Genomic DNA, 111,867 nt, shown 5'->3' on the forward strand with positions numbered 1-111,867 from the left:
ATCGGGGTGATCACCGCGGCGGTACCGCAGGCGCCGGCTTCGATGAAGCGGTCGAGCTTGCTGATCTCGACGTCGCCCTCGATCACGCTCAGGCCCAGGCGCGATTGCGCCAGCTCCATCAGCGACAGGCGGGTGATGCCTGGCAACACAGAGGCCGATTTCGGCGTGACGAACTCGTTGTTGGCGGTGATACCGAAGAAGTTGGCCGAGCCGACTTCCTCGATCTTGGTGTGGGTCAGGGGGTCCAGGTAGATGGCGTCGGCGAAATTGGCTTTCTTCGCTTCAGCGCCCGGCTGCAGGCTGGCGGCGTAGTTGCCACCGACCTTGGCCGCGCCAGTGCCCTGTGGGGCGGCACGGTCGAAGCTGGAAATCTGGAAGTTGTGCGGTTTCATGCCGCCTTTGAAGTACGAGCCCACCGGGATGGCGAAGATCGAGAAGATGAACTCAGGGGCGGTGCGCACGCCGATGTTGTCACCGGTGCCGATCACGAACGGACGCAGGTACAGGGCGCCTTTGCCATGCGGCGGTACGAAGCGTTCGTTGGCCTTGACCACTTGCTTGCAGGCCTCGACGAACACGTCGGTGGGGACTTGCGGCATCAGCAGGCGGGCGCAGCTGCGTTGCATGCGCGCGGCGTTCTGGTCAGGGCGGAACAGGTTGATCGAGCCATCTTTGCAACGGTAGGCCTTCAGGCCTTCGAAGCACTGCTGGCCATAGTGCAGGGCAGTGGAGCCTTCACTGATGTGCAGCACGTTGTCTTCGGTCAGGGTGCCCTTGTCCCACTCGCCGTTACGCCATACGGACAGGTAACGCTTGTCGGTCTTGATGTAGTCGAAACCCAGCTTGTCCCAGTTAATGCTTTCGTTACTCATGACACCCTCATTGCTCTACGCCCGAACACGGCGGGCTGCTTTTATATGCGCACCCCGCCACATTAATACATCCGGCGCGGATCGGAAACGCCCAGTCACGAATTGAGCGTGGCGGGCAGTCGCAGAGGCGTCCGGCCTGACGAGCGTGTCGGCGGGGAGGGCGCAAGGCTTCAGCGCAAGCGTCGGTTCCAGTCGCCACCGTGGTCGCGCCAGCACGCTTGCTCGCTGTCGAAGCGCACGTGCCAGGCCACATGGTCCAGCTGGATGCCGGCTTCGGCCAGGGCCTGGGCGGTCAGGGCGATCATCCGTGGCTTGTCTGCACCGGCCAGGGCCCTGGCCTTGACGGTATCGTCGGTGAACACCCAGGTGATGCGCAGGCTGGCCGGGAAGTCGTCGAGGTCCACCTGGTGGGTGAGCCAGGCGAAACCGACGATCTCGGCTTGCGCGGTCGCGCAGGCGTTGGTCAGGCAGGCGACCATTTCCCGCTCCACGCGAGCCAGCCCACGCTTGTTGCCCGTCATCAGACGTTGTCGATCTGCTGGCAGAAGCGCAGACGGTTGCCGAACGGGTCGGCGATCTGCATTTCCAGGCCCCAGTCGACCGCCTCGGCGTGAGGGCGCGCGTAACCGTATTGCTTGGCCAGCAGCTCGCGCTCCAGGGCCTTGAGGTCTTCGACCCGGGCGAACACCGCCGAGCCCGGCGTGGCATCGCCGTGGTGCTCGGAGAGATGCAGGATCAGGCCGTCGCGGCGGATTTGCATGTACAGCGGCAGGTCCGGGGCGAAACGGTGTTCCCAGTCGAGCTGGAAAGCGAGGAAGTCCAGATAGAACTCCCGGGCCTTCTCAACCGAGAAGATCCGCAGGATCGGGATGGCGGGGGCGAATTGCATGGCAGCGTCCTTGGCTTGAAAAAGGGCAGGGCGGACACTTTAACGCACTTGCCGTGGGTGCCGGGCACTTTAACTGTGCGCCAGGGCGCAGCCGCTCTGGATCGCACCTGGGCGTCCTGACCGCCGGGCCGCAAGTTTCATCTGCGTTCATCTGCTTAGTTGGCCCGCTACCTGCTATATCCAGCCAGCGAATATTGATCGAGTGGTCAGTCAGGCTCGCCTCAAGGCAGCCGGCCTTCGACCCTCCGGATGGCCTTCAGGTCACGGATTTCAGGGGTTACAGGATGTCATCGGCACAGCAGATCGAAACATCGCAGGCAGACTCGGGCTGGAGCGCCCACCTGCAGCTGCGTTTCATCCGACGTGATGGCGTGACCCGCCTTGGTGCGCGCCGCCACGTCGGACCTCTTTTGGTGCAGCGCCCGTTCTATCCCGAAGGCGCACCTTGCCATGTCTATGTCCTGCATCCTCCGGGTGGCGTCGTCGCTGGCGACAGTCTGGAGCTGGATATCCACCTCGAAACGGGTAGCCACGCACTGCTGACCATGCCCGGCGCCAGCAAGTTCTATCGCAGCATCGGCCCGACGGCCCGGCTGGCCCAGCGCTTTTACCTGGAAGCCGACAGTACGCTGGAATGGCTGCCCCAGGACAGCATCTTCTTCAATGGTGCCCGGGCCAGTCTCGACAGTCGCTTCAGCCTCGCTCACGGAGCCCGTCTGCTGGCCTGGGAAACGTTGTGCCTGGGCCGGCCGGTGATGGCCGAGCGGTTCGAGCAGGGCACCCTGGATAGCCGCCTGCGCGTGGAGCTGCCCGATGACCCAGGCCTGCACGAGCGACTGCGCATCGAGGGCGGGCGCCTGGACAAGGTCGCCGGCTACCCGCTGCTCGCCACGTTTTGCGCCGCCCCCGCCGATCAGGCCGTGCTGGACCAGGTCCGCCAGTTGCTCGACGAACTCGAGACGCCCGCCGGGGCGACCTTGCTTGGCTCGCTGCTGGTGATCCGCCTGCTCGACCGAGACAACCAACACCTGCAACACCACCTGCAGCGCCTCTGGCACCTGCTGCGCCCGGCCGTGCTCGGTCTGGCGCCGTGTCCACCGCGTATCTGGGCCACTTGAGAGAGCCACCATGGAGCTGACCCCGCGAGAGAAAGACAAACTGCTGCTGTTCACCGCCGCCTTGCTGGCAGAGCGGCGTCTGGCCCGTGGCCTGAAACTCAACTACCCGGAAGCCGTGGCCTTGATCAGCGCCACGGTGCTGGAGGGTGCCCGTGACGGTCGCACGGTGGCCGAGCTGATGAGCCTGGGCCGTGAAGTGCTGGTGCGCGAGCAGGTGATGGAGGGTGTGCCGGAGATGCTGCACGACGTCCAGGTCGAGGCGACCTTTCCCGATGGCACCAAGCTGGTGACCGTCCATGACCCCATCGTTTGAGGAGCCCGGCATGATCCCCGGAGAAGTCCAGGTCGCCGCCGGCGACATCGAGCTCAATGTCGGTCGCGCCATGTTGAGCGTCAGCGTGGCCAACCATGGCGATCGCCCGGTGCAGGTGGGCTCGCACTACCACTTCTATGAAGTCAACGACGCCCTGGTGTTCGAGCGCGAGCCGACCCGCGGCTTTCGCCTGGACATCCCCGCCGGCACCGCGGTGCGCTTCGAGCCAGGCCAGGCCCGCACCGTGCGGCTGGTGGCCTATGCCGGCAAGCGCGAGGTGTACGGTTTCCAGGGCAAGGTGATGGGCGCGCTGGAGGGCAGGGCATGAGCCGCATTTCCCGTCAGGCCTATGCCGACATGTTCGGCCCCACCGTCGGCGATCGCGTGCGCCTGGCCGACACAGCGCTGTGGGTGGCGGTGGAAAAGGATTTCACGATCTATGGCGAGGAGGTCAAGTTCGGCGGCGGCAAGGTGATCCGCGACGGCATGGGCCAGGGCCAGATGCTCGCGGCCGAGGCCATGGACCTGGTGCTGACCAATGCGCTGATCATCGACCACTGGGGCATAGTCAAGGCCGACATCGGCGTCAAGCATGGCCGGATCGCCGCCATCGGCAAGGCCGGCAACCCCGATGTGCAGCCCGGCGTGACCGTGCCGGTGGGGCCGGGGACCGAGGTGATCGCGGCAGAAGGCAAGATCGTCACCGCAGGGGGCATCGACTCGCACATCCACTTCATCTGCCCGCAGCAGGTAGAGGAGGCGCTGACCAGCGGCGTGACGACCTTCATCGGCGGCGGCACCGGTCCAGCCACTGGCACCAACGCCACCACCTGCACGCCTGGACCGTGGTACCTGGCGCGCATGCTCCAGGCCGCCGACTGCCTGCCGATCAATGTCGGGCTGCTGGGCAAGGGCAACGCTTCGCGGCCCGAGGCGCTGCGCGAGCAGATCGCCGCCGGCGCCGTGGGTCTCAAGTTGCATGAAGACTGGGGCTCGACACCCGCCGCCATCGATTGCTGCCTGGACGTGGCCGAAGAGATGGACATCCAGGTGGCGATCCATACCGACACCCTCAACGAGTCCGGCTGCATCGAGGACACCCTGGCCGCCATCGGCGACCGCACCATCCATACCTTCCATACCGAAGGGGCAGGGGGTGGCCACGCGCCGGACATCATCCGCGCCGCCGGCCAGGCCAACGTGCTGCCGTCCTCGACCAACCCGACGCTGCCGTACACGGTCAATACCGTCGACGAGCACCTGGACATGCTCATGGTCTGCCATCACCTGGATCCGAGCATCGCCGAGGACGTGGCCTTCGCCGAGTCGCGGATCCGTCGCGAGACCATCGCCGCCGAGGACATCCTCCACGACATGGGCGCCTTTGCCATGACCTCGTCCGACTCGCAGGCCATGGGCCGGGTCGGCGAGGTGGTGCTGCGCACCTGGCAGGTCGCGCACCAGATGAAGCTGCGCCGTGGCCCGTTGGCGCCGGACAGCGACTACAGCGACAACTTCAGGGTCAAGCGCTACATCGCCAAGTACACCCTCAACCCGGCGCTGACCCACGGTATCGCCCACGAGGTCGGCTCGGTGGAGGTGGGCAAGCTGGCCGACCTGGTGCTCTGGGCGCCGGCCTTCTTCGCGGTCAAGCCGGCCCTGGTGCTCAAGGGCGGCATGATCGCCACCGCGCCGATGGGTGACATCAATGGCTCGATCCCGACCCCGCAACCGGTGCACTACCGGCCGATGTTCGGCGCCCTGGGCGCGGCACGCCATGCCACGCGCATGACCTTCCTGCCCCAGGCCGCCCTCGACCGTGGCCTGCCCGAGACGTTGCGCCTGCAAAGCCTGATCGGCGTCGCCCATGGCTGCCGTCGGGTGCGCAAGGCCGACATGGTCCACAACACCCTGCAGCCGCTGATCGAAGTCGACGCGCAGACCTACCAGGTACGTGCCGACGGCGAACTGCTGGTCTGCCAGCCGGCCCACGAGCTGCCGCTGGCCCAGCGTTATTTCCTGTTCTGAAGGAGTGAACATGATAGTCCTCACCCGTCGGCTCGCCGCAGCCGCAGCGATCACCGGCACCGTGACCCTCAGCGTCGACAGCCGCATCAAGAGCCGCCTGCGCGTCACCCTCGACGATGGCCGCGATGCCGGGCTGATGCTCGAGCGTGGGCACCTTCTACGCGGCGGCGAGCTGCTGAGCGATGCCGAGGGTCAGCACGTGATCCAGGTGCTGGCCGCGCCCGAGGTCGTCTCGACCGTGCGCTGCGGCGACCCGCACCTGCTGGCCCGCGCCGCCTACCACCTGGGCAACCGCCATGTGCCGTTGCAGATCGAGCCGCAGCTGTTGCGCTACCAGCATGACCACGTACTCGACGACATGGTGCGCGGCCTGGGCCTGGAGGTCGCCGCCGAGCAAGCGCCGTTCGAGCCCGAAGCGGGCGCCTACCAGAGCGCGTCACACAGCCACGGTCATGGCCACGACCATCCGTTCGTGCGCTTGCCAGCCCATTTCTGAACCTGTCCTGGAGTCCATGATGAAAAAGATGTTCGCCCTGGTATTGCTGATGGTGGCCCTGCCGGCCTTCGCCCACCCCGGCCACGACACCAACCCCTTGCAGGATGGTCTGCTGCACCCGCTGACTGGCCTCGACCACTTGCTGATGCTGCTGGGCACCGGCGTGCTGGCCGCCCTGACCGGTCGCAACCTCACCTTGCCGCTGGCAACCCTGGCGGCCATGTTCGGCGGCGCCGTGTGTGGTCACCTCTTCGGTGACGTGGTCGGCATGGAGCAGATGATCCTGGGTTCGCTGCTGGTGGCTGGCGCGGCGATGCTGTTGCCGAGCCGGCAGCTGCTGTTGTCGCTGATCATGCCGGTGTTCGCGCTGTTCCATGGCTGGGCCCACGGCGTCGAGGCCACGCCCAGCGCGTTCTGGCTGTTCAGCGCGGGCTTCGTCGCCGTCAGTGGGTTGCTGCTGGCTGTGGGCTTCGGCGTCGGCTGCCTGCTGCGCCGCCATGCCGGTTTGCAGAAAGCCTTCGGCGGTGGCCTGCTGGCCGGCGCCGCGATGGTGCTGGCCGGCTGATGCACAGCGACCTGGCGCTGCTGCGTCTGTTGCAGCTGGCCAGTCCCGGCTTGCCCGTCGGTGGCTTTACCTATTCGCAGGGCCTGGAATGGGCGGTCGAAGCGGGCTGGGTGAACGATGCCGGCGGTTTCGCCGCCTGGCAGCGCGAGCAGATGCACGACACCCTCGGTCACCTCGACTGGCCGGTGCTGGCACGCCTTTATCAGGCCTGCCTGGCAGACGATGCCGCAACCTTTGCACGTTGGAGCCGGTTCCTGCTGGCCAATCGCGAAACCGCCGAACTGCGCCTTGAAGAGCAGCAGCGCGGCAGCGCCCTGGCGCGCCTGCTCGATGGCTGGCAACTGGGCCAGGCGCCGGCCTGGCGTGTCAGCCTCGAACTCACTCAGCTGGGCGGCATGGCCTGGCTCGGCGCGCACTGGTCGATTCCGTTGCGTCAGCTTGCCCTGGGCCATGCGTTCGCCTGGCTGGAGGGCGCGGTGATGGCCGGCGTGAAGCTGGTGCCGTTCGGTCAGCAGGCGGCCCAGACGCTGCTGCGCGACCTGGGCGAGGACCTGCCGGCGCTGCTCGACCAGGCCCTGGCGCTGGACGATGACCAGCTCGGCGGCGGCTTGCCATTACTGGCGATTGCTTCATCACGTCACGAAACCCAATACACCCGTTTGTTCCGCTCATGAGGACTGCCACGATGCAAAACTATCAGCAACCCTTGCGTGTCGGGGTCGGTGGACCGGTCGGCTCCGGCAAGACCGCGCTGCTCGAAGCCCTGTGCAAGGCGATGCGCGATCATTACCAGATCGCCGTGGTGACCAACGACATCTATACCAAGGAAGACCAGCGCATCCTTACCGAGGCCGGGGCCCTGGAGCCCGAGCGCATCGTCGGCGTCGAGACCGGTGGCTGCCCGCATACCGCGATCCGCGAGGACGCGTCGATGAACCTGGCCGCGGTCGAGGGGCTGGCACGCCGATTCGGCAACCTCGAAGTGATCTTCGTCGAAAGCGGCGGCGATAACCTCAGTGCCACCTTCAGCCCGGAACTGGCCGACCTGACCATCTATGTAATCGATGTGGCCGAGGGTGAGAAGATCCCGCGCAAGGGCGGGCCAGGCATCACCAAGTCGGACTTCCTGGTGATCAATAAAACGGATCTGGCGCCCTATGTGGGCGCTTCGCTGGAGGTGATGGCGAGCGATACCCGGCGCATGCGCCCGGAGCGGCCATGGACGTTCAGCAATCTGAAGAAGGGCGAGGGGTTGCAGGCGGTGATCGACTTCATTGTCGAACGGGGCATGCTGAGGGTGAGAGGCTGAATGAGCGGTGGCGCGCAATCTGACACCTTGGGTCGATTTCCTACAGAGCAGGGCTGAACTTCAGGTCGGTGCCTAGGGTGTGGGCTACAGCTGGCGGCCAGGTTCGGCAGTATGGTTTGCCGGGCTGCTGCCGGTTGGGTCGAGACCTCGCCGCGCCGCAGGTAAAGACAGAAATCTTGCTCAAGGAATTCCTCATGAAAATGATTGCACTCATCGCGCTATTGGCAACCACAGGCGCGGCCCAGGCTGGACACCACCAAGCTCCCGATGATTTTTCTGCTCATGGTCGTGTCGCTGAATCGTCATTCACTGGCCCATGGACCGCTGTCGGTGCAGGCGAGCCGGCACTGGTTGCCGTCTCCACCTACCTGCTGAGACTACAATGTCCCGAGGGTACGAAAAAGATCGGTGACGACTGCGTTCCCGCCAACATCGATTTCGAGTAACTGCGCCCAGACCCTATGCCTGCTCTCTTGTTGACGTAGCGCTTCAGTAGCGGGCTTCTCTCATCCTCCAGCAGCAGGATTTACAGGATCTTCCAGATCAGCCGCCTTCCTGGGTGGCGGTTGGCAAGACTGAATGCACTCAGTCGCCAGGTAAATCCTTGCCTCCTCATCCCGCCGCCAGGCACAGCGTCGAGCTGACCGGAAAATTCCTTGCCCTGCCAATGGCGGCCCGTCCATTTCATGGCGGGGCGCGGCTGCCGTCCCATCAGCAGGACCAACGAAGGCCGGCATTCCCTTGTCGAAGCTGAATCCCTGTCCCGGCAAATGCTTATCCGCACTCGGCGTGCCGCCAGCTGGCCAAGAGAGTGTTTCCGGGTAATGCAGGTGGCCTTTTAGCGAAGCCAATGATCCGCTTGATCGGTAAATTCTGCTGGGTTGATGCGAAAGAATGGCAATTTGCCTTCATCAGCCCAAGCCAGATCATCCAATCAAGGAAATCAATATGAAAAGGATCGCATGCATCGCAGTGTTGGCAACAAGCCTGGTGCAGGTTGCCTATGGCAATGAACCGGCGGCTCCGCCCTTCATCGACTCAGGCACCAACTCGCCGTTCGCCTCGTCGCAGGGCATGAGCGGCGATGACATCCAGTTGGCTGGGGTTGGGCACTATGGGGGCGTTGCGCCGTTCGACTGTCCGCCCGGGACGTACCCTACCTCAATCGGGCATTGCCAGCCGGCTTTTGATTTCGACTGACGGTTGCGGATCTGCCGGCAGATCCAGGTTGCCTATCGAGCAGTGGTGCCAGTCGATGCCTGAGTTGATGCAGGGGAAAGTTGCTGTCGGAAGCGTGGCGTAGAGGCGTGCGGGCTCAGCATTGTTCTCACTGGGCGGGAGTGAATTTCATGGCGAGTCCTAAGACATCGCCTAACGATCATCGACTTGGGTTACAGATAAAGTCTCTCGTACTGACGGACGGCACCGTAAGGCAATTCGCCAACCGCAGTCGAAGCATAATCAGTCTCGCAAGGAAACCGATATGAAAAAATTCGCGCTCATCGCCCTGTTGGCCACCGCAGGCCTGGTCCAGATCGCTCATGCCGCAGTCCCCCCGTCACTGCAATGCGCGCCTGACACATATCCAACGTCTGCGGGGCTTTGTCAGCCAGCGTGGGATTTCGATTGATCGCTGATGGCCGCATCCGCTAGCGCCCTTGTGCACGTCGCCGTAGGTGGGTATCCCCATGTACGGCGACGTTTGCCTTGGCTGATCCTCATGAAAATATGCTCAAGCCTTAGGTAAATCCTCGATCTTGCAACCCTGCGCATGCTTCGGCGCCGAGGTAAAGTGACAGCACAATCCCACGGCGCTGCAACCTGCGCCCAAGAGGTGCCTGTGGCTTCCTACACCTTGCGTCAACTCAAGTACTTCGTCACCACCGTGGAGGCCGGCAGTGTCGCCGAGGCGTCCCGCCAGCTGTACATCGCCCAGCCGTCGATCTCCACCGCGATCAAGAGCCTGGAAGAAAGCTTCGGCGTGCAACTGTTCATCCGCCATCACGCCCAGGGCGTGTCGCTGACGCCCAGCGGCAAGCGCTTCTACGCCAAGACCCGGGCTTTGCTGCAGATGGCCCACGAGTTCGAACAGAATGCCCTGGCCGACAATGACACCGTGGCCGGGCAGATCGATATCGGCTGCTTCGAGACGGTGGCACCCTTGTACCTGCCGCGGTTGATCGCTGGTTTTCGTGAGCGTTACCCCGGGGTGGACATCCGCCTGCGCGACGGTGAACAGCAAGACCTGATCCAGGGGCTCACCGCCGGCACCTTCGATCTTGCGTTCCTGTACGACCACGACCTGGATGGCACCATCGAGACCGAGCCGCTGATGCCGGCGCAGAAGCCTTACGTGCTGCTGCCCGAGAAGCACCGTTTCGCGGGTCAAGCCCAGGTGTCGCTGCGCGACCTGTGTCCGGAGCCGATGATCCTCCTCGACGTGGCACCCAGTCGCACCTACTTCGTCAGCCTGTTCAACGAACTGGGGCTGACACCCAACATCGTTTTCAGCTCACCGTCCATCGAAATGGTCCGGGGCATGGTGGGGCAGGGCTTTGGCTTCTCGCTGCTGGTCACCCGCCCGCATTCGGCGTTCACCTATGACGGTCAGCGCCTGGTAACCCTCGACATTGTCGAGCCGGTGGCCTTGTCGGGGCTGGCGGCCGCGCACCTCAAACGTGTGCAGTTGACCAAGCCAGCGCAGTTGTTCGTCGAGTTTTGCCGGGAGCAGCTGGCGCGCTTCTGACCGCCGGCTGCAGGAGGTGGCCGGCGCGGTCGCGGGCCGACCACCCGTCGCCTCGAACCAGTTTAACGTCGAACCATCCAGGTACCGCCGGGTTCTTCCACTAAGGTGCTAGAGGATCTTGCGCGTTGTCATTGCCTTGGCGAATGGACCGTCGCCGGGACATGGGCAATATCAATTGGCATCACGCCCTGGCAGGGCGTAATCACACAACAGGCCATCCAATACAGAGAGGGTCGTACCATGTCGTTGATAGGCGTTTCGATGCTTGAAATGCGGCAGATGATCGAACAGGCCTGCCTGCCTGACCGCTGCGAGGTTAGCTGCACGGATGGCGAAAACCTCACCATTCGCCTGGGCCAGGGTCAGAGTCTGGAAAGCTGCGTCACCGTTACCGGTGTGCCAGTCGCCAGCCTCAATAGCTGCCACGATTTACTGGGGCTGGTGACGCGCATCAAGGCGCAGCGCCGCACCCCATCACCCACGTTCAAGGCCATTGCCTGAGCGGTCGACGCCCGGTCGGTCGCGACCGGGCGCGCATGTATGCCGCCGTTGTTGTCCGCGAATTCGCGCAGGTCTTGTCACTGCAGCTCCAGCAGCAGGTTGATCCCGCCGTCACCGCATCTGACGTGGTCGCGCACCACGCCTCGGTAACTGCGCCCCTCCCAGACGAACGCGACGCTATGGGCCCGCTCCACCTTACCGGGCAGCGGCGGCTCGATATGCAGGCGCAAGGCGGGGCGGCCCTGCAGGTTCAGCGCCGCCAGCTGAACCTGGCATTCAGCGCGTTGCGCTACCGGGCCGAACAGGGTGTCACGAATGAAGTCCAGCTCGATGCGGGCGCAAGGCGCGCGGCAGGACATCTTCATGGAAGGCTCCTGGCGAAAGTGCCGACTATCTCTCGTTGGAAGCCTAGAGCGAGAAAGCGTTCAAATTATTTCAGCGAGATGCCGCGCAGACATTCACGTCACGGTCTTTGCGGCACGACCGAACTGCCAAAACTGTTGCCCATGCGCGTCGAGGTCGCCGCCGGTGTCGCCAGGCCCATCTGGCTCGGTGCCTTGCGCTGCAGTTGCTGCACCGGGTCGAGCCGCTCGCGCAGGCCTTTGGCGGCCCTCGGGTCGCTGCCTTGCAACTGTTGCGTCAGGCAGTCGTAAGCCAGCGCCCGCGACTGACCGACTTGCACATCGATGCAGCCTTGGTCGGTCCTGGCCTGCTCGGCAAGCACCGGCTGTGCGCAGGTCAGTAGCAGGGGAAAGATGGCCAATGACAATCGGCCCATGGCTGGCGCTCCTCGAAATGGATCCTGGGCAGAGTCTAGCCCCGCCCGGCCCGTGCCGGGGTGAAGCTTTGGTTGCCGTTGACTGTCACCACCGCGTCATACATTGGCCCCAGGATGACGTTTCCCCGGCGACGGCAGCCAGCAAGGAGGCCTGCTAATCCGTGCGTGCATTGCTTGTGGCCGGCTTGCTGATGCTGGCGTGGCTGGCGGCGGCGCCGCCTTCGCGTGCCCAACCGTTGCTGACCCTGGATATCCCGGCGCAAGCCCTCGACCAGGCGCTGGACAGCTTCGGTCGGCAAAGCGGCCTGGCGGTACTGGTGGACCAGGCGTTGCTGGCCGGCCAGCGCTCCAGCGCGGTGCAAGGACGCTACACCGCGCGTGAAGGCCTGCAACGATTGTTGCAGGGCACCGGATTGCAGGCGCGTTACAGCGGCAGTGGTGGCTTCACCCTGCAGCCGTTGCGTCTGGCCGCCACGATGCGACGAAACCAGGCTGACGGCGTGCCTGCCGGCGGCTATGCGCAGGTTCTGCAGCAGGCGGTCGAGCGCGCGCTGTGTGCTTCGGCCTTGACCCGTCCGGGTAGCTACCGGGCAGCCTTGCAGGTCTGGATCGACGCCCGTGGCCAGATCGTGCAGAGCCGGCTGTTGGCGTCGACCGGCGTTTACGCCCGCGATGCCACGATCATCGAACGCTTGCATGCGGTGCGTCTCGACGGCGCACCGCCGACATCCCTGGCGCAGCCGATCACCTTGCTGCTACGCCCGGTACCTATGGATTGCCCACTTTCGCAAGGAGCCGCGGCGGCATGAACAAACCTCGGGACAGTGCGCTGGTCAAGCTGTTTCTGACGTCCTACGACGCGTTCAGGGTGCGCCTGAAACGCAGGCTCGGCTCGGATGACCTGGCCAACGACGTGCTGCAGGAAACCTACCTGCGGGTCGACCGCATGGAGGCGGTGCAGGACCTGCACAAGCCCGGTGCCTATCTGTACCGCATGGCCCTGAACGTCGCCGCCGATCGTCGCGAGGCCGACGCTCGCCTGTTGACCGGTGGCGAGATCGAGGCGTTGCTGCAGGTGGCTGAAGACCAGGACCCGGCTCGCATCGTCGGCGGCCAGCGCGAGATCCAGAGCCTGCTGGGCGCGCTCTACGAACTGCCGGCACGGCGCCGACGGATCTTCATCGCCGCACGCCTTGAAGAGGCCTCGCATCAGGAAATCTCCCAGCGCTTCGGTATTTCCACACGCACGGTGGAGAAGGAGCTCAAGGCGGCGCTGGGGCATTGCGCGAAGCGCCTGGACAGAAAAGTGTTTCAGCGGTTCGGTCCGGGCGCGGGAAAACCGTCTTGATCAATAGTCGACTTTTTCATGTGAGTGCCATGCCCCAGATTTCGCCCGATCCCGACTTGCAGCGCCAGGCCCAGGACTGGCTCGTGCGGCTGACTTCCGGTCAGGCCACCCACGCCGACGCGCGGGCCTTGCAGCAATGGTGCGCGCGTAGCCCTGCCCACGCCGAGGCGTTCGCCCAGGCTCGTCAGCTCTGGCATCTGCTGGGGCCAGCGGCGCGCCAGGCTCGCCAAGTGGTGCCTATGCCGATGCTGGGCCGGCGAGCCCTGCTCGGCGGCGCCGTGGCGGCTTCGGCCGCGCTGCTGGTCTGGCGCGGCGGCCTGCTGGCGGAGAGTGCCGCACCCCCGATGGTCTTCGTCACCGAGGTGGGCGAGCAGCGCCGCATCGAGCTGGCGCCGGGCATTGATCTGGAGCTGAACGCGCGTACCCAGGTCAGCCGGGAACAGCAGGGCATCGCCCTGCTGGGGGGCGAGATCGAGGTCCAGGCCCGCCAGGCGGTACAGGTACGTGCGGGGCAAGGACTGATCAGTGCCGAACGGGCGCGATTCAATGTGCGTGAAGATGACGATGGTGTGTGTGTCACCTGTCTGAGCGGTGAACTGCGCATTGCCGCCCTGGGGCAGGTCGAGACCCTGCCTGCTGGGCGCCAGCTGCGTTATGGCGCACGACAGATCGGTGTCTCGGTGGCGTTCGACGCCGGGCAGGTGATGGCCTGGCGTGAGCGCATGCTGGTGTTTCGCGATACCCCGCTGGCCCAGGTGATCGACGAAATCAACCGCTACCGGCCTGGGCGAATGGTCCTGCTCAACCCCACGCTGGGACGTCGTCGGGTCCAGGCCCGGTTCAGTTTCGAGCAATTGACCCAGGCTGCCGAACTGATCCGTACCGCCTATGGTGCCCGTTGTCTGGAGCTGCCGGGCGGCGTGGTGCTGGTCAGTTGAACGGCCCCAGCACCTGGCGATAGTGTTCTTCGCCTTGGCGGCCGCGCCTGTCCAGCCGGATCTCGAGGCCTGCGGGGTCGTCCCGGGCCTCGCTCCGTGCTACCTGCCAGCCTCCCTTGGGCTGCCAACTGCGCAAGCTGAAGGCCGTCACGTTGTCCAGTACGGCCACGCCCGCCTTGGGAGCTGGCAACGGATAGCGCTCGCGCAATGGCGCGGCGGCGCGATACAGGGTGCCTGCGCGCACATACCAGCGGATCCGCTGCAGGCCGCTGCCGGGCACTGCCCCGGTACGTACCAGCTCCAGGCGGTCGGCACGGGCGCGTACCGCCGGCAACAGGGGCTTGCCTGGTGGCTCGCGACCGGGCAGGGGCGGCTCCACCAGTTCCACGGTGGCGCGCAGGGCCAGGTCTCGCTCCAGCTGCTGGAGCACCCGCAGTACTGCCTGGTGGTCGTCGCCGGCCTGCCGCACATGGAGGTCGGCGCGACTGACGCTGTCCAGCCCTCGCCAAGCGATCAGACTGACCACCGCCATCAGCAGGATCGCGATCATCACTTCGATCAGGGTGAAGCCGCGCTGCCGGTTCATGGTTGGCTCACTCGGATATTCCCGGCGGCATCACGGGTCAGTTGCACCAGCAGCGTGCCGCTGCGCAGATGCACGGTCAGTGGGCTGCCGACCCATTCACCGTCCAGCCATACCGGCCCGCGTGGCTCGACCCGCACCTTGACGGTGTCGGCTTGCCAGCGTCGGCGCTTGAGCGGCCCTTCGACGACGAGCCGGCCATCGGCGCGCACGAAGTTGTAGCCGTCGCGATCGATTTGCCAACGCAACGGCTGGCCATCGGCCTGGACCTCGCTCTGCGCCAGCTCCAGCAGGTGCGCCAGGCGCTCGCCATCGGCACGCAGGTGCTTGCCCGGGTCGGGGCGGATGTTCAGGCTGATGGCGGCGCTGGCGATGCCGACGATCACCAGCACCACCATCAGTTCGATCAGGGTGAAACCGCGTTGTCCGTCCACAGGGCCGCTCCTTGTCCTGACTGGCAGCTTGCCCGACGAAGATGATCGTGGTGTGAAACAAAACCGTGAGAATTGCCCGGTATGTTGGGTGACAGGCACACAAGGAGCCCGTGACCATGCCCATCGCCCGTCCCAACCTCTCTTCAGGCCTGCTGTCGCAGGCGCTGGGTGCGTTGCTTGCCGTCGCCGGGCTGGCGACCTGGGCCACCGTGCTGCAGCAGCAGGCGCCGGTGGAGACCGCTGCGCAGCCGAGCGTGGCCCAGGCGGCGGAAGAAACGCCGGCAGGTCGCTGGTTCGCGAACATCCCGCTGCAGGTGGACATCAAGGTCAGCGGGGTGATGGCCGGCAGCCAGGGCGCGGTGGCCATCGTCAGCCTCGACGGTGGCCCGGCCCGGGCAGTGCGCGATGGTGAGGAACTGGCCCGTGGCGTGCGCCTGGTCGCCATCGAGGCCGGTGGGCTGTTGATCGAACGCGGCGGCCAGCGCAGCCGCGTGGAGGTGCCGGTGCTGGCGCAGGCACCGTTCTGGGGCGAGGCGGTTCAGCCTTCGGCGAACTGACGCAGGCGTTCGCCGTCGAGGCGGTAGCGAATCCATTCGTCCTGCGGCTCGGCGCCCAGCGAGCGGTAGAAACCGATGGCCGGCTCGTTCCAGTCCAGCACGCTCCATTCCAGACGTCCGCAACCATTCTCCAGGGCTTCCCGGGCAATGTGGCGCAGCAGCTTGCGTCCGGCGCCGTCGCCGCGTTGTTGCGGGGTCACGTACAGGTCTTCGAGGTAGATGCCGTTGCGCCCCAGCCAGGTGGAGTAGCTGTAGAAGTACACGGCGAAACCGATGGCCTGGCCGTCGCGCTCGCAGATCAGGCTGCTGACCGTGCTGCCTTCGTCGAACAGGCTGTGCTCGATATCGGCGAGAGTGGCCACCACTTCATGGCGGGCGCGCTCGTAGTCGGCCAGTTCGGTGATGAAGGCGAGGATCTGTGCTGCGTCGCTGCGCATTGCCGGGCGGATGATCACGCTCATGGAAGCTTCCTTGTTGTTGGGCTGATGGCGATGGTAGCGGCAACGGCTTGGCTTGCCGAGATGTAAAGGATGCTTGACACTCGAATGGGGCGCGGCTAATGTCAAGCAACCTTTACATAGAGATCCTCATCATGCTGCGCAAGCGTTATCGCAACCTGTTCATTGCATCGATGCTCGTCTATTGCGTCTGCGTGCTGCTCAGCAGCCACTTCCTCCAGGCGATGCCCACGGGCGTGCTCAAGGTGGCTCTGGCGCTGGTGCCAGTGCCGGCGTTGCTGGTCATGGCCTGGGCCTCGATCGGCCAACTGCGCCAGCTGGACGAGATGATGCGGCGCATTCAACTCGAGGCGCTGGGCCTGGCGTTCGTCATCACCGCGCTGCTGACGTTCAGCTATGGCTTCCTGGAGACGGCGGGTTTCCCGCGTCTGTCGATGTTCATGGTCTGGCCGTTGATGGGGGCGCTATGGATGTTGGGGACCTGGGTGGGTGTGAGGCGCTACCGGTGAACAACTGCATGCGCGCCCTGCGCGCGGAGCTGGGCTGGTCGCAGGCCGAACTGGCCGAGCGCCTGGGGGTGTCGCGGCAGACGGTCAACGCCATCGAGACAGGGCGCTACGATCCGAGCCTGCCGTTGGCGTTCACCATCGCCCGGGTGTTCGAGCGGTCGATCGAAGCGATCTTCGATCCAGACGAACCGGTTCAGTAGAGTGTATCTGCACAATTTAAATCAACTGTACCGGTTGGTGGCTGCAAGGCTCCGCTAGTGTGGCTGCAAGACAACCATAAATTGGAACCGCCGCCATGTTTGCCTCGCTCGACCTGCTCAGCGCTTTCGTGCTGTTTGCCTTCGTTTCGTCCATCACGCCCGGCCCGAACAACACCATGCTGCTGGCTTCCGGGGTGAATTTCGGTGTGCGGCGCAGCATTGCGCATGCCTTGGGCATCAGCGTCGGCTTCATGGTGATGGTGCTGGCCGTAGGCCTCGGGCTGGGCGAGGTATTCAAGGCCTGGCCCGCGCTGTACAGCATCTTGCGCTACGCGGGCGCGGCGTATCTGCTGTACCTGGCGTGGAAGATCGCCACCTCCGGGCCCATGTCGGGTGACACCGCCAGTCGCCGCAAACCGCTGGGCTTCTGGGGCGCCGCGGCGTTCCAGTGGGTCAATCCCAAGGCCTGGGTGATGGCAGTGGGGGCAATCACCACCTATACGCCGGCCCAGGGCTATGCCTTCAACGTCCTGGTCATCGCCTTGGTGTTCGCCCTGGTCAACCTGCCCAGCGTGGGGGTCTGGCTGTTGTTCGGCAGCGCGCTGCGCAATCTGTTGCGCAATCCGCGCGCGGTGGTGCTGTTCAATGTCCTGATGGCCGTGCTGCTGGTGATTTCGCTGTATCCGCTGCTGTTTGTAGAATCGGCATTTTCCTAGAGCCGATGAGTGCAGTCGATGGAGTTGATTCCCTGGTCCCATGAATGCGCCGAAGGCTTCACCCTGCGCGGTTGGCGCACGCCTGCCAGTGGCCGGCCCTTGTTGCATTTCCTGCACGGCAATGGCTTCTGCGGCCTGGTCTATCAGCCCATGCTCATGCGCCTGGGTGAGCATTTCGACCTGTGGCTGAGCGACGTCCAGGGCCATGGCGACAGTGACCACGGCGGTGCCTTCCGGGGTTGGAACCGCACGGCGGCGCTGGCCGTGGAGGCCTTCCAGGCGGGGCGTGGCGAATATGGCGAGGTGCCGCGGCTGGCGCTGGGGCACAGCTTCGGCGGTGTGCTGACCGGCCTGATCCTGGCGGCCGAACCAGGGTTGTTCGGCCGCGCTGTGCTGCTTGACCCGGTATTGTTCAGCCGGCGCATGATCGGGATGATGGGCGCCGCCGCCCTGATCGGCCTGCACCGTCGCCATGCCCTGGCGCGCAAGGCCGCGACCCGACGCAGCCACTGGCCCGATCGCGAGGCGGCGCTGGCCTCGCTGCAGGGCAGGGGCATCTTCAAAGGGTGGAGCGACACGGCGCTAAGGGCTTACGTGGAACATGCCATCGGCGATTGCGGGGAGGGCGTGGTGCTCAAGTGCAGGCCAAGCCGCGAGGTGGAAATCTTCAGCTCGTTCCCCGAGCGGATGTGGCAGCACTTGTCGAGTATTCAGACGCCGACACGGATTCTGTATGGCGAACACACGTACCCGTTCGTACCCTATTCGGTGCAGCGTCTGGCAGGTCTGAACAGCCACGTGAGCGTGCAGCAGATCGCGGGTGGCCACTGTTTCATGCAGGAAGATCCGGCTGGCGCGGCGGAGCACGTGCTGGCATTCCTGCAGCGGTGAAACGCCAGACACGTACGGGTTGATCTGCTGTCCATTTTGCGACGATTGAAGGTCAATTCGCGCGCGAACGACAGGGGCAGATTACGTACTCTGGCGCTCCACCCATCGGACGGAGCCCAGCATGAACCAGGCGGTCAGCCCAGATCCCCAGCCAACCCTCGAGCAATCCCGCGCCAGGCTTCGCCAGCGTTCGCTGCGTTTCGGCCTGGCCGCCGGGGTGGGACTGCTAGTGGCGGCCTATGGTGCCTACTGGTGGCTCGATGGCCGTTTCCTGGAGCAGACCGACGATGCCTATGTCCGCGCCGACTGGGCGCCTGTCAGTGCCCGGGTCAGTGGCTACGTCGCCGAGGTGGCAGTGGCGGACAACGCCACGGTCAAGGCCGGCGACCTGCTGGTACGCCTGGATGCCCGTGACTTTCGGGATCGCCTGCGTCAGGCCGAGGCACGCCTGACGGTGAGCGAGGCGGCGGTGCTGGTGCAGCAGATGCGTCTGCGCATGTTCGCCGCCGAGCAGGACGAGCAGGTTCAGGCCATCGCCCGCGCCGAAGCCGAGCGCGGCGGCAGCCGTGGCGAGGCGCAGCGGGCGGAGGCCGACTGGCAGCGCTACCAGCGTCTGGCCCAATGGCAGGCGGTGAGCGTGCAGCGCATGGAGCAGGCTCGCGCCACCCGGATCCAGGCCCATGCCTTGCAACGCGCCGCCGATGCCGAACTGGCCCGGCAGCGGGCCCGCAAGGCGGTGCTGGCCCAGCAGGGCCGGCAGCTGGAAGCCGAGTTGCAACAGCGCCAGGCTGACCTCGAACAGGCCCGCGCAGAGACGGACCTGGCCCGCAGCGCGCTGGCCGACACCGAGATCCGCGCGCCCTTCGACGGCGTGGTCGGCCAGCGCAAGGTGCGCCAGCAGCAGTACGTCACCCCGGGCCTGCCATTGCTGGCGGTGGTTCCGGTGGCCGAGGCGTACGTGGTGGCCAACTTCAAAGAAACCCAGCTCGCGCACATGCGCCCAGGGCAAGCGGTGACGCTGGAGGTGGATACCTTCGGCCAGCACTGGCGCGGCACCGTGGACAGCGTCTCACCTGGCTCCGGCGCGGTGTTCGCGCTGTTGCCTGCGGACAACGCCACCGGCAACTTCACCAAGATCGTCCAGCGCTTCCCGGTGCGCATCCACCTCGAGCCGACCCCGGACGAGAGCCTGCGGCTGCTGCCGGGCATGTCGGTGATCGCCACGGTGGACACCCGGCATGAGCGCTGAGCAGAAGGTCAGCGCCCGGGCCTGGGTGGCAGTGGTCGGCGGGTTGTTCGGCTGTTTCATGGCAGGCATGAACGTGCATGTCACCAGTGCCGCGCTGCCAGAGATCGAAGGCGCGCTGGGGGCGAGCTTCGAGGAGGGCTCGTGGATTTCCACGGCCTACCTGGTGGCCGAGATCAGCATGATCCCGCTCACGGCCTGGCTGGTGCAGGTGTTCTCCCTGCGCCGGGTGATGCTGATGGGTTCGGCGGTGTTCCTGGTCAGCTCGGTGAGCTGCGCGCTGGCGCCGAGCCTGGAGGCGATGATCACCTTGCGGGTGATCCAGGGTGCCTCGGGCGCGGTGCTGATCCCGCTGTCGATGCAGCTGATCATCACCGAGTTGCCGGCCAGCCGGATTCCCCTGGGCATGGCGCTGTTCAGCCTGTCCAACAGCGTGGCCCAGGCCGCCGGGCCATCGATCGGTGGCTGGCTCACCGACATGTATTCCTGGCGCTGGATCTTCCTGCTGCAGTTGCCGCCCGGGATCGCCTTGCTCGCGGCGGTGGCCTGGTCGATCAAAGGTCAGGTGGGCGATCGCAGCGCGCTGCGCCAGGCTGACTGGCTGGGGATCGTGGCCATGGCGCTGGGCCTTGGCGCCTTGCAGATCGTGCTGGAAGAGGGCGGGCGCAAGGACTGGTTCGACTCGCGCTTCATCGTCGCTTTCAGCTTCGTCGCGGTGATCGCCCTGGCGCTGTTCATCCAGCGCCAGCTGTGGGGCGCGCGGCCGTTCATCAACCTGCGTCTTCTGGCCAGCTACAACTTTGGCGTGTCCAGCCTGGCCATGGCGGTGTTCGGTGCGGCCACCTTCGGCCTGGTGTTCCTGGTGCCCAACTACCTGTCGCTGGTGCAGGGCTACAGCGCCAGCGAAATCGGCAAGAGCCTGATCGCCTACGGCCTGGTCCAGCTGCTGCTGGCGCCGCTGCTGCCACGGCTGATGCGCTGGCTCAATGCCAAGCTGCTGGTGGCCAGTGGCTTCGCCATCATGGCCTTGGGCTGTTGGCTGGGATCGCAGCTGACGGTGGACTCGGGTAGCAACGTGATCATTCCCTCGACGGTGGTGCGCGGCATTGGCCAGCCGCTGATCATGGTGGCGTTGTCGGTGCTGGCGGTGAAGGGGCTGGACAAGGCCCAGGCAGGCTCGGCCTCGGCGCTGATCTCGATGCTGCGCAACCTGGGCGGGGCGCTGGGCACGGCGTTGCTGACGCAGTTGGTGTCGCAGCGCGAGCGTTTTCATTCGGTGCGGGTCGGTGAGGGGCTGACCTTGTTCGACGGTACGCTGCAGCAGCGGCTGCCAGGCGGCATGGTCGACCCACAGTCGCCCGAGGTCATGCAGACCCTGGCGCTGATCGACCAGAGCGTGCGTCAGCAGGCGTACCTGATGGCGTACTCGGATGCCTTCTATCTGTCGTGCGTGGCCTTGCTGGGGTGTGCGCTGGCTTCACTGTTGCTGCGCAGCCGTTAGTGCTCGGGCTGGCGTTCGGCGACGGCGCGCAGCGTTCGCAGGGTGACCATCGGCGCGTCCACCACGAACTGGTTGGCCAGCCAGCCCGGTACATCGCCGGCCGGGTCGGCGCGCAACTGATAGGTGACCTCGGTCTCGCGGTCACCCAGCGGGTGCATGATCCATTCGCCGCTGAGCCGGCGTACGCGAATCAACCCGGGGTCGACCGGGACCCGGCCGGGTTCGGCGCTCAGGTGGCGCACCAGGGTGCCATCGTCCAGACGCTCGGTCTGCACTTTCAGCACCATGTCCCGTGGCTTGGCGGGCCAGGGCAGGGCAGTGGTGAGGTAGACCCAGGTGCTGTCACCGTTCACCTCCAGCAGGCGCATGTCGGCGCAGGCATACAGCCATTTGCAGGCCACGCGCAGGTTCTCCTGCAGGTCGACGAGGGTGCGCACGCTGGCCTTGATCCGGGTAACGCCACGAAATTGCTGGTAGGGGGAGCCGTCGACGCTGCTCAGGTAAACGTCGATGCCATCTTGCTGGTGGGCGAGTTGCCAGTCATCGGCCAACAGCGTGGGGGCCGGCAGCAGGAGCAGCAAGGCGATCAGGGGACGAGGCAGGCTCATGGCGTGGGGCCGGGAGGGAGGTCTGATCAGTATGGTCGGTAATGCATGTCGGCGCAGTCGGCGCTGTGGGAGGGGGAAACCCGCTCCCACAGTAGATACCTGCAGGGCCTGGCGGCACCTGCGGGGTCAAGCCGCAATCATCAGCGCTGCGGGTTGAGGGTCAGGTGCACGTGGCGGTTGACGTCCTTGTACAGCAGGTAGCTGAACGGGCCCGGGCCACCGGAGTAGCAAGCCTGCGGGCAGAAGGCGCGCAGCCACATGAAATCGCCGGCCTCGACCTCGACCCAGTCCTGGTTCAGGCGATACACCGCCTTGCCTTCCAGCACGTACAGGCCGTGTTCCATGACATGGGTCTCGGCGAAGGGGATCACGCCGCCCGGCTGGAAGGTCACGATGTTCACGTGCATGTCGTGGCGCATGTCCGCCATGTCGACGAAGCGGGTGGTGACCCAGCGGCCTTCGGTGCCCGGCATCTCGATGACGGTGGCGTTGTCGCGGTGGGTGACGAAGGACTCGGGAACTGGCAGGCCCTCGACCTTCTGGTAGTGCTTGCGCAGCCAGTGGAAGGTGACGTTGGCCTTGCTGTTGTTGCGCAGGCTCCACTCGGCGCCCGGCGCCAGGAAGGCGTAACCGCCTGGCACGAGGGTGTGGTGCTTGCCTTCGACGGTGATATCGATCTGGCCTTCGACCACGAACAGCACCGCTTCGGCGTTCGGGTCCAGCTCTGGGCGCTCGCTGCCGCCTTCGGGGGCGACTTCGACGATGTATTGGGAGAAGGTCTCGGCGAAGCCGGTCAGCGGGCGGGCGATGACCCACATGCGCATCTTGTCCCAGAACGGCAGGTGGCTGGTGACGATGTCACGCATCACGCCTTTGGGGATGACGGCATAGGCTTCGGTGAACATGGCACGGTCAGTCAGCAGCTCGGTCTGAGCCGGGTGCCCACCGTGGGGGGCGAAGTAGGAGGATTTCGACATGAACGGTCTCGACTTGTTGTTCTCTCCCCGTGCCTTGGACCACACCGGCCGGTGCGTGCAGGGGATGCACGGACAGCATATGGGCCAGTCGGTGGCATCCACAAATTAAATGTTGAAATGCCCGGTATTTGTTTACTGAATGTGCACCTGGCTACCTGCATGGCGATGGGACAGGCGATTGCCACGGCCGAACAGCTTGTGACGCAGGGTTCCCTGCGTGTAGGCCGTCGGATAGCGGCCACGCCGTTGCAACTCCGGCACCAGCAGCTCCACCACATTGGCCAGGTCATCAGGCTGCACTGCGTATGTGAGGTTGAAACCGTCGATGCCCGTCTGGTCGAGCCAGGTCTCCAGTTGGTCGGCGATTTCACCGGGCGAGCCGACCAGCACCGGACCACGTCCGCCCAGACCGATGAAAGTTGCCGCTTCGCGCACGGTCCAGCGACGATCGGGATCGGCGGCGGTGAACGCAGCCAGGGCGGCGCGGCCGGCGTCGTTCTCGACGTACTCGATCGCGGCGTCCGGGTCGATGCTGGCGAAGTCTATGCCGGTCCAGCCCGACAGCAGGGCCAGGGCGGCGTCGAGATCGACGTAGCGACGATAGTCGGCAAAACGTGCCTCGGCCTCCTCCCGGGTGCGCCCGACGATCAACAGCGCCTGGGCGTAGATCAGCACTTCATCCCGCCCGCGCCCGGCCCCCTCGGCGGCCTGGCGGATACCGTCCACGTAGCGGCGCAGCACTGCGGGGGTCGGCCCGCTGATGAACACGCATTCTGCATGTTTTGCCGCGAACTGCTGACCGCGCGCCGAGGCGCCCGCCTGGAACAGCACCGGCGTGCGTTGCGGCGAGGGCTGGCACAGATGCATGCCCGGCACCTGGAAATGCTCACCGACGTGACGGATGGCATGCACCCGGGCCGGATCGATGTAGCGCCCGGCCTCGCGCTCCAGCACCACGGCGTCGTCTTCCCAGCTCCGCTCCCAGAGCTTGTACAGCACCTCGAGGTATTCCTCGGCCAGATCGTAGCGCTGGTCGTGGCCGAGCTGGCGGGCCAGGCCGAGGTTGCGCGCGGCGCTGTCCAGGTAGCCGGTAACGATGTTCCAGCCAACCCGGCCATCGCTCAGGTGATCGAGCGTGGACATGCGCCGGGCGAAAGGATAGGGATGTTCGTAGGTGAGCGAGAAGGTCACGCCGAACCCCAGGTGCTCGGTCACCCCGACCATGGCCGGGACCAGCAGCAGCGGGTCGTTGACCGGCACCTGCACGCCACCGCGCAGGGCCGCTTCGGGCCCGCCCTGGTAGACGTCGTAGATGCCCAGTACATCGGCGATGAACAGCGCATCGAACAGACCGCGTTCGAGCAGACGGGCCAGGTCGGTCCAGTATCCAGGCGATTGAAGTCGACACTGGTGTTGCGCGGGTGGCGCCACAGCCCCGGGGATTGGTGGCTGGCGGCGTTCATGCTGAAGGCGTTGAAGCGGATCGGGCGAGGCATGGTCAGCTCCTTGCGCTCACGGCAGCACGCTGGCGGGGTAGACGGCATCGGCCACCGTCAGCTTGCGCGGAATCAGGCCCAGCCCCTGGAAGGTGTCGGCGAGTTTCTGCTGCTCGGCGACAATTTGCGGGGTGATGGCCACCGCGTTGTAGTTGCGCCGTTCACTGGCCACTTGCAGCACGTCGGCACCGATGCCCAGTTGTGGCGCCAGCAGCTTGGCGACCTCGCCTGGCTGCGCGTTGGCCCACTGGCTGACCTTGCCGAGCTCGGCGAAGAAGGTCCTGAGCAGCTCGCGGTGCTGGTCGGCGAAGGTGGCGGTGGAAAGATAGAACGTGCGGTTGTTGGACAGGCCGCTGCCGTCGCGCAGGTTCTTCAGCCCCGTCTGTTTCTCGGCCGCGGCGAGGAAGGGGTCCCAAAGGGTGACCGCCTGGACACTGCCCGACTGCAGGGCGGCGACGGCGTCGGCGGCGTTGTTGACATAGGCGGGGGTGATGTCCTGATAGCTCAGGCCTGCCTGCTCCAGAGCCACGGCCAGCAGGTACTGGGCGTTCCAGCCGCGGCCGGTGGCCACGCGCTTGCCTTTGAGGTCCTCGACCTTGGCAATGTGGTCCTGCTCGCGCACCACCAGGCCGATGCCGCGTGGGTAGGGCTGTTCGGCGGCCAGGTACACCACCGGTTTGCCGGCGGCCTGGGCGAATACCGAAGGCGCATCGGCGGCGTGCCCCAGGTCGATGGCGCCGGTGCTCAAGGCTTCGAGCAGCTGTGGGCCGGCGGCGAACTCGTGCCAGCTGACCGTCACGCCCTGCGGTGCGAGGGCCTTCTCCAGTGCGCCGCTGCCCTTGAGGATGTTGATGCTGTTGAACTTCTGGTAGCCGATGCGCAGGGTCTTGCTGTCTTCGGCCTGGGCAGTGCCCCAGGGCAGCAACGCACCGGCCAGTAGTCCACCCAGCAACAGGCGGCGAAATGGGGAAAAGGCGTGGGCAGGCATTGAAGGCTCCTTTGGACAATGCTGGGTCGTGAAGGCAGCCTAAGGAGCGCGGTGATGCCTTTCAATTTTTTTATTCCATTTTGTTAGATTGTTTTCTTATTTTTATATCCATTTTCTTTATTTTCTCGGTCTTGTAGGACAATTCCTGCATTTTGTGGTCATGACATTTTTTTCACATCACCTTGCTAGCATCGCCGGCACTTCCTCGGAGCCGATTAGATGATGCATGTCCTGCGCAAGCGTGGTGTACGCCTTACCCTGACCGCCACGGCGGGCCTGCTGGCCAGCGCCCTGGGCTTCTTCGCCTGGCAGACCTTCTATCCCGTGCAGGCCGCCGAGGGCTGGGGCGTGCAGGTACTGCACAATTCGGTGACCCGGGCCGCCTCGCTGCTGCCACAGGCCGATGGCAGCCTGCTGGTGAGCCGCGAGCTCAACGGTGGCAAGGGCAGCATCATGCGCATCACCGCCGACGGAGACCGGGTGGTCGTGCTCGATGGCTTGTCCAAACCTGACGGCATGGTGGCGGTCGAGGGTGGCTGGGCATTCAGCCAGGAAGTGGGCGGGGCGCCGGTCAGCCTGTCGCGTGACGGCCAGGTCAGTGCCTTGTTCGAAGGCAACAATGTGCAGGGCCTGTTCAACGATGGCGACCATCTGTATGCCATCGAGGACCGCAAGGGGGATGGCCGACTCATGCGTTACGACTGGCGCAGTGGTCACCTCGATGTGCTGCGGGCCGGCCTTACCGAGACCGAAGGGCTGACTCGCTGCACCGATGGGCGCCTGCTCTACACCGAGAAGGTCAATGGCAGGATTCGCGCCTTCAACCCCGAGGGCGAGGACCCAGTGGTGGTCGATGGCCTGCGCAACCCCACCTTCCTGCTCTGCGATGCGCGCGGGCTGTGGATCAGCGAGGACTCGACCCACCGTGCCCGCCTGCTGCGCATCGACGGCGATGGCACACGCCATGCGGTGCTCAGCTTCCTGAAGGCTCCGCAGGCCATCGTCCCGGATGGCAAGGGCGGCTACCTGCTGGCCGAAGGCGGCCGCGACCGGGTGTTGCGCCTGACGCCGCCCGTGACGGCCGATACCGCCCAGTTTGAGCCGCAGCGGGTTCCTGGGGCCTGACCAGGGTCATGACGCAGGCCGAGCGGCTACCAGCAGCAGTGCCTGCGGCACCTTGCTCTGAGGGTGTTGCGGCTCGCTCAGCTCGCTCAGCTGGAACCCTGCCATCTGCAGGGCGTTCAACCAACTGCCCAAGGTTCTGAAATACCAGGGCATGGGCTTCCAGTCCCCAGCCAAGCCGGCGAACGATTCCTCCCGCCAGCCGTCCTGATAGTCTCCGGCCGCCGCGGTCCAGGGGTGCAATGTCTGGATCACCAGGCTGCCGCCCGGGACCAGCAATTCACGCATCGCCGCCAGCAAGGGCACGATGTCCTGATGCAGCAGGGCGAAATTGGCACAGACCAGATCGAAATCGCGACCGACAGCCACCCCGGAGTCGGCCAGTTGTTCATAGCTGGCAAGATGCACAGGGGTCGATCCCGCTGCCCGCGCCGCAGCGACCAGCGTCGCGTCGCCATCCACGCCGACCGCTTCGATACCCCGCTCGGTCAGGGCGCGCAGGAGCCAGCCCTCGCCGCAGCCCAGATCGAGCACGCGCCTGGGCTGGCGGCCGAGCACGGCGAGGAGCAGGGTGTTGTCGGTCACCTGGCGGCGGGATTCGATTGCGCCGCTACGCACGGTGTCGATCCAGGACTGGGCATTGAGATGCCAGCTACGCAAAAGCGTGTCTTCAGTCATTGGCGCAGGCTCCTGGGGCGCGTGCTATCAACGGGCGTGGCTGCGCGTAGGGGCGCAGGCACCGTTCGCGATCATTCCAGCACATCTTTCCAGTCCTGCCAGTCGACCGCGTTGTCGGCGATGAACGCTTCGTCCCATTCGAACTCACTGTCGTCCACCGTCACAACCACCGTGCGGCTGTTGGTCGCTACAACCTGGAGGTTTTCCTGGCCGTGCACAAGGAGCAGTTGTTCCTGCAGCTGGCAGCCCATGCAACCACATCCACACCCCTGACAGTTCTCGCAGAGCATCAATGCCAGGTCATTTGCGCGAGCGTAATAGATGTGGCGGAACGCTCCGTCCGGATGAGCGAAAATGTAGATTTGCGCATCCTGTTCATGCATCGGCTCGAGGCTATCGAGTTTGTCCACCACGATGCAGCCTTTCATCAGTTTCCCGGCGGAATCGAACAGTGGGTCGACGACAACCTGAATGCCCTGATGGCCACAGCGTTGCATCAGCCTGTCGAAGTCTTCGTCGCGCTCGATGATGTCGAGGGTGTAGGCGCTGGGCGAGAATCCGATCCGAAGCCAGTTCTTCAGATACTGCTTCAGCTCGAACGGCGATGTGGTGAGGAACAATGCATTGTCGAAGGTTAATGGGCTCCTGTCTTGCCGATGCGTCAACATGGCCAGTGGGGTATAGAAATTCTTGACGCGGTCGTGCAGTTGGGAAATTCCCCTGGTATAGGAGGCGCTTTGAAACTCGAGGCATTCGATCAGATCCAGAGGGTGTTGCGCGAACTGCTCGATGTCCGCCTGGACTGCCTGGAGCGAGCCGTCCGCCGAATAGCAAAGCGGATTGCCTTGGGCTTTCTTGCTTTCCCGCAATTCGTTCAGCCCCGCCGTGACCGTGGCTACCTCCTCGCTGTCGAAGCGCTGGACCTTGCCTCGCTGTTGCACATAGCGCAACGAACCATCCTCCAGGCGCACCTTGATGCAGTATTTTCCCTGGGTGTCCGAGGGCGACGGGTTGTTCCACCACATGTGCTTGATGGCTTGATTGAGCTGTTCGGAGCCGTTCCAGACCGCCTGGCTTCGATCCAGGCTGAAGAACCACCGTTGGTAGTCGAAGTTTTTCAGCTCAGGGTGCTTCGTCATCCCAGGATTAGCAGCGACGCCCAATACCCTGTCGGAAGGCCGCAGACAATCCTTGTGAATGAAGCCCGCGTCGAAGGGCAGCTCGCACTCCTGGATCTCGATGGCCAATGCGTGCTCCGAAAGCCCTGCGTCGCAGTGGATGCATTTGGAGTACGTCGTGTTCTCCAGCAGTTTTCTTCTTATCTTTTCGCCATAAGCGACCGCCAATGGGGTTGCATCTTCGTCACGCTCGCTATTCATCGGGCCCAGCATCAGCCGTGTCTCCTCCGGCAGCGGTTGATCGAGGAGAAACCTTTCTGCGCCGGAGAACGTCGAGAATCTTGCCAAAAGAGGATGGTGGCTACCGTCGCCCAACTCCAGGGTGTTCTCGTGAAAGCGCAGTCTGAAATCACCTTGATCGTCAAACCTGTAGAACTCCAGCAATTGCAGGTCGAAGTCCTCTATGAACGACCTGATGAGCACGACCTCACGGCCGGCACAGATGTCGTACTTTTCAGGGTCGAATGTCAGCTGGACGCGAAGTGAGTCGACCGGTGATGGCTGGCCGTCGTTCTCCTGGCCACGGAACCTGTCCAGTATTGCTCGCACGCCTTGCAAACTGATGGACTGGCGTTGCCTGGACCAATCGAGGGTTTTCGATCTCACATAGCCCCACAACAACTCGGGCGCGGTGTTCAGTTGATGGGAGATGGACAGCAGAAATGCCTTTTCGTAGGACGATCCATGCTCGATGTCCAGGGTGATGATGTAGGTTTTCCTGAGAAGGCTCTGTATGTCCTGTGGGCTGGCTGGGGTTTTGGTGTGAAACAGGAATGCTCTTTCAATACACCTGACCAGCAGGTCGTAAGCCGCCTGTTCGGCCAGGGTCAATGGGTTTTCCATCGCCGCTGTCGTGTTCAGCCGGGCTGAGGTGGTGATCTTGCGAAGGTCCGAGGTGATTTTTTTCGAAGTGTCCGGGGTGGTGACGATTGCATAGCAATCGGTAGGGTTTCTTGACCCCAGCGACTGACGAACAAACTGATCTATTGTCTTGAAGAAGTCGGATTGGGGTTGCTCCGAGAGCGACAACTTTCTTTTGACCTGCAGAAAAGTCTTGCAAGCAGTATGGGTCAGCACCACATCATCGATCGCGTCCGCTGTTTCATAGGCGATACCGTGAATCTCATTTGCCTCGCTACGCTCCAGTACATTGGAACAGTCGAGCTTGAGGGCCATGGCCAAGGTGAAAAATGCAGCGACGCGCTGTTGGTAATCAATCCCGCTATTGGTGGCGGCGCCACCACTGCTTCCATTCATTTCTCTGGTCCTGAAGTGATCAGTCATTCTATCGACGCGTATTCAGCTGGCTTGGCAAACCGGGACGGGCAGGGCGTGGGGAGTGATCATCCAGGCGATGCTTCGCTGCTACGAGGAACATCGCCCAATGATCGGTCCGCGCCAGTCCCGTTACTCTAACAGACAGCAGAGGCCTGACATGGCTCTGCCGCGGGCATCAGCCAACAACCACACGATCACCTCGACGCTTGCTTTCTTGTCTTCTGGTGGCGTGGCTCGGCACACTGGCGCATTGGCGAAGGAGCATGGAATGGCACTTGCGAAGGCGGATTTCACCACGCGGTTGTTGCTCGATGCCGGAATCGGCCCTGGCATGCGCGTGCTCGACGTCGGTTGCGGCCATGGCGACGTCAGCCTGTTGCTGGCCAGCCTGGTGGATGGCGATGGCGCGGTGGTGGGCATCGACCAGTCGGACGCGGCGCTGCAGGTAGCGCGGCAGCGCGAGCTGCCCAAAGGCGCGGCCCGGCCTGAGTTCGTCCACTGTGACCTGCACGCGTTGCCGACGTCGCTGGGCTTGTTCGATGCCATCGTCGGGCGTCGGGTGCTGATGTACCAGGCCGACGCGGTGAAGGCGGTACGGGCGTTGGCCCGGCACTTGCTGCCTGGCGGCCTGATGGTGTTCCAGGAACACGACACGACGCTGACGCCGGCCAGCCTGGAGCCGTTCCCCTTGCATCGCAAGGCGACCCGTTGGCTGCAGCGCATGCTGGCCGAGGAGGGCGCTGATCTGCACATGGGGTTCAACCTGCATGGGGTCATGACCGGGGCGGGCCTGCAGGTGGAGGAGGTGCGTGCCGAATGCCTCGTGCAGACACCCGACAACGATACTGGCCTAGCCACGATCATCCGTGGCTGCCTGCCGCGCATCGTGGCCCTGGGGGTTGCCACGGCACGGCAGGTGGGGATCGAGACCTTGCAGGCGCGGCTCGAGGCGGAGCGCGAGCAGTCGCGGGGCATCTATATCGGTGATGTGGCGTTCGCGTGTCAGGCCAGGAAGCCTTAAGCCTCCATAGCCTCTGCCAGCAGCTCCACCTGGCCGTGGCCGGGGAGCGAGGCGACGATGTTGTCGATCTTGGTCTGGTCGAGAATCGGTGCGGAGCGCATGCGTTCCTTGGCGGCGGTGTCGGTCACGTCGATCTCGTTGAAGCGTCCGTCCAGCTTGCGGTAGTGGGCGTAGCAGCCGATATCCACGGCGAATGCCTGGAACGTGCCTTCCGCGGACTTGTGGGTGAGGGCAGTGGCGCAACTGTGGATGATGCGGTAGTCGAGCAGTCGGTAGATCAGCGCCCGCAGCGCATCGTTCTGCTGCAGCAGCTTCTCTTCGATGACGAAGATGTTGTTCTTCTTGTCCAGGCAGAAGCTCTTGATGATGTAGATGCCCTTGATCAGGTCATCCTGCTCATCGTCCTTTGAGTCCTGCTTGAGCTCCTCGATCTTGCGCTCGAAGTTGTTCCTGGACAGGATCCGCACCTCGTCCTTGCCGATCTTGCCTGCTTCATCCTGCACGGTCTCGTTGAGCAGATGCAGGAACAGCGACAGCACGTCGCGGGGGACGCCACCGCCAGCCATCACCAGCCGACCGAAACCTTCGCCCTTGAACAGCCCCATGATCTGCGTCTCGCTGATGCCCGCCTAGGCACCGAACTGCACCAGGATCGCGTGATTCTGCTTCAGCGTCCTGGGAAAGTTGCTGAAGGTGTAGTCGATGTCGATCGGTTGGTAGTCGTGACGCTCCTGGGCGCCGATGGGCTGGCCTTCGCGGTCGACGTACAGCGTGGAGGAGTGGCGCAGGGTGGCGATCTTGAAGTAGATCGGGATGTCCTTGCACAGCCGGTGCACGTAGTCGACCACGAATGCCTGGTCGGTACGCTTGAGATGATAGAGGTCGTCGATCTGCAGGAGGATGCCTTTCACCGTGCTCGATGCGCCGAACAGCTCCCGCAGGTTTTCCTTCAGTTGAGGCAGCCAGAGGTCCAGCTCCTGCAGCTTCTGGCGATGAACCCTGAACGAGCGCTCCACCTCCTGGGTTTCCTTGGCCATGCTCTTGCCGTTGAAGGTGATGTCATCGATCTTGATGCCTGCGCCGAAGCCGGTGTTGTGTTCGGCGGCAACCTTGCTTTTCACCTCTTCCTCATGGGCGTCGGCGTTCACGTGCAGGGTTTTCAGCTTGTCGAGGATGTCCTTGATGATGAGCTTGTGTTTCTTCTTCTTGCCGAACCAGCCGGAGATGTTCTTGTCCAGCTCACGAAAGATCGAGGCAAGGATCTCCACCAGCACGTTGGGGAACGAGTGGCGTTTGAAGTCCTCGCAATTGAGATAGATGCTCTTGAGCTCGGGCTTGAGGTTTCTCGACGAGTGATGCAGCAGCAATGTCTTGCCGCAGCCGCGACGGGCGAAGATGGCGTGGTTCTGCTTGGACTTCGCATCCTGCAGGGCGGTGCCCACGCTGATGTATTCGACGGGGTCGTTGTCGCGCTGCACGCGCAGGTTCTCGGAGATGACTTCACGGAGCTTTTCGAGCTGGGCAGGTTTGAGCATTACGGGCCTCCTGTCATGGAAAAAATGCCAGGGGCGTAGCAAAGCATGACTATCTTTCCGAGATTTCTCTCAAGCTTGTAAGGCGATTCCGATCTATTTGCCGGCGTCATCAACGAAGACTAAGGCCATCACAACCCCAGCTCTTTGGCCAGTTCGGGTGTGTTGGCCTTGATATGGTCGATGATGCGCGTCAACGGTACCGCCTTGTTGAGCTTGTCTTGTTCTTCGCAGGACTGGGGATCGCGCCTGAAGCCCAGGTGATGCAGCCCTACCAGCTTTCCCTTGGCGTCGAAGACGCCCGCCCCGGATGACCCATGCTCGGTATCGCAGTTATGGGTGAGCTCGGTCTGCGAGCTGTCGTTGAGCCAGTTCGCGTAGTTGAGCGAGCCGATCCTGCACTTGTCGCTCACCTGCTTGGTCTGGCACAGGGCATGGTGCACGACGAACACATCGCCGAGCGTCGCGCTGGGCGTGCTGGACAGCCGTTCGTACACGGGTTCTCCTGCCAGGCCACCAGTCCCCACCACCGGCTTCACGCGCAGCACCGCAAAATCCAGCAGCTCGTTCTTGACCACGACGCCGGTGCAGTTGTACTGACGCCTCACATCACCGCCATCCCAGGCGAGATCCAGCGTGGCGTTGGCGCAGACATTGCCCTCCCAGTAGTCCGCGGCCTGCATCCAGCCGTTGTCGCCGCCACAATGCCAGTTGGTCAGTGCCAGGTCGCGGCCGATCATCACCACCGAACAACACCAGGCGCTCTTGCCGCCACCAGGGACCTGCAAACCGGTCATCAGCATGCCGATCTTGGCGCCTGCCTTGCGCGGCAACGTGGCACTGGTGCCGCGGTTATCCGGGAACAGCTTGCGCCAGCGCGGGTTGCTCGCGTTCTGCGCGGAGTACACGCGCTGATCGCTGCTCTCCTTTGGCAGGGCAATGCCCGTGGGGATCTTGATGACGATGTCCGAATCGGGGCGGGCGGTAACCAACTCGACCTGCACAAGGTCATGAAACATGCGCCCGGTCCAGCGCGACTGCGTGAGCTCCCCTCGCTCGTCGCTGAAGTCGTCCGGCCCGAGGCTGGCGAGCACTCGATAGTCGGGGTCGTAGATCAGTACGTGCCACTGGCGGTCCCTGCCAGAGGCAACCTCCAGGCGCAGTTTCATGCTGTCGGCGGGCCCTTGCGCCGCTTGCGCCTGGATCGACTGGAACGGCTTGGCGGCGGTCAGGCGGGCGCCACTGGCAAACCAGCTACCGAAAGTGGTGACCGACTCCTCGGTCTTGCATTGCTCGGCAAAGGCCAGTGGCGCCAGCAGCAGCGGGCTAAGCAAGGCAAGCAGCTTAAATGCACTCATTGTCCTGGACACCTTGCAGGGAGATGATGAGGTCCTGGACATTGGCCAGGGGCAGCGCAGTCGCGCTGTCGCACAGCGTCACGAATCCCTCGTTTACCTGACTTGGTCCCACGCGGCGGATGGTTCCGGGAGGGCTGGCACCTTCGAATGTGCTATCGACGTAAGCCACTTGCCGTTTACCTGGCAGTGTCAGGATACGGGCCAAGGTATCGCGGCGGATCTGCGCGGGTGCGCCGGTCTTGTCGGTGAAAAGAATGTATTCGGGCTCTATCCGCCTGATCTTCACCGCCTTCCATTCGCCGCCCTCCTTGAGCCAGTGCTTGTCGGGGTCGAGCAGCGCCAGTACCGGATCCACCACGCCCGTGGCGATCTTTGCCGCGTCCGGATTGATCGTGCCGTCGGCATTCGGGGCGATCGGGCGAGAGGTCACCTGCAGGCGGGTCTTGATCCATTGCGGATCATCGTAGACCTCTGGCCTCGTGCCAAGCATGGCTGCCGCCACACTGGCCACGAGCGCGGTTGCCTGGGAGGTGCCGCGCGCGGAACTGACATTGTCCGTGCTCACCCATCCAGGGATCGCCTGCCCGCCGGGCGCCGCGACTTGAACGATGGGCATCGAGCCGGTACCAAAATTGGCGGAAGGCAAAAGTGTTGTCTTGTCACGCCGGCAATCGCTGCACGCGGTGACCACGATGACATTGCGTTGATCGCCCAGGCTTTGCAGCAGGTGAGTGGAAACGTTGGTGAGCTTGACCGGCGGCTCGCCCTCCTTGGCCGATTGACCTGCTGCCACGACGAACAACGATGAGTAGGACCTGATCGTGTCGAGCAGTGGCTCTTGCCAGCGCAGGCTTTCATTGTCCAGCTGGTCGCTGGTCGGGGTCAGGTTGTAGAACGAGAATGAGCTGGCCGCGACGTAGATGGCGCGCCGAAAGCCTTTCTTCGGATAGGCGTTGCGCAGCAGTCGCTGCCTCAGGGTGTAGTTTCGGTTGTTGGAAGCCTCCGCTAGCTCGCCGTCTGCTTTCACCACATTCCAGACATGGGAGACAATCGCCGCATTGGTCGAGATGCTGCGAAAGCCATAACCCTGGCTGGCGATCAGTCCAGCCAGGTGGGTACCGTGAAACTTGTTGGTAAACGGGGATTTCCAATTGCAGGTAAGAGGTTGCGTCGGCTTCGTATCACTGTAGGCAGGGTACAGGTTGGGGGACTTTTCCACCGGGGTGTCGATCAGGACCACCGGCACGACCCGCGGGACGATGTCCACGCCGTCGGGTGACAGGCTCTCGTGCACGGCGGGCATGGCATCGCTGTCATAGTCGAACAGGTCTATGTAATTGAATGGCGTCTCGTCGCTCAGCCCCTCGGCGCAAGTATTGGGCGCCCCGGGGCCGCTTTCGGCGTACTGGCGCAGCTCTGCGCCAGAGGGGTGGGGTATCACGTCGAAGCGCACGTTGGTGGTTTTCGATCGCTCAAGCGCTGCGCGCAGTTGCCGGGTTGCCTCGTCGGTTTCCGTCGGCACCACGAACTGGTAGGCACGATACTGCACGATCGAGACAGGTTGTGGGTTGACCGTGGAGGATGGCAGACAACTCACCACCTCCGGCTCCAGGCGTGACCAGTACGTGAACATGCCATCCGAGCCGGGCTGGCAATCGCCTGCCTTGCGCGAAGCCACCCCCACCACCGGTTTGCGCGCGATCGCGGGCCAGAGTGTCAGCGTCGGCAGGCTGAGGACTTCGCCAACCTGCAGGGGTTGGCTCGTCGAGCGTTCGGGGTTGAGTCGATGAACGACCTCGAGCAACGGCGGGCACGGTGGCGGATAGCCGCGCTGGTCAAGCAGGCCGCACAGGGTCTCCCCGGCCTGCACGGTATGGCGTGCGCTCGGCAGCTTGCCATCCTCGTTCAGACCGAGCATCACCCGTGCCAAGGTCTGACCGACGTTGCCTCCTTCGAAGGACACCAGCACGCCGCTGTCCAACTGGTCGGGTGGGCGAGGGATCTCACGCTCCGCCATGTCGATCTCTTCGCGCAGTTGCCTGAAGGCGGATGCATCAGGTGTCGGCAACAGCGCACGCCCAGGTTCGCCGGCGACCGCCGCGGTGAGGGTGAGGCCGAGTAGCCAGAGTGGGCGCATGGTCCGTTACTCCCCGTAGGTGGCACGGTGTCCGGCCTTGTCGGAGTCTTGCAGTACCATCTGCTTGGTTCCACCGCCGCCGCACAGGTAGTGCATGACCGACTTCGGATCGTAAGGGGACACTTCGGTCCAGTTGTTGCCTTCGCGGGCACACCCTGGGACACCGACGACCTGTTCGTGCTGATAACCCAGTACGTGGCCGAGCTCATGACGCAGAATGCCGACAGGGTTGTAGTCGGTGGTGAAGTAGCGGGGGGTGATGTAGATGTAGCGCAACGCCACAGGATAGCTGGGGAAGAAAGCAACGGCGAAGTAGCCGTCGATACTTGTCGAGTAGCGCACGATGAAGGTGACCTGTGCGGATTTCGGGTTGGAATCCTGTGCGCTCTGGTGGACAAAGTTGACGCCGCATTCGCTGCAGAACATCCAGTCCTTCGCCGCTGTGCGCATGTTCTGCACCACGGTCTGGTACTGCTGCTGGGTAGGGAAGCTGGCGCGGTCCACGGCGTAGGTCAGCTTGCGTTGGCCTTTGGCCCAGATCACCTTGCTGCCTTGTTCGGTCATGACCCTCAGCTCCCCACCTCGGGCGGGCGCCGGACCGTTGCGCAGGCCCATGAGGTAGGACTGGACACCTTCCTCGTCGAGCAGCAGGTCGCCTTCGACGATGTAGTAGATGGCATTTCCCGCCTCCGGGACCTCCACCTGCGGCAGTTTGCCGAGGAACTGCTTGAAGCCCTGGTTGAACGATGGCGCCGCGATAGCCGCTTGGATATCGTCCCGGGTAAGTGAGGATTCGGCCTGCGCCTGGGCGGTGATCCACAGGCTTGCCAGTAGCAGGAAGAGCAGGTGACCCGAGCGTCGGCCAAGCATGGCGGTTCCCTTCTTGATTGGTCGCCGAACGCGTACTACCGACGAAAGCTGTGGGTTCGTATACCTGGGTATAGATATGGCTTTTTGGCGGCGCAATGCCATTAGTCGGATATGGACGCCTTGATCTTCAGGTGCTCGCACCTGCGGCGCCGGCGCGATTCAAATGGGCTATACCCGGTAGTGGCAAATTGCAACTTTCTGCAATGAGCCTCAGGGGAGTATCTCGATGCGCAACTCTATGGCAATGGCTATGTCATGTGTGGTGTTGAGTGGTTGCCAGACATGGACGATCATGACGAGCTCCAAACTGGAGCCAGCAAGCGGCGACCAGGAACGCGTGGTGCTGTTTCCTGTGGAGCAGAGCCTTTTCGATGTCCGCGAGGGGCGCTCCACACCCGAGTGGCGGCAACTGTTCGGCAGTCAGGACGAAGAGGTATGGAAAGGGCTGTGTTTGCCGATAACCAAAGCGGGTGTGGCGGCGGTCGCCGCTTCCGCCCTGATTGCCGCAGGCAATGCGGCATGGGATTTGGGCGTGTCGGCAGTCAACAGCAAGATCGATGAGTTCCAGCAGCGCTCCTTCAAGTCGTGGAGCGCTTCGTGGTCCGGCCCTCCGGCCACCTGGGACAATCTGCGGTGCGTGGTGCTGGCCAGGGTGAGTGGCGGCGCCGAACCGCAAACGCAGATGGCCATCCTCCTGACCACGATGAAGTTCCAGACTGGCGACAAGGATGTGGCCGCATTCCAGTTCGCGCCTGCCCTGGTGTCCTCCAGGACCAGCCGGGCCTTGACCGAGAACGAGGGGCAGGGGAAGGGCCGTATCGGCCTGAGCGTCGCAGCTGCGGTCACCGGTTACAAGGCGGGCGTGGAGCAGAAGGACACTTCGGATGCGGTCAGCATCGGCGGTGTTGCCGTTTCCGCTCCCGCGGGCGATGCGCCGCTGCACTACAAGCCCGTGGCGAAAGACTACTTCAACTACACCAAGCCGGTGAAATACCCGGCAGGCAGCTCGATGTACATCAACTTCTCGGTGGTGGAGACAGGCATGCTGGCAGGGCTGGACAGCCAGAGCAAAGCCGAGATCAAGGCCATGACCGACGCGCTTGGTCCGGTCGCCAAGGACGCCTGGAAGAAGTTGTTCGAGAAGTTGAGCAAACAGGAGAAGTAGCACGAGCGTCGGCGGTCCCGCGCTGACAGGTTGACCTGGACGGTGCGGGCCCGCGTGCCCATACGGCGTTATACTGCGCGTCCGTTCGACTGTTATCCGAGTATCCCGATGGGTCTTTCCGTTACCGCCACCCCCAAACCGCGCCGCCTGGGCGCGCCACTGATTGCCTTGGCCTTGCTGCTGGCCGGCGCCTGGTTCCTCAACCTCAACGCCGGCTTCAAGCAGGTGCTGTTGCTCCTGATCGGCGCTGCCCTGGGCCTTACGCTCTATCACGCGGCATTCGGCTTCACCTCGGCCTGGCGGGTGTTCATCAATGAGCGCCGTGGCGCTGGCCTGCGGGCGCAGATGGTCATGCTGGCGCTCGCCGTGCTGTTGTTCTTCCCCGCGCTGGCCGCAGGCAATCTGTTCGGCAATCCGGTCACCGGACTGGTGGCGCCGGCAGGGATTTCGGTGGTGTTCGGCGCCTTCATCTTCGGCATCGGCATGCAGCTGGGAGGCGGGTGCGCCTCGGGCACGCTGTTCACCGTGGGCGGCGGCAACGCGCGGATGCTGGTGACCTTGCTGTTCTTCATCATCGGCTCGGTCACGGCCACTCACCATGCCGACTGGTGGTTCGCGCTGCCGTCGTTCCCGGCGACCTCGATCGTCCAGGTCTGGGGCATGGGGCCGGCGCTGCTGGTGAGTCTGGCAGTATTCGCAATGATCGCCTGGGTCACGGTGGTGCTGGAGAAGCGCCGCCATGGCGCGCTGGAGGCACCGGCAACCAGCGCACACCAAGGGTTGCGCCGCTTCCTGCGTGGCCCGTGGCCGTTGTTGTGGGGGGCGATTGCATTGGCGTTGCTGAACTATGCGACCCTGGCGCTGGCCGGTCGCCCATGGGGTATCACCTCGGCGTTCGCCCTGTGGGGCGCCAAGACCCTGAGCAGCCTGGGCGTTGACGTGGGCAGCTGGGTGTTCTGGCAAGCGCCGGCCAACGCCAAGGCCTTGGCCTCGCCACTGTGGCAGGACATCACCACCGTCATGGATATCGGTATCGTGCTGGGCGCGCTGCTCGCCGCTGGCCTGGCCGGCCGTTTTGCGCCGAGCCTGAAGATTGCGCTGCCATCGCTGCTCGCCGCGGTGATCGGTGGCCTGTTGCTCGGCTATGGTTCGCGCCTGGCCTATGGCTGCAATATCGGCGCCTACTTCAGCGGCATCGCTTCGGGCAGCGTGCACGGCTGGCTATGGTTGATCGCCGCGTATGCCGGCAACCTGATCGGCGTGCGCCTGCGTCCGCTGTTCTTCGCCGCTGAGCGACCGGCGCCGGCCCTGAGTGGCTGCTGACCCCTTCGATTCGACAACGAGTCAGGTATGATGCGGGCCCCACCCTAGCAACGAGGCCCGCCCCATGTCCCTGAGCGCAGACCAGATCGGCGAATTCCGCGCCTTCGCCGAACAGTTGGCCGATGCCGCCGCCGTGGCGATCCAGCCGTATTTTCGTGCAAGCCTCGACGTCGAGGACAAAGGCGGGCGCCTGTACGACCCGGTGACGATCGCCGACAAGGCCGCCGAAGACGCCATGCGCGTGCTGATCCAGGCCCGTTATCCCGAGCACGGCATCCTCGGCGAGGAGCACGGCGCGGCGCTGGGCAGCAGCCCGCTGACCTGGGTGCTCGATCCGATCGACGGCACTCGCGCCTTCATTACCGGCCTGCCGCTGTGGGGCACGTTGATTGCGCTCAACGACGGTCAGCGTCCGGTGGTCGGCGTGATGAACCAGCCGTTCACCGGCGAGCGCTTTGTCGGCACGCCCGCAGGCGCCTGGCGCAGTGGCACGCCGCTGAAGACCCGGGCCTGCGCCGACCTGGCTTCGGCCACGCTGATGTGCACCACCCCCGACATGTTCGATACCCCGGCGCGCAAGGCGGCGTTCGAGGCCGTCGCTGGCAAGGCCCGGCTGATGCGTTACGGGGGCGACTGCTATGCCTATTGCATGCTCGCGTCGGGCTTCGTCGACGTGATCGTCGAGGCGAGCCTGCAGCCCTATGACGTGCAGGCGCTGATGCCGATCATCGAAGGCGCGGGCGGGGTGATCACCGCATGGGACGGCAGCTCGGCGCAGCATGGTGGCTGCGTGGTGGCCTGTGGTGATCCGGCGCTGCATGCGCAAGTGGTGGAGCTGCTGCGCCACGCCATGTAGTCACGCCGGCCGTGCACCATCGCACTTTTTCGCATTTGTGCGCTCTATGCATGGCCAGGCCGCGCCGATCCCCGGCGCGGCCGATGACTCCCTTCGGTGCCGATGGCTGTACGACGACGTGTTCCTTTCACCCACGGCCTGCTGCTGGCCGGCGCCCTGATGTGTCTCACGGCCTGTACCCAGCAACAGGGCCGCGACATGCTCACCCAGTTCGGCAACGGCAAGCCCGACGAGCTGTTCCAGACCAGTGTCGACCGCATGGCGACGCTGTCCATGCGCGACAACCTGCAAAGCCTCTACCTGTTGATGAGCAAGCTGTACCTGCGCAACCCCAGCCAATGGAAGCAGTCTGGCTACCTCGACGCCACCACTGCCGCGCGGCAGATCCGCATCGCCATCGAGCGGCGCCAGCCCTTGCCGCAGCTGGGCGAACGTCGTGACCTGGCGGCCCTCAGCTACGCGCTGAGCCCGGAGTTTCGCGGTGATCGGGTCGGCGCCTTCATCTACGCCATCGGCAGCATGCTGGTCACCGCCCACGGCGGGCGCACCGAGTTCTACATGACCGACACCCTGGATCCGCTGTTCATCAACAATGCCGCGCGCAACATCGAAAAGGCCACCTGGATGCTGAGCCAGCGCCAGGACGCCAACGGCGTGCTGCTGCTGTTCTCCAACGAGATTTCCGAGCAGGGCAGCAACTTGAGCTTCGCCGTGGAGTTCGGCAAGGTCGTGGCGCGTCTGGACCTGTTGGCGCAGATGCTCGACGAACGTTACCGGCGCATCGGTCTGAACTATGCGCAAAGCTTGTTGCTGATGAACTTTTTGCCGGTACAGTGAGCGCTGTGCGGTAATCGCACATGGGCGGTCGTCGCGATGTCCGCTGTCCGCCCGGCGTTTGCGCAGGCCGCATTGCCTGTTCCCCGCGCTTTTGCTTAGTGTGGCCCTGTCCACCGACCGTCGACTGCCCCGACACACCCCCGGCGGCTGGATAGAATGACCGTGAACGACCGCGCGCGCAGGCGCGCGGCGACCATAACAATAACGATGGCGAGTGCCTTGCCCATGGAAAGCCGCCTGTTGAGCGAGCAAAGCTGCGTATTCCACCGCGCCGACCCGTACGCGGTGTCCGACTACGTGAACCAGCATGTGGGCCAGCACCACATCGGCCTGTCACGTACCACTCATCCCCAGGCGAGCCTGAGCCACCGCAAGTTCGCCGAGCTGGACCTGTGCCGCATCAGCTATGGCGGTAGCGTGCGCGTCACTTCGCCGGCGCTGGAGACCATCTATCATCTGCAGGTGCTGCTCAATGGCAACTGCCTGTGGCGCGGCCATCAGCGCGAGCACCACCTGGTGCCTGGCGAGCTGCTGCTGATCAATCCGGACGACCCGGTCGACCTGACCTATTCCGAAGACTGCGAGAAATTCATCCTCAAGGTGCCGGTACGCTTGCTCGAAGCGAGCTGCGACGAGCAGCGCTGGCAGCGACCCAGTGGCGGTGTGCGCTTCCTGCGCAACCACTACCGACTGGAAGAGCTGGGCGGTTTCATCAACCTGCTGGGCATGGTCTGCATGGAAGCCGAGGTGGGCGACTCGCTGCCAAGGGTACAGGGGCATTACAGCCAGATCGTCGCCAGCAAGCTGCTGACGCTGATGAGCACCAACGTGAGCATGGAGGCGCTGGGAGGCGCGAGCCTGGAGCGCATCCTCGACCACATCGAGCGCAACCTGAAACTGGAGCTCACCGCCGAAGGGCTGGCGGAGCAGGCCTGCATGAGCCTGCGCTCGCTGTATGCGCTGTTCGATCGCCATCTGGGCACCACGCCGAAGCAGTACATTCGTCAGCGCAAGCTGGAGCGGGTGCGGCAGTGCCTTGTCGACCCGAGCTGTCGGGTGCGTAGCGTGACCGAGCTGGCGCTCGATCATGGTTTCCTGCACCTGGGGCGGTTCGCCGAAAGTTACCGGCAGCACTTCGGTGAACTGCCGTCGGAGACGTTCAGGCGACGGGAGTGACTTCCACAGACCCATTCGCGCGGACAAGCCCGCTCCCACAGCAAGAGCGCAAGACTCAAGGTCCGTGCGATCCCTGTGAGAGCGGGCTTGTCCGCGAATGGGCCGACGGGCAGCCGCGGCCTATCAGGCCACGTCGACCAGGACGATCTCGCTGTCTTGCAGCGCGGTCACCGTCAACACGCTTTCCTGTTCGACCGCCACGCCATCGCGGGCCTTGACGGTCAGGCCATTGACCTCGATCTGTCCCTTGGCCGGCACCAGGTACCCGCGCCGACCTTCATCGAAGCGGTACTCGGCGCTTTCGCCGGCTCGCAAGGTGGCGGCCACCAGGCGCGCATCGGCGCGGATGCGCAGGCTCTGCTCATCGCCGTCGCGCCCGCTGGCCAGGGTCACGAAGCCTTCGCCACGCTCGCCCTTGGGAAACGGTCGGGAACCCCAGGAGGGGGCGTCACCCACCTTCTCGGGCACGATCCAGATCTGGAAGATCCGTGTGTCGACCTTCTCCAGGTTGTACTCGCTGTGCACGATACCGCTGCCGGCGCTCATCACCTGCACGTCGCCCGCTTCGGTCCGGCCCTTGTTGCCCAGGCTGTCCTGGTGGGTGATGGCACCTTCGCGCACGTAGGTGATGATCTCCATGTCACGGTGCGGGTGCGGCGGGAAGCCACTGCCGGCGGCGATCAGGTCGTCGTTCCAGACTCGCAGGTTGCCCCAGTGCATACGCGCGGGGTCGTAGTATTCGGCGAATGAGAAGTGGTGGTGGGCGTCGAGCCAACCGTGATTGGCATGGCCAAGGCTTTCGAAGGGTCGCAGTTGCAGCATCTCGATGCTCCTCTGAATCGGTGGAATGGCGCCATGTTGCATCGTTGAAAGATCGAAAAAAAGCGTAAATATCGACTTATTATGATCTATTTGTTCGATGCTATAAGATGTTGATCTGCATGCGATTCATCGCCTAATTCACTGATCCATAAGCATTCGCTGGCGCTTTGCGACAGATGCGGCGAACATGCCCGCTGTTTCGATTTTCAATGGAGTGACCGTGTCCAACGAGCATCCCCAGGCCCCGGCCAACCTGACCCCGCCTGCCCAGCTGCCCTGGCTGCGCCGCCTCGCCGCGCGCCTGTTGGGTCGAGGCTTGAGCCGTTTGCAGGCACAACACCGCGACTCCTGGTTCCTGGGCCATGCCACCGGCCAGCGCAACGGCCATGCCGACGGTCTGCGCGAGGGTTACGAGCGGGGCCGGGTGGAGGGTTATGAAGCCGGGCGGCAAGTGCTGGTGATCCGTGACACCCGCCCCGAGGCCGGCAGTGTGCCCGGCCAGGACGACAAGCTGTTCGACGACTGGCGCCTGCCGCTGAGCGCGGAGCTCAAGAAACGCTTCAAGGCCGACGTGGCCCAGCGCCTTCCGGCCGAGGCGCAACCCAGTGCGGCCCAGTGGAAGCTGATCTTCAGCGACACGCCGTCCACCTGCGTGGTGGCCGGGGCGGGTGCCGGCAAGTCGACCTCGCTGGTGCTGCGCATCCTGCTGTTGCGCCACTACCTGGGCTTCGAGCTCGACGCCATGACCGTGGTGACCTTCACCCGCGAGTCGCGCAAGGACTTCATCCAGCGCCTGTTGCAGGTGTTCGCCCTGTGGCAGATCGAACTGTCGCCGGCCCAGGGCCGTGACCTGGTCCGCACCTTCCATTCGCGGATCCTGCCACTGGTCCGCAGCCTGCCGGGTTTCGCCCAGATGCGTGCGTTCGAGACCCTGGGCAACGAACTGCCGGCGGGTGCCGAGGCCACCGCCGACAGCAACCCCTTCGACCTGCGTTTGAACGACGCCCAGCGCCAGCAGCTCAACCTGTGCTACCGCGACCTGCTGGGCGAGAGCCCACGGTTCGCCGAGCTGGTCGCCGCCATGCGCCAGGAGGCCTTGCTGCTCAAACCGCTGGACCCGGACCATCCCGATGTGCAGAAGCGCGTGCAGGTGACACAGCTGGCGGCCCAGCGCGACGAAGAGCTGTGCGATGTGATCGAGGACCTGTGGTTCGCCGCGGGCGCCTGGCCGATCAAGGGCATCGAACCCTGTCGAGAGACGGTACAGATCCGCGGTAGCCGTTTCCATGTGCATGGCCGTCTGGAGGGCCTGGACGCCTGGGTGGTACTGGGCTTCGATCCCGCCGAGAGCGCCCAGTATCAACGCCCGGGCGCCAAGCTGGCGGTACGCGCGGAATGGGCCGTCAAGCGCACACTGTTTCAAGCATTCTGCGACAAACCATTGATATGGCTGGATAGTTATTCGTCCGCCAAGCGCCTCGCCGCATCCTTGGCGGGAGATGCCGTGGCGGGTCCCGGATTCGAATACAAGGTCAAGGGTGAGCTGGCCCCGGCCCCCTTGCTCGATGCCTTCGTCAGTGCCGCCAGCTTCATCGAGAACCTCGGCCTGGATGTCAATGTGGCGGTGGCGGCCATGAGCTTCCCGCCGGGCGATAGCGACGGGCCTTTCTTCGAGGCCCTGGCGTTGTTCTGGAAGGCCCTGGAGGCGCACCTGCTGGCCCAGTCGCCACCGGTGATGACCTACAACCGCATGTTCGCCCTGTTCGGCGAGAACAACCCAGAGAACCTGGCGCTGCTGCCCGACCCGCTGCTGCGCCCGCTGGCGCACCTGATGATCGACGAGTTCCAGGACGTTTCGCCGCAGATCGTCAGCTGGCTGCGCGCCAGCCTCGCCGAGATCCGCCGTCGCGGGCCTGCCCTGCATGGCGGGCGGGTGGCCCGGCATTCATCGCTGATGTGCGTGGGCGACGACTGGCAGTCGATCTACGGCTGGCGCGGCAGTTCGCCGAAATACTTCATGGAGTTCGCCAAGGCCTTCCCGTCGCCGGCCAACACCCGGGTGATGCTGGCGGAGAACTACCGCAGCCAGCAGCACATCATCGATGCCGCCGAATGCCTGGTGCGCGGTGCGCCGGCCATCGCCGGCAAGAAAGCCAAAGCCAGCGGGCGTGCCGCCGAGTTGCCGCTGTCGGCGGTGAAGGTGTTCGATCGCGACGAGGCCGCATTGGCCCAGACTGCGATCGAACACTACGAACGTGGTGAGACGGTGATGATGTTGTTTCGAAAATCAAGCGATAAGCTATTGATAGATAAGCATTTATCAGGATTAGTTAAAGCTGATTCTAATTTGCCGGTCGGCCAGCGCCGCCTGCGTCAGTTGACTTACCACAGTGCCAAGGGCTTGCAGGCCGACGCGGTGTTCATGCTCGGTGACTGCCAGTACCTGACCAGTTCGCCGTACAAGAACCAGGTCTATCGCCTGGCCGGCCTCGGCAAGCCAGGCGACGCGCAAGCGTTCGACACGGCGCAGAAGGAAGAGGTGCAGCGCCTGGCGTACGTGGCGGTCACGCGCGCGGTGCGACATTGCTACTGGCATGTCGAGCGGCCCAATGGCGAGGCGGCAGGCCAGCCACGCGCATCGAGCCTGGTGGAGGGGCGGCAGGCCTTCTTCGAAGACCTGCGCGGTCAATGACTGTCAGTTATTGGGGTCACGCCGTACGGTCAGCTGCAGACAGAGGGCATCTTCGTCCTCTTCAAGGCCAACGGCCATGCGATTCATGCCGGTGATGTACTGCCCCTCGGTGATCGTCAAGCGGCGCGGCTGGCCTTGCTCGTCCAGCGGGCTTTCGCCCAGCACCCGCTGCAGGCTGCCGAGCACGGCAGGCTCCGGCGCGGCGGGTGTGTCCGCCGCTGTGAAGCAGAACTCCAGGTAATCCACGCCCAGGTCCCAGCGCGTCCTCAAGGCGGCGAAGCGCGCCGGGAACTCGTTTCTCAGCAAGCGGCGCCAGGTAGGGTGTCGCGAAACCCATCGCCGCCTTGCCTCGGGCGACTCGTCCAGGGCCTCGACCTCCTGCGCGATGGCCTCTTCGGTTCGCCATGAAATATCGGCCGTGTCGCGGTACAGCATGTCCTGCTGGGGCTCGGGGAAGTCGAGCGTCGTGGCCAGGTTGGTGCGCAGGGCCAGGCGGACTTCGACCAGGTCCAGCCCTTGGCCGAGACCGCTGCGCAGTACGTCATCGGCAATGTCATCGCTACTGTGCAGCGACGGGACCGCGGGCTCGGCGCCTCGTTGCCCGAGCGGCAGCGCCGACCAGGCGTCATGCACCTGCAATGCTTCGCGTCGGGCCTGGCGTGCGTTGAACAGCGCCTGCGCCAGTTCGTTGACCTGGTCGCGACGGAACAGGCGGCGGAAGAAATTGAACAGGGGCGATGTGGTTTTTTCGGCCCCCTCGGTTTCGTCGTAGGCCATGACCTCGATCTGCAAGGTGCCGAAACCGTCAGCCCCGGCGTCGCCACAAGTGGCCGGAAACTCGGCGGCGACCTGCTCCAGGCGCTGGCGCAGCTCGCTGTTGGCGGCGGCGCGTTCGAGCAGCGTCCAGACCTGAGAGGCGAACGCCCTGGGGCTGCGCAGCGCGCCACGGGACATTCCGACCTGCTCGAGCACCTGGCGCAGGGCGCTGTGCTGGTCCTCGGCGAACAGCATGGTCCAGGTGGCCCTCTGCGGTTCGCTGGCCAAGTTCAACCAGTCCACCCGTTGCAAGGGCTGCGCCGGCGCGACAGCCTCAGGTGGTGGCTCGACCACGACCCCGGCGCGTTGGAGGCGCTGGCGCGTGGCATCGTCCAGCGGGTTGTAGTCGAAACGCCAGCGGTGGTGTGCCCGTCTCGTCCGTACCCCTTCGACATAGGGCGATCTCATTATCTGGCCCAGCGGTGGCAGTTGCTCGATGTCGTTGAGGCTCAGGTCGATCTCGCGCAGCGCACTCGGGTTGCGTTGCATCAGCTCAGTGAGGCCGGCAGGCCAATGCTGCAGCTGGCAGCTCTCCAGGCGCAGCACGGCCAGATTACCGAGCCCGCTCAGGTCGGGGCTGACGCCCAGGGGGTTGTCGCTCAAGTGCAGCTGGCGCAGCGTGCGCATGTTGCTGAACAGCGCGGCGGTCTCGGCGTCCAGGGCGATTTGATTGCCATGCAGGTCCAGGGTGCTCAGATGCAGCCCCGTCAGCATGTTCAGGTCCGCGCGGGTCAGTGTCAGGTCGTTGTAGCGCAGGGAGAGGCGCTGCAAGTGTTGCAACTGCGGCAGCCGTTCGCTGGCTTCGGCCGGGAGCTGTTCCAGTCCGTTGCTGGTCAACCGCAGTTCCTGCAGCGCGGGGGCGTCGCGCAATGCCCGGAACAGCGACGCCATGCCGATCTGCGGGCTGTTGTGGATCACGAGCCGCTGCAACGAAGGGAAGGCCTGCAGCAGGTCGGCGGGAATCTGCGTGGTGTTGACGGTGTCCAGCGTCAGCCCGGTGATGTGGTCGAGGCGGGCCGGCAGCGAGGGCAGCGTCTCCAGGGTGAGGTCGGACAGCCTCAGCGTTTCACCCTCCAGGCCCTGCCAGGCTCGCGCCAGCAGGTCGGCGGCTCGGCGGTAATGGCTGCCGATCTGTTCGCCCCAGCGGTTCGCGCCTGCCTGTGCCCATTCGGCCAGGTGCTGGCGAAGCACGTTCAGCTGGGTGCGCAGGGCCTGGATCTGTTCGGCGATGTTGCCGCGATCGACCAGCGTGGCAAGCAGACTACGCAGTTCGCGGTCGGTCAGCCCTGGGTACAGGGCGTGCAGCTCACGTTCGGCCCTGGAGGCGAATACACCTGGACTCAGCGGATAGCCGTAGCGCCCATCGCTCAGGCGCAACGGCGAGCGAAAGCCTTGGCGAGGTGGCACTTGCCCGATGATGCGCGCGGCCCGGGAGCGGTCGGCGAGGGCGCCGTGATAGCACTGCTCGCGGGTCCACTGCGGATGGCTGGCCCGCAAGGCGTCACGGATGCGCTGGCTGTCGGCGGTGGCCAGGCTGTCGCGGTACAGGCCGAGGATGGCGCGGTCCAGGCGCATGCGGGCTTGCAGTGAACGCGCTTCTTCGGCGATACGCAGGGGCAGGCGCCCCGTCAGCATGGCCTGGCCCTCGCGGCCATTGGCATGGCTGGCCAGTTCCTCCGCGGCTCGTCCGGACAGGGTCGGAAACTGCTTGCCTATCGTCTGGGCCGTGGCCGAGGCCGGCTGCGGCCGGCTGGCGAGCAGACTGTCGAACAGTGAGCTGCGCTTGGCCTGCAGGTGGTCGGCCATCAGGGTTTGCAATGCCTGCTGCCGTTGGCCAGGCTCGACCGCGCCGGGCAGCAGCGCACCGACCTCGGTGTCGTCCAGATGTTCGAGGACGATGCGTGCCAGGTCGCCGTTGTCCAGGTCGCTGCGAGTCAGCCGGATCACCCGGTCACCAGGGCGATCGCGTCCGTAGCGGGTCGCGCTGCCGACGGGTTGATCGCCATCGAACACTTCCAGCACGACGTCCTGTGGCCAGCCGGGCAGTTCGCCGAGCACGCTGGCGGCGAACTGCTTGTAGGCGGCCAGAGGCGAGCCTGCCCGGGTGCGGGCGATGATGTCGCTGGCGGTGGCATCGAGCTTCAGGCGCCACAGGGCCTCTTCGAGCAGTACCGGCGGCTGTCCGCCGTCGACATGCAGCTGTTCCAGGACGCCGCGTTGCAGGGCGGTGCTGTCCAGTGCAGCGAGCAAGTCGGCGTCATCCAGTCCCTTGCAGATCGGGCCGAGCCGACGTAGCAGCTTGGTCCGGCTCCAGTCCTGCGGTCGCTCGTGCGCCAGGCGCCAGGCGCCGCGGCCGTTGCCCTTGAGCAAGGGCTGATAGGCTTGCGGATCCTCGGGGTGAACCAGTCGCCAGTCGCTCTGTGGATCGTGACGAAGCTCATGAAGATGACTGTCCAGCTCCACGAAATGTCGTCCATCGAAGTGCAGCAGCCCCTCGCCATCGGGTTCCTGACCGGGCGGGATCTCGGCTCGGCTTCGATAGTGCTCGAGCTGCGGATGCCAAAGACGCTCGTCGCCTCCCACCTGGATGCTTTCCATCATGTCCACGAGTCCGGACGCCTTGAGCAGCGTGGTGGCGCCGCCGATAACGGCGACACTGCCGAGGTTGGCCATCAACGATTCGAGCTGGACCACGGCGCTGGCATTGTCACCCTCGGACCAGGCTTCGAAGCCATGGAAGATGCTGGACATGATCTGCCCGGCGCCGACCGCCAGCATGGCGACGTCCAGGCCGGGCACGAACATGGCGGCCACGTTGAGCAGCGTCAGGCCTTGCTCGCCCCAGTGGGCCAGTCGTTCGCGCAGGGCCTTGGCGTCGATGTCGGCAGTGGGCACGGCAATGCAACGGGCATCGTCCTTCAGGCGCTGGACATGGGCATTGAACAGCTTGGGCCAGAGCGGAAAGGTGATATTCCGTTCATGCACGGCCAAGGCTGGAAAGCGTACGGGTTGGGAATTCTGCGCAGTGTCCGGCGCCTGGCCCTGCCAGGTATGCATGTCTTGCTCTGCCTCGCCGAAGGCAGTCGCTGGGGCCTCGACTGGCGTGATGCCGGAATGTGGATTGTCGAACAGGCGGGCACGCAGCTTGCTGGCCATCTGCGCACGGTCCTTCAGCGCCACATGTTCGAGGAAACGCTTGCGCCAGGCTGGATCGAGCAGACGGTTTCGTATGTGTCTGCCCAGCTCCAGCAGGTTGGCGAACTCCTGTACGGGATGCTCGTCATCGAATGGCAGGTAGGCGATGTAGGGCGGCGTTTGCGGGCCCTCGGGCGTCAACAGCAGCACGTCATGGAGCTGGGTGTCGAGCATGCTCAATGTCCGCGCGGCGACCGGCCAGGCGCCGTAGCGCGGCACCGCGTCATGCTCGCAGCACTGCAGCAGCGCCTGGTGGCCGTGATCGCTGAGCAGGCCGCGCAGGTGGGCGATCTGCGCCTGCACCCTGAGTTCGTCGCGCCGGGCCTGGGTCCACAGCGCCTGTATCTGTTGCTTGCGCGAACCTGCGTAGATGCCCTGCAGGTGTTCCTGGTAACGCTTGCCCAGGTCCAGCGCGCGGCAATGGGAGACGAACTGGCGGGTGCTCAGGCCCGCCAGCTCGGTGCTGTCGTCGGCACTGACCTGCAGGGTGCTTAACGAGCCAACGGCGGCCATGCCTTCGAAATTGTGCAGGGCGGCTTCCAACAGGTTGGTAAGCGTCGCCTCGCCAGCCGGCTGATCGATCCAGGTGGGCGGGGCGGCGAGGGTGTGGGACGCGTCGGGATCGGGGAACTGCTGCACGAGGGTCGAGGTGAAGGGCTGCAGGCGAAACTGCGCCTGGGTGAGCGCCACATCCGGGCCGAGACGCGCCTGCAGCAATGGCTGGCTGAACTCGGTGATGCCGCGCAGGTCGGCCAGCGCCTTGCTCAACGCGGCCTGGCTGCTGGCACGCCGCCTGATCGCGTCGCGAAGGCTGGCCTGGCGAGGGCTGGACGCCTGGGCGAACCAGTCCGTGAACTGGCCGTCCGCCTTGACGTGCTCGCGATGCGCGCGGCGCAGCAGCCTGGCGGTCTGTGTCGGATGCAGGTGCTGGGTCCAGCCGGGCAGGCTGCGCAGGATCTGTTGCTGGTGGTAGGGGGGATCGATGTCGAGCATGGTCGTTCTCCGGTTGAGGGGCGGCCATTCGACGGCAGTGGCCCGTGGCTCGGGCGGTACATAGTTGCTCGCATGCTTTGCCTGCGCCGCGCGGCTGCTATGGTCTAGGCAACGCCTGCCAGTGGAGTACCGTCATGCCCGCCTTCGTCATCCAGCAGATCGACCATATCGTGCTGCGCGTCCGCGACCTGGAGCGCAGCCTGGCGTTCTATCAAGGGCTGCTCGGCTGCCCGGTGCGCAAACGCCGCGAGGATCTGGGCATGGTCCACCTGGGGGCCGGCGCCGGCCTGATCGACCTGGTCTGGCTAGACGGCCCGCTAGGGCGCCAGGGCGGGGCAGGCCCGGGTGAGTCGGGGCACAATCTCGATCATTTCTGCCTGCGCATCGCGCCATTCGACGAACAGGCGCTGACGACGCACCTGCTCGAGGCCGGCGTGCGAGTGGAGGCCGCGCAAAAGCGCTATGGCGCCGAAGGCGAGGGGCTCTCGCTGTACTGCTTCGACCCGGACGGCAATCGGGTCGAACTAAAGGGACCGCCGTTGTAGCATGGCCGGATGCCTTGTCCGTGAGCGGGAGTCTCCATGAGTGACATCATCGTGCAGCAACACTGGGTCGAGACCGCTGAAGGGCGCCTGTATGCCCAGGCCTGGACGCCAGCGCAGCCGTCGGGCGTGCCTATCGTGCTGCTGCACGACTCGCTGGGCTGCGTGGCGCTCTGGCGCGACTTCCCCGAGCAGCTGGCACGGGCGACGGGCCATCCGGTCATTGCCTACGACCGCCTCGGCTTCGGCCGCTCCGCCGCCCATCCCGGCCAGCTGCGCGCAGATTTCGTCGAAGCCGAGGCCGGCAACGGTTTCGCGGCGTTGCGCACGCAACTGGCCATCGGCGACTTCCTGGTCTTTGGCCACAGTGTCGGAGGCGGCATGGCCATCGGCTGCGGCGCCGCCTTCGCCGGCCAGTGCCAGGGCGTGATCACCGAGTCGGCCCAGGCTTTCGTCGAATCCCGCACGCTGGACGGCATTCGCGCCGCCGACAGCCAGTTCGCCGAGCCCGGGCAGATGGCGCGCTTGCAGCGCTATCACGCAGACAAGGCCGAATGGGTGCTGCGGGCCTGGGTCGACAACTGGCTGTCGGCGGCGTTTGCCGATTGGAACCTCGACGAACGGCTCGCCCGGTTGCGTTGCCCGCTGCTCAGCCTGCATGGGGACAACGACGAGTTCGGCAGCCTGGCGCACCCCGAGCGCTTTGTCCGCCTGGCCGGCGGCCCGAGCCGGATGCGCGTGCTGGCGGGTTGCGGCCATGTACCGCACCGCGAGCACGGGTCTCAGGTGCTGGACGAAGTGATGTGTTTTCTGCGCTGATCAGCCGTGCCTGGCTGCCCGGTACAGGCCGGGCGTCACGGCCGCATGGGCCTTGAACACGCGCTGGAAATGACTCTGGTCGGCGAACCCGAGGCGATAGGCCACATCTGCCAGCGGCGCCCCTTGGCGCAACAGATGCCGTGCCTTGTTCACCCGGGCATTGAGCAGGTAGGCGTGGGGCGTCATGCCCGTGGTGGCGGCGAAGGCACGGATCAAGGGATAGCGCCCCATCCCCGCTTGCCGGGCGAGGACATCCAGGCTCAGGCTGGCAGGATCCTGTTCCTCGATGTGCGCCATCAGCCCGGCGAGCGCCGAAGGCGTCAGCGGCGGTGCCGCCGGCAGGGTGGGGTGGGAGGAAAAATCATGGTCGCCGATGAACGCCACCAGCGCGGCTTCCTTCTCGATGGGCGCGGCGGGTGAAAACAGCAGTGCATTGAGTGCGCAGAACTGCCGATAGAGCGTGGCCGAGCGGGTGATTCGCGCGGGGGCACCCGGTTCGCCTGCGGCGATCCCCGACTCCAGGCGCAGACAGCGCAGCCAGTCGGCATCCAGATGCAGCATCTGATAGCTCCACGCCTGTCCCGGCTCGGGATTGCAGGCGTGTACCCGCTGTGCCGGGACCAGGACCAGGGTGCCTGGCGTCAGCCGCGTCTCACCAGGGCCGGCGCCGCTGAAACGGCTGAACCCTGAGTCCACCGCGCCGATGGAGAAGGTCGGGTGGCTGTGGGCCTTGTAGCAGGCGCGGCTATGACAGGCGCGCCGGCTCTCGACGTGGGGCAGGGCGGGGTCGTGCCAGATTTCACAGCTCGGGATGCTCATGGCGGATGGCCTGGCGACGTGTGGGGAACGGGCAGTCTAACCGCCGCTCACTGTTCCGGCCATTTGCCGCGCCACTGTGCTTGACGATATCGCCTGCCGGGCGCGACGCTGCCGACCTCGTCGAAGGAGAAGAACAATGGACCTGTCGAGCCTGCTGCTGTTCATCCCCGCCTGCTTTGCCCTGAACATGGCGCCGGGCCCCAACAACCTGCTGTCCCTGCACAACGCCAGTCGCTATGGCCTGCGTACCGCGTGCGTCGCCGGTGGCGGACGCCTGCTGGCCTTCAGCGGCATGATCGCCCTGGCCGCCATGGGCCTGGCGGTGGTGCTGCATACCAGCGAATACCTGTTCCTGGCGATCAAGGTACTGGGCGCCGGCTACCTGTTCTACATCGCCTGGCAGCTGTGGCGGGCGCCGGTGGGCGAGGCGCTGGCGGCGGGCGAACAGCCGCGCGGTACCTGGCGGCTGGCGCGGCAGGAGTTCTGGGTGGCGGCAGGCAATCCGAAGGCCATCCTGATCTTCACCGCCTTCCTGCCGCAGTTCGTTTCGGTGGGCAGCGCCACGCCGGTCAGTCAGCAGTTTCTGCAACTGGGCGTGCTGTTCCTGCTGCTGGAGTGGGCGGCCATCGCCATCTATGCAGGGCTCGGTGCGTACCTGCAGCGCTGGTTCGAACGGCCAGGGCCACGACGGTTGTTCAACCGGGTCAGCGCCTCCCTACTGGGCTGCGCGGGTCTTGGCCTGTTGGCGGCGCGCCGCTAGAGCTGCCAGCGCGCGCCCAGGTTCACGCCGCTGGCTTCCTGCTGGCGACTATCCAGGTTGCTGCTGTACTGCACGCCGCCGTGCAGGCTCAGCGCTTGGGTCAGTTGGGCGAGCATGCCACCTTCCAGTTGTATCGAGGTGTAGCGGTAGTCGGTCTTGATTCGATCCACCCCATCGAAGGTCAGGGTGTCGCGGCCACCGTCGGCATGCCACAGGTTGACCTGTACGTAGGGCTGCAGCAGGCGCGCCCTGGTCTGGCCGAAGGCACCTTCGAGGCGCAGGCCCAGGCGCCCGGTAAGCTCCACCTGGGCGTCATGGCTGATGTGCGAGACGCTGTCGTTGGCGCTGTCGAGCGAGACCTTCTGGGCGATGAGCTGGGCCTGGGGCTCCAGGGTCCAGTGCGTGGAGAGGGCAATCGGGTAGCCGGACTCCACCGAGGCCGTCCAGGCGTGGCCGTCGATGTTCATCTTGTCGCCGCGTTGCGAGCGCGCGCGGCCATCGAGATCGGTGTACTGCAGCACGACATCGAGGTAACCGCGTTGCGGCCCGACCAGGGTCCAGTAGGCACCGATGCTGTCGCCGTCGAGCTTCAGGTCACCGACACGGCGGTCTTCCATGGCCAGGGCGAAACCTTTGACGTCGGCGTCCAGGCGGGCATGGCTCAGGTACACGCCCATCTGCTGGCGGTAACCGCCATCGCTGACCCTGGCGAACACGTCCTGGCCTACCTTGAAACCGTAGAGATCGCCGTCCAGGCTCGGACTGACCGTGCCACTCCACTGTTGACGCAATGCGCCGCCATAGGCCTGGCCCCAACTGGCCGGCAGCGTGCCTTGGCCGGCCAGCAGCTGTTGGTCGCCGTTGCGCTGATGGAACGTGCCCAAGGCCTGCCGGGCGATGATCGCCGCGCCCCGTGGCGCGGCGGCGTACACCGGTACCTCGGGACGGTACAGTGGCAAGCTCTGGCCGGCCACCGGGCTCGGCAGGTCGGGTTGGCCCGGGGCGGGGGCCTCCACGGGGGGAGCAATGGCTGTTTCGCCGGGCGCGGGCACGGGCGGGGCCACCAGTGTCGAGCGCAGGTACCAACTGTTCTCGCTGCCCGCGGTCACGCCGCCCTTGAACAGGCGGTAGTCGTAGGCACCGACCGAGAGCGTCTGGGTCTGCACGAAGGCGTCGGAGGTGCTAAGGGCTCCGTCGCGGGCCTCGACCACCTGGATGCCGTTCTGGCTTGTGGCGGCACCCGCGCCGCCAAGGTTGGCGACCTGCAGCAAGGTGGTGCCGGTGATGCTGCCCTGGCTGACCACCAGGCGGTCGGACGGGGCTGCGTCGTCTGCCAGCACACTGGCGAGCCTGAGCGTGCCGCCATCACCGGCATAGCCTCCCACGATCGTCAGGCGCCCCTGTCCATCGTTGCCAGCGCTCAGGTCGATTGTTCCCGCGTTGCGCAGTGTCGCCCTCTGGCCGCTGGCAAACGCGGATACCGTGCCCTGGCTTGAGATCAGGGTACTGCCGGTGTTGATGCCCAGCACGCCGGTGCCGCTGGCAGGATCACCCAGGACCAGCGCGTCATCCAGTGTCAGGCGGCTGTTCCCGCTCAGATCGATGGCTTCCCAATTGACATGGCGGGCTGCGCCGACCAGCTGACTGTTGTCGAATACCAGGCTGTCATTGCCCATGCCGCCATCGAGCGTGATGGACAGGGTCTGGGCATCCAGGCCCCGGATATTCGCGCGGTCGTCCCCCACGCCCATGTCGACCTGACCACCGATGCTGCCGCCTGACCAGTTGAAGACATCGTTTCCGGCACTGGCCAGCACATTGCCCGCCAGCCGGCCACCGCTGATGGTGATGTTGTCCACGCCGCCACTGGTGCTGATGTTGCCGCCGATGGTGCCGCCCCGCAGGAGGAGGGTGTCGTTGCCGAAGCCGCTCACCAGGTTGCCGTCGATGCGCGTCTGCACCGCGCTGTCCTGGGACATCTCGAAATAGTTGTCGGCGAGTTTCAGATCGACCCGGCCGATCCGACCGCCGCTGAAGATCGCGCTGTCACCGTCTTCGAAGCCGCCGATGATATGACCGTCGGACATCGTGAAAATGTCGTATCCCAGGCTCTGGTTCAGCGATTGAACGGTGCCACCGGTCATGGTGAAGGTGTCGATGTCCTGGGATTGCACGACGGCGCCGAGCGTGTCGCCCGATGACACCGTCAGCGATTCGGCGAGGCCTGGCACGGGCAGGGCGAGCAACGCCAACGAGGCGGGGGCGAACAGGCAGGCATGGCGCATCGGCAGGTCTCCATTTCCAGTCGAAATGGACCGTCGCGTGACTCAGCGCAGCGCTGTTTCGCGTCGGCCCAGGCTGACTTGTAGGTAAACACCACACGAAGAGCAACTGGCAAAAATGCCAGGTGCCAGTGCATCAGTCACGATAGAACGTTTGCACCAGATGATAGCCGAACTTGCTTTTGATCGGCCCATGCACCACGCGCAGGGGCTTCTTGAAGATCACCTGGTCGACGGCGCCCACCAGCTGGCCCGGGCGCACTTCGCCCAGGTCACCGCCACGCTTGGCCGACGGGCAGGTGGAGAACTTCTTCGCCAGGACGTCGAAGGCCTCGCCGTTGGCGATACGCTGCTTGAGCTTTTCGGCTTCGTCAGCGGTCTTGACCAGGATGTGGCGGGCTTGGGCTTTCATGGGAGTACCTGTGCTTCGGGGCGAAAAAGCCGCCATTATGCCTGATCGCGCAACTCCGCGCGGTCACGGTACTGCTCCAGCGCTTCGGGGTTGGCCAGAGCGTCGGTGTTCTTCACTGGCAGGCCATGCACCACGTTGCGGATCGCCAGTTCCACCAGCTTGCCGCTGAGGGTGCGCGGGATGTCGCTGACCTGGGCGATCACCGCCGGCACGTGACGCGGCGTGGCGTACTGGCGGATCACCTGGCGGATGCGCAGGCGCAGGGTATCGTCCAGTTGCACGCCGTCGCGCAGACGCACGAACAGCACCACGCGCACATCGCCATGCCAGTCCTGGCCGATGGCGACGCTTTCCAGCACTTGCTCGACCTTTTCCACCTGGCGATAGATTTCCGCGGTGCCGATACGCACGCCGCCGGGGTTGAGCACGGCATCGGAGCGCCCATGGATCACCAGGCCGCCACCGGGGATCTGCTCGGCGTAGTCACCCTGGCACCAGACACCCTCGAACTGGCTGAAATACGCGTCATGGTAGCGGCTGCCATCGCTGTCGCCCCAGAACCCCAGGGGCATCGACGGGAATGGCTGAACGCAGACCAGCTCGCCTTTCTCGCCACTGACCGGTCGGCCCTGGTCGTTCCATACCTCCACGGCCATGCCCAGGCCCTTGCCGGCGATTTCGCCACGCCGCACCGGCAGCAGCGGATTGCCGAGCACGAAGCAGGCGACGATATCGGTGCCTCCGGACATGGAGGCAAGGCAAACGTCGGCCTTGATCCTGGCGTACACGTAGTCGTAGCTGTGCGGCGACAGCGGCGAGCCGGTGGAGAGGATCAGCCGCAGGCTGTCCAGGCGATGCGACGTTGCTGGCTCGACCCCGGCCTGTTCCAGGGCCGCCAGGTACTTGGCGCTGGTGCCGAAGGCCTGGATGCCCTCGGCGTCGATCAGGTCCAGCAGACGCTCCGGGCCCGGGTGGAACGGCGAGCCATCGTACAGCACCAGCGTGGCGCCGACCGCCAGGCCGCTGACCAGCCAGTTCCACATCATCCAGCCGCAGGTGGTGTAGTAGAACAGCACGTCGTTGGCCTTGAGGTCGTTGTGCAGGCCGTGCTCTTTCACATGTTGCAGCAGCACACCGCCGGCACGGTGGACGATGCACTTGGGCACGCCGGTGGTGCCGCTGGAGTAGAGGATATAGAGCGGATGGTCGAAGGGCAGGGCGGTGAAGGTCGGGCTGCCGCCGGGTTTGAAGAAGTCGTCCCACAGCGCGACTCGCCGGGCCGTGAACTCATCGATCCGGGTCTGCCCACGGGTATGCGGGACGATCAGCAATTGTTCGAGGTGTGGCAGCTGGGCGACGACCTGGTTGATTTTCTCTACCTGGTCGATGGTCTTGCCCGCGTACTGATAGCCGGCGCAGGCCACCAGCAGCTTAGGGGCGATCTGCCCGAAGCGGTCGATGATGCCGTGGGTGCCGAACTCTGGCGAGCAGCTGGACCAGACCGCCCCCAGGCTGGTGGCGGCGAGCATGGCCACCAGGGTTTGCCAGGTGTTGGGCATGATCGCCGCGACACGGTCGCCGGCACCGATGCCGGCTTGCCGGTAGGCCTGCTGCAGGCCGGCGACCTCGGCGGCCAGCTGGTTGTGGGTCAGCGCCTGACGGCTGCCATCCTCCAGCACCGAGATCACGGCGGGGCGATCGTCGCGTCGGTGCAGCAGGTGCTCGGCGAAGTTCAGGGTGGCGCCGCTGAACCAGCGGGCATCGGGCATCCGTGGGCCTTCCTCGAGGATATGGGCAGGCGGTTCATGCCAGCGGACGTGGAAGTACTCGGCCAGGGTCTGCCAGAACTGTGAGCGATGCTCGACGCTCCAGCGGTGCAGGGCGGCATAGTCATCGAGCTGGAGGTTGAAGCGCAGGTTGACCCGGCGGCGGAAGGCGTCCATCCGGCTGGCTTCGATCTGGGTGGTGGAGGGGCGCCAAAGTACATCGTGCATGCCGGAACCCTCGGTATGGTCGTTGGTCCTTTCGCGGAGATTGCGCGCTCCCGCGCTGCAAACGCGCAATTCCCGCGAGGCGTCCTACTCCACTTTAGCCGCTTGTACGCCGACCACACGCGCATGTGTATTCACTGGGCGAGCCAGCCGCCATCGACGTTCCAGGCGGCGCCCCGGACCTGACTGCCGGCCTCGCTGCACAGGAACAGGACCAGCTCGCCCAGGTGCCGGGGCGTGACGAATGCCAGGGACGGTTGCTTTTCCGCCAGCAAGTCATGCTGCGCCTGCAGCGGATCGCCACCGGCGGCGGCACGGTCGTCGATCTGCTTCTGCACCAGCGGGGTCAGTACCCAGCCGGGGCAGACGGCGTTGCAGGTGACGTTGCTGGTGGCGGTTTCCAGGCCGATCACCTTGGTCAGGCCGACCACCCCGTGCTTGGCGGCCACATAGGCGGCCTTGCCGGTGGAACCCACCAGCCCGTGCACCGACGCGATGTTGACGATCCGGCCCCAGCCCCGCGCGCGCATGCCGGGCAGGACCAGGCGGCTGCCATGGAACACCGCCGACAGGTTCAGCGCGATGATCTTGTCCCAGGCCTCCACCGGGAACTGCTCGACCGGCGCCACGTGCTGGATGCCGGCATTGTTCACCAGGATGTCGATCGCGCCGAATTCGCGTTCGGCCGTGGCGAACATCTGCTCGATCTGGGCCACGTCGGAAAGGTCGGCGGGGTGATGGCGTACCTTGACGCCGTGCCGCTGGATCTCGGCGATGGCGGGGGCCGGGTCGCCAAAGCCGTTGAGCAGGATGTCGGCGCCGGCCTCGGCCAGCACCTGGGCGATGCCCAGTCCGATGCCGCTGGTGGAACCGGTGACCAGCGCGGTCTTGCCTTTGAGCGTCATGCCGTTCTCCTTCATACGATGCCGGTGGCGTAGAACGTGGCGATCACCACGAACACGGCCAGGGTCTTGATCAGGGTAATACCGAAAATGTCCTTGTAGGCTTCGCGATGGGTCAGCCCGGTCACCGCCAGCAAGGTGATCACCGCGCCGTTGTGCGGCAGGGTGTCCATGCCGCCGCTGGCCATGGCCGCCACGCGGTGCAGCACTTCGAGCGGGATGTCGGCGGCATTGGCGGCGGCGATGAAGCTGTCGCTCATGGCCGCCAGGGCGATGCTCATGCCGCCCGAGGCGGAGCCGGTGATGCCTGCCAGCAGGGTGACCGTGATGGCTTCGTTGACCAGTGGGTTGGGGATACCGCGCAGGGCGTCGGCCAGCACCAGGAAGCCGGGCAGCGAGGCGATCACCGCGCCGAAGCCGTACTCCGAGGCGGTGTTCATCGCCGCCAACAGGGCGCCGCTGACGGCGCTCCTGGTGCCTTCGGCCAAGCGTTGGCGGATCGTTCCGAAGGCGCATGCCAGCACCATCAGGATGCCCACCAGCAACGCCGCCTGCACCGCCCAGATCGCCGTGAGCTTGGCCACATCGCTCTGCACGGGTGCGGCCATGCCGGGCAGCTGCAGGGTATGGCTGGCGCCATACCACTGGGGAATCCAGTGGGTGAACAGCAGGTTCATCACGCCGACCAGAAGCAGCGGCGCCAGCGCCAGCCACGGGTTGGGCAAGGCGATGTCGTCGGCGGTTTCCGGCTCGTTGCGCAGGTTGCTGCCGTAGCCTTCACCTTTGCGCAGGGCCTTGTTGCGCTGGCGTTGCAGGTAGAGCATACCGGCGCAGAACACGAACAGCGTGCCGATCAGGCCCAGCCAGGGCGCCGCCCAGGCGGTGGTGTTGAAGAAGGTGCTGGGGATGATGTTCTGGATCTGCGGTGTGCCGGGCAGGGCGTCCATGGTGAACGAGAACGCGCCCAGGGCGATGGTGGCCGGAATCAGCCGCTTGGGGATATCGCTCTGGCGGAACATCTCGGCGGCGAACGGGTAGACCGCGAACACCACCACGAACAGCGATACGCCGCCGTAGGTGAGCAGGGCGCAGACCAGCACGATCACCAGCATCGCCTGGCGCGTACCGAGCAGGCGGATGGCGGCGGCGACGATCGAGCGCGAGAAGCCTGACAGCTCGATCAGCTTGCCGAACACGGCGCCCAGCAGGAACACCGGGAAATACAGCTTGATGAAGCCGACCATCTTCTCCATGAACACGCCGGTGAAGGCCGGCGCCACCGCGGCGGGGTCAGTGAGCAGGACGGCGCCGAGGGCAGCGATGGGGGCGAACAGGATCACGCTGTAGCCGCGGTAGGCGGCGAGCATCAGCAGGGCCAGGGCGGCCAAGGCGATGAGCACGGTCATCGGGGACAATCTCCAGCTGTTGTTTTTGTGGTTGCACAGGAGATAGCGGGAATCGTGCCACTTATTAAATTGTTGATTAATAAGGTGTATTTTCTGATTGCGGAAGATCTTGTCTCAATTTTGAGATTTTCTACCACGGGTCTCCCTCAGGACCGCCAACCCCTATGGGTGCGGGTTCACCCGCGAAGATAGACGAAGTCCTTGCCATGCCGCGCCTCGCCCTCTGAGCGGGTAAAAGACTTGCCGTATATCTCTATGGAGAGATGCGCATCTCAGTTTTGAGACGAAATGCCCAGCGCAACCATCTTCTTGTACAGGGTCGAGCGTCCCAACCCCAAGGCCTGCGCGGCTTGCGGCACATTTCCGGCATGCCGCGCCAGGGCATCCACGATCAACCCGCGCTCGAACCGCGCGCACGCTTCGCGATAATCCAGCGGCGTGGCTCGCGCTTGCACCGGGCTCAACGGCCCCAACGCATTCATCAGCTCGTGCACGCTCAGCCGCGGCTGATCCGCCAGCAAGGTCGCCCGTTCCAGCACATTGCGCAGCTCACGGATGTTTCCTGGCCAGTGATGGCGCCCCAGCAGCGCCTGCGCCTCGGGCTCCAGCTCGTATTGGCTGCCCAGCTCGCCGAGCACCGCCTCGCACAGCGCCGGCAGGTCCTCCAGGCGTTCGCGCAACGGCGGCACCTCGATCGGCAGCACGTTGAGCCGGTAGTACAGATCGGCGCGGAAGGTTCCCTGGGCCATGGCCGTCTGCAGGTCGATGGAGGTGGCGGCGATGATGCGCACATCGCTGCGCAGCATCTGGTTGGAGCCCACCGGTTCGTATTCCTTTTCCTGCAGCACGCGCAGCAGCTTGCTCTGCAGCGTCAGGGGCATGTCGCCGATCTCGTCGAGGAACAGCGTGCCGCCTTCGGCCAGCTGCAGCTTGCCGCTGCGCCCCTTGCGGTCGGCGCCGGTGAACGCGCCCGGCGCGGTGCCGAAGAACTCGGCCTCCAGCAGCGCCTCGGGGATCGCCGCGCTGTTGATGCCGACGAAGGCCTTGTGCGCCCGTGGCGAGGCGGCATGGATGGCGTGGGCCAGCAGCTCTTTGCCGGTGCCCGTTTCGCCCAGCAGCAGCACCGGCGAGTCGCTGGCCGCGCCACGACGGGCGCGACGCTTGGCCTCGAGGCAGGCAGGGCTGGTGCCGACGAACTGGGCGAAGCTGTAGCGGGCCTGGCGGGCGCGCAGCTGCGAGCGGGTCGAGGCCAGCTCCTGCTGCATGCTGGCGTAGCGCTTGAGCAGCGGCGAAAGGCTGCGCAGCTCATCGAACAGGGCAAAGCCGATGGCGCCGATCAGCGTGCCCTGGTCGTCATGGATCGGCAGGCGCATCACCACCAGCGGCTCGTTGGGCGTGTCGAGCATGTCCAGCAGGATCGGCTTGCCGTTGCTCACCACTTCGCGCATCAGGCTGCCTGGGATCACCGCCTCGCAGGGCTGGCCGATCGCCCTGGCGGCGTCCGTCAGGCCGAAGCGCCGGGCATAGCGCTCGTTCATCCAGACGATGCGCGCCTGGCGGTCGACGATGACCGTGCCTTCGCTGGACTGTTCGATGATCTCGAACAGCGAGCGGATGGCCAGTTGCCGGACCTGGGGGTAGTTCTTGAGGTTGTCGTTGTCTTGCATGGGGTGGCCTGTTGTGGAAATGGGTGCAAGCCTGTTCCGGCTGCCATTGCGGGCAGCCTTACCTTCGTGGGTCGAACGCCTCGCGCAGCGCGTCGCCGATGAACACCAGCAGCGACAGGATCAGCGCCAGGGCGAAGAATGCGGTAAAGCCCAGCCAGGGCGCCTCGAGGTGCTGCTTGCCCTGGGTCACCAGCTCGCCCAGCGAGGCGCTGCCCGCAGGCATGCCGAAGCCGAGGAAGTCCAGCGCGGTCAGGGTGGTGATCGCCCCGGTGAGCATGAATGGCACGTAGGTGAGCGTGGCGTTCATGGCATTGGGCAGGATGTGGCGCAGCATCACCTGGGTGTCCGGCAGGCCCAGGGCGCGGGCGGCCTTGACGTATTCGAGGTTGCGTCCGCGCAGGAACTCGGCGCGTACCACATCGACCAGGCTCAGCCACGAGAACAGCGCCATGATCCCCAGCAGCCACCAGAAGTCCGGCTCGACGAACCCCGACAGGATGATCAGCAGGTAGAGCACCGGCAACCCCGACCAGACTTCCAGCAGGCGCTGGCCGAGCAAGTCGACCCAGCCGCCGTGGTAGCCCTGCAGGGCGCCGGCCGTCACCCCGATCAGCACGCTGACCAGCGTCAGGGCGAAGGCGAACAGCAACGACACCCGGGTGCCGTACAGCACCCGCGCCAGCACGTCGCGGCCCTGGTCGTCGGTACCCAGCCAGTTGCGTGTGCTCGGCGGGCTGGGCGTGGGCACCTGCAGGTCGTAGTTGGGCGTGTCGGCGCTGAAGGGAATCGGCGCGAACAGCATCCAGCCGCCCTGGCTTTCGATCAGCTGGCGCACGTACTGGCTGCGATAGTCCGGCTGGAATGGCAGCTGTCCGCCGAACTGCTGCTCGGTGTAGCGCTTGAGCGCCGGGGTGTAGAGCTCGCCCTGGTAGCCGAGCAGCAGGGGCTTGTCGTTGGCCACCAGCTCGGCGCCCAGGCTGAGCACCAGCAAGCCGGCGAACAGCCACAGCGAGATCCAGCCACGGCGGTTGTCACGAAAGCGCCGCAGGCGGCGGCGGGCGATCGGCGAAAGCATCAGTGGGCCCTCGCGTCGAAGTCGATGCGCGGGTCGAGCACGGTGTAGCACAGGTCGCCGATCAGGCGGATCAGCAGCCCGGCCAGGGTGAAGATGAACAGCATGCCGAACACCACCGGATAATCCCGCGACACCGCCGCCTCGTAGCTCATGCGCCCGAGGCCATCGAGCGAGAAGATCACCTCGATCAGCAGCGAGCCTGCGAAGAACACGGTGATCAGCGCCTGCGGCACCCCGGCCACCACCAGCAGCATGGCGTTGCGCAGCACATGGCCGTAGAGCACCCGGCGCTCGCTCAGGCCCTTGGCCCGGGCGGTGACCACGTACTGGCGGGAGATTTCGTCGAGGAAGGCGTTCTTGGTCAGCAGGGTGAGCGTGGCGAACCCGCCGATCACCAGGGCGCCGACCGGCAGCACCAGGTGCCAGAAATAGTCGGCGACCTTGCCCAGCAGGCTGAGCTGGTCGAAGTCGTCGGATACCAGGCCGCGCACCGGGAACCAGTTCAACGAGGTACCGCCGGCGAACAGCACGATCAGCAGCAGGGCGAACAGGAACGAGGGCAGGGCATAGCCGATCACGATCAGCGCGCTGCTCCAGGCGTCGAAGCGGCTGCCATGGCGTACGGCCTTGCGGATGCCCAGGGGGATGGACACCAGGTAGGTGATCAGCGTGGCCCAGAAGCCCAGGGACAGGGTGACCGGCAGTTTTTCCAGGATCAGGTCGGTGACCTTGGCGCCGCGAAAGAAGCTCTGGCCGAAATCCAGCCGGGCGTACTGGCCGAGCATCAGCCACAAGCGCTCGGGGGCGGACTTGTCGAAGCCATACTGGCGTTTGATTTCCTCGATCAGCTTCGGATCCAGCCCCCGCGTGGCGCGGGATTCGCCGTGCACCACCTCGACCTTGGCGCCAGGAGCGCCCCCGCCGAGGCCCTGCAGCCTGGCCACCGCCTGTTCCACCGGGCCACCGGGGGCGGCCTGGACGATGGCGAAGTTGACCAGCAGGATCGCCAGCAAGGTCGGGATGATCAGCAGCAGGCGGCGCATCAGGTAGGCGGTCATGGCGCAGTCCCGAGCAGCTCGGTCATCTGTTGGTTGGTAAGCGCCTTCGGGCTGACCTCCCACCAGGTGTCCAGGCCTTCGTCATAGGCGGCCTGCACCTTGGGCAGGCCAAAACGGTTCCACCACACGGTCGAGCTGCCGGGCGGATAGTAGTTGGGGATCCAGTAGTAGTTCCATTGCAGCACCCGGTCCAGGGCGTGGGCATGGCGCAGCATGTCGGCCTGTGTGCTGGCGCGCACCAGGCCGTCTATCAGGCGGTCCACGGCGGGGTCCTTGAGCACCATCAGGTTGTTCGAACCCGGATCGTTGGCCGCGGCGGAGCCGAAGTAGTTGTACAGCTCGCTGCCGGGTGACAGGGTCACCGGGTAGCCGGTGACGATCATGTCGTAGTCGCGGGCCATCAGGCGGTTGACGTACTGCGCCGAATCGACGTTGCGGATGTTCATCTCGATGCCGATCTGCGCCAGGTTGCGCTTCCACGGCAGCAGCAGGCGTTCCAGGCCCGACTGACCGTTGAGGAAGGTGAAGCTCAGCGGCTCGCCTCGGGCATTCACGAGGCGGTCACCCTGTGGCCGCCATCCGGCTTCCTGGAGCAGGGCCAGCGCCTGCAGCTGCTGTGGGCGGATGAGGCCCGAGCCGTCGGTGACGGGGGCGGTGAAGACCTGGTCGAACACTGCGTCCGGCACCTGGCCGCGCAACGGCTCCAGGAGTTTCAGCTCGTCTGCGTCGGGCAGCGCCCGGGCCGCCAGTGGGGTGTTGGAGAACAGGCTCTGCTGACGGATGTACAGGTTGCGCATCATCTGCCGGTTGCTCCACTCGAAATCCCAGAGCATGCCCAGCGCCTGGCGCACGCGACGATCCTTGAACTGCGGCTGGTCCAGATTGAACACGAAGCCCTGGGCCACCTGTGGCTTGGCCGGCCCCAGATGGCCGCGCCGCAGGCGGCCATCGTCCAGCTGGGCACCGTTGTAGCCAAGGGTGAAGGCAGTGGCGGAAAACTCGCGGTTGTAGTCGTAGCCGCCGCCCTTGAGCACCTGGCGCGCCACTTCGGTGTCGCCGAAGTACTCGATGCGCAGGCGCTGGAAGTTATACAGGCCGCGCGTCACCGGCAGGTCCCTGGCCCACCAGTCGGCATTGCGTTCGAAGGTGATGCTGCGGCCATTGTCGATCCGGCTGATGCGGTACGGGCCACTGCCCACGGGCTGGTCGAAGCCGGCGCCGTTGGCGAAATCCCGCTGTTGCCAGTCGTGCTCGGGCAGCACCGGCAGGGTGGCCAGGTCGAGCGCCAGGGTTCGCGCGTGCGCTTGCCTGAGATCGAAACGCACCTGGCGCGGGCCCTCGACCGTCACCCCGGTGACGTCGGCGAACTGGGTGCGGTACTTGAGGCTACCCTTGGCCATCAGCAGCTCGAAGGTGAAGCGCACATCCTCGGCGCGCACCGGCGTGCCGTCGGCGAAGGTGGCGCGTGGGTCGAGATGAAAGCGCAGCCAGGCATCGTCCGGGCCTCGCTCCATGCGGCGGGCGATCAGGCCATACACGGTGTACGGCTCGTCGAGCGAGCGCATGGCCAGTGGCGCGTACAGCCAGCCATCGACCTGGCTGACGCCGATGCCTTTGTCGATGTACGGCAGGATATGGTCGAACTGGCCGATCTCGAGGGCCGAGCGACGCAGGCTGCCGCCCTTGGGGGCATCGGGGTTGACGTAGTCGAAGTGGCGCAAGTGTTCGGGATAGCGGGGGGCTTCACCGTAGACGGTGAGGGCGTGGGTGGGGGCGGCATGAGCCGTGGCGCTAAGGCACAACAGCATGAGCCCCCGCAAAAGTTGTGGGAGCGGGTTTACCCGCGAATGCGTCCGTGCATGCAACCTCGTTGCCGGATCTGCAGCATTCGCGGGTAAACCCGCTCCCACAGGGGCGCTCATCGGCTGCGGTGACTTAGTCCTGACGGCTGGTCACTTCGAGCAGGTGGTAGCCGAACTGGGTCTTGACCGGACCTTGAACGACGTTCAGCGGCGCGCTGAAGACCACGGTGTCGAACTCCTTGACCATCTGGCCCGGACCGAACGAGCCCAGGTCGCCGCCCTGGCGGCTGGATGGGCAGGTGGAGTTGGCCTTGGCGACTTCGGCGAAGTCGGCGCCAGCTTCGATCTGTGCTTTGAGTTCGTTGCACTTGTCTTCGCTGGCAACCAGGATGTGGCGGGCGGTGGCTCGGGCCATGGGAATTGCTCCTTGAGTTGAAAGAAGGCAAGCCTAGCGCACTTGTCAGCGACATGTCTCGCAAGGCTTGCGAGCCGTTTCCTACAGGCGTGCGGCGGCCTCGCGCAGCATTGCCTCGGTCGAGCTCCAACCCAGGCAGCCATCGGTGATCGACACGCCGTATTTCAGCGTGCCCTTGCCCAGTGCCTGACAACCATCGAACAGATGCCCCTCGATCATCACCCCGACCAGCGAACGGTCGCCAGCCAGGCGCTGTTGCAGCACCTGCTCGAATACCGCAGGTTGGCGCATCGGGTCCTTGCCGCTGTTGGCATGGCTGCAATCGACCATGATCCGTGGTGCCAGGCCGGCCTTGGCCAGGCCCTGGCGGGCCAGGGCAACGCTCGTGGCGTCGTAGTTCGGCCCCTGGTGCCCACCGCGCAGCACCAGGTGGGTGTCCGGGTTGCCCAAGGTCTCGATGATCGCCGGATGCCCCTGGGCATCCATGCCGAAGTGGCGGTGTGGGTGTGCTGCGCTGCGCATGGCGTCGCAGGCGATGCCGATGCCGCCATCGGTACCGTTCTTGAAGCCCACCGGCAGTTCCAGGCCACTGACCATCTCGCGGTGGATCTGCGACTCGGTGGTGCGCGCGCCGATCGCGGCCCAGCCCAGCAGGTCGTCGAAGTAGCCTGCGGCCATCGGCTGCAGCAATTCGGTGGCGATCGGCAGGCCGCGTTCGATCATGCTCAGCATCAAGCCACGGGACAGGGCGATGCCTGCGTGCATGTCGTCGCTGCCGTCGAGGTGCGGGTCGTAGGCCAGGCCTTTCCAGCCGACCGTGGTGCGGGGCTTTTCCACGTAGGCGCGCATCACCAGCAGCAGCTGGTCATCGACTTCGCGGCTGAGCGCGGCGAGGCGATCGGCGTATTCGAGGGCCGAGCGCGGGTCATGGATCGAGCACGGGCCGACCACGACCAGCAGGCGCTCGTCGCGGCCTTCGAGAATGGCGCGAATCGCCTGGCGGTGGGCATGGACTTGCTGGGTGAGTTCGGTGGACAGCGGCATCTGCTGCTTGAGCAGGTGCGGGCTGGGCAGGCGCTGGCTGACGTGGGTGTTGGCCGCGTGCGGTTGGCTCAGGGGCAGGGCGAGGTTCGAGGCTTGCATGGCGTGTTCTTCCTTGGGCGGACGGCGGGTTCTGGCCCGCGTGGTCGGCCCTATCGAGGTGTTCGACAAATCGTCAAAAGCAGTGTTTGTGCGGCATTGCCACCGGAAATCGACCGAACGGAGGCGGCAGGCTGGCCCGAACGGAACTGGCTAAATCGCCATGCGAAGGTGCTTGGGTAGTAGAAGGTGGCGTAGTTCATGGATCTGTCCTCAATATGAATCGGTGTTTTCGAAAGCCCGCAAATGCAAAACCCCCGGTCGGGGGGCCGACCGGGGGTTTGAGTATTCTCGTGTTCGGCGGCCCCTCGAAGGTGGGCGCCGGATGGGTTATCGGCGCCTAGTGGCTAAACCAATACCCAAAATAAAAGCTGGCAACGGCGTTACGACCGGCAACGGCCAGCACGCGGTGCGCGGCGCGACCGGTGTGATTGGCGAGGTTGCAGGATTGTTTCGACATGTTGCTCTCCAGTGAATGAGCCCGAGCTTACTGCACCTTCGCGCCACCGATCAATGGATAAATGCTATCGACGTGATCGAGCATGCCTGAGGGGATGGCGAGCCATTCACACTTTTTTCACCCGACGCTGCTATGATCGCGCCACTCTTTGGGGAGTAGCCGGCCTTCACGCGACGTGAAGGCGCTCTGGTCAACACATTTGGCAACCTGCCATGGCCAGCGCATCCACCCGGATTGGCGAGACCAACGACCCTCCTGTACCCGTGCCGGGCGTGCAGGTGGCTGTCGTTGACTCGTTGCCCGGCTGGAGTCCCTACCGTTGAATGCCATCTCCCTCGTGTTTCTCGCCTTCGCCATGTCCACCGACGCCTTTGCGGCCTCCATCGGCAAAGGCTCCAGCCTGCACCGTCCACGCTTGCTGGAAGCCTTGCGCACCGGCCTGATCTTCGGCGTGATCGAGGCCATCACCCCAGTCATCGGCTGGTTGCTGGGGCAGGCCGCCAGCCAATATGTCGAGCAGTGGGACCACTGGATCGCCTTCGTGCTGCTGGTGGCGCTGGGGGCGCACATGGTCCATGCCGGTCTGAAGACCGACGAACAGGAGGAGGAGAAACAGACCCAGCATTCATTCTGGATCCTCGCCGTCACCGCCGTGGCCACCAGCATCGACGCACTGGCGGTGGGCGTCGGCCTGGCGTTCATCGACGTCAACATCTGGGTGGCGGCCGTGGCCATCGGCCTGGCGACCATGATCATGGTCACCCTTGGCACCCTGCTTGGCCGGGCGCTGGGCTCGGTGGTGGGCAAGCGTGCCGAAATCATCGGTGGCGTGGTGCTGATGCTGGTGGGGGCGACCATCCTCTACGAGCACCTGAGCGCGGTCTGAACAAACCGCTCTGGCAACGCTGTTCACTCGAAAAAGGTTGGCGCTCATCGGGGCCGCTGTGCAGCCCCGATTCTCTGGGTGAACAGCATCTGCGACCCCCTGGCTGCACAAAACGGATAGCGCTCTGCACGATCTGGATATCCGCGCCCCGACCGTGGGCATAACCTGACCTGGCCTGAACAATAACAACGGAGGCCCTGGCCATGTCCCTGGGATTCGACTATCTCAACGCCTTGCTCGAGGATGACCGGGAAAAGGGCGTCTATCGCTGCAAGCGGGAAATGTTCACCGACCCACGCCTGTTCGACCTGGAGATGACGCACATCTTCGAGGGCAACTGGATCTACCTGGCCCATGAAAGCCAGATCCCGCAGAACAACGATTTCCTCACCCTGACCATGGGCCGCCAGCCGGTCTTCATCGCCCGCAACAAGGAGGGCGAACTCAATGCCTTCCTCAATGCCTGCAGCCACCGTGGCGCCATGCTCTGCCGACACAAGCGCGGCAACCGGTCCAGCTATACCTGCCCGTTCCACGGCTGGACCTTCAACAACAGCGGCAAGCTGCTCAAGGTCAAGGACCCAGGCAATGCCGGCTACCCCGACAGCTTCAACTGCGAAGGCTCTCACGACCTGACCCGGGTCGCCCGTTTCGAGTCGTACCGGGGGTTCCTGTTCGGCAGCCTCAACGCTGACGTCAAGCCGCTGGTCGAGCACCTGGGCGAGTCGGCGAAGATCATCGACATGATCGTCGACCAGTCCCCCGAGGGGCTCGAGGTGCTGCGTGGCGCCAGCTCGTACATCTACGAAGGCAACTGGAAGCTCACCGCCGAGAATGGCGCCGATGGCTACCATGTGAGCTCGGTGCACTGGAACTACGCCGCCACCCAGAACCAGCGCAAGCAGCGCGAAGCGGGTGACGAGATCAAGACCATGAGCGCCGGGGCCTGGGCCAAGCAGGGCGGCGGTTTCTACTCCTTCGATCACGGCCACCTGCTGCTGTGGACCCGCTGGGCCAACCCCGAGGACCGTCCCGCCTACGAGCGTCGCGAGCAGCTGGCCGCCGACTTCGGCCAGGCCCGTGCCGACTGGATGATCGAGAATTCGCGCAACCTGTGCCTGTACCCCAACGTCTACCTGATGGACCAGTTCAGCTCGCAGATCCGTATCGCCCGGCCGATTTCGGTGAACAAGACCGAAATCACCATCTACTGCATCGCCCCCAAGGGCGAAAGCGCCGAGGCCCGGGCCAGGCGGATCCGCCAGTACGAGGACTTCTTCAACGTCAGCGGCATGGCCACCCCGGACGACCTGGAGGAGTTCCGCTCGTGCCAGACCGGCTATGGTGCGGGCAAAGGCTGGAACGACATGTCCCGTGGCGCGACCCACTGGGTCGAAGGCGCCGACGAGGCGGCCCGCGAGATCGAGCTTGCGCCACTGCTGTCAGGCGTGCGCACCGAAGACGAAGGCCTGTTCGTGCTCCAGCACAAGTACTGGCAGGACACCATGATTCAGGCGCTCAAGGACGAACAGCGGCTGATCCCCGTGGAGGCCGTGCAATGAGCCTGCATGACACCGTGCGCGACTTTCTCTACCGCGAGGCGCGCTACCTGGACGACGCCCAGTGGGACCAGTGGCTGGAGCTTTACGCCAGCGACGCGACCTTCTGGATGCCGGCGTGGGACGACGATGACCGCCTTACCCTCGATCCGCAGAGCGAAATCTCGCTGATCTGGTACGGCAACCGTGGTGGTCTGGAAGACCGGGTGTTCCGCATCAAGACCGAGCGCTCCAGCGCCACGGTGCCGGACACCCGCACCTCGCACAACCTCAGCAACATCGAGATCGTCGAGGTGGGCGAGGGCAGCTGCCAGGTGCGCTTCAACTGGCACACCCTGAGCTTTCGCTACAAGACCACCGACAGCTACTTCGGCAGCAGTTTCTACACCCTCGACCTGCGCGGCGAGCAGCCGCTGATCACGGCCAAGAAGGTGGTGCTGAAGAACGACTACGTTCGCCAGGTCATCGACATCTACCACATCTGATTCACCGCCGAGCCTGTCGGTGCGCCCCACGGCGCGCCGCGGCCAGGCTCGCCCGCGAGGTGCACCATGAGCTACCAGATCGCACTGAATTTCGAGGACGGGGTCACCCGTTTCATCGAGGCCGACGGCCACGAGAGCGTGGCCGACGCCGCCTACCGCCAGGGCATCAACATCCCGCTGGACTGCCGCGACGGCGCTTGCGGCACCTGCAAATGCAAGGCCGAATCCGGCCGCTACGACCTGGGCGACAACTTCATCGAGGACGCGCTCAGCCCTGATGAAATCGCCCAGGGCTACGTGCTGACCTGCCAGATGCGCGCCGAGTCCGACTGCGTGGTGCGCGTCCCGGCCTCTTCGCAGCTGTGCAAGACCGAGCAGTCCAGCTTCGAGGCGGCGATCAGCGCTGTGCGCCAGTTGTCGGCCAGCACCATCGCCCTGTCGATCAAGGGCGAAGCCCTGAGCCGCCTGGCATTCCTGCCGGGGCAATACGTCAACCTGAGGGTGCCGGGCAGCGAACAGAGCCGTGCCTATTCGTTCAGCTCGTTGCAGAAGGACGGCGAAGTCAGCTTCCTGATCCGCAACGTGCCAGGCGGCCTGATGAGCAGCTTCCTCACCGGGCTGGCCAAGGCCGGCGACAGCCTGAGCCTGGCGGGGCCCCTGGGCAGCTTCTACCTGCGTCCGATCCAGCGCCCGCTGTTGCTGCTGGCCGGCGGCACGGGCCTGGCGCCGTTCACGGCGATGCTGGAGAGGATCGCCGAGCAGGGCAGCGAGCATCCGCTGCACCTGATCTACGGGGTGACCAACGATTTCGACCTGGTCGAGCTCGACCGCCTGCAGGCCCTGGCCGTGCGTATTCCCAACTTCACCTTCAGCGCCTGCGTGGCCAACCCCGAAAGCCAGTACCCGCACAAGGGCTACGTGACCCAGCACATCGAGCCGCGCCACCTCAACGAGGGCGACGTCGACGTGTACCTGTGCGGCCCGCCACCGATGGTCGAGGCGGTCAGCCAGTACATCCGCGAGCAGGGCATCACCCCGGCCAACTTCTACTACGAGAAGTTCGCCGCGGCGGCCTGAGGTTTCACGGGGCTGCCCGCATCGTGCGGGTGAGGGTGGCCTCTTTTTTCATTGGCCTCGAGAACGCCGGGGCCGCGCTGCGGCCCTTTCGCGACTGTGCCCTGAACCGAGCGCGGTACCTGTGGGAGCGGCCTTGTGTCGCGATGGAGGGCGCAGCCCTCCCGGCAATTTCGAAGCAAGCAGGAGATCGACATGAACAACCGATTCCAAGGCAAAGTCGCCCTGGTCACCGGCGCCGCCCAGGGCATCGGCCGCGCCGTGTGCTGGCGGCTCAAGGCCGAAGGCGCGCAGGTGGTCGCGGTGGACCGCTCCGAACTGGTCCACGAACTGGCGGGCGAGGGCGTGCTGACGCTCACCGCCGACCTCGAACAGCACGCCGATTGCGCTCGGGTCATGGCCTGCGCGGTCGAGACCTTCGGCCGCCTCGACATCCTGATCAACAACGTCGGCGGCACGATCTGGGCCAAGCCCTTCGAGCGCTACCAGGTCGAGCAGATCGAAGCCGAGGTGCGTCGCTCGCTGTTCCCCACCCTGTGGTGCTGCCACGCCGCGCTGCCGTACATGCTCGAACGCGGCAGCGGCGCCATCGTCAACGTCTCGTCGATCGCCACCCGTGGCGTCAACCGCGTGCCCTACGGCGCGGCCAAGGGCGGCGTCAACGCGCTCACCGCGTGCCTGGCCTTCGAAACCGCCGGGCGCGGCATCCGGGTCAACGCCACCGCTCCCGGCGGCACCGAGGCGCCGCCCCGGCGCATCCCGCGCAACCAGGCCGAACAGAGCGCCGAGGAGAAGGCCTGGTACCAGCAGATCGTCGACCAGACCGTGTCCAGCAGCCTGATGAAGCGCTACGGCACCCTCGACGAACAGGTCGGCGCGATCCTGTTCCTGGCCTGCGACGAGGCCTCCTACATCACCGGTGTGACCCTGCCGGTGGGCGGTGGCGACCTCGGCTGAAGGCTGCCCCGGCAAGGTTTTCTCTTCACACAACAAAAACAACAGAGACAGATGCCATGCGAACACTCGACGTCCACCCGATCATCGACAATGCCCGTTTCACCTCCTTCCACTGGATGGTCATGGCCTGGTGCGGCCTGCTGCTGATCTTCGACGGCTACGACCTGTTCATCTACGGTGTGGTGCTGCCGGTGATCATGCAGGAGTGGGCGCTGACCCCGCTGCAGGCCGGGGCCCTGGGTAGCTACGCGTTGTTCGGCATGATGTTCGGCGCCCTGGTCTTCGGCAGCCTGGCCGATCGCATCGGACGCAAGAAGGGCATCGCTCTGTGTTTCGCGCTGTTTTCCGGCGCGACCATCCTCAACGGCTTCGCCACCAGCCCCAGCGAGTTCGGTATCTATCGCTTCTTCGCCGGCCTGGGCTGCGGCGGGCTGATGCCCAACGCCGTGGCGCTGATGAACGAATACGCGCCCAAGCGCCTGCGCAGCACCCTGGTGGCGATCATGTTCAGCGGCTATTCCCTGGGCGGGATGCTCTCGGCGGGCATCGGCATCTTCCTGCTGCCGCGTTTCGGCTGGGAGTCGATGTTCTTCGCCGCCGCCGTGCCGCTGCTGCTGTTGCCGGTGATCCTTTACTACCTGCCCGAGTCCATCGGTTTCCTGGTGCGCCAGGGCCGGGTGAATGAGGCCCGCGCACTGCTCAAACGCCTGGATCCGCACTGTGACGTGCGGGCCGACGACCAGTTGCAGGCGCTGGACCAGAAGGGCAAGGGGGCTTCGGTGCTGGAGCTGTTCCGTGATGGCCTGGTGGTGCGCACCCTGGCCCTGTGGCTGGCGTTCTTCTGCTGCCTGCTGATGGTCTACGCGCTGAGCTCGTGGCTGCCCAAGCTGATGGCCAACGCCGGCTACAGCCTCGGCTCGAGCCTGTCGTTCCTGCTGGCGCTGAATTTCGGCGGCATGGCCGGGGCGATCCTTGGCGGCTGGCTGGGCGATCGCTACAACCTGGTGAAGGTCAAGGTGGCGTTCTTCATCGGTGCCGCGCTGTCGATCAGCCTGCTGGGCGTCAACAGTCCGATGCCGGTGCTGTACCTGCTGATCTTCGTGGCCGGGGCCACCACCATCGGCACGCAGATCCTCCTGTACGCCGGCGCCGCCCAGTTGTACGGCCTGTCGGTGCGCTCCACCGGGCTGGGCTGGGCCTCCGGCATCGGTCGCAACGGCGCCATCGTCGGTCCGCTGCTCGGCGGCGCGCTGATGGGCATCAACCTGCCGCTGCAACTGAACTTCATCGCTTTCGCCATCCCCGGCGCCGTCGCCGCGCTGGCCATGGCCGTGCACCTGGCCAGCGGCCGGCGCCATGGCCTGGCCGCGGCGGCCTGAACAGAACACTGACTGAACTGGAGCCTGGCATGACAAGCCCGACCATCGACCGGCTGGAGGCGATCATCGTCGATCTGCCGACCATCCGCCCGCACAAGCTGGCCATGCACACGATGCAGCAGCAGACCCTGGTGATCCTGCGCCTGCGTTGCAGCGACGGCATCGAAGGCATCGGCGAGGCCACCACCATCGGCGGCCTGGCCTACGGCTACGAGAGCCCGGAAGGCATCAAGGCCAACATCGACGCACACCTGGCGCCGGCGCTGATCGGCCTGGCGGCGGACAACATCAATGCCGCCATGCTCAAGCTGGACAAGATCGCCAAGGGCAATACCTTCGCCAAGTCCGGCATCGAGAGTGCGCTGCTCGATGCCCAGGGCAAGCGCCTGGGCCTGCCGGTCAGCGAGCTGCTCGGCGGACGGCTGCGCGACAGCCTGGAAGTGGCCTGGACCCTGGCCAGCGGCGACACCGCCCGGGACATCGCCGAGGCCGAGCACATGCTCGACATCCGCCGCCACCGGGTGTTCAAGCTGAAGATCGGCGCCAACCCCGTGGCCCAGGACCTCGACCATGTGCTGGCGATCAAGCGCGAACTGGGCGAGCGCGCCAGTGTGCGGGTCGACGTCAACCAGTACTGGGACGAGTCCCAGGCTCTGCGTGCCTGCCAGGTCCTCGGCGACAACGGCATCGACCTGATCGAGCAGCCTATCTCGCGCATCAACCAGGGCGGCCAGGTGCGCCTCAACCAGCGCAGCCCGGCGCCGATCATGGCCGACGAGTCCATCGAAAGCGTCGAGGACGCCTTCAGCCTGGCCGCCATGGGGGCGGCGAGCATCTTCGCCCTGAAGATCGCCAAGAACGGCGGCCCCCGCGCCGTGCTGCGCACCGCGCAGATCGCCGAGGCCGCCGGTATCGCCCTGTACGGCGGGACGATGCTCGAAGGCTCGGTCGGCACTCTGGCCTCGGCCCATGCCTTCCTCACCCTGCGCCAGCTGACCTGGGGCACCGAGCTGTTCGGCCCGTTGCTGCTGACCGAGGAGATCGTCCGCGAGGCGCCGCAATACCGCGACTTTCAACTGCACGTCCCAAGCACCCCCGGCCTGGGCTTGACCCTGGACGAACAGCGCCTGGCGCGCTTCGCCCGCCGTTGAAGGCAAACACAGCCCCCTGTAGGAGCGGCCTTGTGTCGCGAAAGGGCCGCAAAGCGGCCCCAGCGTTACCACATGGATCGCCGGGGCTGCTGCGCAGCCCTTTCGCGACACAAGGCCGCTCCTACAAGGGCCGAGCCAGATTAGAGAAAGGAGAATCAGCATGCTGTTCCACGTAAAGATGACCGTAAAGCTGCCGGTCGACATGGACCCAACCAAGGCCGTGCAACTGAAGGCCGACGAAAAGGAACTGGCCCAGCGCCTGCAGCGCGAGGGCAGTTGGCGCCACCTGTGGCGCATCGCCGGCCACTACGCCAACTACAGCGTGTTCGACGTGCCCAGCGTCGAAGCCCTGCACGACACCCTGATGCAGCTGCCGCTGTTTCCCTACATGGACATCGAGGTCGACGGCCTGTGCCGCCATCCCTCGTCGATCCACGGCGACGACCGCTGAACCCATCACAAGAACGACACGAGGTACCTGATCATGACCGTGAAGATTTCCCATACCCCCGACGTGCAGGCGTTCTTCGAGCAAGCCGCCGGTTTCGGCAACGACAACGGCAGCCCGCGCCTCAAGCGCATCATCCAGCGCGTGCTGCAGGACAGCGCGCGCCTGATCGAGGACCTGGAGATCAGTGAGGACGAGTTCTGGCACGCCGTCGACTACCTCAATCGCCTCGGCGGACGTGGCGAGGCCGGGTTGCTGGTGGCAGGGCTGGGCATCGAGCATTTCCTCGACCTGCTGCAGGACGCCAAGGATGCCCGGGCTGGCCTGAGCGGCGGCACGCCCCGCACCATCGAAGGCCCGTTGTACGTGGCCGGGGCGCCGATCGCGCAGGGCCAGGCGCGCATGGACGACGGCAGCGAGGAGGGCGTGGCCACGGTGATGTTCCTCGAGGGCCAGGTGCGCGGCCCCGACGGCCAGCCGCTGGCCGGGGCGACGGTGGACCTGTGGCATGCCAACAGCCGTGGCACCTATTCGTTCTTCGACCGGAGCCAGTCAGCCTACAACCTGCGTCGGCGCATCGTCACCGACGCCGAGGGCCGTTACCGCGCGCGCTCGATCGTGCCTTGCGGCTATGGCTGCGATCCGCAGGGGCCGACCCAGGAGTGCCTGGACCTGCTCGGTCGCCATGGCCGGCGCCCGGCGCATATCCATTTCTTCATCTCGGCGCCCGGGCATCGCCACCTGACCACCCAGATCAACCTGTCCGGCGACAAGTACCTGTGGGATGACTTCGCCTATGCCACCCGCGACGGGCTGGTGGGGGAGGTGGTGTTCCGAGATGGCGAGCAGGGGCGTGTTGCCGAGCTGACGTTCGATTTCCAGTTGCAGGAGGCTGTTGACAGTGAGGCCGAGCAGCGCAGCGGGCGGCCGCGGGCGTTGCAGGAGGCCTGATACACCGCGCCGGGTTCTTCGCGGGTTTACCCGCGAAGAAGGCCACACCAGAACAAGTGCCTGCCACGAAGGCCGGCCGACGCCTTGCGAGAAATCCCATGAAAACCCTGTTCGAGGATTGCTCCCTGTCGGCCATCGTCGCCGGCTGCATCGCCACTCTGATCTCCTACGCCGGCCCCCTGGTGATCATCTTCCACGCCGCCGAGGCCGCCGGCCTGGCGCCTGGCCAGCTGTCGTCGTGGGTCTGGGCGGTGTCCATGGGCAGCGCCGTGCTGGGCGCGGCGCTTAGCCTGCGCTACCGGGTGCCGGTGGTGATCGCCTGGTCGATTCCAGGCTCGGCGCTGCTGGTCGGCGCCTTGCCCCAGCTGGGCCTGGCCCAGGCCGTCGGTGCCTACCTGCTGGCCAACGCGTTGCTGTTGCTGATCGCCATCAGCGGCGCCTTCGATCGCCTGATCGCCCGGTTGCCGGGCTCCATCGCCGCCGGCATGCAGGCCGGAATCCTGTTCGGCTTCGGCGTCGAGGTGTTTCGCGCGCTGCCGGTGCAGCCCGTGCTGGTACTGGCGATGTTCGTCAGCTACGTGTTGATGCGCAGGCTGCGACCGCGCTATGCGGTGGCGACCGTGCTGGCGGTGGGGGCGCTGGTTACCGTGGCCCGCGGCGAGTTTCGCGGCGACGAGCTGGTGCTGGCCCTGGCCTCGCCGCAGTGGATCACGCCGCAGTTCAGCCTGGGGGCGATCTTCGGCCTGGCGCTGCCGCTGGTGCTGGTGGCGCTGACCGGGCAGTTCATGCCGGGCATGGCGGTGCTGCGCAACGCCGGCTATCGCACCCCGGCCAGCCCATTGATCGGCGCCAGCGCCCTGGGCGGCCTGCTGCTCGCGCCGTTCGGTTGCCATGGCCTGAACCTGGCGGCGGTCACCGCCAGCCTGTGCACGGGCCGCGAGGCCCATGAGGACCCGCGTCGGCGCTACGTGGCCGCCGTCGCCGGCAGTGGCCTGTACCTGCTGCTGGGGATTGCCGGGGCCACGCTGATGTCGTTGTTCGCCGCCTTTCCCGCCGCGTTGATCGCGGCGCTGGCGGGCCTGGCCTTGTACGGCGCGATCAGCGAGGCCCTGGCACGCAGCCTGGCCGAGCCCGCCGAGCGCGATGCTGGGCTGTTCACCTTTCTGGTCACCGCTTCGGGGGTGACCTTTCTCGGGCTGTCGGCGGCGTTCTGGGGGCTGCTGTTCGGCCTGCTCGCCCACGGCCTGGCCCACCTGCGCCGGCCGCGACGCGGCGCGCCGGCACTTGACCGCAGGAGGACATGACACCGCGTTCGCACCGTTCCAGCGCTTCATCACATAACAACAAGATCAGAGAGCTTCGGAATGAATCACACCCCTTGCGTCGCCATCGGCCTGAGCCTGCTCAGCCAACCCCTGTGGGCCGCCGACGGCGGCTTCTTCGAAGAGGCCAAGGCCAGCCTCAGCGCCCGCAATTACTACTTCAGCCGCGACTTCTCCGACATCGTCGGCGCCAACCAGCAGTCAAAGGCCCAGGAGTGGGCCCAGGGCTTCATCCTCGACTTCAAGTCCGGCTACACCCCGGGCACCGTGGGCTTTGGCGTGGATGCCCTGGGCCTGCTCGGCATCCGCCTGGACAGCAGCCCCGACCGGGTCAACACCGGGCTGCTGCCGGTCCATGGCGATGGTCGCGCCGCCAGCGACTACAGCCGCCTGGCGCCGACCTTCAAGGCGCGCCTGTCGAACACCGAGCTGCGCATCGGCGAGCTGCAGCCCAACCTGCCGGTACTGGCGTTCAGCGATATTCGCCTGCTGCCGCCCACCTACCAGGGCGTGAGCCTCAGTTCCAGCGAGCTGGCCGGCCTGACCGTGCAGGCCGGCCACCTGAGCGCCACCCACCTGCGCAACGAGGCGGGCGACGGCAAGATGAACGCCATGCTTGGCCATGTGCCGATGCGCCAGGCCGAAAGCGACGGGTTCGACTACGTCGGTGGCGACTACGCCTTCAACGCTGGCCAGAGCAGCGCCAGCCTGTGGTACGGCCAGCTGCAGGACATCTACCGGCAGGGCTTCGTCGGGCTCAAGCACAGCAAGCCGGTGGGCGACTGGGTGCTCGGGGTCAACCTGGGGTACTACAGTGCCCGCGAAACGGGCGACGCGCTGCTGGGCAATATCGACAACCAGGCGTTCTTCTCGTTGTTCAGCGCCAGGTTTGGCGGCCACGCCCTGCATGCCGGCTACCAGGCCATGTACGGCGACAGCCCCTTTGCGCGGGTGTTCGCCAATATCACGCCGCTGGGCAACGAGGTGCCGACCTACGAGTTCGCCTACACCGACGAGCGCTCGTACCAGCTGCGCTACGACTACAACTTCGCCGCCATGGGCATCCCCGGACTGACGGCGTCGGTGCGCTACATCACTGGTAACAATGTCGATATCGGGCAGGGTTTCGAGGGCAAGGACCGCGAGCGTGACCTCGACCTGGGCTACGCGGTGCAGAGCGGGGCACTCAAAGGGCTGGGGATTCGCCTGCGCAATGCCATGGCGCGGTCGAACTACCGCAGCGACATCGACGAGAACCGCTTGATCCTGGTGTATACCTGGCAGCTGTTCTGACCGGCTCCGCGGGTTTGCACTGCCCGGCAGGATGCAGGTAGCTTCCCTGCATCACTTTCCGGAACCTCGCCATGGACTCTATCACCCAAGCCGTACTCGGCGCCGCCCTGCAAGGCACCGTGCTGGGGCGTATCCAGGGCCGCCGTTCGCTGCTGTACGGCGCCGCCCTGGGCACCTTGCCCGACCTGGACGTGGTGATCCGCTACGCCGACACGGTGTCGCAGATGACCTATCACCGCGGCTTCTCCCACTCGATCTTCGTCCTCACCGGGCTGGCGCTGCTGCTGGCCTGGCTGGTCGCCTGGCGCTGGCCGGACAAGGGCTACACCCGGCCCAGGCTGTTCCTGGCCTTCTGGCTGGTGCTGGTCACCCACCCGATCCTCGACGCGTTCACCGTCTACGGCACCCAGCTGTTCTGGCCGTTGCAGCTGACGCCGGAGAGCTGGGCGGCGGTGTTCATCATCGACCCGGTGTACACGGTGCCGCTGCTGCTGGCAGTCATGTACGCGGCCATCAAGGGCCTGCGGGGCAGGGCGAGCGCGCTGTTGTCGCTGGCACTGCTGTTCAGCACCGCCTACCTGGGCTTCGGCCTGGCCGGGCGCATGGCCGCCGAGCAGCGCTTCCACCTGGCCCTGCAGGCACAGGGCGTTGCCATCAGCGAGGTGCGCGCGGTGCCCATCGCGTTCAACAGCCTGGTCTGGCGCGTGCTGGCCAAGACCCCGGACGGCGACTACTACGAAGGCGTGAGCAGCTGGTTCGACAAGGCGCCCCCCGAGATGCTGCGCCAGTCGCGCAACCTGCAGGCTGGACAGCTGCTGGCCGGCGAGCCGTTGCACGAGCGCCTGCGCTGGTTCACCGACGACTGGCTGCGCTATGACGTGGTGGGCGACGCGCTGGTGGTCACCGACCTGCGCATGGGCATCCCGGGTAACTACACCTTCCGCTTCCAGATGGCCCAGCGCGATGGCGGCGGTCAGTGGTCGGCCATTGCGCCGCGCGGCTGGATCGGGGGCGGCGCCGCGTCGCTGTTCGACGGCGGAAAACTGTCGCTGATCTGGCAGCGCATCCTCGCCCAGCAACCGCCGTTGCCACTGGCGGCGTGGGCCGCGCAGGCCAGCGGCAGCGCCGCCGAGGTCAGGCGCTAGCCGGTGCGCTCATCCGGGTTGGACCTGCTCAAGTGGACGGCGATCGCGACCATGGTCGCCGACCACTTGCGTTACCTGTGGCCGTCGGCCGAAGGCCTGTTCGTACTCGGGCGCCTGGCCTTTCCGCTGTTCTGCCTGGCCATCGCGGTCAACGTCGGACGCAGCCGCGCGGGCGAGCTGTTCACCACGGCCAATGCACGCTATCTGGGCTGGATGCTGGTGTTCGCCGTGTTGTCGGAGGCGCCGTACCGCTGGCTGGATACCGGCTCGCACACCTTCAACGTGATCCCGACCCTGGGCCTGGGCCTGCTGGTCGCCTGGGGCGTGCATCACTCCCAACCGCTGGCCCGCGTCGGCGGGATCGGCGCCGCGCTGTTGGCGACGGTGTTCAGTGCCAAGCTGATGTACGGGCTGCCGGGCGTCCTGCTGCCGGGCGCGCTGCTGCTGGCCAGGCATAGAGGCGGGCTGTGCTGGAGCCTGCCGGTCTTGCTGGCGGTGGCCGGCAATCTCACCAACGGCTGGTTGCGTGAACACCTGCTGGCACCGATTACCCTGATGATCCTGACGGTCGCCGCGCTGGCGGTACCGGCCGGTGTCTGGCTGCTGCGCCAGGACGCCTGGCGCGTACCCCCGGTAGGTCGCTGGGGTTATACGTTCTATCCCTTGCACCTGCTGGTGATCCGGCTGCTGCAGGGATTGGGCTGACGCGCCTTGCAATCCTTCGATTCGCACCCATCTAACAGGCCTTGCCTTACTGGAAGCCGCCCATGGAACCCAACCGCTTCGGCGATATCGCCGCCTTCGTCAGTGCCGTGAAGGCCGGCAGTTTCACCGCCGCCGCCAATGGCCTGGGGCTGACCCGTTCGGCGGTGGGCAAGAGCATCGCCCGCCTGGAGGCGCGCATGGCCGTGCGCCTGCTCAACCGCACCACGCGCAAGCTGAGTCTGACCGACGAAGGGCTGGTGGCGTTCGAGCGCTGGCGGCAGATCCTCGACGACCTGGACGAGGTCGAGACCACCATGGCCCAACGCCGGGCGCAGCCTACCGGGACCTTGCGCCTGACCGCGCCGCTGTCGTTCGGCCAGCGCCATGTGCTGCCGCTGCTCGATGCCTACCTCAAGCAATGGCCCGAGCTGCGCGCCGATATCCGTTTCACCGACCGTTTCGTCGACCTGGTCGAGGAGGGCGTCGATGTCGCCGTGCGCATCGGGGCGCCGAAGGAGGACTCGCAACTGCTGACCCGCACCGTGGCCTGGCAGCAGTTCGTCACCTGCGCCTCGCCCGACTACCTGGCGCGCCATGGCACCCCGCAGGTCCCGGCTGACCTGTACGGCCATGACAAGATCGCCTTCCTGGTCGGCGAGAAGTCCAGCCCCTGGCGCTTTCGTACCGACGCCGGGCTGCACCTGTGCGAGGAACCGGGGCGGCTGAACATCGACAGCTCCGAGGCCATGCTCGAAGGCGCCCGGGCGGGGTTCGGGCTGATCCACCTGCCCACCTATATCACCGGCGACGATCTGCGCAGCGGTCAGTTGGTGGAAGTGCTGCACGACTACCGACCCCCGGCGGATCCGATCCGTATCGTGTACCCGAGCAAGCGGCACCTGTCGCCACGGGTACGCGGCTTCATCGACCTGCTGGTGGCGCGCTGGGCTGATGGCGTGCCCTGGGAAGGCTGACCGCGTCATTGGGGACTTCGCGGCCCCAGTCCCGGGCCAGCGTGCGGGTTTATCCCCTGAGGCACAGCCCTGAGACTGTGCTGTCACCCGCAATCCCATCAGGAGTCCCCATGACAGCCCTGTCCGTACTGGACCTGGTCATGATCGGCGAAGGCAAGACCTACGCCGACGCGATCGAGGAAACCCGCCAGCTGGCCCGCCACGTCGAGCAGCACGCCTACCGCCGCTACTGGATCGCCGAACACCACGACATGCCGGGTATCGGCTCGGCCGCCACCTCGCTGGTGATCAACGAAGTCGCCAACGCCACCCGCCAGATCCGAGTCGGCGCCGGCGGCATCATGCTGCCCAATCATGCGCCGCTGGTGGTCGCGGAGCAGTTCGGCACCCTCGACACCCTGCACCCAGGGCGCATCGACCTTGGCCTGGGCCGCGCGCCCGGGACTTCCGGCCCCACCGTGCGCGCCTTGCGTGGCGCCGCGCCCGAGCGCGATTTCGAACAGGACATCGGCGAGCTGCGCGACTACCTGGCCGACAACGGCCAGCGTCCGGTGCGCGGCGTGCCCGGACGGCACGCAGTGCCGATGTGGATCCTCGGCTCCAGCCTGTTCGGCGCGGACCTTGCCGCCAGGCTCGGCCTGCCTTACGCCTTCGCGTCGCACTTCGCTCCGCGCTACCTGCTGCAGGCCATCGCCCATTACCGCGCCCATTTCAAGCCATCGGCGCAGCTGGCCAAGCCCTATGTGATGGTCGGGGTGAACCTCTTCGCCGCCGGCAGCGACGCCGAGGCGGACTACCTGGCCAGTTCCCACCGCCAGTGGATGCTCGACCTGCATGTCGGGCGTTACGGGCTGTTGCCCAAGCCCAGCGAGGGGTATGTGCAAGGGCTGCCCGGGCACGAGCGCGCGGTGCTGGAACAGGTGATGGCCTGCACCATCGCGGGCGGGCCGCAGCGGGTCAGGGAAGGGCTGCGCGCGCTGCTCGAAAGGACGCAGGCGGACGAGCTGATGATCGATTGCCGGATTCACGACCCGCTGGCGCGTCAGCGTTCGCATACCTATGCCGCGCAGGCTCTCGCCACTTTGAACGGACGTGCAACCAACGCCGGTGACTGCTCGACGACCTGGCAGAAATGCTAGTGGTGGCCGTGTTGTGACGTGCCCATGATGTTGCATGCCGGGGGCTGCTCATTGGCAGCCCCGGTGTAGACAACGTGACCGGCGTATGCCGGCAGTCATCGAGGATTCAGATCATGGCCAACAAAAAAACCGGATTTGTGAAGTGGTTCAATGATGAAAAGGGCTTTGGGTTTATAACGCCGGATGGTGGTGGGGACGACCTGTTCGTGCACTTCAGCGAGATTCAGAAGGAAGGCTTCAAAGCCTTGACGGAAGGCGAGAAAGTCAGCTTTGAGGTCGTAGATGGAAAAAAAGGCAAGAATGCCTCCAATGTGTTTCCTCTGTAGCCCGACTGAGTAGTGTTTGCCTGGCACAGGAGCATCTTTGACGCCAGGACACGCCCAGTGGCCAAGGGGCATATTGCCCCTTGGCGCGGGTCAGGCCTGTTGCAGGGCTGGGTAGTCGGTATACCCCTCGGCGCCGTTTGCATAGTCGAACTGCGCCCGATGTTCGTTGAGGGGTGCCTGCTGCTTCAGGCGCTCCACCAGGTCGGGGTTGGCGATGAAGGCCCGGCCAAAGGCCACCGCATCGATCAACCCGCGGGACAGCAGATCCTCGGCTTTTTCGACGGTGTAGGCCCCGGCCGCGACGATCACGCCAGGGTAAACGGCGCGAATCTGCTCGCGGAAGGCATCACGCAGCGGTTTGCCACCGGACCAGTCCGGCTCCGACAGGTGCAGGTAGGCCAGGTCGCGTTTGGCCAGCTCACCGATCAGGTACAGGCTGGCAGCCTCCTGGTCTTCACCGTTGTCCACGCCGTTGAAGCCGCCCAGCGGGAACAGGCGAATGCCCACGCGGTCAGCGCTCCACCGGGCGATGGCGGCGTCCACGGCTTGCAGCACGATGCGCGCCCGGTTCTCGACGCTGCCACCGTAGCGATCCTCGCGCACGTTGGCGCTCGGGGAAAGGAACTGGTGCAGCAGGTAGCCGTGGGCGGCGTGCAGCTCGATGAAATCGAAACCGGCTTCACGGGCATTGGCGGCGGCCTGGCCGAAGTCGGCGACGATGCCGGCGATCTCCGCTTCGCTCAAGGCTCGCGGGGTGGAGGTTTCCACGCGGATGACCTGGCGCGCTTCGTCACGCAGCGAGGTGCGGGTATTGGCAGGCAGCGCGGAAGGCGCCACGGGCGCGGTCCCGTCAGGTTGCAGCGAGGTGTGCGAAACCCTGCCGGTGTGCCACACCTGCACCGCGCTGTGGCCGCCGGCGGCATGGATGCCTTCGTTGACCTGGCGCCAGCCGGCGATCTGCTCGGCGGTGTGGATGCCGGGCGAGCCGGAGTAACCCTTGGCCTGGAAGGAGATCTGCGTGGCCTCGGTGATGATCAGCCCGGCACCGGCACGCTGGGTGTAGTACTCGGCCATCAGCGGCGTCGGCACATCGCCCGGTTCGCGGCTGCGCAGGCGGGTGAGCGGGGCCATGAAGACCCGGTTGGGCAGGGTCAGGGGGCCGAGCGCGAGAGGTTCGAAGAGTTTCATCGGGGCTCCATCGGAAGGTTGATTCGATGGCGGCCACGATACCGAGGTGATTGGGGAAAGGGGGGACCGGGATCCCGGCGCCTGGCTCCCCAATGGGGAGCCGAATGATCGAGAGTTACGCTTTCCCCTGTAGTTGCGGACCTACTGGGTTACCCGCGCGGCAAACGCCCGCTGACGAAATGCGCCACGTCATTGAACCCCGGCGTGGAGGCATGCCCCGGCGTCACCAGCGAGTCGATGAACGCTTCGTCCTCGGCCGTGACCTTGACCTCCAGCGCCCCGGCGTAGGTGTCCCACTGCGCTTCGGTGCGCGGCCCGACGATGGCCGAGCTGACCAGGCGGTTGTTCAGCACCCAGGCGATGGCGAACTCGACGATGCCCACGCCCTTGGCCTCGGTGTAGGCGTGGATCTTCTGGGCAATGGCCAGCGACTCCTGGCGCCATTCCACTTCCATGATGCGTTTGTCCTGGCGCCCGGCGCGGCTGCCTTCGTCCGGGGTGGAGCCGGGCGCGTACTTGCCGCTGAGCACGCCGCGGGCCAGCGGGCTGAACGGCACCACGCCCAGGCCGTGGCAGGCGGCGGCGGTCAATTGCTCGGGTTCGGCCTGGCGGTTGACGATGTTGTACAGCGGCTGGCTGACCACGGGTTTGGCCACGCCGAGCCGCTCGGCCAGGTTGCAGATTTCGGCGATGCGCCAGCCGCGGAAGTTGGACACGCCCCAGTAGCGGATCTTGCCCTGGGCCAGCAGGTCGCCGATGGCGCGCACGGTCTCTTCCAGGGGCACGCTGTGGTCTTCACGGTGCAGGTAGTAGATGTCCAGGTAGTCGCTGCCCAGCCGCGCGAGGCTGGCCTCGATGGCGTTGAACAGGTGCTTGCGCGACAGCCCGCTGCGGTTGGGGATGCCGTCCACCGGGCCATAGCCGGCCTTGGAGGCGACGATCCAGTCCTGGCGGTTGCGCGCCACCGCCTCGCCGACGATCTCCTCGGAACGCCCGCCGTTGTAGACGTCGGCGGTGTCGATGAAGTTGATGCCCTGGTCCCAGGCCTTGTCGATGATGCGCAGCGCGTCTTCGCGGCTGGTCTGCTCGCCGAACATCATGCTGCCGAGGGTGAGGGCCGAGACCTGCAGGCCGGATTGGCCGAGGGGGCGGTAGATCATTGCAGATAATCCTTTTCTGACACCCAGAGGGAAATAGCCCTCTGTTTTACACAGATCCGCCGTGCATTGAAAGCGCCTGCCCGGGCGCTCACGGATCCGGCCAGGCATCGATCAGTTCCCGTGCCTCGCGGCTCGACAGCGGTCGCTTCATACGTTGCGACAGCACTGCCATGGCCCGTGCATGGCCCTTGGCGATCACCGCCTCGAGCTGGTCGTCGATGCACTGCAGGGCAATGAAATCACCCTGTTCCGGTTCACCCACGTACTCGATGCGGTTCCAGTGCCGGGCATGCCCGAGCACTTCATAGGTGCGTCCGTGCTGATAGGTCCAGAAGAACGGCACGTCGTCATAGCGGCGCCGCTCGCCGAGCATGTTGGCCGCGGCGATCACCCCGTGCTGTTCGGCCAGGCGCCAGTGCTCGATACGTACCGGGCGCCCGGCGAGCGGGAAGGTGGCGATGTCGCCCGCGGCCCACAGGCCGTCGGTGGCCTGCAGATGGGCATCGACGTTGACCGAGCGGTCATCGGCCAGTGTCAGTCCATGGACCAGGCCGGTCGCTGGCGTGACGCCCGTGGCCAGCAGCACGAGCGGCGTGGCCAGCCGTTCACCGTTGGCCAGCCGAACGGCCTCGACGCGCGCCTGGCCTTCGAAGGCGCTCACTTCGGTCGGGCCATGGAACACCACGCCCTTGCGCGCGTGCAGTTCGCGCAGGCTGCGGCCGATGCGCTCGCCGAACTGCCGCGCCAGCGGGATCTCATGGCGGGTCACCAGATGCACCTGCAGACCGTACTTGCGCAAGGCGCTGGCGGCTTCCAGGCCGATGAAACCGTCGCCGACGATCACCACGGGTTGGCCGGGCTCGGCCAGGTCGAGCAGGTGCGCCGCGTCGTCCCGCGAGCGCAGCACGCAGATGCCGGGCAGCTGGACACCCGGCAGGTCAGGGCGATTCGGTTTGCCGCCGGTGGCCAGCAGGGCGGCGTCGTAGGTCAGGCGCTGGCCGTCGGCCATGACCAGTTCGCGCTTGCCGCTGTCCAGCGTGCGGACCTTGCCATGCAGGCGTCGCAATTGCCCGCGGCGCAGCCTGTCGGGGTCGAGCAGGGGCGAGACCTCATCCGGCGCCATCTGCCCGGCGATGACGAATTTGCTCAGGGCGGTGCGGTCGTAGGCGCTTGGCTGCTCCTGGTCGATCCATAGCAACTGCCCGCCGAAACCGTGATCGAGCAAGGTGGCCACGGCGGCCGCGCCTGCGGCCCCGGCGCCGATCACCACGAAGGTGCGGGCGTCGGTGTGCCGAGGTGGCTGGGGCTCGGGCAACGGCTGGTAGTCTACCCACACCTGGTCACCCTTCAGTTGTACCGCATGGCGGCGCAACCCCTTCAGGGCAGGGGGTTCGCACACCGCGCCTTCATCCAGCGCGAAAGCGGCCTTGTGCCAGGGGCAGATCAGCAATCCGCCACACACCGCGCCTTCGTCCAGTGGCGCGCCTTCATGGGGGCAATTGCCCTGGTAGGCGCGCAGCTGGTCGCCATGGCGGACCAGGATGAGCTCTTCGGCGCCGGCCTGGACGCGCAACGGACGGTGTTCGTCGAGTTGGGCGAGGGACGCCACGGCATGCAGGGTCATGGGCATTCTCCTGGGGCAGTGTGGTTATTTGACGCCTGGGGGTTGCGGAAGGTGCGCCGAACCGACGATCGGGGACGTTACTTACAAACTTTCACAAAAAGCTCAAATGAGACTAAATTGACTCAAATTGAATGTGGAAGTACTATTCGCGCCGTTTTTAACCAAAGGCTCGGGTGAGTACATGGGCAATTTGCGTGCAATAGGAATGGCCAGCTGGCTGGCGCTGGCCGTGGCATTGGCCGGTTGTGACACGGCACAGGATCAGCAGGCCGCAGCTGAAACGGCGTTCCCGGTCGAAGTCGTGACCGTGGCCAGCGAACCCCTGGCGCTGGCTTCGACCCTGCCAGGCCGTGTCGAGCCGATGCGGGTGGCCGAGGTGCGTGCCCGGGTGGCGGGCATCGTCCTGCACAAGCGTTTCGAGGAAGGTGCCGACGTCAAGGCCGGCGACCTGCTGTTCCAGATCGACCCGGCGCCGTTCAAGGCCGCCCTGGCCCGCGCCGAGGCCGACCTGGCCCGTGCCCAGGCCGTGCAGCAGGAGGCCCAGGCGCGGGTGAAACGCTATGCGCCGCTGGTGAAGATCGAAGCAGTCAGTCAGCAGGACTTCGACAGCGCCACCGCCGAGCTGCGCAGCGCGCAGGCCGCCGTGCGTTCCGCCCAGGCCGACGTGCAGACCGCGCGCCTGAACCTTGGCTACGCCACGGTCACCGCGCCGATTTCCGGCCGTATCGGCCGTGCCCTGGCCACCGAAGGCGCGCTGGTCGGGCAGGGAGACGCGACGCTGATGGCGCGCATCCAGCAGCTCGACCCGATCTACGTCGACTTCACCCAGTCCGCCGCCGATGCCCTGCGCCTGCGCCAGGCCCTCAAGGATGGCGCCCTGGCAGGTGGCGACGACACGGCCCTGACCGCCCAGGTGGAAGGCACCGACTATCAGCGCCAGGGCGCGTTGATGTTCACCGACGTGACGGTCGATCGGGGTACCGGCCAGGTCATCCTGCGCGGGCGCTTCGACAACGCCGACGGCATTTTGCTGCCGGGCATGTATGTGCGCGTGCGCACCCCGCAGGGCACCGACCAGCAGGCGATCCTCGTGCCGCAACGCGCGGTGCAGCGTGGCAGCGATGGCGAGGCGCGGGTGATGGTGGTCGGCACCGGCAATCTCGCCGAGTCGCGCAGTGTGCGCACGGGCGCGATGCACGGCGCACGCTGGCAGATCGTCGAGGGCCTGCGCGCTGGCGACCAGGTCATCGTCGGCAGCCCGGCTGGCCTGGCCGCGGGCATGCCCGTGGTGCTGGCCCAGGCTCAACAAGCCGTGGCGCGATAAGGCGAGGGTAGCGAGATGTCCAAGTTCTTCATCAATCGGCCGAACTTCGCCTGGGTCGTGGCGCTGTTCATTTCCCTGGCCGGCCTGCTGGTGATCCCGGCGCTGCCGGTGGCCCAGTACCCCAGCGTGGCGCCGCCGCAGATTTCCATCACCGCCAGCTATCCGGGGGCTTCGGCCAAGGTGATGGTGGACTCGGTGACCAGCATCATCGAAGAGTCGCTCAACGGCGCCAAGGGGCTGCTGTATTACGAGTCCACCAACAACTCCAACGGCGTGGCCGAGGTGATGGTGACCTTCGAGCCGGGCACCGACCCGGACATGGCCCAGGTCGACGTGCAGAACCGCCTGAAGAAGGCCGAGGCGCGCATGCCCCAGGCGGTGCTGACCCAGGGTCTGAAGGTCGAGCAGGCCAGCTCCGGCTTCCTGCTGATCTACGCCCTGACCAGCCAGCAAGGCGACCGTGGCGACACCACGGCGCTGGCCGACTACGCCGCGCGCAACATCAACAACGAGCTGCTGCGCGTGCCCGGGGTGGGCAAGCTGCAGTTCTTCGCCTCGGAAGCGGCCATGCGGGTCTGGGTCGATCCGCAGAAACTGGTGGGCTACGGCCTGTCCATCGACGACATCAACGCGGCGATCCGCGGCCAGAACGTCCAGGTGCCGGCCGGCAGCTTCGGCAGCACGCCGGGCGCCAGCGAGCAGGAACTGACCGCGACCCTGGCGGTGCAGGGCACCCTCGAGACCCCCGAGGCCTTCGCCGGCATCGTCCTGCGCGCCAACCCGGATGGCTCCAGCGTGCGCCTGGGCGATGTCGCGCGCATGGCCATCGGCAGCGAGAACTACAACCTGTCCTCGCGCCTGGACGGCCATCCGGCGGTGGCCGGCGCGGTGCAGTTGGCCCCGGGCGCCAACGCCATCCAGACCGCGACGCTGGTCAAGGAACGCCTCGCCGAGCTGTCGCAGTTCTTCCCGGAAGGTGTCGAGTACTCGGTGCCGTACGACACCTCGCGCTTCGTCGACGTGGCCATCGAGAAGGTCATCCATACCCTGATCGAGGCCATGGTGCTGGTGTTCCTGGTGATGTTCCTGTTCCTGCAGAACATCCGCTACACCCTGATCCCCTCGATCGTGGTGCCGGTGTGCCTGCTGGGCACGCTGATGGTGATGAAGCTGCTCGGTTTCTCGGTGAACATGATGACCATGTTCGGCATGGTGCTGGCCATCGGCATCCTGGTGGACGACGCCATCGTGGTGGTGGAGAACGTCGAGCGGCTGATGGCCGAGGAGGGCCTGTCGCCGGTGGACGCGACCATCAAGGCGATGGGGCAGGTGTCCGGGGCGATCATCGGCATCACCCTGGTGCTGGCGGCGGTGTTCCTGCCGCTGGCGTTCATGTCCGGTTCGGTCGGGGTGATCTACCAGCAGTTCTCCGTGTCGCTGGCGGTGTCGATCCTGTTCTCCGGTTTCCTGGCCCTGACCTTCACCCCGGCGCTGTGCGCCACGCTGCTCAAGCCGGTGTCCCACGGACACCATGAAAAAGGTGGTTTCTTCGGCGCGTTCAACCGGGCCTTCGCTCGCGTGACCGAGCGCTACTCGGTGATGAACAGCGCCCTGGTGGCCCGTGCCGGGCGCTGGATGCTGGCCTATGTCGGCATCCTGGTGGTGCTCGGCTACTCCTACCTGCGGTTGCCGGAGGCGTTCGTGCCGTCCGAGGACCTGGGCTACAGCATCGTCGACGTGCAACTGCCTCCAGGCGCCAGCCGGGTGCGGACCGATCACACCGCCCAAGCCCTGGAGACGTTCCTGATGTCCCGCGAGGCGGTGGCCAGCTCGTTCATCGTCAGTGGTTTCAGCTTCTCGGGCCAGGGCGACAACGCCGCGCTGGCGTTCCCCACCTTCAAGGACTGGTCGCAGCGCGACAAGGCGCAGTCGGCGGAGGCGGAAACCGCCGCGATCAACGCGCAGTTCGCCACCAACGGCGACGGCGCCATCACCGCCGTGATGCCGCCGCCGATCGACGGCCTGGGCAACTCCGGCGGTTTCGCCCTGCGTCTGATGGATCGCGGCGGCCTGGGCCGCGAGGCGCTGCTGGCGGCGCGCGACCAGCTGCTGGCCCGCGCCAACGGCAACCCGGTGATCCTCTACGCGATGATGGAGGGCCTGGCCGAGGCGCCGCAGCTGCGCGTGCAGATCGACCGCGAGAAAGCCCGCGCCCTGGGCGTGAACTTCGAGGCCATCAACAGCACCCTGGCCACCGCCTTCGGTTCGACGGTGATCAACGACTTCACCAACGCCGGGCGCCAGCAACGTGTGGTGGTGCAGGCCGAACAGGGCGAGCGCATGACCCCGGAAAGCGTGCTGCGCCTGTATGCGCCCAACGCCAGCGGCGAGCAGGTGCCGTTCAGCGCCTTCGTCACCACTAAATGGGAAGAGGGCCCGGTGCAGCTGGTGCGCTACAACGGCTATCCGTCGATCCGCATCGCCGGTGACGCCGCGCCCGGCCACAGCACCGGCCAGGCGATGGCCGAGATGGAGCGCCTGGTGAGCGAGCTGCCGCCCGGCATTGGCTATGCCTGGACGGGGCTGTCGTACCAGGAGAAGGTCTCCAGCGGCCAGGCCGCCGGGCTGTTCGGTCTGGCCATTCTGGTGGTGTTCCTGTTGCTGGTGGCACTGTACGAAAGCTGGGCGATCCCGCTGACGGTGATGCTGATCGTGCCGATCGGTGCCTTGGGCGCGGTATGGGCGGTGATGCTCACCGGCATGCCCAACGACGTGTACTTCAAGGTCGGCCTGATCACCATCATCGGCCTGGCGGCGAAGAACGCCATCCTCATCGTCGAGTTCGCCAAGGAGCTATGGGAGAAGGGCTACAGCTTGAGCGATGCCGCCATCGAGGCCGCGCGCCTGCGTTTCCGCCCGATCGTGATGACCTCGATGGCCTTCATCCTCGGCGTGGTGCCGCTGGCCATCGCCACCGGCGCCGGCGCGGCCAGCCAGCGCGCCATCGGTACCGGGGTAATCGGCGGCATGCTCAGCGCCACCTTGCTGGGCGTGGTGTTCGTGCCGATCTGCTTTGTCTGGGTACTGTCGTTGCTCAAGCGCAGACCCGCTCCCGTGCAACCTGCTGTCGAGGTGGTTGAGTGATGGTCATGCGTAATGTGCTTTTCCCGGCCGCGCTGGCCTTCGCCCTGGCTGGTTGCTCGCTGGCGCCGACCTATCAGCGTCCCGAGGCGCCGGTGGCGGCGCAGTGGAGCGATGCGGCCGGCCACCACGGCCAGTCTCCGGAGCAACTGGGCTGGCAGGCGTTCATCGTCGATTCGACGCTGCGCCAGCTGGTCGCTACCGCGCTGGACAACAACCGTTCGCTGCGCCAGACCTTGCTGGATATCGAACAGGCCCGTGCGCAATACCGCATCCAACGCGCCGACCGGGTACCCGGCCTGAATGCCGCTGCCTCGGGCAACCGCCAGCATCTGCCAGCGGACCTGTCGAGCAACGGCCGCGAAGGCGTGGCCAGTACCTATCAGGTAGGTCTGTCGCTGCCGGAGTACGAGGTGGACCTGTTCGGTCGGGTCAAGAGCCTGAGCGACGCGGCCCTGCAGCAGTATCTGGCCAGCGAAGAGGTCGCGCGTGCCGCGCGTATCGCCTTGATCGCCGAAGTCAGCCAGGCCTACCTGACACTGGACGGCGCCGAGCGGCGCCTGGCGCTGACCCGCCAGACCCTGGCCAGCCGCGAGGATTCCCTGGCACTGGTGGGGCAGCGCCGCGCTGCCGGCACCGCCACGGCGCTGGATCACCAGGAAGCGCTGGGGCTGGTCGAACAGTCGCGCGCCGAGCTCGAGTCCACCGTGCGCCAGCAGCGCCAGGCCTATAACGCGCTGGTGCTGTTGTTGGGCGGCGCCGAAGCGGCCAAGGTGATTTCGGGTGTACGGCCGGCTGAGCCGATGGTGTTGCAGGACATCGCCCCGGGCGCGCCGTCTGCGTTGATCGAGCGCCGCCCGGACATTCTCGCCGCCGAGCACCGGCTGCGGGCGCGCAACGCCGACATCGGCGCGGCGCGGGCGGCGTTCTTCCCGCGCATCAGCCTGACTGGCAGCTTCGGCACCTCCAGTGCGCAGATGTCCGGCCTGTTCGACGGCGGCTCGCGCAGCTGGAGCTTCATGCCGCAACTGTCGTTGCCGCTGTTCGACGCCGGACGCAACCAGGCTGGCCTGAGCCTGGCCGAGGCGCGCAAGGATTCGGCGGTGGCGGCCTATGAAGGGACGATCCAGACCGCCTTCCGTGAAGTGGCCGATGCCCTGGCCGCCAGCGATACGCTGCGCCGCGAGGAAGCCGCGCGCCGAGCGCTGACCGACACCAGCCGCGCGACCGTGGCATTGGCCAAAGCGCGGTACGAGGGTGGAGTGGACAACCACCTGCGCTACCTGGATGCGCAGCGCAGCAGCTATGTGAACGAAGCGGCCTTCATCGAGGCCAGCACCCAGCGGCAACTGGCCCTGGTCGACCTGTTCCGTGCCTTGGGCGGCGGGTGGCCGGCCGAAGGCTGAAAGCCTCCTTTGGTTGGAAGGTCCAACCGCTTGGCCCCAGGGGATGCGTGCCCTGGGGCTTTTTTTTGCCTGGCGCAAGTGTTCAGGCGCGATCGAGGTGTCAATCCTGCAACAGATCCGGGCTGTTGAAATTGCTCAATCGCGCATCGTCTTCGTCACACTCCAGCCCTTGTACAGGGGTCTGCAGCAAGGCCTTCTGCAAACTCCGCTCACCTGCTTGCCAGGCTTGCTCCAGCCGCGGCAACAGCCGTCGTGGCAGCACGCTGAACATCGGCTGCCAGTAGCCGCCCTGGCGGACCATGGCCGCGCTGTCATGACGCACCGCCAACGCCAGCAGATCGTCGATCAGCGCCCGGTCGATCCGCGGTGCGTCGCAGGCCAGCAGCACCATCCACTCATGCCGCGCTGCCTTGAGTCCGCTGATCACCCCGGCCAGAGGGCCGGGAAAATCCGCTTCGGCATCGCTGACGAGTTGGTCGGCATAAGCGGCGTAGGCCGCCTGGTTGCGATTGCAGGAGATCACCACATCGTCGCTGAGCGTGCGCACGGCACGCCGGACATGAGCCACCAACGGCTCGCCGCGCCAGGCCACCAGGCCCTTGTCACGGCCGCCCATGCGCTGGCCGCGGCCGCCGGCGAGGATGAGGATGGAGCAGGGGGGGAGGGTGTCGGCCATGAAAAAGGGTTCCGGGCAGTCAATGCCGGGAACCCTCCCACTTCATCGGGTCGTTGTCCAGCGAACCTCGGTGATTCAAGCCCACTTCGGCGGCCACGGCACCTGGCAATTCTGCCAGTTGTGCAGTTCTGAGGGCTGATGGCTAATGGCCGAGCGGGTCGAGTGGACGGCTCGCCCAGATGAGGACAGGAACATGACCAAGGCGCAATTGATACGTGCCGTTGCCAAAAGCACGGGTATCAGCGTGGCAAAGGCTGACAAGGTAGTGGAGACCTTCATGAAGTCCGTGGTCGAGCATTGCCAGGGCGGGGACGATGTCAGCCTGGTCGGCCTTGGCTCGTTCTTCAGCGAAGCCAGCGAGCAGGCCTTGCCTGAGCGGATCCTCGAGTCGTTCCCGAATGCAGCAGGCAATAGCAAAGCGACCTTCCACTGAGTGGGCACCAATGAATCCCAAGGAACGATGAATCATGGAGAGTAGTGATGAACAAAGGTGAACTGATCAATGCCATAGCCCGTTCGGCAGGTCTGACCAAAGTACAGGCGGCACGCGTGCTCAATGTCTTTCTCGAGGCTGTGACCGATGCCTTGAAGCGTGGTGACACCGTTTCGCTGGTGGGGTTTGGCGCGTTCGCGGTAACGGACAGGCCAAAGCGTACCGGACGCAACCCGCAGACTGGCGAGAAATTGAACATTCCGGCAGCGAGCAAGCCGGTATTCAAAGCCGGCAAGTCTTTGAAAGATGCCGTCAACTGAACAACGAACCACTCGCAAGGGCCAGGTCGACGAGGAGGCATGGCTGCCTCCTCGTCGACCTTTCAGCCATCGCTGATCAGGACTCGGAGCGTTCCGGCTCCGGCTGAACCGCCTTGCCGCGTCCGGCCAGGCGCATCACCACGACGAAGAACACCGGTACGAACACCACGGCGAAGGTGGCGCTGAGCATGCCGCCGATCACGCCGGTGCCGATGGCCTGCTGGCTCGCCGAGCTGGCGCCACTGGCGATGGCCAGCGGGACCACGCCGAGGATGAACGCCAGCGAAGTCATCACGATCGGGCGCAGGCGCAGGCGCGCGGCCTGGATCGCGGCGTCCGCCGCATCAACGCCCTGGTCCACCAGGTCCTTGGCGAACTCGATGATCAGAATGGCGTTCTTCGCCGACAGGCCGATCAGGGTGATCAGGCCAACCTTGAAGAACACGTCGTTGGGCAGGCCGCGCAGGGTGACGGCCACCACCGCGCCGAGTACGCCCAGCGGCACCACCAGCAGCACGGCGGTGGGGATCGACCAGCTCTCGTACAGCGCCGCCAGGCACAGGAACACCACCAGCAGCGACAGGGCCATCAGCAGCGGCGCCTGGCTGCCGGACAGACGCTCCTGCAGCGACAGACCGGTCCACTCCAGGCCGGCGCCGGCCGGCAGCTGGGCGACGAGGCGTTCGATCTCGGCCATGGCCTCGCCGGAGCTGAAGCCGGCCGCCGGCTCGCCGGAGATCGACACCGCCGGGTAGCCGTTGTAGCGGGTCAGCTGCACCGGGCCGCTCTGCCAATGGGCGCGGACGAAGGCGCCCAGCGGCACCATCTTGCCGCTGGCGTTGCGTACGTGGATCTTCAGCAGGTCCTCGACCTGGCTGCGCTGGTCGCCTTCGGCCTGCACCACCACCCGCTGCATGCGGCCCTGGTTGGGGAAGTCGTTGACGTAGTTGGAGCCTACCGCCGTGTCGAGCACCGCGCCGATATCGGCGAACGACACGCCCAGGGCGTTGGCCTGGCGGCGATCCACTTCCAGCTCCACCTGCGGGCTTTCGGCCAGCGAGGCTTCACGCACGTTGACCAGTACCTTGCTCTTGCGTGCCTCGCCCAGCAGTTGGTCGCGGGCCTGCATCAGCTCGTTGTAGCCCATGCCGCCACGGTCCTGCAGACGGAACTCGAAGCCGGTCGACTCGCCCAGGCCGTCCACCGGCGGCGGCAGCACCGCGTAGGCGATGGCGTCCTTGAGCTGGGTGAACGCCAGGGTCGCGCGGTCGGCGATGGACTGCGCGCTGTCGTCATGGCCACGCTCGGACCAGTCCTTGAGCGTGGTGAAGGCCAGCGCCGCGTTCTGCCCGCTGCCGGAGAAGCTGAAACCGAGAATCAGCGTGGTGTTGGCCACGCCCGGCTCGTCGGCGTTGTGCGCCTCGATCTGCTGCGCCACCTCGATGGTGCGGGCCTGGCTGGCGCCCGGCGGCAGCTGGATGTCGGTGATGGTGTAGCCCTGGTCCTCGGTGGGCAGGAAGGCGGTGGGCAGCTGGCTGAAGCCATAGCCCAGCGCGCCGACCAGCACGGCGTACACCAGCAGGTAGCGACCGCTGCGCGCCAGGGCATGGCCGACCCAGCGCTGGTAGCCGTTGCTCATGCCCTCGAAGCGGCGGTTGAACCAGCCGAAGAAGCCCTTGCGCTCATGGTGCTCGCCCTTGGCCAGCGGCTTGAGCAGCGTGGCGCACAGGGCCGGGGTCAGGCTCAGGGCAAGGAACGCCGAGAACAGGATCGACACCGCCATCGACACCGAGAACTGCTGGTAGATGACGCCCACCGAGCCCTTCATGAAGGCCATCGGCAGGAATACCGCCACCAGCACCAGGGTGATGCCGATGATCGCGCCGCTGATCTGGCCCATGGCCTTGCGCGTGGCCTGCTTCGGAGGCAGCCCTTCCTCGGCCATGATCCGCTCGACGTTCTCCACCACCACGATGGCATCGTCCACCAGGATGCCGATGGCCAGCACCATGCCGAACAGGGTCAGCACGTTGACCGAGAAGCCCAGCGCGTTCATCACCGCGAAGGTGCCCATCAGCGCCACCGGCACCACCAGGGTGGGGATCAGGGTGTAGCGCAGGTTCTGCAGGAACAGGAACATCACCGCGAACACCAGCACCATGGCTTCGAACAGGGTGCTGATCACCTGCTGGATCGAGACCTTGACGAACGGCGACGTGTCATAGGGGATGTCGTATTTCACCCCGGCCGGGAAGTAGCGCGACAGCTCGTCGAGCTTGGTCTTGACCAGGCTGGCGGTTTCCATGGCGTTGGCGCCTGGCGACAGCTTGACGCTGAAGGCGCTGGTGGCCTTGCCATTCAGGCGCGTGCCGTACTGGTATTCCTGGGCGCCGATCTCGACCCGGGCGACGTCGCCGACGGTGACCGTCGAGCCATCGGCGTTGGCGCGCAGGACGATGGCGGCGAACTCCTCGGGCGTGCTCAGCTGCCCCTTGACCACCACGTTGGCGGTGATTTCCTGGGTCGGCCGAGCCGGCAGGTCACCGATGCTGCCCGGCGCGACCTGGGCGTTCTGCGCGGCGATGGCCTCGGCCACGTCGTTGGGCGTGAGGTTGAAGCCGACCAGCCTGGCCGGGTCGATCCAGATCCGCATGGCCCGCTCCGAGCCGTACAGCTGGGCCTTGCCGACGCCCTTGATGCGGCGGATCTCGTTCATCACGTTGCGCGCGAGGATGTCCGACAGGGCGATTTCGTCGAGGCTGCCGTCCTCGGAGGTGAGGGTGGCCAGCAGCAGGAACCCGGTGGACACCTTCTCCACCTGCAGGCCCTGCTGGGTGACCGGACGCGGCAGGCGCGACTCGATCACCTTGAGGCGGTTCTGCACGTCCACCTGGGCCAGGTCCGGGTTGGTGCCCGGCTGGAAGCTGGCGGTGATGGTGGCGCTGCCCAGGCTGCTCTGCGATTCGAAATACAGCAGGTTGTCGGCGCCATTGAGCTCCTGCTCGATGATGCTGACCACGCTTTCGTCCATGGTCGCCGCCGAGGCGCCTGGGTACACGGCGTAGATTTCCACCTGCGGCGGCGCCACGTCGGGGTACTGGGCCACCGGCAGCTGCGGGATGGCCAGGGCGCCGACCAGGAGGATGAACAGGGCGACCACCCAGGCGAACACGGGGCGGTCGATGAAGAACTGCGGCATGGATCAGGCCCTCACTGGCCGTTGTGCTGGGCGACCGCGGCGGCCCCCGGTTGTTCGTCGACCTGTACGTGGTCACCGGCCTTGACGTGTTGCAGGCCTTCGACCACGACCCGTTCGCCCGGCGCCAGGCCTTCGCTGACGATCCAGCGATCGCCCTGGGCGTTGCCCAGTTGCACCGGACGCTCGCTGACACGGTCTTGCTGGTCGACCAGCATGACCTTGGGCACGCCGGCGCTGTCGCGCAGGATGGCGCGCTGCGGCACGCTGATGCCCTTGGGTTGCACGGCCTGTTCCAGGCGCACGCGCACGTAGCTGCCGGGCAGCAGGTCGAGGTCGGGGTTGGGGAACTCGCTGCGCAGGGTGATCTGGTTGGTGCTCGGGTCGACGCTGATGTCGGAGAACAGCAGCTTGCCGGCCAGCGGATAGGCGCTGCCGTCGTCCTGGATCAGCGTGGCCTTGACCTGGTCCTGGCCGACCCGCTGCAGTTCGCCTGCGCGCATCGCGCGGCGCAGGGCATTGAGCTCGCGGGTCGACTGGGTGACGTCGGCATGGATAGGATTCAGTTGCTGAATGGTTGCCAGTGGCGTGGTCTCGCTCTGACCGACCAAGGCGCCTTCGGTCACCAGCGCGCGGCCGATGCGCCCGGAAATCGGCGCGGTGACGGTGGCATAGCCCAGGTTCAGGCGCGCACGTTCCAGCGCGGCTTTCGACTCGGCCACGGCGGCATCGGCCTGGAGGAAGGCGGCGCGGGCGTTGTCGTACTCCTGGCGGCTGACCGCCTTGTCGTCGACCAGCTCGCGGTAGCGCTGCTCCTGCAGGCGCGCCTGGTACAGCGTCGCCTCGGCCTTGGCCAGGGTGGCGCGGGCGCTGTCGAAGTCGGCCTTGAACGGCGCCGGGTCGATGAGGAACAGCACATCGCCCTGTTTCACGTCGCTGCCTTCGCGGTACACGCGTTTGAGCACCACGCCGGCGACCCGGGCGCGGACCTCGGCGGTGCGCGGGGCGAGGATGCGACCACTGAGCTCGGTGCTGATCGCCAGCGGCTGCTCGGCCAGGGTTTCGACCCGTACCTGAGGGGCAGGGGCCTGTTCTTCCTGTTCGGTCGCGTCGTTGCAGCCGGTCAGGACAAGGGACAGCGCCAGCAGCGCCAAGGGGCGCAGGCGCGGAGTGCGGAAAGTGGACATACGGATCTTCCGGAATTGATCGAGCGTATGCTAAGGCAGCCGTTCGCGCACCCGCTGTGAAGCTGTGTAGGGCGTATGTGAAAAAGTGTGAACGAGCGGCGGTGCCCGGCGCAGGATTCTATATCCTGCCTCACTTCACTTTCTGTTCAAACACCCTTATGCCGAACATTTTCCTGGTCGAAGACGACAGCGCGCTGTCCGAGCTGATTGCCAGCTACCTGCAACGCAACGATTTCCATGTCCGGGTGATTGCCCGGGGCGACCACGTGCTCGACGAGTTCCGTCGGCAGAAGCCGGACCTGGTGATTCTCGACCTGATGCTCCCGGGCCTGGACGGCCTGCAGGTGTGCCGCCTGCTGCGCCAGGAGTCGCAGGGCCTGCCGATCCTGATGCTGACCGCTCGCGACGACAGTCACGATCAGGTGCTGGGGCTGGAGATGGGCGCCGACGACTATGTCACCAAGCCCTGCGAGCCCCGGGTGCTGCTGGCCCGGGTGCGAACCTTGCTGCGCCGCAGCAGCGTCAACGAACCGCGCCTGGACAGCGACCTGATCCAGATCGGCGGCCTGCGCATCGACCTGGCCGAGCGCACGGTCAGCTGGCGGGGCGAGGAGGTCGAGCTGTCCAGTGGCGAGTACAACCTGCTGGTGGTGCTGGCGCGCAATGCCGGCGAGGTGATGAGCCGCGACCGCATCCTCCAGCAGTTGCGCGGCATCGAATTCAACGGCACCGACCGTTCCGTGGACGTGGCCATCTCCAAGCTGCGCCGGCGCTTCGACGACAGCGCCGGCGAGGCGCGCAAGATCAAGACCGTGTGGGGCAAGGGTTACCTGTTCAGCCGCGTCGAGTGGGAGTACTGACAGGCCATGCTCAAGATCCTGGTGCGCTTGTACCTGGTGATCATCGTCGCCTATGCCGGGGCGATCGCGCTGATTCCCGACACCATCGTCGGCCTGTTCCATGAACGGTTCATGGCTTACAACCTGCAACAGGCCAAGGGTGTGCAGACCCTGATCGTGCGCCAGTTCCAGCAGGCCCCACGGGAGCAGTGGCCGGCGGTGGAGAAGGACCTGGCCGCGGCGTTCGCGCCGCTCGAAGTGCGCTTGCTGCGCACCGACGAAGCGGGCCTCGACGCTGACGAGCAGGCGCGTTTCGCCAAGGGCCTGTACGCCGTGCGCATGGCCGACTGGGGCTATTACGAAACCGTGCTGGCGCCACTGGACAAGGACTGGCTGGTGCGCCTGCATTCGCCGGACGACCCCTTGGACATCAACGTGTTGTCCTGGGGGGTGACGGTGCTGATCGGCGCGGCCATGCTCGGCTGTCTGCTGTTGTGGGTCTGGCCGCACTGGCGTGACCTGGAGCGCCTGAAGGAGACCGCCCGGCGCCTGGGGCGCGGCGAGATGGCCGAGCGCACGCATATTTCGCCGCGCTCGAACATCGGCGAGCTGGCCGGGGTGTTCGACACCATGGCCAGCGACCTGGAACGTCACGTCAACCAGCAGCGCGAACTGCTCAACGCGGTTTCCCATGAACTGCGCACGCCGCTGACACGCCTGGATTTCGGCCTGGTGCTGCTGTTCGACGAGGTGCCCCCGGCCAGCCGCAAGCGCCTGCTGGGGTTGGTCGGCCATGTGCGCGAACTGGATGAGCTGGTGCTCGAACTGCTGTCCTACAGCCGTCTGGAAAGCGCCGACCAGGCTCGCGAGCGGGTCGAAGTGTCGTTGCTGGAACTGGTGGACAGCGTGCTTGGCGGCTTTGCCGAAGAGCTCGACAACCGTGGCATCCGCTGGGAGGTGCGCTGTGAAACCGACCTGCCACGTTTTGTCCTCGATCCACGGCTGACCGCCCGCGCGGTGCAGAACCTGGTGCGCAATGCCATGCGCTACTGCGACGAGAGCCTGCTGTTGCGCCTGCGCCTGGAAGAAGACGGCGCGTGCCTGCTGACCGTGGAGGATGATGGCATCGGCATTCCGACCGAGGAACGTGAGCGGATCTTCCAGCCGTTCTACCGTCTGGATCGTAGCCGTGATCGCAATACCGGTGGATTCGGCCTGGGGCTGGCGATCAGCCGTCGGGCCATCGAAGGGCAGGGCGGGACGCTGACAGTGGCGCAGTCGGCGCTGGGCGGGGCGCAGTTCAGGATTCGCTTGCCCGCCGGTTGATGCGGTGCCTGGGCTTGCCCCGCGATGCTCATTGTCCAGACAGGCTTGCCGACCAGGTCACGAAGCGGTCCTTGCCTGTGTGCTTGGCCTTGTACAACGCCTGGTCCGCCCTGATCAGCGCCAGGCTCAGGGTGTCGCCGCTGGCGATCCGGGCGAGGCCGATGCTGACCGTCACCGGATGCGCGGCCAGGTCCTCGCGCACTCTCTGGCACAGCGCCGCGACCTGCCGCTCTGCGCCTGCTTCATCCAGCCCCTGGAAGAAGATCGCGAATTCCTCCCCGCCCAGCCGGGCGATCTCATGCCCGACCATCGCCGCCTTGATATGCGCCGCCACCCGCTTGAGCACTTCATCACCGATGTCATGGCCGAAGCGGTCGTTGACCTGCTTGAAGTTGTCGATATCGATCATCGCCAGGAACTGCCCGGGAGCGGCCACCTGCAATTGGCGCTCGGCCTTGGCCATGAACGAGCGGCGGTTGGGGATTTCGGTCAGCGCATCGATATACGCATGCTCCAGCAGCACCTTGGTCAGGTAGAAGTTGTGCAGCTTGGCCTCGCGCAGGCGCAGGTAGCTGTAGATCACCAGACCGCTGAGGAACACGGCGTAGCTGATCAGCATGGCGCCCTCGAGCTCCAGGGCATCGATATGGGTGTGCAGGAACGGGTTGAGCATGATCCAGCTGATGCCAAGGGCACAGAAGAACGACCAGCGCCGTACCGGCAGTACCGAGACGGCATAGAGCACCGTCGAGGCCCCGAGCACCAGCCACAGCGGACGCAGGACGATGGGAATGCCCTCGATCACCAGGCGCATGGCCAGGGTGATCACCGCCACGAACAACAGGTTGAGCACGTCGAAATGCTGGCTCTTGCGGGTGAAGCCCAGGATGACGCAGAAGCTGCACAGCAGGGCGATGAACACCCCCGACAGCCAGGTGAAGCCTTGACCGCCGAGGTAGCTGACGATCAGGTCGAAGATCAGCCAGATGGCGATGCCGATGCAGAAGATCAGCAGACAGAAGCGACGCATGGCCTCGAATTCGTGCTGGCGGAATTCGGCGCGCAGGGCGGCGGGGGCGACCTGTTGGCGGATGCGGGCTTCGAGGGTCTTGTACATGCTGGGGATGCCTGCGGCGGTTATGTTGTGCTTGCCGGTCTCATCGCGGACGCAGTGGCTCACTCCTTGGAGAGAATCCCCTTGGCCCAGGGCCGGTAGCGCAGGGCGAACACCGCTTCGGCGTGGCAACCGCCAGTCAACGCCGGCTGCGCCGGTTCGGCACGGAAAGGTTGCCCGGCCGGGCTGACCTGGCGAAACGCCTCGCGCACGACGCCCACCCGGCACGGCAGCGCCTGCTCATAGCCCGCGCGCACCACTGGCGCCAGGCGCCCGGTTCCCGCGCCATCCTGCCACCAGACGCTCAGGCCAAGCCCCGCCAGGCCATCCAGCCAGGCGCCATTGACTCGTGGCGACAATTGGCCGGCGCTGAAGGCGCTGATATGCAACGGCTTGTCCAGCTGGCGGTTGAACGCCTGCAACTGGCTGTACAGCGCATCGCGTCGGGCAGCGTCGCGAAAGTGCAGGTCGTCCAGTTCCATGGGCAGGTACCAGCCGGCCACCGGCAGTTCCCAGCCGGCGCGCAGTTGCTGGTACTGGCTGAGCGAGCGCCCCAGCTGGGCCTTGAAGTAGTTGTTCAGCCCTTCGCCGTCCAGCTGTTCCAGGCGCTGGTAGTAGGCCGGGTCCATGTACAGGCCCAGCACCAGCTCCAGGCCCTGCGCCCGCGCTTCGCGCAAGCTGTTCGCGAGCCAGCCGTGGGCGCCGCCGAAGTCGCTGTCGCCATAGGCGCTCCATTGCACGATCAGCGTCTTGCCACCCTGGGCCACGGTGGCGCGCCACAGTTGCTGCCACTGGGCCGGGGTCACGCTGGCGTCGCGGTTGAGCGGTTGGTAGAACAGGCGCTGGTCGGCCTGTGCGGGCAGGCACAGGGCGAGCAGGCAGATTGCCAGTAACGTACGCATCAGAAACTCATCTCCACGCCCAGCAGTACGCCGTTGGCGCGCTCGTAAAGGTTGCCGCCCAGCGATTGCTGGTATTCGGCGCGCACTTTCAGCGAGCCGCGATAGGCGTTGTAACGGTCGTCGTCGAACCACCACTGCCAGCGCACGCCGACCCCGGCGCGGGCATCCTGGCGCCAGTCGTTGCTCGGGTCCTGGCTGGCGAACTCGAGAAAACCGTAGGGCATGAGGGTCTGCGGCGAGTTGCCGGGCAGTTTCCAGGCATGCCCTTGCTGGAAGCGCGACAGCCAGGCGTGGTCGCCGGCGCGGGTCCACCAGGCGGCGTCGAGGTAGAGAAAACGCTCGCCCCAGTCGTCCTCGTCGACACGCCAGTCGTTGCGGTATCGGCCCTGGTCGAGGAATGACGCGGTGGCGCGCAGCAGCAGGTCGTTGCTCGACTCGGCATGGTGGCGCAGATCGCCCCAGTTGCCACCGACCTTGGCCGGGCTCAGCAGTTCGCCCAGGCTCAGGCCGCTGTAGTGGTCGCTGTCGATCTGGCGCTGGTGGTAGAGCTCGGCGTACAGGTTGAGGTTGGCCTGGCCGAACGGCTTGTAGCGCAGGCCCACGCCGGTGCCCATGCTCTGGGCGTAGTCGGTGCGGCTCTGGCCGCCGAACAGCACGCGGCCATACACCGACAGGGTGCTGCCGTTGCGGCTGGGTTCCTCGCCCAGCGCGTGGTCCCACATCGCCAGCTGGACGTTCTGCGAGCGTGCCCGGCGCGAGGTGCCTTCGCGCTCTCCGGTGTCGAGGAACTTGTCGTTGGTCGAGGTGCCTGCGGGCGACCAGGTGCTGGCCAGGGTGATGGTGTCGCGACGCGACAGGGTTTCGTGGGCGCGGCGCTGGCGGTACTTGCGCGCCTCGAGGCTGCCGTACTCGTCATCGCCGTCCACCAGGTTCTGCTCCACGTCCAGCACCCGGCGCAGCTCGCGGCGGGCCGACGCGCTGTCCTCGACTTCGTCGTAGCGCAACGCCAGGGTCTCGCCCAGGCGGTAGTCCTCGGGGAAGTCGCGGGTGGCACGCTCCAGGTAAGGGATGGCGGCGCGGCGCTGTTGCTGGTCGTCGGAGCCGGCCAGGCGCATGCCATAGTCGGCGCGGTAGCGCGGCTGCTCCGGCGACAGGCGCACGGCCTCGGCCAGCCAGGCCGTGCTCTGGGCGCTGTCACCGGCCTGCTGGGCGGTGCCGGCGGCGGCGTAGTAGTGATCGGCACGGGGGTTGTGGCGCAATGCCTCGCGCTGCAGTTCCAATGCCTGGCGGGCATCGCCCTGGCGCTGGGCGATGGCGGCCCCCAGGGCCCAGTCGTCGGCACTGCCGTGGGCGGCGGCGTCCCAGTGGCGGCGGGCGGCATCGGCATCGCCCGCGTCGAGGGCGCCGCGGGCGGCGGTCAGGCGGGCATTGTCGGACCAGGCGCTGGCCGGCAGGCTGTTCCAGATCGGCAGGGCGGCCTCGGAGTCACCGGAGGCCTCCAGGGCGTAGGCCAGCGGCAGGCGGCTGGCGCTATCGCCGAGGCGCTCGGCGGCCTGGTAGTAGACCACCGCCTCGCCGGGCTGGTCAGGCATGGCGCAGCGGCCCAGGGCGCGGAACTGGCCGGCTTCGCTGGGTTTGGCCGGGATCGCCTGGCGCACGGCGTCGCACTGGCCGGCCTCGGCCAGGCGGCCGAGCAACTGGCCGCGGGTCGCGGGGTCGACCCGTGGTATCAGGGCCAGCATGCGCGAGCTGTTCAACGGACCGTCATTGCGTGCGTAGATAGTGCCCAGGCGCTGCAGCAACGAAGGCGTCAGGCGACCCTGACGGCGATCGTAGGCTTGTTCCAGCAGTTGCCGCGCGTGCGCGGACTGCCCGCGTTCGAGCAGCATGAAGGAGGCTTGTTCCAACGCCGCGAGATCGCCCGTCTGCCGATAGCGCTGTTCCCACTGCGCCGCTGTGCGCGGTTGCGGCGGCTGGGGTGGATCGCCATACAGCCGCTGCTCGAGAATCGCGTATGAGCGCTGGTTGTCGCTCGCCTGGCACTGCTTGAGTTGTTCGCGCGCCAGTTGCAGGTCCTTGCGTGAAAGCCAGTCGACGGTTTCCAGGCAGGGGCGCTGCAGTTCATTGCTCAAGCGTCGCACCAGGGGCGCGTCATCACCTTCGCGGGCCAGTTCCCACAGCTGCTGACGCTGTTCTGGCTGCTGCAGCTGGTCCTGCGGCACGCTCTGCAGCCAGCGCTCGGCCTGCTGGTTGTGGCCCATGGCGATGGCGCGGTTGGCCATGGCCAGGCGGGTGCGGGTCGCCGCTTCGGGCGAAGGCGCGCTGGCCAGCAGCTTGTCCAGGCCCTTTTCGTCGACTTGTTGCACATAGGCGTTGGCCAGGCGCTGCCAGTCTTGCGGGGGCAGCTGGCCCTTGTCGGCCAACGGCTGCAGCTGGTCGATGGTTTCACCCCAGTTGCGCAGCTGTTCGGCGAAGTTGGCCCGGGTCATGCGCAGGACCATGCCATCGTCCCGCACGGGCAGTTGGTTGAGCCATTCCAGGGCCTTGGCGGCACCGCCGAACTTGGCCAGGCTGACGCTGTACGCCTGCCACAGGCGCACCCGCTGCTGGCCCTGGCTGCCGGCCAGCCAGGCTTCCACCTGGTTGGCCGGCGGCGGATCCTGCTCGATCCAGGTCAGGCGCAGTTCGAGCAGGGCGTCGGCGTGCTCGGGGTTGTCGTCGAGGTCCTCGGCGATCGCCTCGGCCTCCTTGTAGCGGCGCTGGTGGGCCAGGGACTCGGCCAGCAACGCACGGGCCTCGTTGTTGTTGGGCACGCGCTTGAGCACGTGTCGGGTCAGGCGTTCGACCTCGGGCCAGTTGTCCTTCTGCGCCTCGCGATAGCCCCGTTCCATGAACGGATAGCTGGTGAAACGCTGGAAGTCGGTCATCGGCGCGCTGGGCGCGGCCAGGGTCGACGAACACAGCAACAGGCTGGCGAAGGCCAGGGAAAGACGGGGCGTCATGCCACCTCCCGGGTCAGGTCATAGGCGGCCTGCTGTTCGCTGGCCTGCTCGGCGAGGGCTTGCTGCAGCACAGCTTGCGTGATGATGCCGCGGGCGATCAGGTGCTCGCCCAGGCTCTGGTGCTCGGGGTCGAAGTCGATCAGCGCCTGGTTGAACAGGGTCACCGGCACCATGCCGCGCACCTGGAGCAGGGCGCCCAGCATCACCTGGTGGGTGCTGACCTTTTCCAGCAGGCCGGCGTCGTCCTGATGGCGTTCCAGGACCTTGAGCATTTCGCGCGTCTCAGGCTTCTGCCAAGGGCTTGGGTAGTGGTAGCGCAGGCCGAGGGTGACCCGCCCCTGTGGTGCCAGTTGCGCCCGCACCGGACGCTTGAGCTGGCGGCTGATCACCCCCAGCGACACCTGGCTGACCGGGCTTTCGCTGGCCAGCACCAGGGTTTCGCCGTCTTCGCCCACGGGCAGCACGCCGTAGTGGGTGGCGAGTTTACGGGGCAGCCTGGCGATCAGTTCGGGCGCAATCTTGAATGGGTTGAGCGGTGCCCAGGGCAGGTCCAGCTGTTCGGCCAGCGCCTCGACCAGCTGCTCGCTGGTCAGCCAGCCGCGCAGCAGCAGCTCGCGGCCCAGGCGGCGGCGAACCGGGTTGGTGATGGCCTGTTGCAGTTGCTCGGCGTTGATCAGGCCTTTGTCCACCAGGCGCTGGCCCAGGGGCGTGCGGGCGGGCGAGGCGATGGCGGGAAATTCGTGGGTGGTCTTGTCCCAGGCTACGCGGCGCGAGTCGCCCATTTCCATGACCTGGCGCAGCGCGCGCAGGTTGGCGAAGAAGTTGACGAAGTTGCTCCACATCATCCGCGGCGCCGACAACAGCCCCTCGAAGATGCCGTAGTAGCGGGTGACGAACCAGAAACGCTGGAACAACCGGTTGAACAGCAGCAGGCCGTTGAGCCAGAGCAGCACGGTAAGCAGCTTGCTGTCGCTGAGGATGGACATGAAGCGCCAGGAGTCCGGCGCGATCACCGTGACCAACCACATCGCCAGCAGCACCAGCAGCAACAGGTTGACCAGGAAACTCAGCAGGTAGGCGAACAATCCGCGACGGTCGCGCCAGAGGAAATAGTTGAGCGCGCCCTTGCGGCTCCAGCCGAGGTTGCTGGTGCCCTGGAACACGATGCCGACGATCCACCGCGACTTCTGGCGGATGGCGTGCTGCCAGTCGCGGGGGAAGTGCTCGCGCACGCAGATCACCTGAGCGAACTCGCGGCTCATGCCGGGGCGCCAGTCCTGCTTGAGGGCCAGGGCCGGGTCGGTGATGGAGTAGCGGGCGAAGATGCACTTCATGCCCTTCTGCTTGAGGCGGAAGCCGATGTCGTAGTCTTCGGTGAGACTCTGCACGTCGAAGGCGATGCCGTCGCCGTCCTCCAGCAGCGCGCTGATCGCCCGGCGGCTGAAGCAGGTGCCGACCCCGGCGCTGGGCACCTGGCCGGTGAGCGCCTCGCGGACGATGACGTCCTTGCCGTGGTTCTCGGCGAACTCGTCGACATAGTGGCCGGCGGTGAAGCCTTTCCACTCCGGCGCGTAGGGGTACACCGGGATCTGGATCATGTCCTTGTTCGGCAGCAGGTAGTTGAACAGGCGCAGTTCCATGGGCGAGATGACGTCCTCGGCGTCATGCAGGATGAAGCCGGCGAACTCGATGCGCGCGTCCTGTTGGAAGCGCAGGATGGCGTCGATGATGTTGTTCAGGCAGTCGGCCTTGCTGGTCGGTCCCGGGCGGGCGCAGACCACCTTGTGCACGTTGGGATAGTGCAGGCACACCGCGTCCACGTCGGCCTGGGTCTGGGGATCGTTGGGGTAGGTGCCGACGAAGATCTGGTAGTTCTCGTAGTCGATGGTCGAGGCGGCTAGGCGCGCCATCTCGCCGACCACGCCGACTTCGTTCCAGGCCGGAACCATGATCGCCAGGGGTTTTTCCGGTACTTCGAACAGGCGCTTCTCGTCGGCCTTCTCGAACCTGTCGTAGATGCGGAAGCGGCGGATCAGCTTGCGGCCCCAATAGCACAGGTCGATGAACAGGTCATCCAGGCCGAGCACGAACATCAATGTTGCCAGGACGATGGCCAGGATCTTCAGGCCAAACAGCACATAGGTCAGGAAGTCGATGAAAACCAGGCTCATGCGTTGTCTCGTGCGGCGGATTGCTCGGCGAACCAGCGGGTCAGGCGCTCGGCGATACGCTCACTGGCGTGGCCGTCGCCGAAGGGTGTGTAGACCCGCGCCATGCGCTCATAGGCGAGCGGGTCGTCGAGCAGTTGGCTGGTTTCGTGGACGATGCGCTCGGTGAGGGTGCCGACCAGCTTGACCGTGCCACCCTTGAGCACCGCTGGCCGTTCGGTGACCTTGCGCAGTACCAGCACTGGCTTGCCCAGCGCGGGCGCCTCTTCCTGCACGCCGCCGGAGTCGGTGAGGATGATGTGGGCGCGGTTCATCAGCCAGACGAAGTGCGGGTAGTCCTGGGGCGCGACGAGGTGGATGTTGTCGCGGCCGGAAAGCACGCTGTACACCGCATGCTGGACCTGCGGGTTGAGATGCACGGGGTAGAGGAACTGGACGTCCGGGTAGCGCAGGGCGAGTTCGGCCAGGGCCAGGCAGATGCGCTCGAAACCGCTGCCGAAATTCTCTCGGCGGTGGCCGGTGATCAGCACCATGCGCTGGTCGTCACGCAGCACGTTGAGCGGCGAGTCGGCGGCCGGGCGCCAGTTGTCGTGCTTGAGTTTGTCGCGCATCCACAGCAGGGCGTCGATCACGGTGTTGCCGGTGACTTCGATGTGCTCGGGCGGCACGCCTTCGCGGATCAGGTTGGCGTCGGAGTCGCGGGTGGGAGTGAAGTGCAGGTCGGCGAGCACGCCGGTCAAGCGTCGGTTGGCTTCTTCCGGCCAGGGCTGTTGCAGGTTGCCGGTGCGCAGGCCGGCCTCGACGTGGCCGATGGGGATGTGCCGGTGGAAGGCGGCCAGCGAGGCGATGAAGCTGGTGGTGGTGTCGCCGTGGACCAGGACGATGTCCGGCTTGACCTGTTCATAGGCCTGGTCGAGCTTGTCCAGCAGGTCGCGGGACAGGCCGTTGAGCGTCTGGTTCTGGGTCATCACCTGCAGGTCCTGATCGACCTTCAGGCCGAAGGCGGTGAGGACCTGCTCGAGCATTTCGCGGTGCTGGCCGGTGGAGCAGATGTGCAGGTCGACCTCGGGCCATTCGCGCAGGACGCGGGCCAGCGGGGCCATCTTGATTGCTTCTGGGCGGGTACCGAAAACCATCATCACGGTGTAGGCCATCGTGTATTTCCTCGTTCGATTCCCTGGACGAAGTTGTACGACTTGTCGCCGTTTGCAAGTGATAGATACAAGCAGCGGAATGCGGGGTTGTCCAATGCGCGGTCGGCCCTGCGCAGCGCTTGGTGGCAGTGGCTCGAAGGCAGGGTCGTGTCGGCGGGGGCGGTGCCGAACGCCAGGGGTGGGCTGATGCTGAAACGTTTATGCTAGCTTTTCTTGATTGAACGGTCAGTAAATAAAGTATTTCTGACTTTTTCTCGCTGTCTTCTTCTTGTAGTTTTGTAGGTCTTTTTTTCAGGGAGCTTGCCCATGCAAGGCAAGGCGCGCAAGGTCGTTCAGGCCATCCTCTACGAAGCCATCGCGGTGGCCTGCGTGGCGCCGGCGCTGGAGTTCGCGTTTGGCGCGGGCATGGCGGAGTCAGCGGTGTTGTCGATGCTCATGTCAGGCATCGCCATGAGCTGGAACATGGCCTACAACTGGGCGTTCGAGCGGTGGGAGGCGCGGCAGCACAAACGCAACCGTACGTTCCTGCGGCGGCTGTTGCATGCGCTGGGGTTCGAAGGGGGGCTGGTGCTGATTCTCTTGCCGTTGGTGGCTTACTGGTTGGATATCGGTTTATGGGCGGCGCTGGTGACCAACCTGGCGTTGTTCGTGTTTTTCTTCGTTTATGCGTTTGTGTTTCAGTGGGGGTTCGACAAGGTGTTCGATGTGCCGGTTTCTGCGCAGGAAGTACCCAAGGGGTGTTAGTGGTGGATTGTCTGCCGGGTTTCTGATCGGTGGTGGTGTTGATGGTTGTGTGTGCATTCATTGATACCAACACTCTTGAAGCCGAAAAAAAGAACCGCAGCGCCAGGGAGAACCAACACCGCGGTCCAAGGGGGGAGAGAAACCTCACTGCTGGGTAACGGTCGCCATGTTGGCATTGCCGTACTGGGTGATGGTGGCCGTCTGGCTAGCTCCGCTCTGGTCGACAAACGCCTTGTTGGCATTCCCGGCCTGTGTCACGTAGGCGAGGTTGACCCCGTCGGCCTGCTTGATGGTGGCTTCGTTGCCGTAGCCATGCAGCTGGTAGGTGTAACTCTGGTTGCCACTGCCGGACTGCTCGAGGGTGATGCTGCCGCCACTGCCAGCGGCCAGGCCTTCGGCGTAGTTGGCAGTCCCGCGCTGATCGGCGATGAGCAGGTTGTCGTTGCCGTTCTGTTCGAAATACAGCTCGTTGTTGCTGTCTACCTGACGAGTCTCCATCTTGTTGAAGATGCCTTTCTGGTTCAGCCGGGCAATCTGGCTGTTGCCTTCCTGGGTGATGTTGACGCTGTTGCCGTGGCCGTTCTGGTTGATCTCGGCGCGCTGGTTGGCTCCGAACTGCCCACCGGATTTCTCGCCTTTCCAGTTGCTCGCCATGATCTTGTTGGCATTGCCCACCGTGCTGATGCTCAGGCTATGGTTGTCACCGGTCTGGTAGGTGAAGTGCAGGTTCTTGTTGCCGTCCTGCGAGATGCTGGTCACCGACTGGTTGCTCTCGAACTGGTCCGACCAACTGGCGTTGCCATTCCCTCTCTGGTTCAGGCTGGCGCTGTTGTTCTGGCCGAAGCTCTGGTCGATATAACCTTCGTTGAGCTGACCATTCTGCTGGACGCTGGCCTGGCTGGCGGTCTGGTTGTCCTGCCAGACCTCCACCGAATGGCCGGTGCCGTACTGGTTGATGCCGATGGTGCCGCCCAGGCCGTCGCGCTGGTCGCCATAGGCCCAGTTCTGCTTGCCCTCCTGGTAGATGGCGATGTGGCCGTCACGGTGGGTCATGTGCTCGGCGGCGGCCTGGTTGTCGGTGCCCAGCTGCATGATCACGCTCTTGTTGTTGCTGCCGCCGAACAGTTGCTCGACGGTGGCGCTGTTGCCGAAGCCCGACTGCAGCGTGGTGGCCTTGCTGCCGGTCTGGGTGTCCTGCCAGATGATCGAGCGGTTGCCGGCGCCGGCCTGGGTCTGCAGGGCCTCGTTGTTTTCGCCCACCGACTGGCTGGCGAACGCGTCGTTGAGCTCGCCACCGGCGTGCTGGGTGATCTGGCTGCCGTTCTCGTACAGTTGCTCGGCGTAGCCGGCGTTGAACGAGCCGGTGGCGCTTTGCTGGATGTGGCTGGTGCTGCTGTCCTGCACGGCCATGTGGTTGTGGTCATGGCCGGCCTGGTTCTGCGTGGCCGAGGCGAACGGCGCCAGGGTCTGCTTGACCTCGGCGATGTTCTGGGCGCCCTGCTGGG

The 111,867-nt window shown here is 65.6% G+C and carries 101 protein-coding genes and 1 pseudogene (2 of these 102 running past the window's edge); 57 read left to right on the forward strand and 45 right to left on the reverse strand.

The features are described 5' to 3' along the window. From N7422_RS06840 to N7422_RS06850, 3 genes are all read right to left on the reverse strand, one after another. Positions 1-872, reverse strand: the 5' portion of a protein-coding gene (locus N7422_RS06840; RefSeq protein WP_279805802.1) for a branched-chain amino acid aminotransferase. The gene continues 148 nt to the left of window position 1, outside the view; only the first 872 of its 1,020 coding nucleotides appear in the window; it begins with the start codon at positions 870-872; the stop codon falls past the left edge of the window. 170 nt (positions 873-1,042) lie between these two features. Further along, positions 1,043-1,393 (reverse strand): hypothetical protein, encoded by a 351-nt coding sequence (locus N7422_RS06845; protein WP_279805803.1) that lies wholly within the window; start codon positions 1,391-1,393, stop codon positions 1,043-1,045. After that, entirely contained in the window at positions 1,393-1,761 is a 369-nt protein-coding gene (locus N7422_RS06850) for a glyoxalase superfamily protein (protein ID WP_279805804.1), read from the reverse strand. The genes N7422_RS06845 and N7422_RS06850 overlap by 1 nt, the downstream gene beginning before the upstream one ends. 284 nt (positions 1,762-2,045) lie before the next feature. Here N7422_RS06850 and N7422_RS06855 point away from each other — a divergent pair, with 284 nt between their 5' ends. The 12 genes from N7422_RS06855 (at position 2,046) to N7422_RS06910 (ending at position 10,837) form a co-directional block, all read left to right on the forward strand. Beyond that, positions 2,046-2,879: an urease accessory protein UreD gene (locus N7422_RS06855; RefSeq protein WP_279805805.1), complete on the forward strand. Its 834-nt coding sequence runs from the start codon at positions 2,046-2,048 to the stop codon at positions 2,877-2,879. 10 nt (positions 2,880-2,889) lie between these two features. Beyond that, complete coding sequence (locus tag N7422_RS06860) at positions 2,890-3,192, forward strand: urease subunit gamma (protein WP_279805806.1); 303 nt, start codon at positions 2,890-2,892, stop codon at positions 3,190-3,192. Positions 3,193-3,202: 10 nt separating this feature from the next. After that, positions 3,203-3,520: an urease subunit beta gene (locus N7422_RS06865; RefSeq protein ID WP_279806067.1), complete on the forward strand. Its 318-nt coding sequence runs from the start codon at positions 3,203-3,205 to the stop codon at positions 3,518-3,520. Beyond that, the gene (gene ureC, locus N7422_RS06870) at positions 3,517-5,220 is read left to right on the forward strand and encodes an urease subunit alpha (RefSeq protein WP_279805807.1); all 1,704 of its coding nucleotides are present in this window, start codon (positions 3,517-3,519) and stop codon (positions 5,218-5,220) included. Before N7422_RS06865 ends, ureC begins: the two co-directional genes overlap by 4 nt. A gap of 10 nt (positions 5,221-5,230) precedes the next feature. Next, a complete protein-coding gene (gene ureE, locus N7422_RS06875) occupies positions 5,231-5,716 on the forward strand; it encodes an urease accessory protein UreE (protein ID WP_279805808.1) in 486 nt (161 codons plus the stop codon). Between the two features lie 19 nt (positions 5,717-5,735). Further along, the gene (locus tag N7422_RS06880) at positions 5,736-6,281 is read left to right on the forward strand and encodes a HupE/UreJ family protein (protein WP_279805809.1); all 546 of its coding nucleotides are present in this window, start codon (positions 5,736-5,738) and stop codon (positions 6,279-6,281) included. Next, entirely contained in the window at positions 6,281-6,955 is a 675-nt protein-coding gene (locus N7422_RS06885; RefSeq protein ID WP_279805810.1) for an urease accessory UreF family protein, read from the forward strand. Before N7422_RS06880 ends, N7422_RS06885 begins: the two co-directional genes overlap by 1 nt. Before the next feature lie 11 nt (positions 6,956-6,966). Further along, complete coding sequence (gene ureG, locus N7422_RS06890) at positions 6,967-7,590, forward strand: urease accessory protein UreG (protein ID WP_279805811.1); 624 nt, start codon at positions 6,967-6,969, stop codon at positions 7,588-7,590. A gap of 194 nt (positions 7,591-7,784) precedes the next feature. Continuing rightward, positions 7,785-8,036 (forward strand): hypothetical protein, encoded by a 252-nt coding sequence (locus N7422_RS06895; protein WP_279805812.1) that lies wholly within the window; start codon positions 7,785-7,787, stop codon positions 8,034-8,036. Positions 8,037-8,538: 502 nt separating this feature from the next. Then, on the forward strand, positions 8,539-8,790 hold the full coding sequence (locus N7422_RS06900) for a hypothetical protein (RefSeq protein ID WP_279805813.1): 252 nt from the start codon (positions 8,539-8,541) through the stop codon (positions 8,788-8,790). 640 nt (positions 8,791-9,430) lie between these two features. Further along, a complete protein-coding gene (locus N7422_RS06905; RefSeq protein WP_279805814.1) occupies positions 9,431-10,336 on the forward strand; it encodes a LysR family transcriptional regulator in 906 nt (301 codons plus the stop codon). 240 nt (positions 10,337-10,576) lie between these two features. After that, the gene (locus N7422_RS06910; RefSeq protein ID WP_279805815.1) at positions 10,577-10,837 is read left to right on the forward strand and encodes a DUF1652 domain-containing protein; all 261 of its coding nucleotides are present in this window, start codon (positions 10,577-10,579) and stop codon (positions 10,835-10,837) included. 77 nt (positions 10,838-10,914) lie between these two features. Here the strand turns inward: N7422_RS06910 and N7422_RS06915 are convergent, their stop codons facing one another. Both N7422_RS06915 and N7422_RS06920 read right to left on the reverse strand, forming a co-directional pair. Then, a complete protein-coding gene (locus N7422_RS06915; RefSeq protein WP_279805816.1) occupies positions 10,915-11,202 on the reverse strand; it encodes a hypothetical protein in 288 nt (95 codons plus the stop codon). Positions 11,203-11,300: 98 nt separating this feature from the next. Continuing rightward, complete coding sequence (locus N7422_RS06920; RefSeq protein ID WP_279805817.1) at positions 11,301-11,615, reverse strand: hypothetical protein; 315 nt, start codon at positions 11,613-11,615, stop codon at positions 11,301-11,303. A 161-nt stretch (positions 11,616-11,776) separates the two neighbouring features. On the opposite strand from N7422_RS06920, the gene N7422_RS06925 reads away from it, so the two are divergent. Genes N7422_RS06925 through N7422_RS06935 form a run of 3 tightly spaced genes read left to right on the forward strand, consistent with a single transcriptional unit; the run spans position 11,777 to position 13,901 of the window. After that, a complete protein-coding gene (locus N7422_RS06925; protein WP_279805818.1) occupies positions 11,777-12,424 on the forward strand; it encodes an STN domain-containing protein in 648 nt (215 codons plus the stop codon). Next, positions 12,421-12,963 carry an RNA polymerase sigma factor gene (locus tag N7422_RS06930; RefSeq protein WP_279805819.1) on the forward strand — a complete coding sequence of 181 codons (543 nt, stop codon included), beginning with the start codon at positions 12,421-12,423 and terminating at the stop codon, positions 12,961-12,963. The genes N7422_RS06925 and N7422_RS06930 overlap by 4 nt, the downstream gene beginning before the upstream one ends. Positions 12,964-12,992: 29 nt before the next feature. Then, positions 12,993-13,901, forward strand: a complete 909-nt coding sequence (locus tag N7422_RS06935) for a DUF4880 domain-containing protein (protein ID WP_279805820.1) — start codon at positions 12,993-12,995, stop codon at positions 13,899-13,901. Here N7422_RS06935 and N7422_RS06940 read toward each other — a convergent pair. Both N7422_RS06940 and N7422_RS06945 read right to left on the reverse strand, forming a co-directional pair. Next, the gene (locus N7422_RS06940) at positions 13,894-14,487 is read right to left on the reverse strand and encodes a prepilin-type N-terminal cleavage/methylation domain-containing protein (RefSeq protein WP_279805821.1); all 594 of its coding nucleotides are present in this window, start codon (positions 14,485-14,487) and stop codon (positions 13,894-13,896) included. The two genes, N7422_RS06935 and N7422_RS06940, sit on opposite strands and share 8 nt — an antisense overlap. After that, on the reverse strand, positions 14,484-14,918 hold the full coding sequence (locus tag N7422_RS06945) for a prepilin-type N-terminal cleavage/methylation domain-containing protein (protein ID WP_279805822.1): 435 nt from the start codon (positions 14,916-14,918) through the stop codon (positions 14,484-14,486). The genes N7422_RS06940 and N7422_RS06945 overlap by 4 nt, the downstream gene beginning before the upstream one ends. 116 nt (positions 14,919-15,034) lie before the next feature. On the opposite strand from N7422_RS06945, the gene N7422_RS06950 reads away from it, so the two are divergent. Beyond that, positions 15,035-15,475 (forward strand): general secretion pathway protein GspC, encoded by a 441-nt coding sequence (locus tag N7422_RS06950; RefSeq protein ID WP_279805823.1) that lies wholly within the window; start codon positions 15,035-15,037, stop codon positions 15,473-15,475. Here N7422_RS06950 and N7422_RS06955 read toward each other — a convergent pair. Further along, positions 15,457-15,936: a GNAT family N-acetyltransferase gene (locus N7422_RS06955; RefSeq protein WP_279805824.1), complete on the reverse strand. Its 480-nt coding sequence runs from the start codon at positions 15,934-15,936 to the stop codon at positions 15,457-15,459. The two genes, N7422_RS06950 and N7422_RS06955, sit on opposite strands and share 19 nt — an antisense overlap. Before the next feature lie 131 nt (positions 15,937-16,067). Between N7422_RS06955 and N7422_RS06960 the strand changes: the two genes are divergently transcribed. The 6 genes from N7422_RS06960 (at position 16,068) to N7422_RS06985 (ending at position 20,996) form a co-directional block, all read left to right on the forward strand. Next, on the forward strand, positions 16,068-16,442 hold the full coding sequence (locus N7422_RS06960) for a hypothetical protein (RefSeq protein WP_279806068.1): 375 nt from the start codon (positions 16,068-16,070) through the stop codon (positions 16,440-16,442). Continuing rightward, positions 16,439-16,642, forward strand: coding sequence for a helix-turn-helix transcriptional regulator (locus tag N7422_RS06965; protein WP_279805825.1), 204 nt, complete (start codon positions 16,439-16,441; stop codon positions 16,640-16,642). Before N7422_RS06960 ends, N7422_RS06965 begins: the two co-directional genes overlap by 4 nt. A 95-nt stretch (positions 16,643-16,737) precedes the next feature. Then, complete coding sequence (locus tag N7422_RS06970) at positions 16,738-17,358, forward strand: LysE family translocator (protein ID WP_279805826.1); 621 nt, start codon at positions 16,738-16,740, stop codon at positions 17,356-17,358. A gap of 18 nt (positions 17,359-17,376) precedes the next feature. Further along, a complete protein-coding gene (locus N7422_RS06975; protein ID WP_279805827.1) occupies positions 17,377-18,249 on the forward strand; it encodes an alpha/beta hydrolase in 873 nt (290 codons plus the stop codon). 121 nt (positions 18,250-18,370) lie between these two features. After that, a complete protein-coding gene (locus tag N7422_RS06980; protein WP_279805828.1) occupies positions 18,371-19,498 on the forward strand; it encodes an HlyD family secretion protein in 1,128 nt (375 codons plus the stop codon). Then, positions 19,488-20,996: an MDR family MFS transporter gene (locus N7422_RS06985; RefSeq protein WP_279805829.1), complete on the forward strand. Its 1,509-nt coding sequence runs from the start codon at positions 19,488-19,490 to the stop codon at positions 20,994-20,996. The genes N7422_RS06980 and N7422_RS06985 overlap by 11 nt, the downstream gene beginning before the upstream one ends. Here the strand turns inward: N7422_RS06985 and N7422_RS06990 are convergent. The 4 genes and pseudogenes from N7422_RS06990 to N7422_RS07005 all read right to left on the reverse strand — a co-directional run bounded on the left by N7422_RS06990 (position 20,993) and on the right by N7422_RS07005 (position 25,065). Next, complete coding sequence (locus tag N7422_RS06990) at positions 20,993-21,604, reverse strand: START domain-containing protein (protein WP_279805831.1); 612 nt, start codon at positions 21,602-21,604, stop codon at positions 20,993-20,995. The genes N7422_RS06985 and N7422_RS06990 overlap by 4 nt on opposite strands. A gap of 140 nt (positions 21,605-21,744) precedes the next feature. Next, positions 21,745-22,581, reverse strand: a complete 837-nt coding sequence (locus N7422_RS06995; RefSeq protein WP_279805832.1) for a bifunctional allantoicase/(S)-ureidoglycine aminohydrolase — start codon at positions 22,579-22,581, stop codon at positions 21,745-21,747. Between the two features lie 132 nt (positions 22,582-22,713). After that, positions 22,714-24,077 (reverse strand): annotated as a pseudogene (locus tag N7422_RS07000) (LLM class flavin-dependent oxidoreductase). Between the two features lie 16 nt (positions 24,078-24,093). Beyond that, positions 24,094-25,065, reverse strand: a complete 972-nt coding sequence (locus tag N7422_RS07005) for an aliphatic sulfonate ABC transporter substrate-binding protein (RefSeq protein ID WP_279805833.1) — start codon at positions 25,063-25,065, stop codon at positions 24,094-24,096. A 219-nt stretch (positions 25,066-25,284) separates the two neighbouring features. On the opposite strand from N7422_RS07005, the gene N7422_RS07010 reads away from it, so the two are divergent. Then, on the forward strand, positions 25,285-26,190 hold the full coding sequence (locus N7422_RS07010; protein ID WP_279805834.1) for a hypothetical protein: 906 nt from the start codon (positions 25,285-25,287) through the stop codon (positions 26,188-26,190). A gap of 6 nt (positions 26,191-26,196) precedes the next feature. Here the strand turns inward: N7422_RS07010 and N7422_RS07015 are convergent, their stop codons facing one another. Further along, positions 26,197-26,865, reverse strand: coding sequence for a class I SAM-dependent methyltransferase (locus tag N7422_RS07015; RefSeq protein ID WP_279805835.1), 669 nt, complete (start codon positions 26,863-26,865; stop codon positions 26,197-26,199). Positions 26,866-26,936: 71 nt separating this feature from the next. Next, positions 26,937-29,300: a hypothetical protein gene (locus tag N7422_RS07020; protein ID WP_279805836.1), complete on the reverse strand. Its 2,364-nt coding sequence runs from the start codon at positions 29,298-29,300 to the stop codon at positions 26,937-26,939. A gap of 289 nt (positions 29,301-29,589) precedes the next feature. On the opposite strand from N7422_RS07020, the gene N7422_RS07025 reads away from it, so the two are divergent. Then, positions 29,590-30,342, forward strand: a complete 753-nt coding sequence (locus tag N7422_RS07025) for a class I SAM-dependent methyltransferase (protein ID WP_279805837.1) — start codon at positions 29,590-29,592, stop codon at positions 30,340-30,342. On the opposite strand, the gene N7422_RS07030 is transcribed toward N7422_RS07025, so the two are convergent. The 5 genes from N7422_RS07030 to N7422_RS07050 all read right to left on the reverse strand — a co-directional run bounded on the left by N7422_RS07030 (position 30,339) and on the right by N7422_RS07050 (position 36,239). Next, on the reverse strand, positions 30,339-30,947 hold the full coding sequence (locus N7422_RS07030; protein ID WP_279805838.1) for a hypothetical protein: 609 nt from the start codon (positions 30,945-30,947) through the stop codon (positions 30,339-30,341). The genes N7422_RS07025 and N7422_RS07030 overlap by 4 nt on opposite strands. A 24-nt stretch (positions 30,948-30,971) precedes the next feature. After that, positions 30,972-31,877: a hypothetical protein gene (locus tag N7422_RS07035; protein ID WP_279805839.1), complete on the reverse strand. Its 906-nt coding sequence runs from the start codon at positions 31,875-31,877 to the stop codon at positions 30,972-30,974. Positions 31,878-32,005: 128 nt separating this feature from the next. Beyond that, positions 32,006-33,232, reverse strand: coding sequence for a serine protease (locus tag N7422_RS07040; protein WP_279805840.1), 1,227 nt, complete (start codon positions 33,230-33,232; stop codon positions 32,006-32,008). Then, entirely contained in the window at positions 33,219-35,369 is a 2,151-nt protein-coding gene (locus N7422_RS07045; protein ID WP_279805841.1) for a S8/S53 family peptidase, read from the reverse strand. Before N7422_RS07045 ends, N7422_RS07040 begins: the two co-directional genes overlap by 14 nt. Before the next feature lie 6 nt (positions 35,370-35,375). Further along, entirely contained in the window at positions 35,376-36,239 is an 864-nt protein-coding gene (locus tag N7422_RS07050) for a hypothetical protein (RefSeq protein ID WP_279805842.1), read from the reverse strand. 292 nt (positions 36,240-36,531) lie between these two features. On the opposite strand from N7422_RS07050, the gene N7422_RS07055 reads away from it, so the two are divergent. The 5 genes from N7422_RS07055 to N7422_RS07075 all read left to right on the forward strand — a co-directional run bounded on the left by N7422_RS07055 (position 36,532) and on the right by N7422_RS07075 (position 41,596). Continuing rightward, positions 36,532-37,404: a hypothetical protein gene (locus N7422_RS07055; protein ID WP_279805843.1), complete on the forward strand. Its 873-nt coding sequence runs from the start codon at positions 36,532-36,534 to the stop codon at positions 37,402-37,404. Between the two features lie 108 nt (positions 37,405-37,512). Then, positions 37,513-38,727 carry a YeeE/YedE family protein gene (locus N7422_RS07060; RefSeq protein ID WP_279805844.1) on the forward strand — a complete coding sequence of 405 codons (1,215 nt, stop codon included), beginning with the start codon at positions 37,513-37,515 and terminating at the stop codon, positions 38,725-38,727. 64 nt (positions 38,728-38,791) lie between these two features. Further along, positions 38,792-39,583 (forward strand): histidinol-phosphatase, encoded by a 792-nt coding sequence (hisN, locus tag N7422_RS07065; RefSeq protein WP_279805845.1) that lies wholly within the window; start codon positions 38,792-38,794, stop codon positions 39,581-39,583. Between the two features lie 102 nt (positions 39,584-39,685). Beyond that, complete coding sequence (locus N7422_RS07070) at positions 39,686-40,420, forward strand: hypothetical protein (protein ID WP_279805846.1); 735 nt, start codon at positions 39,686-39,688, stop codon at positions 40,418-40,420. Between the two features lie 225 nt (positions 40,421-40,645). Continuing rightward, on the forward strand, positions 40,646-41,596 hold the full coding sequence (locus tag N7422_RS07075; RefSeq protein WP_279805847.1) for an AraC family transcriptional regulator: 951 nt from the start codon (positions 40,646-40,648) through the stop codon (positions 41,594-41,596). A gap of 123 nt (positions 41,597-41,719) precedes the next feature. Here the strand turns inward: N7422_RS07075 and N7422_RS07080 are convergent, their stop codons facing one another. Continuing rightward, complete coding sequence (locus tag N7422_RS07080) at positions 41,720-42,418, reverse strand: pirin family protein (protein ID WP_279805848.1); 699 nt, start codon at positions 42,416-42,418, stop codon at positions 41,720-41,722. Between the two features lie 187 nt (positions 42,419-42,605). Here N7422_RS07080 and N7422_RS07085 point away from each other — a divergent pair, with 187 nt between their 5' ends. Further along, a complete protein-coding gene (locus N7422_RS07085; RefSeq protein ID WP_279805849.1) occupies positions 42,606-45,110 on the forward strand; it encodes a UvrD-helicase domain-containing protein in 2,505 nt (834 codons plus the stop codon). Positions 45,111-45,113: 3 nt separating this feature from the next. On the opposite strand, the gene N7422_RS07090 is transcribed toward N7422_RS07085, so the two are convergent. After that, positions 45,114-50,114 (reverse strand): DUF6543 domain-containing protein, encoded by a 5,001-nt coding sequence (locus tag N7422_RS07090; protein WP_279805850.1) that lies wholly within the window; start codon positions 50,112-50,114, stop codon positions 45,114-45,116. Positions 50,115-50,248: 134 nt separating this feature from the next. On the opposite strand from N7422_RS07090, the gene N7422_RS07095 reads away from it, so the two are divergent. Beyond that, a complete protein-coding gene (locus tag N7422_RS07095; protein WP_279805851.1) occupies positions 50,249-50,659 on the forward strand; it encodes a VOC family protein in 411 nt (136 codons plus the stop codon). A 36-nt stretch (positions 50,660-50,695) separates the two neighbouring features. After that, complete coding sequence (locus N7422_RS07100; protein WP_279805852.1) at positions 50,696-51,475, forward strand: alpha/beta hydrolase; 780 nt, start codon at positions 50,696-50,698, stop codon at positions 51,473-51,475. Here N7422_RS07100 and N7422_RS07105 read toward each other — a convergent pair whose 3' ends face one another. Continuing rightward, positions 51,476-52,294: an AraC family transcriptional regulator gene (locus N7422_RS07105; RefSeq protein ID WP_279805853.1), complete on the reverse strand. Its 819-nt coding sequence runs from the start codon at positions 52,292-52,294 to the stop codon at positions 51,476-51,478. A gap of 136 nt (positions 52,295-52,430) precedes the next feature. On the opposite strand from N7422_RS07105, the gene N7422_RS07110 reads away from it, so the two are divergent. Next, positions 52,431-53,054: a LysE family translocator gene (locus tag N7422_RS07110; RefSeq protein ID WP_279805854.1), complete on the forward strand. Its 624-nt coding sequence runs from the start codon at positions 52,431-52,433 to the stop codon at positions 53,052-53,054. Here N7422_RS07110 and N7422_RS07115 read toward each other — a convergent pair. The 11 genes from N7422_RS07115 to N7422_RS07165 form a co-directional block, all read right to left on the reverse strand. Continuing rightward, entirely contained in the window at positions 53,051-55,339 is a 2,289-nt protein-coding gene (locus N7422_RS07115) for an autotransporter outer membrane beta-barrel domain-containing protein (RefSeq protein ID WP_279805855.1), read from the reverse strand. The genes N7422_RS07110 and N7422_RS07115 overlap by 4 nt on opposite strands. A gap of 133 nt (positions 55,340-55,472) precedes the next feature. Beyond that, a complete protein-coding gene (locus N7422_RS07120) occupies positions 55,473-55,748 on the reverse strand; it encodes a peptidylprolyl isomerase (RefSeq protein ID WP_279805856.1) in 276 nt (91 codons plus the stop codon). A 35-nt stretch (positions 55,749-55,783) separates the two neighbouring features. Continuing rightward, positions 55,784-57,742 carry an acetoacetate--CoA ligase gene (locus N7422_RS07125; protein WP_279805857.1) on the reverse strand — a complete coding sequence of 653 codons (1,959 nt, stop codon included), beginning with the start codon at positions 57,740-57,742 and terminating at the stop codon, positions 55,784-55,786. A 131-nt stretch (positions 57,743-57,873) separates the two neighbouring features. Next, a complete protein-coding gene (gene hbdH, locus N7422_RS07130) occupies positions 57,874-58,644 on the reverse strand; it encodes a 3-hydroxybutyrate dehydrogenase (RefSeq protein WP_279805858.1) in 771 nt (256 codons plus the stop codon). Between the two features lie 11 nt (positions 58,645-58,655). Next, the gene (locus N7422_RS07135; RefSeq protein ID WP_279805859.1) at positions 58,656-60,047 is read right to left on the reverse strand and encodes a GntP family permease; all 1,392 of its coding nucleotides are present in this window, start codon (positions 60,045-60,047) and stop codon (positions 58,656-58,658) included. Positions 60,048-60,319: 272 nt separating this feature from the next. Next, positions 60,320-61,714 (reverse strand): sigma 54-interacting transcriptional regulator, encoded by a 1,395-nt coding sequence (locus N7422_RS07140; RefSeq protein ID WP_279805860.1) that lies wholly within the window; start codon positions 61,712-61,714, stop codon positions 60,320-60,322. A gap of 58 nt (positions 61,715-61,772) precedes the next feature. Further along, the gene (locus tag N7422_RS07145) at positions 61,773-62,789 is read right to left on the reverse strand and encodes an ABC transporter permease (RefSeq protein ID WP_279805861.1); all 1,017 of its coding nucleotides are present in this window, start codon (positions 62,787-62,789) and stop codon (positions 61,773-61,775) included. Next, complete coding sequence (locus N7422_RS07150) at positions 62,789-63,847, reverse strand: microcin C ABC transporter permease YejB (protein ID WP_279805862.1); 1,059 nt, start codon at positions 63,845-63,847, stop codon at positions 62,789-62,791. The genes N7422_RS07145 and N7422_RS07150 overlap by 1 nt, the downstream gene beginning before the upstream one ends. Beyond that, a complete protein-coding gene (locus N7422_RS07155; RefSeq protein WP_279805863.1) occupies positions 63,844-65,769 on the reverse strand; it encodes an extracellular solute-binding protein in 1,926 nt (641 codons plus the stop codon). Before N7422_RS07155 ends, N7422_RS07150 begins: the two co-directional genes overlap by 4 nt. 13 nt (positions 65,770-65,782) lie before the next feature. Continuing rightward, positions 65,783-66,064, reverse strand: a complete 282-nt coding sequence (locus tag N7422_RS07160) for a peptidylprolyl isomerase (RefSeq protein WP_023632916.1) — start codon at positions 66,062-66,064, stop codon at positions 65,783-65,785. An 81-nt stretch (positions 66,065-66,145) separates the two neighbouring features. Continuing rightward, the gene (locus tag N7422_RS07165) at positions 66,146-67,207 is read right to left on the reverse strand and encodes a 3-deoxy-7-phosphoheptulonate synthase (RefSeq protein WP_279805864.1); all 1,062 of its coding nucleotides are present in this window, start codon (positions 67,205-67,207) and stop codon (positions 66,146-66,148) included. A gap of 776 nt (positions 67,208-67,983) precedes the next feature. Here N7422_RS07165 and mntP point away from each other — a divergent pair. The 16 genes from mntP (at position 67,984) to N7422_RS07245 (ending at position 83,458) form a co-directional block, all read left to right on the forward strand. Then, complete coding sequence (mntP, locus tag N7422_RS07170) at positions 67,984-68,550, forward strand: manganese efflux pump MntP (RefSeq protein ID WP_279805865.1); 567 nt, start codon at positions 67,984-67,986, stop codon at positions 68,548-68,550. 203 nt (positions 68,551-68,753) lie between these two features. Continuing rightward, positions 68,754-70,112, forward strand: a complete 1,359-nt coding sequence (gene benA, locus N7422_RS07175) for a benzoate 1,2-dioxygenase large subunit (RefSeq protein WP_279805866.1) — start codon at positions 68,754-68,756, stop codon at positions 70,110-70,112. Beyond that, complete coding sequence (gene benB / locus N7422_RS07180) at positions 70,109-70,594, forward strand: benzoate 1,2-dioxygenase small subunit (protein ID WP_279805867.1); 486 nt, start codon at positions 70,109-70,111, stop codon at positions 70,592-70,594. Before benA ends, benB begins: the two co-directional genes overlap by 4 nt. Before the next feature lie 66 nt (positions 70,595-70,660). Further along, positions 70,661-71,671, forward strand: a complete 1,011-nt coding sequence (gene benC, locus N7422_RS07185) for a benzoate 1,2-dioxygenase electron transfer component BenC (protein ID WP_279805868.1) — start codon at positions 70,661-70,663, stop codon at positions 71,669-71,671. 192 nt (positions 71,672-71,863) lie between these two features. Continuing rightward, positions 71,864-72,625, forward strand: coding sequence for a 1,6-dihydroxycyclohexa-2,4-diene-1-carboxylate dehydrogenase (locus N7422_RS07190; protein WP_279805869.1), 762 nt, complete (start codon positions 71,864-71,866; stop codon positions 72,623-72,625). Positions 72,626-72,681: 56 nt separating this feature from the next. After that, positions 72,682-74,004 (forward strand): aromatic acid/H+ symport family MFS transporter, encoded by a 1,323-nt coding sequence (locus N7422_RS07195; protein WP_279805870.1) that lies wholly within the window; start codon positions 72,682-72,684, stop codon positions 74,002-74,004. A gap of 29 nt (positions 74,005-74,033) precedes the next feature. Next, positions 74,034-75,155, forward strand: coding sequence for a muconate cycloisomerase family protein (locus tag N7422_RS07200; RefSeq protein WP_279805871.1), 1,122 nt, complete (start codon positions 74,034-74,036; stop codon positions 75,153-75,155). A 160-nt stretch (positions 75,156-75,315) separates the two neighbouring features. Further along, on the forward strand, positions 75,316-75,606 hold the full coding sequence (gene catC / locus N7422_RS07205) for a muconolactone Delta-isomerase (RefSeq protein ID WP_279805872.1): 291 nt from the start codon (positions 75,316-75,318) through the stop codon (positions 75,604-75,606). Between the two features lie 33 nt (positions 75,607-75,639). Beyond that, the gene (gene catA, locus N7422_RS07210; protein ID WP_279805873.1) at positions 75,640-76,554 is read left to right on the forward strand and encodes a catechol 1,2-dioxygenase; all 915 of its coding nucleotides are present in this window, start codon (positions 75,640-75,642) and stop codon (positions 76,552-76,554) included. 98 nt (positions 76,555-76,652) lie between these two features. Beyond that, on the forward strand, positions 76,653-77,858 hold the full coding sequence (locus N7422_RS07215; protein ID WP_279805874.1) for a benzoate/H(+) symporter BenE family transporter: 1,206 nt from the start codon (positions 76,653-76,655) through the stop codon (positions 77,856-77,858). Positions 77,859-77,918: 60 nt separating this feature from the next. Then, entirely contained in the window at positions 77,919-79,169 is a 1,251-nt protein-coding gene (locus tag N7422_RS07220) for an OprD family porin (RefSeq protein ID WP_279805875.1), read from the forward strand. Between the two features lie 71 nt (positions 79,170-79,240). Continuing rightward, the gene (locus N7422_RS07225) at positions 79,241-80,314 is read left to right on the forward strand and encodes a metal-dependent hydrolase (protein WP_279805876.1); all 1,074 of its coding nucleotides are present in this window, start codon (positions 79,241-79,243) and stop codon (positions 80,312-80,314) included. 3 nt (positions 80,315-80,317) lie between these two features. Continuing rightward, the gene (locus N7422_RS07230) at positions 80,318-81,019 is read left to right on the forward strand and encodes a TraX family protein (RefSeq protein WP_279805877.1); all 702 of its coding nucleotides are present in this window, start codon (positions 80,318-80,320) and stop codon (positions 81,017-81,019) included. A gap of 62 nt (positions 81,020-81,081) precedes the next feature. Then, entirely contained in the window at positions 81,082-81,993 is a 912-nt protein-coding gene (locus tag N7422_RS07235) for a LysR family transcriptional regulator (RefSeq protein WP_279805878.1), read from the forward strand. 110 nt (positions 81,994-82,103) lie between these two features. Continuing rightward, complete coding sequence (locus N7422_RS07240) at positions 82,104-83,132, forward strand: LLM class flavin-dependent oxidoreductase (protein WP_279805879.1); 1,029 nt, start codon at positions 82,104-82,106, stop codon at positions 83,130-83,132. 113 nt (positions 83,133-83,245) lie between these two features. Continuing rightward, a complete protein-coding gene (locus tag N7422_RS07245) occupies positions 83,246-83,458 on the forward strand; it encodes a cold-shock protein (protein WP_279805880.1) in 213 nt (70 codons plus the stop codon). A 90-nt stretch (positions 83,459-83,548) separates the two neighbouring features. Here the strand turns inward: N7422_RS07245 and N7422_RS07250 are convergent, their stop codons facing one another. The 3 genes from N7422_RS07250 to N7422_RS07260 form a co-directional block, all read right to left on the reverse strand. Next, on the reverse strand, positions 83,549-84,646 hold the full coding sequence (locus N7422_RS07250) for an alkene reductase (RefSeq protein WP_279805881.1): 1,098 nt from the start codon (positions 84,644-84,646) through the stop codon (positions 83,549-83,551). Positions 84,647-84,795: 149 nt separating this feature from the next. After that, positions 84,796-85,806: an aldo/keto reductase gene (locus N7422_RS07255; RefSeq protein WP_279805882.1), complete on the reverse strand. Its 1,011-nt coding sequence runs from the start codon at positions 85,804-85,806 to the stop codon at positions 84,796-84,798. 88 nt (positions 85,807-85,894) lie between these two features. After that, positions 85,895-87,430, reverse strand: a complete 1,536-nt coding sequence (locus N7422_RS07260) for an FAD-dependent oxidoreductase (protein ID WP_279805883.1) — start codon at positions 87,428-87,430, stop codon at positions 85,895-85,897. Between the two features lie 181 nt (positions 87,431-87,611). Here N7422_RS07260 and N7422_RS07265 point away from each other — a divergent pair, with 181 nt between their 5' ends. Genes N7422_RS07265 through N7422_RS07275 form a run of 3 tightly spaced genes read left to right on the forward strand, consistent with a single transcriptional unit; the run spans position 87,612 to position 93,301 of the window. Continuing rightward, entirely contained in the window at positions 87,612-88,754 is a 1,143-nt protein-coding gene (locus N7422_RS07265; RefSeq protein ID WP_279805884.1) for a MexC family multidrug efflux RND transporter periplasmic adaptor subunit, read from the forward strand. A 15-nt stretch (positions 88,755-88,769) separates the two neighbouring features. Continuing rightward, positions 88,770-91,898 (forward strand): efflux RND transporter permease subunit, encoded by a 3,129-nt coding sequence (locus N7422_RS07270; RefSeq protein ID WP_279805885.1) that lies wholly within the window; start codon positions 88,770-88,772, stop codon positions 91,896-91,898. Continuing rightward, complete coding sequence (locus tag N7422_RS07275; protein WP_279805886.1) at positions 91,898-93,301, forward strand: efflux transporter outer membrane subunit; 1,404 nt, start codon at positions 91,898-91,900, stop codon at positions 93,299-93,301. The genes N7422_RS07270 and N7422_RS07275 overlap by 1 nt, the downstream gene beginning before the upstream one ends. 100 nt (positions 93,302-93,401) lie before the next feature. On the opposite strand, the gene mobA is transcribed toward N7422_RS07275, so the two are convergent. Continuing rightward, positions 93,402-93,977, reverse strand: a complete 576-nt coding sequence (gene mobA, locus N7422_RS07280; RefSeq protein WP_279805887.1) for a molybdenum cofactor guanylyltransferase MobA — start codon at positions 93,975-93,977, stop codon at positions 93,402-93,404. A gap of 145 nt (positions 93,978-94,122) precedes the next feature. Between mobA and N7422_RS07285 the strand changes: the two genes are divergently transcribed. After that, on the forward strand, positions 94,123-94,410 hold the full coding sequence (locus N7422_RS07285; protein WP_279805888.1) for an HU family DNA-binding protein: 288 nt from the start codon (positions 94,123-94,125) through the stop codon (positions 94,408-94,410). 47 nt (positions 94,411-94,457) lie between these two features. Next, positions 94,458-94,730, forward strand: a complete 273-nt coding sequence (locus N7422_RS07290; protein WP_279805890.1) for an HU family DNA-binding protein — start codon at positions 94,458-94,460, stop codon at positions 94,728-94,730. A gap of 76 nt (positions 94,731-94,806) precedes the next feature. Here the strand turns inward: N7422_RS07290 and N7422_RS07295 are convergent, their stop codons facing one another. Both N7422_RS07295 and N7422_RS07300 read right to left on the reverse strand, forming a co-directional pair. Next, positions 94,807-97,929: an efflux RND transporter permease subunit gene (locus N7422_RS07295; RefSeq protein WP_279805891.1), complete on the reverse strand. Its 3,123-nt coding sequence runs from the start codon at positions 97,927-97,929 to the stop codon at positions 94,807-94,809. Positions 97,930-97,940: 11 nt separating this feature from the next. After that, a complete protein-coding gene (locus N7422_RS07300; RefSeq protein WP_279805892.1) occupies positions 97,941-99,113 on the reverse strand; it encodes an efflux RND transporter periplasmic adaptor subunit in 1,173 nt (390 codons plus the stop codon). Between the two features lie 158 nt (positions 99,114-99,271). Between N7422_RS07300 and N7422_RS07305 the strand changes: the two genes are divergently transcribed. Beyond that, positions 99,272-99,973, forward strand: a complete 702-nt coding sequence (locus N7422_RS07305) for a response regulator transcription factor (RefSeq protein ID WP_279805893.1) — start codon at positions 99,272-99,274, stop codon at positions 99,971-99,973. A 6-nt stretch (positions 99,974-99,979) separates the two neighbouring features. Continuing rightward, positions 99,980-101,278 (forward strand): ATP-binding protein, encoded by a 1,299-nt coding sequence (locus N7422_RS07310; protein WP_279805894.1) that lies wholly within the window; start codon positions 99,980-99,982, stop codon positions 101,276-101,278. 28 nt (positions 101,279-101,306) lie between these two features. Here the strand turns inward: N7422_RS07310 and N7422_RS07315 are convergent, their stop codons facing one another. Genes N7422_RS07315 through wecB form a run of 5 tightly spaced genes read right to left on the reverse strand, consistent with a single transcriptional unit; the run spans position 101,307 to position 109,618 of the window. Then, on the reverse strand, positions 101,307-102,395 hold the full coding sequence (locus N7422_RS07315; RefSeq protein ID WP_279805895.1) for a GGDEF domain-containing protein: 1,089 nt from the start codon (positions 102,393-102,395) through the stop codon (positions 101,307-101,309). Positions 102,396-102,454: 59 nt separating this feature from the next. Next, positions 102,455-103,294 (reverse strand): DUF4434 family protein, encoded by an 840-nt coding sequence (locus N7422_RS07320; RefSeq protein WP_279805897.1) that lies wholly within the window; start codon positions 103,292-103,294, stop codon positions 102,455-102,457. Further along, positions 103,294-106,296: a phage receptor gene (locus N7422_RS07325; RefSeq protein ID WP_279805898.1), complete on the reverse strand. Its 3,003-nt coding sequence runs from the start codon at positions 106,294-106,296 to the stop codon at positions 103,294-103,296. Before N7422_RS07325 ends, N7422_RS07320 begins: the two co-directional genes overlap by 1 nt. Then, positions 106,293-108,467, reverse strand: coding sequence for a cyclic di-3',5'-guanylate-activated glycosyltransferase NrfB (nrfB, locus tag N7422_RS07330; RefSeq protein WP_279805899.1), 2,175 nt, complete (start codon positions 108,465-108,467; stop codon positions 106,293-106,295). The genes N7422_RS07325 and nrfB overlap by 4 nt, the downstream gene beginning before the upstream one ends. Next, positions 108,464-109,618: a UDP-N-acetylglucosamine 2-epimerase (non-hydrolyzing) gene (gene wecB / locus N7422_RS07335; RefSeq protein WP_279805900.1), complete on the reverse strand. Its 1,155-nt coding sequence runs from the start codon at positions 109,616-109,618 to the stop codon at positions 108,464-108,466. Before wecB ends, nrfB begins: the two co-directional genes overlap by 4 nt. A gap of 306 nt (positions 109,619-109,924) precedes the next feature. On the opposite strand from wecB, the gene N7422_RS07340 reads away from it, so the two are divergent. Next, positions 109,925-110,362 carry a PACE efflux transporter gene (locus N7422_RS07340; protein ID WP_279805901.1) on the forward strand — a complete coding sequence of 146 codons (438 nt, stop codon included), beginning with the start codon at positions 109,925-109,927 and terminating at the stop codon, positions 110,360-110,362. Between the two features lie 144 nt (positions 110,363-110,506). Here the strand turns inward: N7422_RS07340 and N7422_RS07345 are convergent, their stop codons facing one another. After that, a protein-coding gene (locus N7422_RS07345; RefSeq protein ID WP_279805902.1) for a curlin crosses the window boundary here: on the reverse strand, positions 110,507-111,867 show its 3' portion. It continues 85 nt past the right edge of the window; only the last 1,361 of its 1,446 coding nucleotides appear in the window; the start codon falls outside the window, past its right edge — the gene reads right to left on this strand; it ends in the stop codon at positions 110,507-110,509.

It is taken from the genome of Pseudomonas sp. GD04091 (assembly GCF_029836165.1).
Classification (GTDB): Bacteria; Pseudomonadota; Gammaproteobacteria; order Pseudomonadales; family Pseudomonadaceae; genus Aquipseudomonas.

What these genes read in the sequence shown, in the direction of transcription:
- N7422_RS07090 (WP_279805850.1), bottom strand. Translation starts at nt 50,114, where the DNA reads ATGCTCGACATCGATCCCCCCTACCACCAGCAACAGATCCTGCGCAGC.
- N7422_RS07145 (WP_279805861.1), bottom strand. Translation starts at nt 62,789, where the DNA reads ATGCTTTCGCCGATCGCCCGCCGCCGCCTGCGGCGCTTTCGTGACAAC.
- N7422_RS06900 (WP_279805813.1), top strand. Translation starts at nt 8,539, where the DNA reads ATGAAAAGGATCGCATGCATCGCAGTGTTGGCAACAAGCCTGGTGCAG.
- N7422_RS07195 (WP_279805870.1), top strand. Translation starts at nt 72,682, where the DNA reads ATGCGAACACTCGACGTCCACCCGATCATCGACAATGCCCGTTTCACC.
- N7422_RS07050 (WP_279805842.1), bottom strand. Translation starts at nt 36,239, where the DNA reads ATGCTTGGCCGACGCTCGGGTCACCTGCTCTTCCTGCTACTGGCAAGC.
- N7422_RS07125 (WP_279805857.1), bottom strand. Translation starts at nt 57,742, where the DNA reads ATGCACGATGTACTTTGGCGCCCCTCCACCACCCAGATCGAAGCCAGC.
- N7422_RS07200 (WP_279805871.1), top strand. Translation starts at nt 74,034, where the DNA reads ATGACAAGCCCGACCATCGACCGGCTGGAGGCGATCATCGTCGATCTG.
- nrfB (WP_279805899.1), bottom strand. Translation starts at nt 108,467, where the DNA reads ATGAGCCTGGTTTTCATCGACTTCCTGACCTATGTGCTGTTTGGCCTG.
- N7422_RS06950 (WP_279805823.1), top strand. Translation starts at nt 15,035, where the DNA reads ATGCCCATCGCCCGTCCCAACCTCTCTTCAGGCCTGCTGTCGCAGGCG.
- N7422_RS07115 (WP_279805855.1), bottom strand. Translation starts at nt 55,339, where the DNA reads ATGCGCCATGCCTGCCTGTTCGCCCCCGCCTCGTTGGCGTTGCTCGCC.
- ureG (WP_279805811.1), top strand. Translation starts at nt 6,967, where the DNA reads ATGCAAAACTATCAGCAACCCTTGCGTGTCGGGGTCGGTGGACCGGTC.
- N7422_RS06970 (WP_279805826.1), top strand. Translation starts at nt 16,738, where the DNA reads ATGTTTGCCTCGCTCGACCTGCTCAGCGCTTTCGTGCTGTTTGCCTTC.
- N7422_RS07250 (WP_279805881.1), bottom strand. Translation starts at nt 84,646, where the DNA reads ATGAAACTCTTCGAACCTCTCGCGCTCGGCCCCCTGACCCTGCCCAAC.
- hbdH (WP_279805858.1), bottom strand. Translation starts at nt 58,644, where the DNA reads ATGACGCTCAAAGGCAAGACCGCGCTGGTCACCGGTTCCACCAGCGGC.
- N7422_RS07020 (WP_279805836.1), bottom strand. Translation starts at nt 29,300, where the DNA reads ATGAATGGAAGCAGTGGTGGCGCCGCCACCAATAGCGGGATTGATTAC.
- N7422_RS07235 (WP_279805878.1), top strand. Translation starts at nt 81,082, where the DNA reads ATGGAACCCAACCGCTTCGGCGATATCGCCGCCTTCGTCAGTGCCGTG.
- N7422_RS06975 (WP_279805827.1), top strand. Translation starts at nt 17,377, where the DNA reads ATGGAGTTGATTCCCTGGTCCCATGAATGCGCCGAAGGCTTCACCCTG.
- benC (WP_279805868.1), top strand. Translation starts at nt 70,661, where the DNA reads ATGAGCTACCAGATCGCACTGAATTTCGAGGACGGGGTCACCCGTTTC.
- N7422_RS06985 (WP_279805829.1), top strand. Translation starts at nt 19,488, where the DNA reads ATGAGCGCTGAGCAGAAGGTCAGCGCCCGGGCCTGGGTGGCAGTGGTC.
- N7422_RS07165 (WP_279805864.1), bottom strand. Translation starts at nt 67,207, where the DNA reads ATGCAAGCCTCGAACCTCGCCCTGCCCCTGAGCCAACCGCACGCGGCC.
- N7422_RS06895 (WP_279805812.1), top strand. Translation starts at nt 7,785, where the DNA reads ATGAAAATGATTGCACTCATCGCGCTATTGGCAACCACAGGCGCGGCC.
- N7422_RS07160 (WP_023632916.1), bottom strand. Translation starts at nt 66,064, where the DNA reads ATGGCCCGAGCCACCGCCCGCCACATCCTGGTTGCCAGCGAAGACAAG.
- N7422_RS07240 (WP_279805879.1), top strand. Translation starts at nt 82,104, where the DNA reads ATGACAGCCCTGTCCGTACTGGACCTGGTCATGATCGGCGAAGGCAAG.
- N7422_RS06885 (WP_279805810.1), top strand. Translation starts at nt 6,281, where the DNA reads ATGCACAGCGACCTGGCGCTGCTGCGTCTGTTGCAGCTGGCCAGTCCC.
- N7422_RS06920 (WP_279805817.1), bottom strand. Translation starts at nt 11,615, where the DNA reads ATGGGCCGATTGTCATTGGCCATCTTTCCCCTGCTACTGACCTGCGCA.
- N7422_RS06860 (WP_279805806.1), top strand. Translation starts at nt 2,890, where the DNA reads ATGGAGCTGACCCCGCGAGAGAAAGACAAACTGCTGCTGTTCACCGCC.
- N7422_RS06910 (WP_279805815.1), top strand. Translation starts at nt 10,577, where the DNA reads ATGTCGTTGATAGGCGTTTCGATGCTTGAAATGCGGCAGATGATCGAA.
- N7422_RS07095 (WP_279805851.1), top strand. Translation starts at nt 50,249, where the DNA reads ATGCCCGCCTTCGTCATCCAGCAGATCGACCATATCGTGCTGCGCGTC.
- N7422_RS07215 (WP_279805874.1), top strand. Translation starts at nt 76,653, where the DNA reads ATGAAAACCCTGTTCGAGGATTGCTCCCTGTCGGCCATCGTCGCCGGC.
- N7422_RS06930 (WP_279805819.1), top strand. Translation starts at nt 12,421, where the DNA reads ATGAACAAACCTCGGGACAGTGCGCTGGTCAAGCTGTTTCTGACGTCC.
- N7422_RS07290 (WP_279805890.1), top strand. Translation starts at nt 94,458, where the DNA reads ATGAACAAAGGTGAACTGATCAATGCCATAGCCCGTTCGGCAGGTCTG.
- N7422_RS07105 (WP_279805853.1), bottom strand. Translation starts at nt 52,294, where the DNA reads ATGAGCATCCCGAGCTGTGAAATCTGGCACGACCCCGCCCTGCCCCAC.
- N7422_RS07340 (WP_279805901.1), top strand. Translation starts at nt 109,925, where the DNA reads ATGCAAGGCAAGGCGCGCAAGGTCGTTCAGGCCATCCTCTACGAAGCC.
- N7422_RS06960 (WP_279806068.1), top strand. Translation starts at nt 16,068, where the DNA reads ATGCTGCGCAAGCGTTATCGCAACCTGTTCATTGCATCGATGCTCGTC.
- catC (WP_279805872.1), top strand. Translation starts at nt 75,316, where the DNA reads ATGCTGTTCCACGTAAAGATGACCGTAAAGCTGCCGGTCGACATGGAC.
- N7422_RS07220 (WP_279805875.1), top strand. Translation starts at nt 77,919, where the DNA reads ATGAATCACACCCCTTGCGTCGCCATCGGCCTGAGCCTGCTCAGCCAA.
- N7422_RS07085 (WP_279805849.1), top strand. Translation starts at nt 42,606, where the DNA reads ATGCCCGCTGTTTCGATTTTCAATGGAGTGACCGTGTCCAACGAGCAT.
- N7422_RS07325 (WP_279805898.1), bottom strand. Translation starts at nt 106,296, where the DNA reads ATGACGCCCCGTCTTTCCCTGGCCTTCGCCAGCCTGTTGCTGTGTTCG.
- N7422_RS06995 (WP_279805832.1), bottom strand. Translation starts at nt 22,581, where the DNA reads ATGTCGAAATCCTCCTACTTCGCCCCCCACGGTGGGCACCCGGCTCAG.
- ureE (WP_279805808.1), top strand. Translation starts at nt 5,231, where the DNA reads ATGATAGTCCTCACCCGTCGGCTCGCCGCAGCCGCAGCGATCACCGGC.
- N7422_RS07225 (WP_279805876.1), top strand. Translation starts at nt 79,241, where the DNA reads ATGGACTCTATCACCCAAGCCGTACTCGGCGCCGCCCTGCAAGGCACC.
- N7422_RS07150 (WP_279805862.1), bottom strand. Translation starts at nt 63,847, where the DNA reads ATGACCGCCTACCTGATGCGCCGCCTGCTGCTGATCATCCCGACCTTG.
- N7422_RS06880 (WP_279805809.1), top strand. Translation starts at nt 5,736, where the DNA reads ATGAAAAAGATGTTCGCCCTGGTATTGCTGATGGTGGCCCTGCCGGCC.
- N7422_RS07140 (WP_279805860.1), bottom strand. Translation starts at nt 61,714, where the DNA reads ATGCAAGACAACGACAACCTCAAGAACTACCCCCAGGTCCGGCAACTG.
- N7422_RS07260 (WP_279805883.1), bottom strand. Translation starts at nt 87,430, where the DNA reads ATGACCCTGCATGCCGTGGCGTCCCTCGCCCAACTCGACGAACACCGT.
- N7422_RS07075 (WP_279805847.1), top strand. Translation starts at nt 40,646, where the DNA reads ATGGAAAGCCGCCTGTTGAGCGAGCAAAGCTGCGTATTCCACCGCGCC.
- N7422_RS07025 (WP_279805837.1), top strand. Translation starts at nt 29,590, where the DNA reads ATGGCACTTGCGAAGGCGGATTTCACCACGCGGTTGTTGCTCGATGCC.
- N7422_RS07320 (WP_279805897.1), bottom strand. Translation starts at nt 103,294, where the DNA reads ATGCGTACGTTACTGGCAATCTGCCTGCTCGCCCTGTGCCTGCCCGCA.
- benA (WP_279805866.1), top strand. Translation starts at nt 68,754, where the DNA reads ATGTCCCTGGGATTCGACTATCTCAACGCCTTGCTCGAGGATGACCGG.
- N7422_RS07080 (WP_279805848.1), bottom strand. Translation starts at nt 42,418, where the DNA reads ATGCTGCAACTGCGACCCTTCGAAAGCCTTGGCCATGCCAATCACGGT.
- N7422_RS06990 (WP_279805831.1), bottom strand. Translation starts at nt 21,604, where the DNA reads ATGAGCCTGCCTCGTCCCCTGATCGCCTTGCTGCTCCTGCTGCCGGCC.
- N7422_RS06855 (WP_279805805.1), top strand. Translation starts at nt 2,046, where the DNA reads ATGTCATCGGCACAGCAGATCGAAACATCGCAGGCAGACTCGGGCTGG.
- N7422_RS06850 (WP_279805804.1), bottom strand. Translation starts at nt 1,761, where the DNA reads ATGCAATTCGCCCCCGCCATCCCGATCCTGCGGATCTTCTCGGTTGAG.
- N7422_RS07255 (WP_279805882.1), bottom strand. Translation starts at nt 85,806, where the DNA reads ATGATCTACCGCCCCCTCGGCCAATCCGGCCTGCAGGTCTCGGCCCTC.
- N7422_RS07005 (WP_279805833.1), bottom strand. Translation starts at nt 25,065, where the DNA reads ATGCCTGCCCACGCCTTTTCCCCATTTCGCCGCCTGTTGCTGGGTGGA.
- N7422_RS07015 (WP_279805835.1), bottom strand. Translation starts at nt 26,865, where the DNA reads ATGACTGAAGACACGCTTTTGCGTAGCTGGCATCTCAATGCCCAGTCC.
- ureC (WP_279805807.1), top strand. Translation starts at nt 3,517, where the DNA reads ATGAGCCGCATTTCCCGTCAGGCCTATGCCGACATGTTCGGCCCCACC.
- N7422_RS07035 (WP_279805839.1), bottom strand. Translation starts at nt 31,877, where the DNA reads ATGCTCAAACCTGCCCAGCTCGAAAAGCTCCGTGAAGTCATCTCCGAG.
- mobA (WP_279805887.1), bottom strand. Translation starts at nt 93,977, where the DNA reads ATGGCCGACACCCTCCCCCCCTGCTCCATCCTCATCCTCGCCGGCGGC.
- N7422_RS07030 (WP_279805838.1), bottom strand. Translation starts at nt 30,947, where the DNA reads ATGGGGCTGTTCAAGGGCGAAGGTTTCGGTCGGCTGGTGATGGCTGGC.
- N7422_RS07045 (WP_279805841.1), bottom strand. Translation starts at nt 35,369, where the DNA reads ATGCGCCCACTCTGGCTACTCGGCCTCACCCTCACCGCGGCGGTCGCC.
- N7422_RS07315 (WP_279805895.1), bottom strand. Translation starts at nt 102,395, where the DNA reads ATGTACAAGACCCTCGAAGCCCGCATCCGCCAACAGGTCGCCCCCGCC.
- N7422_RS06865 (WP_279806067.1), top strand. Translation starts at nt 3,203, where the DNA reads ATGATCCCCGGAGAAGTCCAGGTCGCCGCCGGCGACATCGAGCTCAAT.
- N7422_RS06980 (WP_279805828.1), top strand. Translation starts at nt 18,371, where the DNA reads ATGAACCAGGCGGTCAGCCCAGATCCCCAGCCAACCCTCGAGCAATCC.
- hisN (WP_279805845.1), top strand. Translation starts at nt 38,792, where the DNA reads ATGTCCCTGAGCGCAGACCAGATCGGCGAATTCCGCGCCTTCGCCGAA.
- N7422_RS07265 (WP_279805884.1), top strand. Translation starts at nt 87,612, where the DNA reads ATGGGCAATTTGCGTGCAATAGGAATGGCCAGCTGGCTGGCGCTGGCC.
- N7422_RS07300 (WP_279805892.1), bottom strand. Translation starts at nt 99,113, where the DNA reads ATGTCCACTTTCCGCACTCCGCGCCTGCGCCCCTTGGCGCTGCTGGCG.
- N7422_RS07120 (WP_279805856.1), bottom strand. Translation starts at nt 55,748, where the DNA reads ATGAAAGCCCAAGCCCGCCACATCCTGGTCAAGACCGCTGACGAAGCC.
- N7422_RS07055 (WP_279805843.1), top strand. Translation starts at nt 36,532, where the DNA reads ATGACGAGCTCCAAACTGGAGCCAGCAAGCGGCGACCAGGAACGCGTG.
- N7422_RS07155 (WP_279805863.1), bottom strand. Translation starts at nt 65,769, where the DNA reads ATGAGCGCCCCTGTGGGAGCGGGTTTACCCGCGAATGCTGCAGATCCG.
- catA (WP_279805873.1), top strand. Translation starts at nt 75,640, where the DNA reads ATGACCGTGAAGATTTCCCATACCCCCGACGTGCAGGCGTTCTTCGAG.
- N7422_RS07295 (WP_279805891.1), bottom strand. Translation starts at nt 97,929, where the DNA reads ATGCCGCAGTTCTTCATCGACCGCCCCGTGTTCGCCTGGGTGGTCGCC.
- N7422_RS06845 (WP_279805803.1), bottom strand. Translation starts at nt 1,393, where the DNA reads ATGACGGGCAACAAGCGTGGGCTGGCTCGCGTGGAGCGGGAAATGGTC.
- N7422_RS07100 (WP_279805852.1), top strand. Translation starts at nt 50,696, where the DNA reads ATGAGTGACATCATCGTGCAGCAACACTGGGTCGAGACCGCTGAAGGG.
- N7422_RS07310 (WP_279805894.1), top strand. Translation starts at nt 99,980, where the DNA reads ATGCTCAAGATCCTGGTGCGCTTGTACCTGGTGATCATCGTCGCCTAT.
- N7422_RS07190 (WP_279805869.1), top strand. Translation starts at nt 71,864, where the DNA reads ATGAACAACCGATTCCAAGGCAAAGTCGCCCTGGTCACCGGCGCCGCC.
- N7422_RS06955 (WP_279805824.1), bottom strand. Translation starts at nt 15,936, where the DNA reads ATGAGCGTGATCATCCGCCCGGCAATGCGCAGCGACGCAGCACAGATC.
- N7422_RS07040 (WP_279805840.1), bottom strand. Translation starts at nt 33,232, where the DNA reads ATGAGTGCATTTAAGCTGCTTGCCTTGCTTAGCCCGCTGCTGCTGGCG.
- N7422_RS07135 (WP_279805859.1), bottom strand. Translation starts at nt 60,047, where the DNA reads ATGACCGTGCTCATCGCCTTGGCCGCCCTGGCCCTGCTGATGCTCGCC.
- N7422_RS07245 (WP_279805880.1), top strand. Translation starts at nt 83,246, where the DNA reads ATGGCCAACAAAAAAACCGGATTTGTGAAGTGGTTCAATGATGAAAAG.
- N7422_RS07110 (WP_279805854.1), top strand. Translation starts at nt 52,431, where the DNA reads ATGGACCTGTCGAGCCTGCTGCTGTTCATCCCCGCCTGCTTTGCCCTG.
- N7422_RS06940 (WP_279805821.1), bottom strand. Translation starts at nt 14,487, where the DNA reads ATGAACCGGCAGCGCGGCTTCACCCTGATCGAAGTGATGATCGCGATC.
- N7422_RS06935 (WP_279805820.1), top strand. Translation starts at nt 12,993, where the DNA reads ATGCCCCAGATTTCGCCCGATCCCGACTTGCAGCGCCAGGCCCAGGAC.
- benB (WP_279805867.1), top strand. Translation starts at nt 70,109, where the DNA reads ATGAGCCTGCATGACACCGTGCGCGACTTTCTCTACCGCGAGGCGCGC.
- N7422_RS07275 (WP_279805886.1), top strand. Translation starts at nt 91,898, where the DNA reads ATGGTCATGCGTAATGTGCTTTTCCCGGCCGCGCTGGCCTTCGCCCTG.
- wecB (WP_279805900.1), bottom strand. Translation starts at nt 109,618, where the DNA reads ATGGCCTACACCGTGATGATGGTTTTCGGTACCCGCCCAGAAGCAATC.
- N7422_RS07060 (WP_279805844.1), top strand. Translation starts at nt 37,513, where the DNA reads ATGGGTCTTTCCGTTACCGCCACCCCCAAACCGCGCCGCCTGGGCGCG.
- N7422_RS07305 (WP_279805893.1), top strand. Translation starts at nt 99,272, where the DNA reads ATGCCGAACATTTTCCTGGTCGAAGACGACAGCGCGCTGTCCGAGCTG.
- N7422_RS07285 (WP_279805888.1), top strand. Translation starts at nt 94,123, where the DNA reads ATGGCCGAGCGGGTCGAGTGGACGGCTCGCCCAGATGAGGACAGGAAC.
- N7422_RS07270 (WP_279805885.1), top strand. Translation starts at nt 88,770, where the DNA reads ATGTCCAAGTTCTTCATCAATCGGCCGAACTTCGCCTGGGTCGTGGCG.
- N7422_RS07010 (WP_279805834.1), top strand. Translation starts at nt 25,285, where the DNA reads ATGATGCATGTCCTGCGCAAGCGTGGTGTACGCCTTACCCTGACCGCC.
- N7422_RS07070 (WP_279805846.1), top strand. Translation starts at nt 39,686, where the DNA reads ATGGCTGTACGACGACGTGTTCCTTTCACCCACGGCCTGCTGCTGGCC.
- N7422_RS06915 (WP_279805816.1), bottom strand. Translation starts at nt 11,202, where the DNA reads ATGAAGATGTCCTGCCGCGCGCCTTGCGCCCGCATCGAGCTGGACTTC.